The 115343-nt window shown below is 57.0% G+C and carries 100 protein-coding genes and 8 pseudogenes (1 of these 108 only partly in view); 53 read left to right on the forward strand and 55 right to left on the reverse strand.

The window, feature by feature from the left end; translation table 11 throughout:
- Positions 1-205 precede the first annotated feature (205 nt).
- On the forward strand, positions 206-973 hold the full coding sequence (locus HC231_RS12175; protein WP_208226914.1) for an EAL domain-containing protein: 768 nt from the start codon (positions 206-208) through the stop codon (positions 971-973).
- Between the two features lie 119 nt (positions 974-1092).
- Here the strand turns inward: HC231_RS12175 and HC231_RS12180 are convergent, their stop codons facing one another.
- Positions 1093-1830, reverse strand: a complete 738-nt coding sequence (locus HC231_RS12180) for an EAL domain-containing protein (protein ID WP_208226915.1) — start codon at positions 1828-1830, stop codon at positions 1093-1095.
- A gap of 474 nt (positions 1831-2304) precedes the next feature.
- Here HC231_RS12180 and HC231_RS12185 point away from each other — a divergent pair, with 474 nt between their 5' ends.
- Positions 2305-4035 carry a PilZ domain-containing protein gene (locus HC231_RS12185; protein WP_208226916.1) on the forward strand — a complete coding sequence of 577 codons (1731 nt, stop codon included), beginning with the start codon at positions 2305-2307 and terminating at the stop codon, positions 4033-4035.
- Positions 4036-4168: 133 nt separating this feature from the next.
- On the opposite strand, the gene HC231_RS12190 is transcribed toward HC231_RS12185, so the two are convergent.
- Positions 4169-5305 carry a helix-turn-helix transcriptional regulator gene (locus HC231_RS12190; protein ID WP_208226917.1) on the reverse strand — a complete coding sequence of 379 codons (1137 nt, stop codon included), beginning with the start codon at positions 5303-5305 and terminating at the stop codon, positions 4169-4171.
- A gap of 645 nt (positions 5306-5950) precedes the next feature.
- Between HC231_RS12190 and HC231_RS12195 the strand changes: the two genes are divergently transcribed.
- The 18 genes and pseudogenes from HC231_RS12195 (at position 5951) to HC231_RS12280 (ending at position 22002) form a co-directional block, all read left to right on the forward strand.
- Positions 5951-6454 (forward strand): helix-turn-helix domain-containing protein, encoded by a 504-nt coding sequence (locus HC231_RS12195; protein ID WP_208226918.1) that lies wholly within the window; start codon positions 5951-5953, stop codon positions 6452-6454.
- A 96-nt stretch (positions 6455-6550) separates the two neighbouring features.
- Positions 6551-7129 (forward strand): common pilus major fimbrillin subunit EcpA, encoded by a 579-nt coding sequence (gene ecpA / locus HC231_RS12200; protein WP_208226919.1) that lies wholly within the window; start codon positions 6551-6553, stop codon positions 7127-7129.
- Between the two features lie 95 nt (positions 7130-7224).
- A complete protein-coding gene (locus HC231_RS12205) occupies positions 7225-7902 on the forward strand; it encodes an EcpB family pilus assembly chaperone (protein WP_208226920.1) in 678 nt (225 codons plus the stop codon).
- Positions 7903-7913: 11 nt separating this feature from the next.
- Positions 7914-10457 carry a TcfC E-set like domain-containing protein gene (locus tag HC231_RS12210; protein ID WP_246494474.1) on the forward strand — a complete coding sequence of 848 codons (2544 nt, stop codon included), beginning with the start codon at positions 7914-7916 and terminating at the stop codon, positions 10455-10457.
- Positions 10447-12057, forward strand: a complete 1611-nt coding sequence (locus HC231_RS12215) for a fimbrial protein (protein WP_208226921.1) — start codon at positions 10447-10449, stop codon at positions 12055-12057. The genes HC231_RS12210 and HC231_RS12215 overlap by 11 nt, the downstream gene beginning before the upstream one ends.
- An 82-nt stretch (positions 12058-12139) precedes the next feature.
- A pseudogene (locus HC231_RS12220) lies at positions 12140-12792 on the forward strand (fimbrial biogenesis chaperone); the annotation flags it as partial.
- A 315-nt stretch (positions 12793-13107) separates the two neighbouring features.
- Entirely contained in the window at positions 13108-13665 is a 558-nt protein-coding gene (locus tag HC231_RS12225; protein WP_208226923.1) for a UbiX family flavin prenyltransferase, read from the forward strand.
- Entirely contained in the window at positions 13662-15011 is a 1350-nt protein-coding gene (locus tag HC231_RS12230; protein WP_208226924.1) for a UbiD family decarboxylase, read from the forward strand. The genes HC231_RS12225 and HC231_RS12230 overlap by 4 nt, the downstream gene beginning before the upstream one ends.
- A gap of 15 nt (positions 15012-15026) precedes the next feature.
- Positions 15027-15313: pseudogene (locus HC231_RS12235) on the forward strand (BMC domain-containing protein).
- A complete protein-coding gene (locus tag HC231_RS12240) occupies positions 15306-16127 on the forward strand; it encodes a hypothetical protein (protein WP_208226925.1) in 822 nt (273 codons plus the stop codon). The pseudogene HC231_RS12235 and the gene HC231_RS12240 overlap by 8 nt, the downstream one beginning before the upstream one ends.
- Positions 16128-16132: 5 nt before the next feature.
- Positions 16133-16420 (forward strand): BMC domain-containing protein, encoded by a 288-nt coding sequence (locus HC231_RS12245; RefSeq protein WP_208226926.1) that lies wholly within the window; start codon positions 16133-16135, stop codon positions 16418-16420.
- Between the two features lie 22 nt (positions 16421-16442).
- Complete coding sequence (locus HC231_RS12250) at positions 16443-16751, forward strand: BMC domain-containing protein (RefSeq protein ID WP_208231319.1); 309 nt, start codon at positions 16443-16445, stop codon at positions 16749-16751.
- A gap of 63 nt (positions 16752-16814) precedes the next feature.
- The gene (locus tag HC231_RS12255; protein WP_208226927.1) at positions 16815-17417 is read left to right on the forward strand and encodes a hypothetical protein; all 603 of its coding nucleotides are present in this window, start codon (positions 16815-16817) and stop codon (positions 17415-17417) included.
- Positions 17417-17695 (forward strand): EutN/CcmL family microcompartment protein, encoded by a 279-nt coding sequence (locus HC231_RS12260; protein ID WP_208226928.1) that lies wholly within the window; start codon positions 17417-17419, stop codon positions 17693-17695. The genes HC231_RS12255 and HC231_RS12260 overlap by 1 nt, the downstream gene beginning before the upstream one ends.
- A 13-nt stretch (positions 17696-17708) precedes the next feature.
- Positions 17709-19526, forward strand: coding sequence for an adenine deaminase (locus tag HC231_RS12265; RefSeq protein WP_208226929.1), 1818 nt, complete (start codon positions 17709-17711; stop codon positions 19524-19526).
- An 11-nt stretch (positions 19527-19537) separates the two neighbouring features.
- A complete protein-coding gene (locus HC231_RS12270; protein ID WP_208226930.1) occupies positions 19538-20233 on the forward strand; it encodes a cyclase family protein in 696 nt (231 codons plus the stop codon).
- Positions 20230-20841, forward strand: a complete 612-nt coding sequence (locus HC231_RS12275; protein WP_208226931.1) for a DUF1989 domain-containing protein — start codon at positions 20230-20232, stop codon at positions 20839-20841. Before HC231_RS12270 ends, HC231_RS12275 begins: the two co-directional genes overlap by 4 nt.
- A 222-nt stretch (positions 20842-21063) precedes the next feature.
- Positions 21064-22002 carry a LysR family transcriptional regulator gene (locus tag HC231_RS12280; RefSeq protein ID WP_208226932.1) on the forward strand — a complete coding sequence of 313 codons (939 nt, stop codon included), beginning with the start codon at positions 21064-21066 and terminating at the stop codon, positions 22000-22002.
- Positions 22003-22089: 87 nt separating this feature from the next.
- Here HC231_RS12280 and HC231_RS12285 read toward each other — a convergent pair whose 3' ends face one another.
- The 6 genes and pseudogenes from HC231_RS12285 to HC231_RS12310 all read right to left on the reverse strand — a co-directional run.
- Entirely contained in the window at positions 22090-23544 is a 1455-nt protein-coding gene (locus HC231_RS12285) for a nucleobase:cation symporter-2 family protein (protein WP_208226933.1), read from the reverse strand.
- A 59-nt stretch (positions 23545-23603) separates the two neighbouring features.
- Entirely contained in the window at positions 23604-24878 is a 1275-nt protein-coding gene (locus HC231_RS12290; RefSeq protein WP_208226934.1) for a M20 family metallo-hydrolase, read from the reverse strand.
- 105 nt (positions 24879-24983) lie between these two features.
- Entirely contained in the window at positions 24984-25595 is a 612-nt protein-coding gene (locus HC231_RS12295; protein ID WP_208226935.1) for a cysteine hydrolase family protein, read from the reverse strand.
- Positions 25596-25624: 29 nt separating this feature from the next.
- Entirely contained in the window at positions 25625-27163 is a 1539-nt protein-coding gene (locus HC231_RS12300) for a dihydroorotase (RefSeq protein ID WP_208226936.1), read from the reverse strand.
- Positions 27164-27543: 380 nt separating this feature from the next.
- Complete coding sequence (locus HC231_RS12305) at positions 27544-28767, reverse strand: MFS transporter (protein WP_208226937.1); 1224 nt, start codon at positions 28765-28767, stop codon at positions 27544-27546.
- 224 nt (positions 28768-28991) lie between these two features.
- Positions 28992-29342, reverse strand: a pseudogene (locus HC231_RS12310) (phenolic acid decarboxylase); the annotation flags it as partial.
- A gap of 10 nt (positions 29343-29352) precedes the next feature.
- On the opposite strand from HC231_RS12310, the pseudogene HC231_RS12315 reads away from it, so the two are divergent.
- Positions 29353-29619, forward strand: a pseudogene (locus HC231_RS12315) (LysR family transcriptional regulator); the annotation flags it as partial.
- An 11-nt stretch (positions 29620-29630) separates the two neighbouring features.
- Here HC231_RS12315 and HC231_RS12320 read toward each other — a convergent pair.
- Complete coding sequence (locus HC231_RS12320) at positions 29631-31013, reverse strand: cation:dicarboxylate symporter family transporter (protein ID WP_208226938.1); 1383 nt, start codon at positions 31011-31013, stop codon at positions 29631-29633.
- A gap of 445 nt (positions 31014-31458) precedes the next feature.
- Between HC231_RS12320 and HC231_RS12325 the strand changes: the two genes are divergently transcribed.
- Positions 31459-32214 (forward strand): GntR family transcriptional regulator, encoded by a 756-nt coding sequence (locus tag HC231_RS12325; protein ID WP_208226939.1) that lies wholly within the window; start codon positions 31459-31461, stop codon positions 32212-32214.
- A 92-nt stretch (positions 32215-32306) separates the two neighbouring features.
- Here HC231_RS12325 and HC231_RS24140 read toward each other — a convergent pair whose 3' ends face one another.
- The 3 genes from HC231_RS24140 to HC231_RS12335 all read right to left on the reverse strand — a co-directional run bounded on the left by HC231_RS24140 (position 32307) and on the right by HC231_RS12335 (position 34243).
- Positions 32307-32435, reverse strand: a complete 129-nt coding sequence (locus tag HC231_RS24140; protein ID WP_281397319.1) for a hypothetical protein — start codon at positions 32433-32435, stop codon at positions 32307-32309.
- Positions 32436-32630: 195 nt separating this feature from the next.
- Positions 32631-33425 (reverse strand): SDR family NAD(P)-dependent oxidoreductase, encoded by a 795-nt coding sequence (locus tag HC231_RS12330; RefSeq protein WP_208226940.1) that lies wholly within the window; start codon positions 33423-33425, stop codon positions 32631-32633.
- Positions 33426-33523: 98 nt separating this feature from the next.
- Positions 33524-34243 (reverse strand): SDR family oxidoreductase, encoded by a 720-nt coding sequence (locus HC231_RS12335; protein ID WP_208226941.1) that lies wholly within the window; start codon positions 34241-34243, stop codon positions 33524-33526.
- Positions 34244-34347: 104 nt separating this feature from the next.
- Here HC231_RS12335 and HC231_RS12340 point away from each other — a divergent pair, with 104 nt between their 5' ends.
- Positions 34348-35229, forward strand: coding sequence for a LysR family transcriptional regulator (locus HC231_RS12340; RefSeq protein WP_208226942.1), 882 nt, complete (start codon positions 34348-34350; stop codon positions 35227-35229).
- 44 nt (positions 35230-35273) lie between these two features.
- Here HC231_RS12340 and HC231_RS12345 read toward each other — a convergent pair whose 3' ends face one another.
- Positions 35274-36212, reverse strand: coding sequence for a LysR family transcriptional regulator (locus HC231_RS12345; protein ID WP_246494476.1), 939 nt, complete (start codon positions 36210-36212; stop codon positions 35274-35276).
- 93 nt (positions 36213-36305) lie between these two features.
- Here HC231_RS12345 and HC231_RS12350 point away from each other — a divergent pair, with 93 nt between their 5' ends.
- From HC231_RS12350 to HC231_RS12360, 3 genes are all read left to right on the forward strand, one after another.
- Positions 36306-37373, forward strand: coding sequence for an SDR family oxidoreductase (locus HC231_RS12350; protein WP_208226943.1), 1068 nt, complete (start codon positions 36306-36308; stop codon positions 37371-37373).
- A 321-nt stretch (positions 37374-37694) separates the two neighbouring features.
- Positions 37695-38321 carry a YbhB/YbcL family Raf kinase inhibitor-like protein gene (locus HC231_RS12355; RefSeq protein WP_208226944.1) on the forward strand — a complete coding sequence of 209 codons (627 nt, stop codon included), beginning with the start codon at positions 37695-37697 and terminating at the stop codon, positions 38319-38321.
- Positions 38322-38352: 31 nt separating this feature from the next.
- Positions 38353-39198, forward strand: coding sequence for a helix-turn-helix transcriptional regulator (locus HC231_RS12360; protein WP_208226945.1), 846 nt, complete (start codon positions 38353-38355; stop codon positions 39196-39198).
- A gap of 123 nt (positions 39199-39321) precedes the next feature.
- Here the strand turns inward: HC231_RS12360 and HC231_RS12365 are convergent, their stop codons facing one another.
- Positions 39322-40026: an alpha/beta fold hydrolase gene (locus HC231_RS12365; RefSeq protein WP_208226946.1), complete on the reverse strand. Its 705-nt coding sequence runs from the start codon at positions 40024-40026 to the stop codon at positions 39322-39324.
- A gap of 231 nt (positions 40027-40257) precedes the next feature.
- Positions 40258-40686 (reverse strand): MarR family winged helix-turn-helix transcriptional regulator, encoded by a 429-nt coding sequence (locus HC231_RS12370; protein WP_208226947.1) that lies wholly within the window; start codon positions 40684-40686, stop codon positions 40258-40260.
- 102 nt (positions 40687-40788) lie between these two features.
- On the opposite strand from HC231_RS12370, the gene HC231_RS12375 reads away from it, so the two are divergent.
- The 9 genes from HC231_RS12375 (at position 40789) to HC231_RS12415 (ending at position 48754) form a co-directional block, all read left to right on the forward strand.
- Positions 40789-41403: a UbiX family flavin prenyltransferase gene (locus HC231_RS12375; RefSeq protein ID WP_208226948.1), complete on the forward strand. Its 615-nt coding sequence runs from the start codon at positions 40789-40791 to the stop codon at positions 41401-41403.
- A 39-nt stretch (positions 41404-41442) separates the two neighbouring features.
- The gene (locus HC231_RS12380) at positions 41443-42870 is read left to right on the forward strand and encodes a non-oxidative hydroxyarylic acid decarboxylases subunit C (protein WP_208226949.1); all 1428 of its coding nucleotides are present in this window, start codon (positions 41443-41445) and stop codon (positions 42868-42870) included.
- A gap of 3 nt (positions 42871-42873) precedes the next feature.
- On the forward strand, positions 42874-43128 hold the full coding sequence (locus HC231_RS12385) for a non-oxidative hydroxyarylic acid decarboxylases subunit D (RefSeq protein ID WP_208226950.1): 255 nt from the start codon (positions 42874-42876) through the stop codon (positions 43126-43128).
- A 499-nt stretch (positions 43129-43627) separates the two neighbouring features.
- The gene (locus HC231_RS12390; RefSeq protein WP_208226951.1) at positions 43628-44290 is read left to right on the forward strand and encodes a DUF3313 domain-containing protein; all 663 of its coding nucleotides are present in this window, start codon (positions 43628-43630) and stop codon (positions 44288-44290) included.
- A gap of 52 nt (positions 44291-44342) precedes the next feature.
- A complete protein-coding gene (locus tag HC231_RS12395) occupies positions 44343-45095 on the forward strand; it encodes a MipA/OmpV family protein (protein WP_208226952.1) in 753 nt (250 codons plus the stop codon).
- Between the two features lie 168 nt (positions 45096-45263).
- Positions 45264-45896: a paraquat-inducible protein A gene (locus tag HC231_RS12400; protein ID WP_208226953.1), complete on the forward strand. Its 633-nt coding sequence runs from the start codon at positions 45264-45266 to the stop codon at positions 45894-45896.
- Positions 45889-46509 carry a paraquat-inducible protein A gene (locus HC231_RS12405; protein ID WP_208226954.1) on the forward strand — a complete coding sequence of 207 codons (621 nt, stop codon included), beginning with the start codon at positions 45889-45891 and terminating at the stop codon, positions 46507-46509. The genes HC231_RS12400 and HC231_RS12405 overlap by 8 nt, the downstream gene beginning before the upstream one ends.
- Complete coding sequence (locus HC231_RS12410; protein WP_208226955.1) at positions 46506-48149, forward strand: PqiB family protein; 1644 nt, start codon at positions 46506-46508, stop codon at positions 48147-48149. Before HC231_RS12405 ends, HC231_RS12410 begins: the two co-directional genes overlap by 4 nt.
- A complete protein-coding gene (locus HC231_RS12415; RefSeq protein WP_208226956.1) occupies positions 48149-48754 on the forward strand; it encodes a PqiC family protein in 606 nt (201 codons plus the stop codon). Before HC231_RS12410 ends, HC231_RS12415 begins: the two co-directional genes overlap by 1 nt.
- Before the next feature lie 50 nt (positions 48755-48804).
- Here HC231_RS12415 and HC231_RS12420 read toward each other — a convergent pair whose 3' ends face one another.
- On the reverse strand, positions 48805-49422 hold the full coding sequence (locus tag HC231_RS12420) for a TetR/AcrR family transcriptional regulator (protein ID WP_208226957.1): 618 nt from the start codon (positions 49420-49422) through the stop codon (positions 48805-48807).
- A gap of 376 nt (positions 49423-49798) precedes the next feature.
- Between HC231_RS12420 and HC231_RS12425 the strand changes: the two genes are divergently transcribed.
- From HC231_RS12425 to HC231_RS12440, 4 genes and pseudogenes are all read left to right on the forward strand, one after another.
- A complete protein-coding gene (locus HC231_RS12425; protein WP_208231508.1) occupies positions 49799-49948 on the forward strand; it encodes a hypothetical protein in 150 nt (49 codons plus the stop codon).
- Positions 49949-50471: 523 nt separating this feature from the next.
- Entirely contained in the window at positions 50472-51263 is a 792-nt protein-coding gene (otsB, locus tag HC231_RS12430; RefSeq protein ID WP_246494838.1) for a trehalose-phosphatase, read from the forward strand.
- A pseudogene (otsA, locus tag HC231_RS12435) lies at positions 51260-52683 on the forward strand (alpha,alpha-trehalose-phosphate synthase). Before otsB ends, otsA begins: the two are co-directional and overlap by 4 nt.
- A 437-nt stretch (positions 52684-53120) precedes the next feature.
- A pseudogene (locus HC231_RS12440) lies at positions 53121-54775 on the forward strand (alpha,alpha-trehalase).
- A 61-nt stretch (positions 54776-54836) separates the two neighbouring features.
- Here the strand turns inward: HC231_RS12440 and HC231_RS12445 are convergent.
- Entirely contained in the window at positions 54837-55673 is an 837-nt protein-coding gene (locus HC231_RS12445) for a YdcF family protein (protein ID WP_246494478.1), read from the reverse strand.
- 276 nt (positions 55674-55949) lie between these two features.
- Here HC231_RS12445 and HC231_RS12450 point away from each other — a divergent pair, with 276 nt between their 5' ends.
- Complete coding sequence (locus HC231_RS12450) at positions 55950-56153, forward strand: Hha/YmoA family nucleoid-associated regulatory protein (protein ID WP_208226959.1); 204 nt, start codon at positions 55950-55952, stop codon at positions 56151-56153.
- A 32-nt stretch (positions 56154-56185) separates the two neighbouring features.
- Here HC231_RS12450 and HC231_RS12455 read toward each other — a convergent pair whose 3' ends face one another.
- A complete protein-coding gene (locus HC231_RS12455) occupies positions 56186-56719 on the reverse strand; it encodes a hypothetical protein (RefSeq protein ID WP_208226960.1) in 534 nt (177 codons plus the stop codon).
- A gap of 749 nt (positions 56720-57468) precedes the next feature.
- Here HC231_RS12455 and HC231_RS12460 point away from each other — a divergent pair.
- The 4 genes from HC231_RS12460 (at position 57469) to HC231_RS12475 (ending at position 65170) form a co-directional block, all read left to right on the forward strand.
- Positions 57469-58629, forward strand: coding sequence for a phosphotransferase (locus tag HC231_RS12460; RefSeq protein WP_208226961.1), 1161 nt, complete (start codon positions 57469-57471; stop codon positions 58627-58629).
- Between the two features lie 356 nt (positions 58630-58985).
- The gene (locus tag HC231_RS12465; RefSeq protein WP_208226962.1) at positions 58986-60959 is read left to right on the forward strand and encodes a methyl-accepting chemotaxis protein; all 1974 of its coding nucleotides are present in this window, start codon (positions 58986-58988) and stop codon (positions 60957-60959) included.
- Positions 60956-61336 (forward strand): response regulator, encoded by a 381-nt coding sequence (locus HC231_RS12470; RefSeq protein WP_208226963.1) that lies wholly within the window; start codon positions 60956-60958, stop codon positions 61334-61336. The genes HC231_RS12465 and HC231_RS12470 overlap by 4 nt, the downstream gene beginning before the upstream one ends.
- A 6-nt stretch (positions 61337-61342) precedes the next feature.
- Positions 61343-65170, forward strand: a complete 3828-nt coding sequence (locus tag HC231_RS12475; RefSeq protein ID WP_208226964.1) for a response regulator — start codon at positions 61343-61345, stop codon at positions 65168-65170.
- 214 nt (positions 65171-65384) lie between these two features.
- Here HC231_RS12475 and HC231_RS12480 read toward each other — a convergent pair whose 3' ends face one another.
- Positions 65385-66947, reverse strand: coding sequence for a methyl-accepting chemotaxis protein (locus HC231_RS12480; protein WP_208226965.1), 1563 nt, complete (start codon positions 66945-66947; stop codon positions 65385-65387).
- A 152-nt stretch (positions 66948-67099) separates the two neighbouring features.
- Between HC231_RS12480 and HC231_RS12485 the strand changes: the two genes are divergently transcribed.
- Positions 67100-67426, forward strand: a complete 327-nt coding sequence (locus HC231_RS12485) for a hypothetical protein (protein ID WP_208226966.1) — start codon at positions 67100-67102, stop codon at positions 67424-67426.
- A 31-nt stretch (positions 67427-67457) separates the two neighbouring features.
- Complete coding sequence (locus HC231_RS12490; RefSeq protein ID WP_208226967.1) at positions 67458-68105, forward strand: PadR family transcriptional regulator; 648 nt, start codon at positions 67458-67460, stop codon at positions 68103-68105.
- Positions 68106-68243: 138 nt separating this feature from the next.
- Here HC231_RS12490 and HC231_RS12495 read toward each other — a convergent pair whose 3' ends face one another.
- The 11 genes and pseudogenes from HC231_RS12495 to HC231_RS12545 all read right to left on the reverse strand — a co-directional run bounded on the left by HC231_RS12495 (position 68244) and on the right by HC231_RS12545 (position 78885).
- Positions 68244-68609, reverse strand: a complete 366-nt coding sequence (locus HC231_RS12495; RefSeq protein WP_208226968.1) for a peroxidase-related enzyme — start codon at positions 68607-68609, stop codon at positions 68244-68246.
- Between the two features lie 9 nt (positions 68610-68618).
- A complete protein-coding gene (locus HC231_RS12500; RefSeq protein WP_208226969.1) occupies positions 68619-69545 on the reverse strand; it encodes an ABC transporter ATP-binding protein in 927 nt (308 codons plus the stop codon).
- The gene (locus HC231_RS12505) at positions 69542-70549 is read right to left on the reverse strand and encodes an ABC transporter ATP-binding protein (RefSeq protein ID WP_208226970.1); all 1008 of its coding nucleotides are present in this window, start codon (positions 70547-70549) and stop codon (positions 69542-69544) included. The genes HC231_RS12500 and HC231_RS12505 overlap by 4 nt, the downstream gene beginning before the upstream one ends.
- Positions 70546-71409 carry an ABC transporter permease gene (locus HC231_RS12510; RefSeq protein WP_208226971.1) on the reverse strand — a complete coding sequence of 288 codons (864 nt, stop codon included), beginning with the start codon at positions 71407-71409 and terminating at the stop codon, positions 70546-70548. Before HC231_RS12510 ends, HC231_RS12505 begins: the two co-directional genes overlap by 4 nt.
- The gene (locus tag HC231_RS12515; protein ID WP_208226972.1) at positions 71406-72362 is read right to left on the reverse strand and encodes an ABC transporter permease; all 957 of its coding nucleotides are present in this window, start codon (positions 72360-72362) and stop codon (positions 71406-71408) included. The genes HC231_RS12510 and HC231_RS12515 overlap by 4 nt, the downstream gene beginning before the upstream one ends.
- Before the next feature lie 12 nt (positions 72363-72374).
- Complete coding sequence (locus HC231_RS12520) at positions 72375-73940, reverse strand: ABC transporter substrate-binding protein (protein WP_208226973.1); 1566 nt, start codon at positions 73938-73940, stop codon at positions 72375-72377.
- A 39-nt stretch (positions 73941-73979) separates the two neighbouring features.
- Positions 73980-75197, reverse strand: coding sequence for a M20 family metallopeptidase (locus HC231_RS12525; RefSeq protein ID WP_208226974.1), 1218 nt, complete (start codon positions 75195-75197; stop codon positions 73980-73982).
- Positions 75198-75513: 316 nt separating this feature from the next.
- Positions 75514-76175: pseudogene (locus tag HC231_RS12530) on the reverse strand (methionine ABC transporter permease).
- Positions 76147-77328 (reverse strand): methionine ABC transporter ATP-binding protein, encoded by a 1182-nt coding sequence (locus HC231_RS12535; RefSeq protein ID WP_208226975.1) that lies wholly within the window; start codon positions 77326-77328, stop codon positions 76147-76149. Before HC231_RS12535 ends, HC231_RS12530 begins: the two are co-directional and overlap by 29 nt.
- A complete protein-coding gene (locus HC231_RS12540; protein WP_208226976.1) occupies positions 77325-78167 on the reverse strand; it encodes a MetQ/NlpA family ABC transporter substrate-binding protein in 843 nt (280 codons plus the stop codon). Before HC231_RS12540 ends, HC231_RS12535 begins: the two co-directional genes overlap by 4 nt.
- Before the next feature lie 520 nt (positions 78168-78687).
- A complete protein-coding gene (locus tag HC231_RS12545; protein WP_208226977.1) occupies positions 78688-78885 on the reverse strand; it encodes a hypothetical protein in 198 nt (65 codons plus the stop codon).
- A gap of 666 nt (positions 78886-79551) precedes the next feature.
- Here HC231_RS12545 and HC231_RS12550 point away from each other — a divergent pair.
- The 6 genes from HC231_RS12550 (at position 79552) to HC231_RS12575 (ending at position 86903) form a co-directional block, all read left to right on the forward strand.
- Complete coding sequence (locus tag HC231_RS12550) at positions 79552-81138, forward strand: ABC transporter substrate-binding protein (protein ID WP_208226978.1); 1587 nt, start codon at positions 79552-79554, stop codon at positions 81136-81138.
- A 51-nt stretch (positions 81139-81189) separates the two neighbouring features.
- Entirely contained in the window at positions 81190-82176 is a 987-nt protein-coding gene (locus HC231_RS12555; protein ID WP_208226979.1) for an ABC transporter permease, read from the forward strand.
- 1 nt (position 82177) lies between these two features.
- The gene (locus tag HC231_RS12560; RefSeq protein ID WP_208226980.1) at positions 82178-83092 is read left to right on the forward strand and encodes an ABC transporter permease; all 915 of its coding nucleotides are present in this window, start codon (positions 82178-82180) and stop codon (positions 83090-83092) included.
- Entirely contained in the window at positions 83089-84783 is a 1695-nt protein-coding gene (locus tag HC231_RS12565; protein ID WP_208226981.1) for an ABC transporter ATP-binding protein, read from the forward strand. Before HC231_RS12560 ends, HC231_RS12565 begins: the two co-directional genes overlap by 4 nt.
- Positions 84784-84801: 18 nt before the next feature.
- A complete protein-coding gene (locus HC231_RS12570) occupies positions 84802-85581 on the forward strand; it encodes an SDR family oxidoreductase (RefSeq protein WP_208226982.1) in 780 nt (259 codons plus the stop codon).
- A 62-nt stretch (positions 85582-85643) separates the two neighbouring features.
- A complete protein-coding gene (locus tag HC231_RS12575) occupies positions 85644-86903 on the forward strand; it encodes a D-amino acid dehydrogenase (protein ID WP_208226983.1) in 1260 nt (419 codons plus the stop codon).
- A gap of 46 nt (positions 86904-86949) precedes the next feature.
- Here the strand turns inward: HC231_RS12575 and HC231_RS12580 are convergent, their stop codons facing one another.
- Together HC231_RS12580 and HC231_RS12585 are read right to left on the reverse strand one after the other, a co-directional pair.
- Positions 86950-87876, reverse strand: coding sequence for a 4-hydroxy-tetrahydrodipicolinate synthase family protein (locus tag HC231_RS12580; RefSeq protein WP_208226984.1), 927 nt, complete (start codon positions 87874-87876; stop codon positions 86950-86952).
- 212 nt (positions 87877-88088) lie between these two features.
- Entirely contained in the window at positions 88089-88763 is a 675-nt protein-coding gene (locus tag HC231_RS12585; RefSeq protein WP_208226985.1) for a TetR/AcrR family transcriptional regulator, read from the reverse strand.
- Between the two features lie 305 nt (positions 88764-89068).
- On the opposite strand from HC231_RS12585, the gene HC231_RS12590 reads away from it, so the two are divergent.
- On the forward strand, positions 89069-90208 hold the full coding sequence (locus HC231_RS12590; RefSeq protein WP_208226986.1) for an amidohydrolase: 1140 nt from the start codon (positions 89069-89071) through the stop codon (positions 90206-90208).
- A gap of 26 nt (positions 90209-90234) precedes the next feature.
- On the opposite strand, the gene HC231_RS12595 is transcribed toward HC231_RS12590, so the two are convergent.
- The 23 genes and pseudogenes from HC231_RS12595 to nirB form a co-directional block, all read right to left on the reverse strand.
- Complete coding sequence (locus tag HC231_RS12595) at positions 90235-90996, reverse strand: SDR family oxidoreductase (protein WP_208226987.1); 762 nt, start codon at positions 90994-90996, stop codon at positions 90235-90237.
- Complete coding sequence (locus HC231_RS12600; protein ID WP_208226988.1) at positions 90977-92554, reverse strand: class I adenylate-forming enzyme family protein; 1578 nt, start codon at positions 92552-92554, stop codon at positions 90977-90979. Before HC231_RS12600 ends, HC231_RS12595 begins: the two co-directional genes overlap by 20 nt.
- Positions 92555-92586: 32 nt before the next feature.
- Positions 92587-93552 carry an ABC transporter ATP-binding protein gene (locus HC231_RS12605; RefSeq protein ID WP_425490395.1) on the reverse strand — a complete coding sequence of 322 codons (966 nt, stop codon included), beginning with the start codon at positions 93550-93552 and terminating at the stop codon, positions 92587-92589.
- On the reverse strand, positions 93540-94553 hold the full coding sequence (locus HC231_RS12610; RefSeq protein ID WP_208226990.1) for an ABC transporter ATP-binding protein: 1014 nt from the start codon (positions 94551-94553) through the stop codon (positions 93540-93542). The genes HC231_RS12605 and HC231_RS12610 overlap by 13 nt, the downstream gene beginning before the upstream one ends.
- Positions 94550-95431 (reverse strand): ABC transporter permease, encoded by an 882-nt coding sequence (locus HC231_RS12615; protein ID WP_246494480.1) that lies wholly within the window; start codon positions 95429-95431, stop codon positions 94550-94552. The genes HC231_RS12610 and HC231_RS12615 overlap by 4 nt, the downstream gene beginning before the upstream one ends.
- Positions 95432-96397, reverse strand: a complete 966-nt coding sequence (locus tag HC231_RS12620; RefSeq protein WP_208226991.1) for an ABC transporter permease — start codon at positions 96395-96397, stop codon at positions 95432-95434.
- Between the two features lie 4 nt (positions 96398-96401).
- On the reverse strand, positions 96402-98045 hold the full coding sequence (locus HC231_RS12625; protein ID WP_208226992.1) for an ABC transporter substrate-binding protein: 1644 nt from the start codon (positions 98043-98045) through the stop codon (positions 96402-96404).
- Positions 98042-98479: a PaaI family thioesterase gene (locus HC231_RS12630; RefSeq protein WP_208226993.1), complete on the reverse strand. Its 438-nt coding sequence runs from the start codon at positions 98477-98479 to the stop codon at positions 98042-98044. The genes HC231_RS12625 and HC231_RS12630 overlap by 4 nt, the downstream gene beginning before the upstream one ends.
- Positions 98476-99489 carry a quinone oxidoreductase family protein gene (locus HC231_RS12635; RefSeq protein ID WP_208226994.1) on the reverse strand — a complete coding sequence of 338 codons (1014 nt, stop codon included), beginning with the start codon at positions 99487-99489 and terminating at the stop codon, positions 98476-98478. The genes HC231_RS12630 and HC231_RS12635 overlap by 4 nt, the downstream gene beginning before the upstream one ends.
- A 31-nt stretch (positions 99490-99520) precedes the next feature.
- On the reverse strand, positions 99521-100369 hold the full coding sequence (locus HC231_RS12640) for a VOC family protein (RefSeq protein WP_208226995.1): 849 nt from the start codon (positions 100367-100369) through the stop codon (positions 99521-99523).
- 291 nt (positions 100370-100660) lie between these two features.
- Complete coding sequence (locus HC231_RS12645; protein WP_208226996.1) at positions 100661-101446, reverse strand: SDR family oxidoreductase; 786 nt, start codon at positions 101444-101446, stop codon at positions 100661-100663.
- A gap of 76 nt (positions 101447-101522) precedes the next feature.
- Positions 101523-102437 (reverse strand): LysR family transcriptional regulator, encoded by a 915-nt coding sequence (locus tag HC231_RS12650; RefSeq protein WP_208226997.1) that lies wholly within the window; start codon positions 102435-102437, stop codon positions 101523-101525.
- Entirely contained in the window at positions 102427-103104 is a 678-nt protein-coding gene (locus tag HC231_RS12655) for an aspartate/glutamate racemase family protein (RefSeq protein ID WP_208226998.1), read from the reverse strand. The genes HC231_RS12650 and HC231_RS12655 overlap by 11 nt, the downstream gene beginning before the upstream one ends.
- Positions 103101-104576 carry a dihydropyrimidinase gene (gene hydA, locus HC231_RS12660; RefSeq protein ID WP_208226999.1) on the reverse strand — a complete coding sequence of 492 codons (1476 nt, stop codon included), beginning with the start codon at positions 104574-104576 and terminating at the stop codon, positions 103101-103103. Before hydA ends, HC231_RS12655 begins: the two co-directional genes overlap by 4 nt.
- Positions 104577-104626: 50 nt before the next feature.
- A complete protein-coding gene (locus HC231_RS12665) occupies positions 104627-105559 on the reverse strand; it encodes a dihydrodipicolinate synthase family protein (RefSeq protein WP_208227000.1) in 933 nt (310 codons plus the stop codon).
- Entirely contained in the window at positions 105544-106506 is a 963-nt protein-coding gene (locus HC231_RS12670) for an N-carbamoyl-D-amino-acid hydrolase (RefSeq protein WP_208227001.1), read from the reverse strand. The genes HC231_RS12665 and HC231_RS12670 overlap by 16 nt, the downstream gene beginning before the upstream one ends.
- A 14-nt stretch (positions 106507-106520) precedes the next feature.
- Entirely contained in the window at positions 106521-107186 is a 666-nt protein-coding gene (locus tag HC231_RS12675; RefSeq protein WP_208227002.1) for an amino acid ABC transporter permease, read from the reverse strand.
- Positions 107186-107881 carry an amino acid ABC transporter permease gene (locus HC231_RS12680; protein WP_208227003.1) on the reverse strand — a complete coding sequence of 232 codons (696 nt, stop codon included), beginning with the start codon at positions 107879-107881 and terminating at the stop codon, positions 107186-107188. Before HC231_RS12680 ends, HC231_RS12675 begins: the two co-directional genes overlap by 1 nt.
- Positions 107882-107884: 3 nt before the next feature.
- Positions 107885-108625: an amino acid ABC transporter ATP-binding protein gene (locus HC231_RS12685; protein ID WP_281397322.1), complete on the reverse strand. Its 741-nt coding sequence runs from the start codon at positions 108623-108625 to the stop codon at positions 107885-107887.
- Entirely contained in the window at positions 108622-109500 is an 879-nt protein-coding gene (locus tag HC231_RS12690) for a transporter substrate-binding domain-containing protein (RefSeq protein ID WP_208227004.1), read from the reverse strand. The genes HC231_RS12685 and HC231_RS12690 overlap by 4 nt, the downstream gene beginning before the upstream one ends.
- Positions 109501-110079: 579 nt before the next feature.
- A pseudogene (locus tag HC231_RS12695) lies at positions 110080-114302 on the reverse strand (sulfite reductase subunit alpha).
- A 49-nt stretch (positions 114303-114351) separates the two neighbouring features.
- On the reverse strand, positions 114352-115185 hold the full coding sequence (cobA, locus tag HC231_RS12700) for a uroporphyrinogen-III C-methyltransferase (protein ID WP_208227005.1): 834 nt from the start codon (positions 115183-115185) through the stop codon (positions 114352-114354).
- Between the two features lie 65 nt (positions 115186-115250).
- A protein-coding gene (nirB, locus tag HC231_RS12705) for a nitrite reductase large subunit NirB (RefSeq protein WP_208227006.1) crosses the window boundary here: on the reverse strand, positions 115251-115343 show its final stretch. Its footprint extends 2817 nt past the window's final position; the window shows 93 of its 2910 coding nt (coding positions 2818-2910); its start codon lies beyond the right edge, outside the window; the stop codon is at positions 115251-115253.

Here is a 115343-nt window from a genome sequence, read left to right on the forward strand (position 1 = left end):
CTTAATTATCATCGCACAGGCGAGCATAACCGCCTTTTTCGCCCCTAAAGCGAAATTTTCTCTAACTTTCAGCCATTTTAAACCGATAAACACTACACGTTTTGACGCTGTCTATCGACGAGGTAAATTGCTGACTCCCTGGCTATTTCGTTGTGTCTTGATCAGCTCACCAGGTTTCATTTATTTGATGTTCAGGTAGGTAACTATGAATCCCCCGGCTTTTCATGCGGTACCCTCCCCCTGCGGACGATGTAAAAATAGCGGTAACTTAGATTTCGATTTCACCATGGCGTTCCAGCCGATAGTGGACTGCGCTACCCGGCGCATTTTCGGCTACGAGGCGTTAGTGCGGGGAACAAATAATGAGTCGGCGTACAGCATTATTTCGCAGGTCAGCGAGGATAAACTTTACGGATTCGACCAACAGTGCCGTATCAAGGCGATCGCGTTGGCGGCCAAACTGCGGTTGTCCGGCATACTCAGCATTAATTTTTTGCCCAACGCCATCTACCAGCCGGAGCGCTGTATTCGCTCCACGCTGCAGACGGCGCGAAGCTGCGGTTTTCCCATCGAAAATATTATGTTTGAGTTCACCGAAACGGAACAGGCCATCGACAACAAACATATCCAGCATATCGTCTCCTACTATAAAAGCCTCGGTTTTCACACCGCCATCGATGATTTTGGCGCGGGCTATTCCGGGCTGAATCTGCTGGCGGACTTTCAGACCAATATCGTAAAGCTGGATATGGCGCTGATTCGCAATATCGATAAGGACCAAACGCGGCAAATTATCGTGCTCAACACGATCCGCATGTTGAAAGAACTGAACGTCAGCATACTGGCGGAAGGTATTGAAACCCGACAGGAGTACGTTTTTCTGCATGGACTGGGCATTGACTACGCGCAGGGATACTATTTCGCGCGGCCGGGTTTTGAATCTCTGCCGGAGGTCGATCTGGCGCTGATTTAGCGAAAACGGCCAGCGGATGGCTTTAACTCACTCGACTGAGCTGATTGTTCGACGGCCTGTACCGGACGATGCTTAGGATTAATTAAATTTCACACTGAATTGATTTATATTTATCAAAGTCATTTTGCGGGAAAAAGCGTGATAACGTCGTACTCGGAAAGTGGGCCGGAGAACACGAATCCCTGAATACCTATTTTTTCACAACAGGGTATCATTTTAAGATCCTCTATATCTTCGATGCCTTCACAAATAACTTCAGCGCCACTGTCAAGGCAGAAAAAAAGCATCTGTAAAAACCTTTCATACTTTATCCTGGATTTTCCAATTCCATTAACAATACCGCGATCAATCTTAATGGTATCGAACTTATAATCTTTCAAATTTTCTTCTTGCAACATGCCGATGCCAAAATCATCTAATGCTATTAGTAATCCGCGATCTTTTATATAATCAAGAAAATTCAAATGAATTATTAAATCATCAGGTGTGATATTTTCATTAATTTCAATCTCAATATTTCTGATACACAATGAGTATTCCAAACATTTGTTTATCAAATAATCTATTGTTTCATAGTCACCTAACAAAAGATGAGAAAGATTAAAACTGATTTTTTTATCATTTAATTTTACTAAAAAATTAACAACTGAATCAATTACAAGATATGTTGCTGCTTTTATGCTTCCTATATTTTCCAAATCTTTTATTACATCAAAAACTGGCAGAGCTTCTCCTTGGGAGTTAAAAAACCTTGATAATGCTTCTAATTTGTAAACCATTCCGGAATGTAGGCTCATTACAGGCTGATAAACAATCCTATGGATACAATATTTTTCTAATGGTTTTAAACCCTGCATAGACGCTTACTTTTATGGTTATAAAGTAGGCTAACATTAATACAAGGGTAAGTTTGTGTTAAATCGTTTCTATCGATCAATAACACCATAATGATAGCCATATACTATCATGATTAAACAATTGATCGTTATATCCTATTATGATATATTTCAATATAATATCGTAACTGGGTGGGATATTGAGGTGAACGTGATGTACATCAGGAGCCGAAGTTCTTTACTCATTAATGCTTGACGTTGTAGCTTGTAGAAAGATTTATGATGGAATTTATATATTTTTCAAAAAGTTTTGGTGAAAAGACATGATCTTGAGCTCCCTTACATAGATTAGAAAATATCGCCTGTATTACTCACAACAATGTTTTTACCATGCGGAAAGTTCCGATTGGTAAGATTAACATATGATTGCTTAATTCATGATGAGCACGTAAGCGGTCCTTAGAAAAACAGCTATAGCGTGAACAGGTATTCCAGATGATTACACAGAATATCAACCCTTCAGCAAAAGTGATTTCCTCATTGCTTCAGCATAAACATACGCTGTCTGTATATATTAAGGAAATGCCCTTTTCGCTGACAGCGAAAGTTATGGATTTAGAACTGATCACAGGACGTATAACATTTGAAATAGAGTACCCAGCGGTGGATATTCAGGAATACTTATCCAGTAATGGAATAAGTTTTGACCTGGAAGCCCTGAAAGGCGCGCATCATACTGAACGGGATATATACAATCTTAATAATGTCCCTTGCATTCTCGTTAAGATAAACAGAATGCAATATCAACTGGAATGCCAACTCCCTGAATCCGTATTTATACAAGAAAACAGAGGGGCTATCCGTATCCCATTTATATTCGGTATGCGAGGGCGTGTCAGCATTGAAGTATATCCACATGAGTTAAAAGTTACGGGGAGTCTGCATAACTTATCTGTCGGCGGTTGCATGATCGATGTTGATCTGTCGGATTGTGTAGCTCTAGGCATAAATCAAACGCTTCCAGGAATTACCTTAGAATTTCCTAACGGAGAAACCTTTTGGGCGGAGGGTAAGATTCGTCATATACGCCCTTTTGGCAACCATGGATATGCAGCCATTGGCATTCAGTTTATTAACTTATCATCATCACAAACTGAAGCATTATACCATTATGTAAATGAGTCAGAACGAGAAGCCATTTACCGAACTGGCTCGAGCGATAAAGTTGATCATCCATCTCCTCTATTCATTCCCGGTGTTAAGGAGAAAATGATTCTGCAATATGAAATTCAGGAACGAGAGAAGCTCACGCGCCGGCTTCCTGCTGAAAAGGCTGTAATGAATATAGCCCACCAACTCCAGATCGGTCTGATATATATCAAAAACCATAATCTGTTCCCTATTAAGATATTTTATAGCAGTGTCGACATATTGCTCAATCTGGTTAAAGAAGATCGAAAAAATTTTTTGTACGCTCTCGCTTTTTTACGAGATGAGTCTGATTGGGTAAGGCATGCCATAGTGGTTGCAGGGCAACTTGCTGATATACTGTTCTTGCGCGATCCCTATAATGATCAGATACGCGAAGCCGTGTTAGGGACGTTGCTTCACACGATGGGAAAAGCGCTCCTAATTAGCGTAAACTTGCCTTCACTTAAAGTGGATATGACTCCCCCTCAAAAGAATATTCTCAAAGGCCATGTAATCGCGCTAAGTGAAAAATTAAAGGAGTTAGGTTGGGAACCGAGTCCGGTATGCAGAGATGTGATTGAAAACGCTAATGAGCGTCTCGACGGCGCAGGTTATCCGAATGGAAAGCGTCATTTTGAGCTTTCATATTTGATTCGATTAGTTTCGGTAATCAAAGCTGTTAATAAGTTAATATATGCACGTAATGGTATTCCTCCCCGTACGCCACTGGAAGCCTACCGTTATATAAATGAAGCCGAGAATGCCTATGATAAGGCTGTTTTAATGGAATATATCCGGACATATGGTAAAAATCCAATAGGTACATTAGTTAAATACAGCGGAGGGTTTCTCGCCTGGGTAATGGATGTAAATGATAAGGGGGAACCCATAAAAGTAAATATTACTAAAAATCTTCGGTTCCCAGAAAGCAATATAAATAGCATTCTTTCCAAAAGCGATCTATTACAAATTGGTAAGCTTGAAGGCGTAGTAAACCCAACGGACTATGGCGTAAAAGTCGGCTTTATTGAGTAAATCGAACTTTTGTCTGCTTACAGACAGTCCTTTGCAACATCGTCCATTTCTGTGATCCTGCCTGGGTGCGCCTGACAGTATGCGGTAGGTCTGGTCTGAAAAGGCTATGCCTGCTTGCGCCAAGATACGTATTTTAGTAATAAATCCAGCAGATAAGTTGGTTTAATAATGAGGTCAGCTCAGTTTTATTTTTCGTACCGGTTTTACCTAATATTATTTTTATACGCTGACGAGCATGTTCATAGGTAATGCCGATCATCTCTGCGGATTCGATTAAACTAAACCCCTTTGCCAACAGATGGCAAAGCTTTGCTTCAGTATCAGTGACCTTGTAAAGGTTCTTTAATAGATTAATATCCAGTTCTCCTTTGTGAAGGCTGGCATCTATTATTGAAATTAAAATTAATGCAGGTGTATTTAACAAAGGCTTGCCGAGATCTCTACTTACTCGAGTGAATTTTATAATTAAATTCTTAAAACCCCACTGTACCCCAAGCATCTGCGGCGGACCAAGCGGCGAGCCATTTAGCACTCTAACTTTCTCGGCGACAATATTATTCAATGCATTATTTCTAAAACTGATAATCCCCTGCCGACAGCGAACGAAATCCCCTTGAGAAATAAACGCCTCAGCGCGAAGATTCATTTCAAAAAGCTTCATTTTTTCATCAACGACGAGCGACGCGTCCGCTAAAGATAAGGAGATCGCCGCTTCCGCGGCTACACGCTGCCGTATATTACTCACGCGCTTCTCCGCTGCGAGAACTCTTAATAACGGCATCTTAATGGCGGATAACAACCGGAAACAATGTGAATCGAGCATCCTGCTGGCGTTTAACGAGTAATTGAAACAAAGGAAAAAGTTATCCTGCGGCCCAACATCTATTTTTATACCGGCCCAGGCAATGCGCTTTCCTAACTTGGCATGATAATCGCAGTAATATTCGGTATTTTTAAACGTATAAGCCGGCATTTCCTTCTCGGAAACAAATACAGTTCCGCTGGGCCTAGCGGTAAGAATCGGGGCCCACGGGTTAATGCTGATATAATAACGCCTATAGCTATCCGCGATTGCATCATCAACGCCATACCAGCTAAGAGTCAGCGCCTTACTGGCGGATGGCTCATGGTGAACTGAATGCAATGAAGTGCCAGGAATGATTTCAGCCATCCTCTTTAACACTTCCTCCCAGGTAATTTCTCCCCACGCCGCACTTTCCAGTATATAAGCTATTTCAATCACGTCATCGTCTAATGATTGTTTTTTCATTTCAAATTCCTCCACAAACCGAAAGGTAAAATGCAAAAACATTCTCACTATTCCTGCTTATAAGATTTTATTTAACCACTCCCAATTGGGAGGTTTTAATACAGAGACTTATATGCAAAATCAGCAAAAAAACATAACGAGTACATGCAGCTGCAACATATTTACAACGGTAACGCCAACGACATGCGCAAGCGAAAAAATAGAAAATCAGGAAAGATAACTGATAGCACAGATTAAATATATTTCAACTTTCGCTCACAATTTGGGGCAATGACAACACTAACATTTGCCATATTCCGATATGGCGATTATCGCCGTTCTGACGCCCAACGCGTTTTTCACCTTACGCTGCGGGCAAAAATGTCAGGATGCGGACGCGCGGTGAAATCGCGCATTTGATCATCGGTTTCAACGGGTAAAAGTATTCGGCGGGGAGAATGGAAAAGAAGAAAACATGGCGCGGAGAAACGATGAATATCTGACTGTGGATGCCAGGTCATTTGCGCCGGCCGTCGCTGAGCAACGCTCTGACTCGCCGGCGTTGCAACCGCGCCTGATAAAAAGTTTCGCGGGGTCTTAATGTGAGCCGCTGTTGGTCAAATCAGCGCTCGCAAAGAAAAATCACGCTGAGGAATAGATAGGAAAATGACAGGTTCAGCTTTTAATCATCATTTTTTTAACTTGGGCATCAATTATTTACATGAATTAATTAAAGTACGGCAAGATAGAGTCCTTTATTTGGATTTTTCCCGGAAGAATTTCAAAGAGTTTTCATTAAAAATTCTTTTGTTATACGTTTCTGCCGGGAAAAAAATAACGCTTTTTTGCGATGATCACACGCTTCCTGTCGCATTATATCTTCGCAAGATATCAAACAATATCTTCATCGTAAGAATAACAGCGGGAGACGCCGTCTTATTGAATGACTTACGGTTAGTAGCTAAAGGTAAACAACCCGTCATTCCTGAAGAAAACGAAAAAAACAGCTTAACAAGGAAGGAGTTCAACCTCTTGGACAAAATCTTGTGCGGTAAAAGCATCATTTCAATCTCGAAAGAGAATATTGAGCCAAAAAAAACAATTTACTCACGCGTCCGGAGCATTACCAGAAAGATGAAAGTAAAAAAAATTGCAATGCTGATTATTTAATTAATCAGTCTGCAAGAACTTAGGAAAACCTCCTAAGAAGTTAATGAAATACCATATTAAAACTCAATATCGGTCTCAAATAAAAAGGAAGTCCCAATGAAAAAATTAGTTTTAGCTACATTAACCGCCTCATCATTCATTAGCTTCGCTGCCTTAGCCGATGTCACGGCGTCCGCCACGGCAAGCTGGGATGCGAGCGCGACCAAAGACACGACCAGCACTTTGGTCGTCACCCCGCTTAAATCGCTGACCTTTGAATACGCGGAAGGCATCCAGGCTTTTAATACCCAGGACGGCGCTTTCGATATCACTATTCAAGGTCAGTCCGGCGCAACCGACTTTACTCTGACGTCCCAGATTGTCAGCAATACCCTGACGCGCAGCACCGATGCTTCCACGCTGGACGTAGGCGTCGTCTGGAACGGCACCGCCCTGTCCAACAGCAGCGCAACAACGCTGATCGACACGGCCAACAGCGTTTCTTCCGGTCTGGAATCGTTGGCGGTAAGTTCGGCTTACGCCGGCAGCGATCGCGCCAGCACCCAGGGCGCCTTCACCTTTTCCATTGATTCCGCCACTTCCGACGGCTCCACTGCGGCCTCCTTCGCCGATCTGGCGGACGGCTACTGGAGCGGCGACGTGAAAGTTCAATTTACCGCTAACTGGACGATTTAATCGCTCCTGGCGCACAGCGGCTGAACTGGCGCGATTTTAATACTGTTCAAGATTAAAGAAGGGGCTTCCCCTTCTTTAATGGGGTTTTTTATTTTATGAAAAGATTCTTTATTTTCTCCTGGCCTGTTTTAGCCCTGCTGCCTTTTATGGCCCAGGCGGTCAATGTTGGCAAAGTGACATCTATGATGGCGCCTGATGAATTCAGCCTGTCAAAAGAGATTACCAACACGACCGATTCCGCGCGCTTTGTCAGCGTAACGGTTTACCGCATATCTTCCCCCATGGCCGAAGGCGTCATTATTCCGATGGAAAGCAAAGCGGAATTGTTATCAACCCCTTCAAGCCTGATCCTGCCAGGCAATGCCAAAGATAATTTCCGTTTTTTTTATAACGGCCCTACTGACGACAAAGAGCGTTATTACCGGCTTTCATGGACGGATGAACCCATTACGGAATCGGGACATACGCAAAAAAGCAAACAAGGCCAGGCCACGACGTCCGCCGTTATCAATACCATATTAGTCGTGGGGCCGCGTAACGAAAATTTCGATTTCAAGCGCCAGGGCGACACCATATATAACAGCGGCAATGCGGCATTCCGTGTTATTTCATTTGGCGCATGTAAAGACAAAAAACAGGATCAGGGCAAAGGATGCCGGGAACGGTATTACATCATGCCCGGAATGAGCGTCAAAATAAAATATACCGATATTATGGACCAAAAAACACGCATCGGCATTTGGCATGGCAAGACATATATAAATGTAAAATAAAAGAGCGGAACATGGATAAATTGACTGGTTGCATAAAAGCGGCGGCGATGGGCGTTCTTTTTATTTCTTTTTCTTCGGCCGGCACAGAGAAACGAACATCGATAAGGCTGGGCGAATTTATCATTCCCGGCATATTCGCCAATGCGCTGTATCAGGGCATGAGTGTTCCGGTTTTTATTAAATACAGCGGCGATGCAGAAAATAAAAAAAGCCAACAAAAGATCGCTGACGCCGCGATCGCTATTGACGCAAACGGTCTTTTTATCCGTGAAGTGACGCTGGCGGATCTGCCGAATAATACCGAGTTGTCCCCCGCGACAAAATCAATAATCACCGGGCTAAAGGATAAGCATTTTACCGAGGGCGCCACGTTGCGACTGGGTGAGGACGCTACCCTCCGTCTGGATATCAAGTCATTTTATCTTGAGCTGATGGTCAACCAGCAGGCGCTGGCGGCTTCTATTATTCCACGCAGCAATTTGCTCGGCGAATCGACGTCGACCAATCTGTCCTCAGTGCTGAATTATACGGTAGGCAGCTATTACAACACATATTCCAACCGCAACAACGGCAGCAGTTTTATCACGCTGGATAGCACCACCTCGCTGAGGGAGAGCCACGTCAACCTCAATGGCTCCCTGTATGGATTGGGAACCGGCGACACCAGCAGCAACCTTTATCGCGCCATGTACGAGCGCGACTATGAGGGACGCAGGCTGGCGCTGGGCATGGTCGATACGTGGAATTTACAGTCGATCGCCAGCATGAGCGCCCTGAACTCCAGCAGAATCTATGGGCTAAGCTACGGCAATAAAAGCAGTACGCAGATTGAAGACAATACGCTGTCATTAACGCCGATCACCGTATTCTTGCCAAGCGCCGGCGAAGTGCACGTTTATCGTGAAGGCCGTTTGCTCAGTATTCAGAACTTCGCCATGGGCAGCTATGAAATCGATACCTCCCGGCTGCCGTTCGGCGTCTACAACGTGGATGTGCAGGTGGTGGTCAACGGCAAACAGGTCAGCAGCCGCATCGCCCAGATCAACAAAACCTTCTCCAGAAAAAGCAGCCTGACCGGACAGGTAGAGTGGCAGGTCTTTAGCGGCATGTTGCAATATCACCGTATGGACTACCGCCGCACTATTGAGAGAAACCTAGGCAAGAAAGAGACCTGGCTTGCCGGCGGCGCGGCGGCGCTCACCTTGCCTTACCTATCGGGAGTATCGCTAAAATCCACGCTTTACGGCTTCGATCATACCGGGGTGAACGAGAGCGAAGCCAACGTTTCGCTCAATGACGCGGTCAGTTTTAACCAGCAATTTATGGCCGCTACGGATTCTTCCTGGAAAAGCATCAGCACGCTTAACCTGAGCATACCTGACGGCTATGGCTCATTATGGGGCTCCCGTGAGTTTAGCCGCATCGGCGATAACTTGCCGATTGAAAAAGGCGATTTTTACTCCGTCGGCGCCACGCTAAACCTAAGAAAGATGACGCCGTATCTGGGCAGTCTATCCCTTAGCAGAACCGTTAATCATTATACCGGCAACCAGTATACCAACGCCGACTACAGCCAGACGCTATACAACACGCGCTACGCCACCATTAGCGTGCGCGCCGGCATACAGCGTTATTACTACAACAATAGCAATGACGACGGCCTACAGGATAAATACGTCAACATTGAGCTATCCATGCCGCTGGCGACCTGGCTCAGCGCGGGAGTATCGAGCGAAAACGGCAATATGCTGGCCAATGCCAGTATCCGCAAACGCTTTGACGACAGCGTCATCACCAACGCCGGCGCGTCGTTATCCAAGCGGATCAAAGGCGGCGGCGACGACAATAGCTATACCGCGGACGAATATTCGCTGAATGGCTTCGCATCTTACGATACCAAATATAATGCGGGCACGGTGGCGGTGACGCATACCTCGGAAAATAGCACCAACCTGAGCCTCAGTTCGCAAGGTTCGGTGGCCTGGTCAGGCTGCGATGTGGCGCTCAGCAAAGACAGCCAGCGTTCCGGCGTGCTGGTTAATACCGGCTTCGCGGAAAAAGGCACGGTTGCGGCGCAGGTCAATGGACGCACTTATGCTCTGTCCGGTAAATCCAATTTTATCGCCCTCCCCCCTTACGCAAAATATAACGTTGAATTAATGAACGATAAAAACTCCGAAGACAGCGTGGATATCGTCAGCGGCCGCAAAAACAGCGTCGTGCTTTATCCCGGCAACGTCAGCGTCGTTAACCCGGAAATAAAACAGTTGGTGACGGTATTCGGCCGTATCCGCCATGCCGACGGCGCGCTGGCGGTGAATACCGATATTCATAACCATATTGGCAAAACGCAAACCGATGAGAACGGTGAATTTGCCATGGATGTGGATAAAAAATTTCCATTCATCACCCTGCGGGAAAAAAACGGCGGCGTTTGTGAGGCCGAACTCAATTTGCAGGGCGCAAGAGGCGCCGTATGGCTCGGCGATATTCTCTGCGCCCGCCAAAATCAGACCGCGCGGCAGGAAGAAAAGGAGAGTGAACATGTTTATTAAACTATGCCGGACGCTGTTTTTATTGTTCTGTCTGGCGCACGGCGCAGGAGCGCTGGCCGCGACCGCATCCAGCAGCGGCTCCGGCAGCAATACCTACCTGTTTATCGAAAATAATATCGATGGCGAATATGTCGTTACGCCGGGCGCCCTCGATCCGCGCTTTTCCGGTGCCAATGTCTGGACCAAATACTCGACCAACCAGACCAGCCTGGGCTATATGGGCTATGTCGGCTGGGTATCCGCCAATTCCTACTATGATATGTGGATCGATAACTCCCCCATCGCCGAGCCGTTGCGCGGCATACGCTGCATGACGTCCGGCAGCACCTGTCCCGCCGTCGGCTATATCGCCGGCGCGGCGAGCGACGCCAACGGCTTTTACCACGCGCTGGCCGGCAGCAGCGTTTATAACGGCAGCTACGGCTTCGCCTCGTTTTCGCCCGCGGCTTATGAGTATTTCAGAGAAAAATCCGTCGGCTCCAGCGATAGCTTTACTCTGAACTGGTGCTATACCACGACCGATTACGACTATGCGTCGGGCGTGCGGTGTAAAGATCTGACCAGCAACGCGACATGGCGCTACTACACGCTCACGGCCACTAAAGTCGGTCATTTAACGCTTAACAGCACCGGCGCCCTGTCTGAAATCTGGGTGGCCAGCGACGGCACCCCAAGCGTCAATAGCGGCAACGACATGTGCAGCGTCGCCTCCGTCGGCGGCACATCCGGCGTCATATGCAAAATGGTGTCTTATTCTTTGCAGCAAACCCAGCGGGTCACCGCCTCATTAAATTTCAGAATGGTGCTGGATACCGCCACATTAGGTTTTACGCCGGCCGCCTCCACGGTGAGATACAGCGGCGACGGCGCCACCTGGTACAACTACAGCGCCAGCACGACATACAGCAACGTGTTTAACACATCGGGCAACTATGTTTACGTATTCCTCTCCAATACTTTTTTTAACAATATTCTCAACAATGGCGTAACCATTACTAATAATAACTCGCTGTTTACCTTTTATTTTACCAACGCGCTGACGCCGGAATCCGGCTATTACCAGTTTACGGCATCCAATGCGTTCAACATCACTCCGAAAGAGTACAGCATCAGCATTGTCGCCACGGATGGCTCAGCCGCTCCGAGCGCATCGGGAACCATCGGCAGCGGCTCGCCGATAGCGTTTGACTACAAGGTCACCACTTCCGCCTCGCGGCAGGCGGACGCCATTAGCGCGCAGGTAACGGGCAACAGCACTACCCTTAACGGCATCCCCTACTGTTTATTTACCTCGGAGGACGGCGAGGTAAACGTACCGATCCCGGCCTATCTGTCTTATGTGGCGTCAACGGGCGCGACGGTAAGAAGCCGCAACAGCTGTAGCGAAGCGGCGATTGATATCACCGGCGCCAACTGGACGCAAACCGCCTGGAATGCGGCGGTCGACGAAGGCTACTACTTCACCGCCACGCTGCGGCTGCTGTTTCCGATGAACGATACCCGCTCGCTGTATACGGTAAACGGGGATGAATGGGCCGGTACGGTCAGCGCCAGCGGTGAAGTGAAGGTCAGCGCAACCTGGATCGGCGTTGATCAATAAACCGCCAGCCGGAGGACGAATGACGTCCTCCGCCGTACCAATTGAGAGCATACCGTGACCAGATACATGACCTTAGCCCTGTTGTGGCTGTTTTCAGCCGGCGTAAAGGCGGTTTATTTTGATTCCATTATTTATGAGATGCCGGCGGATAGGGACTTTATTTCCAAACAGCTTTTTAACGACACGCAAAGAAATAATATCTACACCATTTCCGCCTACCGGATAGACCGCCCCGGCGCAGGCGGCGAACGCCGGTTGCCGATGGAAAATGGCGAACTGCTTTATGCGCCGCTGAAGTTCTCCGTCGCCGCCAACGGCAAAGAGTACTTTAAAATTTTTTACCGCGGCCCGCGCGACGATAAAGAGCGCTATTACCGCATAACCTTTAAAGAGTCGCCGATGACGTTATTCCCGCTTAAACCGGAGGCCCGAAAGACCTATATCTTCCCCGTCGTCGCCATGAGCACCATTCTGGTGGTGCGGCCCAGAACGCTGCATTTTTCCTATCGGCTGGATGAACAAAGCGGAACCTTGCAAAACAACGGCAATACGTTCTTTCGCGTGATCATCCAAAAAGGCTGCAACGGCGATGATGAAAGTTCAACCCAGTTTTATATGCTGCCCGGCGAAAGTTATAAAAATAAAAATCTCAGCGCCAAAAATAAGAAATATTTAGTGGCGCTGGAGAAATATATAAAATTGGGAGAAAACTGTTTTAATCATCCACCGCAATAAAAATCAGATAATGAGATATTGCCGGCCGGTTATGCCGGCAATATCCCAGTTCTCTCATTACCGCGCCAAATACCGATATTTTCATTTTCCCTGTCGCAGGCTTACGCCGTTATTTACTCAGTTGCGCCATGCCGTTGCATTTTTTGCAATAAGGCATGGCAAATTCTGATTTTGACAACATTGCCGGTGGGTTGATAGCTTGGAGCCATAACAATACAAGTCACTGATGACGCAGGATTTCACTATTTTGTCGTTGCAACCTGACGCAATTTGCCACGTTGCCCGCCTGCGCCGATAATAATTGGAATAAATGAAATGAGAATTGTCGTGGGAATAACGGGAGCGAGCGGTGCTATTTATGCCTATACGCTTATTTCCGCGCTCTATCAGCAATCCATCGAAATAGAAATTGTCGCCAGTAAAATGGGCTGGCAGGTTCTGGAATTCGAATGCGGCATATCCAGAGACGATATCGCCCAATTCGGTACGACGCACGATAACGACAATCTATTTTCCCCCATCGCCAGCGGTTCCTATCGGTGCGACGGCATGGCTATTGTCCCCTGTTCGATGAACACGCTGGGCGCGATGGCCAACGGCATGGGCGACACTTTACTGTTGAGAGCCGCATCGGTAACGCTCAAGGAAAGACGCCCGCTGTTAGTCGTTCCGCGCGAAACGCCGCTCAATATTATTCAGATCGACAACATGGCGACGCTTGCCAGAGCCGGCGGCATAATCATGCCCGCCGCCCCCGGCTTCTATTCCCGGCCCACCGAGATCTCGCAATTGGTCGGCGGCATGGTCGGCCGGATGCTGGACAATCTGGGAATAAACAATGATGTGGCTTCCCGCTGGAACGGGGGACAATGATGAGCCGGAAAGATCTGCGCGGCTTTCTCGCCACGCTTGAACAACATAACCTGCTGCGCCGCGTAACCCGCACCGTCAGCGCAGACCATGAAGCCGCCGCGCTCATCAAAAAGACCGACGGCAGGATCCCGCTCTATTTCGAACGCATAGACAATTACGCCACGCCGCTGGTGGCCGGGCTGGGCGGCACTAAACAGACGCTGGCGCTGAACCTTGGCGTTGAGCCGGAAGAACTGGTCGCCAAGCTGGCGTCGGCCATCGTCAACCCGATCCCGCCTAATCAGGTCGCGCAGGCCAGGGTGCAACAGAACGTGGTTAACGCGCCGTTCGATCTCGACGCCTATTTCCCGATTCTGCGCTATAGCGACCGGGATCCGGGACGTTTTCTGGTTTCCGGCGTAATGACGGCGACGGATATCAACGGCGCGAAGACGTACACCTCGATTCGCCGTATGCAGTATCTGGGCGGTAACCGCTGCTGCCTGCTGGTGACGTCCCATGAAATGAAACAGCAGATCCGTTATTACGAAAGCATACGCCGGCCAATGGAAATCGCCGTTATGTTCGGCGTCAATCCGGCGGTTATTCTGGCTTCCCAGATCAGCACGCATACCTATAACGTCGACAAACTGGCGGTTACCGGCTCCTTACTGGGTCAGGCGCTGGACGTGGTACGCGCCAAAACCGTCGATATCAATGTGCTGGCCGATGCCGAAATGGTGCTGGAAGGACGCCTCTACCCCTGGATAAAGGAAACGGAAGGGCCGTTCGGCGAACTCGCCGGCTACTACGGCGGAGTGTCCGAACAGCCGGTGGTGGAATTATCCGCTATGACATTCCGCAACAACCCAATAGCGCAAACCATACTGGCCGGAAGCTGCGAAGAAAAATTACCGGAAGCCGTCGCCAGAGAGGTCACGCTGCTGGCGGCGGTGCGGCAAACGGTGCCCGGCGTCACGGCCGTTCATATTTCGCTCGCGGCGGTAGGCCGCTTCCATGCGGTTATCCAACTCAATAAAACATCGCCGGGCGACGGTAAACAGGCCGTGCTTGCCGCATTCAGCGCCGACAAAGATCTTAAACACGTGGTGGCCGTCGACGGCGACGTCGACCTCTTTAGTGCGGAAGACGTCGAGTGGGCCATCGCCACCCGCGTACAGGCGGATATCGATGTCTTTATCATTCCCGGCGCCAATGGCTCGCCGCTTGAACCATCGCATCTTGAACGCGGCACGTCGGCCAAAATGGGCATTGACGCCACCTGTCCTCTCGGTAATACGGCGTATCAGCGCGTTTCCATTCCCGGCGAGGCTGAGATGAATATCTCTGACTACATTCATGACTAACCTGGGGGCAGCATTATGGCAGCTGTAGGCTTAATCGAAACAAGAGGACTGCCCGAAGCGCTTGAAGCGCTGGACGCCATGTGCAAGGCGGCGAACATCGGCATGATCGAAACCAAGCGCATTGGCGGCGGGCTGATCACGCTAATTGTAAACGGCGACGTCGCCGCGGTAAGCGCCGCCGTAGACAGCGGCGTTAGCGTGCTAAAGCACAACGGGGGGAGATTATTTGTTCCTGCGTGATCCCCAATCCGCATGCTGAATTATCGAAATACCTAACGGCGGGGGCGTCAATCAATGGATAAATTTGTCGAAAATATGGTGGCCAGCATACTTGGCCCCAGCGCAAAACAGGATGTCGTCATCTCCCGCCCGAACTATCAGCGCAGAAAGACGCAGAGCCGTCTGGTCGTCACCGAAATGACGCCGGAATCAAACGCGCCGCTGAAAACCGAAGCGGCGGCGGCGGATCCCTATCCCCCTATGCGGCGGGTTTCGCTGGCGGCGATGATCCCTTGTCAATCCGCCGATGAGGCGGCGCAACCGGCCGGCAAAGGGTGCCGATGTCAATCGCCGGGCGCCGTCTTTCATCAGGTGGACGATGCGCCGCGCGCCCTCGGCGAGGTACTGGGCATTCGCCTGCGCGGCGGCGAATCCGTCGTCAGCATTTCCGCGGCCTGTCCCGATACCGGGCGTCTGGTCGCCAGCGATGAGCTGCTGGTTCGTCACCATATCGGACCGGAAGTAATGACCTATGCGACCGTTGGCCAACGCGAGCTGCTTATCGCATTCGGCGCCGACGCCGCAACGGCGGCCGGGCTGCTGGACGAGCTGCGCGCGCTCTGGCAGGGGTGTTCAACCTGCGGACAAAGCGCCCTGTCGCCCGCCCCTTCGACCAAACTGCTCAATCACCTCGGCATCGCGCGCCGGGGCGCCATCGGCGTGGTGGAAGGCAATAGCGCCGCCGATGTGGCGGCCGCGCTGGGCGTTTATCTGAAAACCGATGCCAAAACGGACGTGCGGCTCATTAACCGCGCGGCGTTTCTTCACGGCGGCATCGACGCAGTGCGCAACGGCGTTGAACAACTGAATTCAATCATGGCGACAATGAAACGGTAAACGTTATGCAACGAAGAGCAATGGGATTCGTCGAAACAATCGGCTTCGCCAGCGCCATCGTGGCGGCGGACGTTGCCCTGAAATCGGCCGACGTCGCGCTGGTGAGAATGGAGTCGGTGATTGGCGTTGGCAAAAGCATCGGCGTAACGGTTTATTTCACCGGCGACGTCGCCGCGGTGCAGGCGGCCGTGGCTCGCGCCAAAACAGAAGTTGCCGCGCTTAACACGCTGGTTTCGGCTCACGTCATCGCCGGCGTCGATGCCGAGACGCAAGCAAAACTCATCCGCATTTAGTCACTATCACAGAGGGGAACACATTATGCAGGAAGCTTTAGGGCTTATTGAAACCAAAGGCCTGGTCGGCGCTATCGAAGCAGCCGATGCCATGGTCAAAGCGGCCAATGTCGAAATCACCGGCTATGAAAAAATCGGCTTCGGGCTGGTCACCATCATGATCCGCGGCGACGTCGGCGCGGTTAAAGCGGCGACGGACGCCGGGGCCGAAGCCGCGCGCCGCGTCGGCGAAGTCACGTCGGTACACGTTATTCCGCGTCCGCACAGCGAAGTGGAGAAAACGATTCTGGCCGGCCCGGCCGTCGGCGTCAAAGCGAAAACCGGCGCATAAGGCCGGCAGTCCGCCGATTTTACGCCGTAGCGTAAGTCGCGGTTTATCTGGAGTGCAATGGCGATGTCGTCAGTACTGGTGATCTATCAGCGAGGTTTGCACGCCCGCGGGCTGGACAGGATCCTCAGCACGCTGGGTCAGCTGCCGGTAAGGCTCTCAACCTGTACCTTTGAGGAAGAGGCAAACCAGTCTCAGCCGCTTGAACAGGATATCGAAGCGTTACTGGCGCGCACGGACCGCATCGTTATCGCGGGCGTCCCGCTAAATTTCCTGCGGCGGACGATCGACCTTGACGACCGCAATCCGCTGTCCGCGGTGGTTCTCTACGCCCTGGCGATGGGGATCGCCGTATCCGCGGTGCGCGAGGCGATCGATCCGCGGCTTTATCTGCCGCACAAAGGACAATCCTCCGTTCAGTTCGGCAGACGCATCGACGAGCTGTTGTCGGAGTTGGCCTCTCTCGGTATCCATATCGCGCCAGAATCGGCGCTGGCGTCCTTCGGTGCGCGCCGATTGGATCAAGGCATCGTAACGCTAAAGGATGTGCAGCAAGCGGCGGCCCAAGGCGGCGGCGAACTTGAAAATCTGGGCGGACGTTTTACCCCGGCGGCCAGAGATTGGCTGCGCGAATACGCCTTACAGCAAACGACACAGGAGAAGGTGTAATGAAGCTTGGATTAGTTATCGGGCAGGTTATCGCCACGCGCAAGGATCAACGGCTGGTGGGCTGCAAACTGCTTATCACGCAACCGATTCGTCCCGACGGCACCGCCGTCAGCGATCCGGTGGTGGCTATCGACCTGCTCGGCGCCGGCGAAGGCGACCGCGTGCTGTACGCGTCTGGTTCCGTCGCTTCCAGGGTGCCGCGCGATCCGTCCGCCCCGGTGGATGTCGCGATCGTGGGCATCGTCGATAGCGTCGATTACGCCTCGAATATCAAATAATGGGAGAAAAATAATGACGCAAGCCGCCTTTCTTGCCCGGCGGATGAGCTGCTATCGCCGCATGATAGACAAACTTCTGGACGGCGGACAGTACGCCGATCTGGTGCTGCGCGGCGGCACCGTCGTCAACGTGCTGACCAGGGAGCTTTACCAGGCCGACGTCGCGGTCGCCGGCGAATATATTCTGTTGGTCGGCGACTGCCGCGATCTTATCGGCCCCGCAACGCAGGTTATTGACGTAACGGGAAAATTCATCGCACCGGGATTTATCGACTCGCATATGCATTTTGAGAGCGCCATGCTCACCCTCTCCGAGTTTTCCCGTTTTTCCATCGCATCGGGAACGACCACGCTATTCGCCGATCCGCACGAAATCGGCAACGTCAGCGGCATAGCCGGAATCGAGGCCATGCTGGAGGAAGCCGCCAATCTGCCGAACCGCGTATTGTTTACCGTCCCCTGCCTGACGCCGGATATTCCCGGTTTTGAAACCGCGGGCAGCGAAATCACCTCGCGTAATCTTGCCGCCCTTATCAAACACCCGCTGGTGCAAGGGCTGGGGGAAATGCAGGGCTTCAGCAGCGTCCGTCCCGTTTATTCGCGCTCGCCGGCGATCGTCGACGATCTGCTATCGAGCGTCTTTCAAACTCACGAACTGCATAAAACGGTCGAAGGCAACGCGCCTTCGCTGTTCGGCGCCGAACTGGCGGCGCATATTCTGGCCTGCGGCGGGCGAACCTCCTGCCACGAAACCACCACCAAAGATGAATGCGTTGAAAAGCTGAGAGCCGATATCACCGTCTTTATGCGCGAAGGTTCGACGCAGAAAAACATGGCCGAGTGTATCAAGGCCGTGACCGAAGAAGGCATGGACTCAAGGAATCTGGTTCTGGTCAGCGACGACATGTTATCGGAGGATTTGGTTAAGCTCGGACACATGAACGAACTGATCCGGCGCACGGTCGCTCAGGACATCGACCCCGTGGAAGCCATTCAGATGGCGACCATCAACGCGGCGCGCCATTTCGGCCGTACCGACATCGGCTGTCTGGCGCCGGGCAAGGCGGCGGATATTGTCGTTATCCGCGATCTGCGCGCCATCGACGTCGAAATGGTCGTTATGGGCGGACAGGTGGCGGCGCAAAACCGCAAGCTGCTGATTGATATCCCGCGCTACGCCTACCCCGACGCAGTTAAATCCACCGTTAAACGCCGATCCGTCAAACAGGACGAACTCAAAGTGGCGGCCAGCGGCCACCGCGCCCAGGTTCAGGGGCTGGTTATCGTACCCGATCAGAATATTACCGACGCGTTCTCCGCCGCCCTGGCGGTGGAAATCGGCTGGGTTGTTCCCGATATCGCGCAGGACGTGCTGCCGATCGTCGTGGTGGAGCGGCATGGCCGCAGCGGCGCCATCGGCAAGAGCTTTGTCAAAGGGCTGGGCCTCAAAGAGGGAGCCATTGCGCTCAGCGTCGGCCACGACACGCATAATATCGTGGCGTGCGGCGCCGACTACGCCGATCTGTCCGTCGCCATCAACCGGGTGATTGCAATGCAGGGCGGCCTGGCGCTGGTCAAGGACGATAAGGTCGTCGGCGATCTGCGGTTGCCGGTAGCCGGCCTGATGACGGATGAACTCAGCGCCGAGGAGGTTACCGAGCGGCTGACCATGCTGGACGAAAAAGCGCGCGACGTCCTTGGCTGTCATCTGCATGCGCCATTTATGCACCTGTCATTCCTGACGCTGGTCACCAGCCCAAGCCGCAAGATCACCGACAAAGGGTTGGTCGATACGGAAAACTTGCAGCTAATTGATACGATCACGCATTAAGGAGCGCCGTCATGGGTAGCAAAATCATCGATCTTTCGCAGGAAATCTATCAAGGGATGCCCGTTTTTCCGCCGCATCAGCCGACGATGATTTTCCCGAACATCAGCCACGAAGAGAGCCTAAAGCGTTCGGGCTTTATGTTCGCGACCAATAACCTGCTGATCAGCGAACACGGGCCGACCCACACCGATGCGCCCTACGAGTACGATCCGAACGGCGACACCATCGACCGCGTCGATCTTTCACGCTTCTTTGGCCCGGCCTATGGACTGGATGTATCGCACGTTTCCCCCGACAGCTTTATCACCCGGAATGATATCGAAGCGGCGTTGGATCGCCACGGTTTCACCCTCGCGCGCGGCGATATCATCATGCTGTACACCGGGCATTATCAACGCGCTTACGGCACCCCGGAGTGGCTGGAGCGCTATACCGGTCTGGATATGGGGGCCGCCGAATTTCTGGCGCGATCCGGCGTAGGCATGATCGGCGTGGATTCGCCCTCCATCGACAAAACCGGCGACGACAACTTTTGCGGACATACCGTTTGCCGGCGCTCCGGCATGCTCAACACCGAGAATATGTGCAACCTGGATAAGGTGGCCGGCAAACGCTTTCTGTACATTGGTTTCCCATTGAAAATACGTAACGGGACCGGCTCGCCCGTAAGGGCCATCGCCGTGCTTAACGAAGGAGAGAACAAATGACTAATACTGCATGGATCCGCGAGCGTTTCGTTATTCCGCCCTATTCCGCCCATGCGGTGGAAGTGTTGGCCGGCGAAGAACTTTGCATCATCGACGTGGAAGGCCAGCAGGTCAGCGACTTTATCTGCTTCAACCGCGACGATCTCGCCGAGTTTGTCTCGCCCGTCCATATGCGTTCGTCCCTTTCCAGCATTCGGCTGAAAATCGGCGACGCGCTCTACAGCAACCGGCGGGACAAACTGATGACCCTGGTGGAAGACACCGTCGGCAAGCATGACTTTTTCTTCCCGGCCTGCGATTACTATCGTTATAAAGTCGATTTCAACGTCGAAGATCACCCTAACTGCCACGATAATCTGGTCAATGCGCTGGCGCAGCGCGGCGTGCGTATGAACGAGATTCCCGATCCCATCAACTGGTTTATGAATAACGCCATGGACGATAACGGCGATTACGCCATTAAAGCGCCACTGTCCAGGCCGGGTGATTTCGTCAGATTAAAAGCGCTAAAGAACTGTCTTGTCGCCTGCACCACCTGCTCGCAAGACTATGTTCCGGTCAACGGTATGAAAGTCACGCCAATAGAACTACAGGTGATTTCATATTAACCGGGAATCGCCAATTCCCCGGCGCTGAAGCCGCTACCGCCGGAGAGGCCGATCGACTCGCCGGATTTCATTCTTCGACGCGCATCTCGTTTTGAGTTGCGCGCTGTTGTAATGTAATTGATTGAATTCACGCGTTAATTAAACGATTCGTTATACTGTGGCATAAATCCTGTTCAGGCAGGCTTCCGGCATGCGCCGATAATCTATTAAAAGCTACTGACTATGGTAATCAAATACGAAAGTCTCAATGACGTCGAACTATGGGCGTTTTCCCGTTTCGTGCGCTACTTCTGCGCTACGGCCCAGCACGGCACCATGCGCCGCGCGGGGGATGAACTGCACGTTTCCCCCTCTTCGGTCGACCGCCAGATATTGAGCATTGAGGAAAAACTGGGCGTACCGCTGTTCGAGCGGCTGCCCCAGGGGCTGAGGCTGACCTCAGCCGGCGAACTGGTGCTGCACCGGATTAATTGCTGGCAGCAGGATATGTACCAGCTTAAAACGCAGATTGAAGACCTCAAGGGAATGCACCGGGGCCACGTCACGATGGCCATCGTCGAAGGCACCATCGAATGGGCGACGTCAATTCTGGCGGGATTTCACCAAAAGTATCCCGGCATCAGCTATGAAATTCAGGTTTACGGCGCCGATCAGGTGGTCAGGCTGGTGCTGGAAAATATCGTCGATATCGGTTTGTCGGTGAATCCGGCCATCATGTCCGGCCTGAAGGTGTTGACCTCCGTCGAGTTCAGACTAGGTATTATCGCCGCCAGCTGCCATCCGCTTAGCCAGCGGAGTTCCGCCCGTTTATCCGACTGCATAGACTATCCGGTGGTGATACCGGATTCCTCATTAACGCTGCGCGGCGTTATCGACCGGCTGCTGGCTACATCGGCGACCGAGTTCAACGTGGTCGCCACTTCGAACAGCCTGCAAATGGTTAAACAGCTGGTTTCTCAAAATGTCGGCATCGGATTGGCGACCTATATCGATGTCGCCAACGAGGTAAAAAGCGGCAAGATGTGTTTTATCCCCCTGGAAAATAAGAATGTCCATCCCTCGCTGCTTTCGCTCTGTCTGGCAGAAAATCGTCAGCTTTCGCGCGTAACCACGGAACTGGTGAACGAGTTCGATAATGAGATGAATGCGCTGCTGAATTAGCCCTTCGGCTTTTTACGCCGACAGATGAAACAACGCCGTCACGGTCATACCGGATGGCGTTTTTAATGCGGTTAACCCGGCTAACGTTTAGGGTTGGATCATCTCTGACGATGCAATGCGGGCGTTATCCAATACCGGCTGCCGCGCCGGTTTGTTGCGGCTACGCATACTGCCGTAGGGCAAGCACAGATTCATGATGATGGCGATGATGCCGCCGGCGCTGATCGGATTTTCCATCAGCATTGAAATACTGCCGGGCATAACATGGAACACATCCGGTTCATAAGAGATGCCTAATCCCAATCCCAGCGATGTCGCCACAATCAGCGTTTCCCGGCGATCGAGCCCGTGAGGGCCGGCCAGAATAATGCGCAGACCAGCCAGCGAAATCATGGCGAACATCAGCAGCGTAGCGCCGCCCATCACCGAAGCGGGGATGGTGGTGAAAAAGCGGCCGATAACCGGAAATAGCCCCATTCCCACCAGAATCACGGCGATAAATTTGCCGACGTGACGCGACGCGACGCCGGTCATCTGGATGACGCCGTTATTTTGCGCAAAGGTGGTCAGCGGCAGCGATCCCATCATCGTGGCGATCACCGACACCAGCCCGTCGGTCAGTACGCCGCCGGATAACCGGGACGAAAAATTTTCGTCGTCGATGGGGCAATGCGAGACAACCGCGGTGGCGGTAATGTCGCCCACCGCTTCCAGTACGCTTAACAGATAAATCGCCCCCGCCACCAGAAAGACCTGGAAATCGAAGGTAAAGCCATATTTGAACGGCGCCGGAATGGACACCAGCGGCTGCCCAAGCAGCGAAGAAAAATCCACCACGCCCAGCGCCAGCGCCGCCAAATAGCCGACCAACATGCCGACCACGATACCGCTCATGCGCAGCAACGGCCGCTTGCTGCTGTTTACGGCGATGACCACCACAATCACCAGCATACCCAGGCCAAGATTCTGCAAGCTGCCGAAGGTGTTGTTTTTCATGGCGGCGAACCCGCCGGCAAAATCGACCATCCCGACTTTAATCAGGCTTAGGCCGATCATCAGCACCACTACGCCGCTGACGGTAGGCGTGATAACGCGTTTGAGATACGGCAAAATAAAGGATGCGCCGACCACCAGAAAAGCGCCGACGAACGACACCCCTAGCAGGGTGGAAAGAATCAATTCCTCATGCAAACCATCGCGCCGCATCGCCGATCCCAGCGCAATCATTACCGTGACAAAGGAAAAATTCACCGATTGAATCGACAGCAGCCCGGAACCCACCCGGCCATAGCGGTTAACCTGTAGCCAGGTGCCGATGCCGGAGGCGATCATGGCCATAGACACCATGTAGGCGGTGGCGTCGCTCGACAAACCCAGCGCCCCGCCGACAATCAGCGCCGGCGCCACCATCGGAACCAATATGGCGAACAGATGGGTTAGCGCGCTCATCATGGTTTGCAAAAACGACGGTTTATCTTCCAGGGCATAAATCAGGTCAGTTCCTGCTTCATTTTCAACTTCTGTTTCAGATAGCTCAGACATTATTATTACTCCCCAAAGTGTTGCAACAATCCTCATATCCCCGCCAGATCCAATGGCTATCAATCAGGGACGGTATCTGCCAGAGCACTGACGCACCCGGTCAATACTCGCGTACATTGGTAAAGATCTTCGCTTGCCGTGAATTCATCGGGATGATGGCTGACGCCCCGCCGGCTGGGCGAGAAAATCATCGCCGTCGGACACAGATCCGCCAGATTCAGCGCATCGTGGAAAGCCCCGGAAATCAATCGCGTTGAAGGGATGCCAAGGGCGGAACTGCGCGCTTCGATGGCGCGGATAATCCGCTCATCGAAATGCGTCGCCGGTCGGGTAAAAATAACCTCCACTGATGCTCCGTTCGGCAGAAACTCATTGATTTGACGGCTGATGTCATCCACCCGCGCAGCGTCGGGATGGCGTATATCGACGGTGAAAGAAACGGCGTTGGCGATAGTATTAATGGAGTTTGGCGAAGCCTGCCAACGCCCGATGGTCAAACGCAGATCGTCGTCGCCATCGCGGGCAAGCGCCAAAATGCCGGCGGCCAGCTCAACGGCTTTCACCATGGCGTCATCGCGCACCGACAGCGGCGTCGTACCCGCGTGGGCGCTCTGTCCGCGCACCGACACCGACAGCCAACGTACCGCCTGAATCCCCGTGACGCAGCCCACCGGGATCTTGAGCCGCTCCAGAATCGGCCCTTGCTCGATATGCGCCTCCAGATAGGTTTGCACGCCGGCGCCAAGCGGCCGCTTGGCAAGCTGTTTGCCATAACCGGCGACAAAGGCGTCCATGTCACAGCAGGCCTGACGACAGGCGTCCTGCATTGTTTGTCCGTCGCTGGCTATCAGCGCGGCGAGCCCGGCAAGCCGCTCTGGATGGGTGAAGACGCCGGAACCGGTCAGACCAGGGGAAAAACGCACCCCCTCCTCGTTATTCCAGATGACCACTTCAACGGGCGAGCGAGTAACGGCATTCGCCGCATCCAGCGCATCCAGCGCTTCAAGGCCGGCGCAAACGCCGAACGCCCCGTCGTAGCGTCCGCCTGCGGGTTGGGTATCGATATGACTGCCCACCAGCACGCAAGGCGCCTGCGCATCGCGGCCCTGACGGCGAACAAACACATTCGCCGCGTCATCCACGGCGATCTGATAGCCGCGCCGTGCCAAAAACGGTTCCACCAGCCAGCGGCGCGCGGCCAGCTCTTGCGGACAGAGCGCCTGTCGATCGACGCCGCCATCGGGCCTTGCGCCGAATGCGGCAAGTCCGCTCAGGCGGGAATTCAGTCTCGATGCTGACACGGCAGCCTCGGTTAGCAACGGATCTTGCAGCATGGTCGGTTAGACTCCTCGGTATATGGATGCTGATTAGTAAAAAGAGTCCGGCGACATTCAACTCGCCTATCGGTCGGCCGAACGTCATCCGCAACGCCTGTCGCCTTATTCGACGCGGTTTTCCTGATCGCCGCCGCCGACCCAGGGATCCCGGCCGGCTTCCCAATCGGCGATATAGTCATCAATGCTGATGATCTTTGAGAACAGGCTTAGGTCGGTCAGTCCGTGCTTGTGCATCTCTTCGTTCTTTGATTGAACGCCGTCGCTGAGCGTAATGACTTTATAAGCATTGGCTAGCGCATCCGCGCCGGTTGAACGCACGCACACATTGGTCCACACCCCCGTCAGGACAACGGTATCGATGTTTTCCTCGCGCAGATAAAGGTCGAGATCGGTATGCTGGAAGCCGCTATGACGGCGTTTCGGCACGATATATTCATCTTCCTGCGGATAGAGTTCTTTGATGAAATCGGAACCCCAGCTTCCCTTCACCGCATGGACGGGACGCACGCGAAAATCGGCGTCGTTCTTGCGATGCGCTTCCTGAATGAAAACCAGTTCGATATCCATCTTGCCCTGCTGGCGGCGTTCGCGAACCCAGGCGAACAGGCGCTGTAGGTTTTCGATGATCAGATCGCCTCCGGGGCAGCGCAGCGGCGCTTTTTCGCCGATAAAATCGTTCAGCATGTCGATAACGAGAATTGCGTGTTTGGTCATTGCATAATTCCTATGAGGTAAATTTCTGATCAAGAAATGACATTGTTAACGTTCTTCCGATGCACGTTGTCGAACAGATCGGAGGAAATAGCCCGGTAGTTTGCGAACGTTATCTGGTTGGCGAGCTGCTGAATGGATTGACGGCGAACGAACTGGCCAAAGCCCGGTTTAACCATGATCGTCCCTTTGGTTTCCTGCGCCTTCTCTTCATAAACAAGCTGCCCGCGCAGCACGGTTTTCACCACTTTGCCGGTTAGTTCCATACCGTGCAGCGGCGTATATTTGTTCTTCATAAAAGAGATATCTTTGTCTATCGCCCACCGCTTATTCAGGTCGATAATGGCGAAATCGGCATCGGCGCCGACCGACATCGCGCCCTTTTTGGGAAACAAGCCATAATGGACGGCTGCATTGCGGCTTAATACCTCGACCAGGCGCTGCAATGTGAGACGTTCCTTGTTGTAGCCTTCGCTGACGAGAATGTTCACCATGGTTTCGGTGCCGGGAATGCCGGGGAACGCGGTCCAGATATTCATCCCCGGCGCATCTTTCTCTACCGGTACGGGATCGAGATCTTTATTGGCCTGCACCTTGTACGGCGCATGATCGGTCGCCACAAAGTCGATGCTGCCGTTGGCCAGCCCTTCCCACAGCTCTTTGTTATCCTGTTTGGTGCGCAGTGGCGGCGCGATTTTGGCCATCGCGCCATAGGTGGTCATGGCGTCGGGCGCATTAAGCACCAGATAGTGCGGACACACTTCGGCCGTTACGGCAAGCCCGCGCCGTTTGGCTTCGGCAACCAGACGCGCCCCGACGCCGGTGCTCATATGCACGACATGAAAACGGCATTCGGTCTCTTCCGAGAAGGCGATCCCCAACTGAATGGCCGCCTTCTCAGCCAGCTCCAGGCGGGCTTCCGACCACGCCGGACCATCCAGACGCCCTTGCGCCTTATATTTATTGACGTAGTAGTCGCACATGGCGAAGTTCTCGGCGTGTACGCCCACCGCAAGTCCGGTTTTCTCCACCACCTTAAAGACTTCGTGCATTTCAGGATCGGTCACGCGGTTGTAGGTCGGCACCGAGGGCGTCATATATACTTTGAAAGCCACTACCCCGACATCCGCCTGCGCCTTGACATTTTCCAGCCGCCCTTCCCGAACGTCTTCCCCGGTCACGCCGCCCCACATGGCGTAATCGACGATGGCCTGTGGCGCGACCGCCTCCAGTTTTTCATTCAGGGAACTGACATCGCGCACCGAGCGCGGCGAAGAGCAGCAGGGCATATCGATGATGGTGGTTACGCCGCCGGCCGCGGCCTGGCTGGTTCCGGTATGGAAGGTTTCGCGGTGGGTGAATCCGGGATCCATAAAGTGGGTGTGGGAATCGATGCAGCCCGGAATAACCAGATTACCTTCGGCATCAATGATTTCATTCGCATCGACGGGAGCGCCGCAGGCCAGGAAGCCGGCGATCTTACCGTCGGCGACGACGATATCGACTTTCGCTACGTCGTTGTCCTTCATGAGAGGAATAACGGCATTTTTGATAAGTAAGTTATATGTCATGTTTCATTACCACAGTGATGTTAAAGACATCAAAGCGGATGCGCGGCGGGAACGGCCGGCCGGCTCCGCAATGGCGATTATCAATACTGTTTGTAATGCTATTTCAAGCGACGTTGCGTCACCAGCGCAGTTAATACAATGTTGTGATGCAAAAAACGGGACGCCTGGCCTGACAAAGCCAGGGAAATTGGCGAGCGATAAACGCGGGAAATTTTCCCCGTGAAATCATCTTGTTGACATGCTTTAGGATGGAAGAGATATGCGCCTGAAAGACGGCCGCCGCGACGATCGGGGCGGCTACGATGGTGATTTGAAACGGCAACGCGATTCGCCGGGCGCCAAGATGGCATATCCGCTCCCGGCGAACAGGACTGGAGCGCTTACAACGCAATCTGCTTGGTTTCTTTCCCCAAAATCACGATCGCCAGCACCGCCAGCAGAATCGCCATGCTGAATAGTGAGAAGATGCCGCCGATGGGTACGCCGGCCGAAACCAGATATCCCACCATCAACGGCCCCAGGATCCCTCCGATGCGCCCGATAGCGGCGGCGACGCCGGCCCCGGTGGTTCTGACCCTGGTGGCGTATTGCTCTGGCGTATAGGCATACAACGCTCCCCAGGCGCCCAGGTTAAAGAAGGAGAGCAAAGAGCCGAAAAACAGCAACTGACCGCTGGAATCGGCCATGCCGAAGAAATAGGCGCTGACCAACGTTCCCAGCAGATAGACCGCCAGCACCCACCGCCGCCCTACCCGTTCAATCAGCCAAGCCACCGAAAAATAGCCCGGCAGTTGGGCGACGGTCATAATCAGGACATAGCCGAAACTTTTTACCAGATCGAAGCCCTTCATCATCATGACGCTGGGCAGCCACAGGAACATGCCGTAATAGGAGAAAACCACGCAGAACCACACAATCCACAGCATGAGGCTGCGGCGGCGGTACTCTATGGCCCACAGCGCCGCGATTTTGCTAAGGAACGATGATTCTTTGTCTTGCTGGCTTAGATGGAGGTAGTGAGGCGAATCCGGCAGTCTGAAACGCAGATAGAGCGCGTAAAACGCCGGCAACGCGCACAGAAGCATCGCGCCGCGCCAGCCGACGCTGGGCAATGGAATAAGGAAATAGGCGATCAGCGCCGCCAGCAGCCAGCCCACGGCCCAGAAGCTTTCCAGCAGCACGACGACGCGTCCGCGCACTTCGGGCGCGACGCTCTCGCTGACGAGCGTCGAGGCCACCGGCAATTCGCCGCCCAGTCCCATGCCGATGAAAAAACGCAGCACCAGCAGACTGCCCAATCCCCAGGCAAACGCGCTCAATCCGCTGGCGACGCTGAACATCAGCAGCGTGAGCATAAAGGCCGCCTTGCGCCCTTTTCTGTCGGCATAGAGGCCGAAGATAAAGGCGCCGACCGCCATGCCGATGGAATTTACGCTGCCAATCAGCCCCATCTGCGCTGCCGTCAGCCCCCAATCCTGTTTCAGGGCGGCTAAAATGAAGGACAATAGACCAACGTCCATCGCATCGAACAGCCACCCAGTTCCGCATATCAACAACAATTTATTGTGCGAGAAAACGCCTTGCCGAACCTGAGACAAAATCATGATGATCTTTATGATGTTAAGGTGAAGGTTCGGGCATTATATCGCATCTGCGCGGGTTGTAATGCCACTTTGCGCTCTTTGCGTACAACGCACGGCCATTATTCCCCTATCGCTACGTTGATGCTTCAATCCGTTCGCTGTCCCGCCGCCTGACCGCGCGGCCAAACGATGTAAAAACCGGTTCCGACGCAGACCGCCAGCGCTTGGACGGATCTTCTTATCGGCTATTTCAGGTTATTGGGAAAATCTTCCGGCAGTTCGCTGGCCGCGCAGGCAATCACACTTTCGTTGTTTTCGCCGCAATCACGGGAAAAGGTGATTGTCGCGAACTCATCGATCACTTCCGTTGGGTAAGCGGGGCCGGCCGTACGGTACGCTTCCATTTCTGCGATATGGTCGTTCTGGAAACAGACGGTTTTCTCAGGATGCTCGACTATCCAGCGAGGGAAAAATATGGTTCCGTGGCATAGGCGATCCTGGAGGTTGATAATCAGACTGACGTCGGTGCCGGTAGGCTCGGTCCAGATAATTTTGTAGATATGTTCCCCCACGCGTGAGATATATACGCGTTGATCTCAGCGGCTGGCCGCAACAGAATACTGGACGTTTTCCACCTTCGAAGCGGCGATAGAGGCGGTGCTTTACCAAGTTGGCTATGGCTGGTTGCCGGAAGAACGAATTGCCGGACATCTTGCCGGCGGGATCCTCAAAACGTTACCGCTAAGCCATGGGATACGCCGGGTCACGCCTTTGCACTTGCTGGTTAAAAAAGACCTCATGCCGGCGGACGAGGCCGTAAATACTTTGCTGCGCCTGTTTAAAACGACGATCGGCTCCCAGCGGCATAGCTGAAACCTTGCCGGTCAGGGCCGCCGCGCCGACGACTCCGACTTTGACTCCAGCTCCTGATGTTCAGGCAGCATCGCGCGGTTATCCAGATCTTCGTCTTCCTGCGCCGTTTCAGGATAGCGCTCCGGGTAGAGATGCCGCTCGGCCTGACCGGCGTCGAAAGTGCCTGACCATTTAGCGACCACCACGGTGGCCACGCTGTTGCCGACGGTGTTGCAGGTGGCGATCGCCATGGACATAAAACGATAGACGCCGAAAATCAGCGCCAGCCCCTCAACGGGCAGAATGCCGGTTGAGGTCACGGTGGCGGCGAATACCACGAATGAGCCGCCTGAAACCGTCGCCGCCCCTTTGGAAGTCAGCAGCATCAACAGCAAGATGCCGATCTGGGTTTCCAGCGATAGCGGAACGCCGTAGGCATGAGAGATGAACATGACGCCCATCGACATGAAGATGGAGGTGCCATCGAGATTAAAGGCGTAGCCGGTCGGCAATACCAGGCCCACGGTCTGTTTGGCGCAGCCGAGGCGTTCAAGTTTAATCAACAGGCGGGGCAGCACGCTTTCGGAGGAGGCGGTGCCGAGCACGATGATAAGCTCGTCTTTTATATAGCGTAGAAAGCGCCATATGCTGAACCCGGCCAGCCGCGCGATCAGCCCCATGCCGAGGATGACGAAAAGCGCAATCACCGCGTAAAACACCAGCACCAGTTCCGCCAGCGCGAGCAGTACCGTCGAACCGTTGCTCCCCACCGAGTAAGCGACCGCGCCGAAGGTGCCCAGCGGCGCGAGCTTCATCACCAGATTGATAAAAGCAAACAGAATTTCGGAGATCATATCCAGACTATTGTTGACCAGCGTTCGCCGCTCGGTGGGAATGGCAAGGATACCGATACCCACCATGACCGCCAGAACCACGACCTGCAGCAGTTCCCCTTTGGCAAAAGCGCCGATGAAATTGTCAGGTACGATGTGGATCAGAAATTCGGCGAAACCCGGCGTAGCGGCGGGTTGGATATCCAGCGCGGGAGCGCCGCCTTGCTGCGGCGACATGCCGCCGCCTATTTTGATGATATTGCCCGCCATCAGTCCCAGGATCAGAGCGAAGGTCGAGACCGCTTCGAAGTAGACGAAAGCGCGCCAGGCTATGCGTCCGGCACTGCGGGCGTCGCCCGCGGAGGCAATGCCGTGAACAATGGTGAGAAAAACCAGCGGCGCGACGCCTGCCTTGATCAGATTCAGGAACATATCGCCCAGCAGCTTGAATTGTGTGGCGAATAACGGAAAAATGAGGCCGGTTGCAATCCCCAGAATAAGTGAAATGAAAACCTGAGTGCCCAGACGCCGATACCACGGTGTCCGCCTGGCCGCCCCTGGAGTGACTGGTGAAGTATTCATTACGGTAGCCTCCGCCACGAATATCCGCGAACGGATATTGTGCGAGTGATGACCTCGGCGGTTTGCTGAGGAACCGGGCCATCCCTGACATAAGCCAGAGCGTCCCCGTTGTCGATGCCGTTCAGGATGCGTGCGACACTGTAAATAAGAGGCGCTTCCTGACGGCGGCGAAGGCATTACGTGGGTAATATAAGTTACCGATGAAGCTGACTGACATAATAGACCTCGGCTTTTATAATAAAAATGAATAAACAGAGGACCGCCTGATGCAGAACCATCAATGGTCCTCACCCTATATGTCCGAACTTATAGGCGCCAATATGTTCGGACATTTTAAAAGTAATGTGTTTTTCTGTTACCGAACAGTAGCCAATATCGCATTCTGTGACGAATCGCGTGTTAGCCTGGTTTTATAATTATTTTAAGTGGAGTAACGGTCATATAGATGGGCAAGCTCAACTACATCCAGCTAGTGCGCCAGTTAATGGACGGTATCACGCAGGGATTCTTTCCTCTGGGGTCGCTGTTGCCTACCGAACTCCAACTGTGTGAACTTTACGGCACCAGCCGCCACACCGTGCGCGCCGCCCTTAATGAGCTGCAACTGCTCGGTCTGGTTACGCGCAGAAAGAATGTCGGCACGCGCGTTACGGCCACGCGGGTACGCAATGATTTTCAGCCAACGCCGGCGTCGCTTGACGATCTGGTTCAGTTCGGCAAGGAGCATATCCGCGTAGTGCAGAATGTCGGCCCCGTTCAGGTTGACGGCCCGCTGGCCAGGACGCTGTCTTGCACCCCGGATACGCTGTGGTTACGTATTTCGAGCCTGTACCTTCAGGATGGCGGACGCATGCCGATCGGCTGGACCGACATCTATATCGAACCGGACTATGCGGAAATCGTGGCTGATGTCCATCGGCAATCGGACACGCTGGTCTGTTCCCTGATCGAAAACCGTTTCGGCCGCCGCGTGGCGGGAATCCGCCAGGAGATCCGCGCTTGCACCGTGACGGATGGCGCAATGGCGAAAGCGCTACAGTTGAAAACCGGCGCCGCCGCGCTGAAGGTGGTACGGCATTATCTTGATGCGACGGGCCGGGCGTTTGAAATTTCGGTGACGGTACATCCGGAAGAGCGTTTTTCCGTAGTGCTACAGCTTAAACGGTCGGACGCGGCTCCCAGCGCAGAGGAAGAAGAATGAAGCCGTCCGCCGGATGGCGTAACCGGGATCGGTCACAACGGCCTCTCCAGCGGCGGCTTGCCGTAATGCCCTCCGCGGCATAAGGGAACGGCTCAGGGCCGGCACGCTTTGGTTACGCACAGCGGCAACAGCGCTTTCGGCATCTTGCCGCGGCTGATCAGCCAGCCATCGACCGAGAACTTACCCGCCTCTGACAGCATCGCGCTGCCGAAAACCGCCAATTGTTGTTCATTATCATTAGCGCCTTGTTAAGTTTTCGATTCAACCGATTCGCTGTCTATCCCTATTTTTGCGCCATGAGTCATTTACGCGTTGTCGTCCGCCTTACCGGATGCCCGCTCCGCCTGACAGGATGTCATCATTAGGGATGGGCCTGTGAATTGCATCGCTACTCGTTCATATGCGCGAACGCCTAATCAGACAATATCGTCAATCACGCCGCCGTCCACGCGCAGCGCGGCGCCGGATGTGGCCGAGGCCTGCGGCGAGCAGACATAAACCACCATATTGGCGACTTCCTCGACCGAAGCGGCGCGCTGAATAACGGAACTGGGACGATTGGCCATGACGAACTCGCGCCCCAGCGTCTCCAACGGCTTGCCGGTGCGCGCCGCCTCTTCCGCCATCATGTCGGCGAAGCCATCGGAAAGGGTCGGCCCCGGCAGCACGCTGTTAACCGTGACGCCGCTGCCGGCCACGCGTTTGGCTAGCCCGCGGGAAAGCGACAACTGCGCGGTCTTGGTGACGCCATAATGGATCATATCGGCCGGAATATTGCGCGCCGACTCCGAGGAGATGAACACCACCCGGCCCCAGCCTTTATCCGTCATCGCCGGCAGCAACGCGCGCGCCAAACGCACGCCCGACATCACATTGGTCTGCCAGTAGCGTTCCCAAACGGCGTCGTCGGTAGCGAAAAAATCCTGCGGACCGTAGATACCCGCGTTATTGACCAGGATATCGATCCCCGGTAAAGCGGCGATTAGCGCTTCCACGCCGGAACCCGTTGCCAGATCGGCGGCAATACCGTCGACCTGAGCCTGCGGATACAAATCGAGCAGTTTGTCTTTCGCCCTGGCTACGCTGTCGGCGCTGCGGCCGTTGAGCAATACGCTGGCGCCGCTTTCAGCCAGACCCTGGGCGATCGCCAGTCCGATGCCTGCGGTGGAAGCGGTGACCAATGCGGTTTTGCCGGATAGATCGATTTTCATATACAGATACTCCTTGTTAATCAGCAAGCGGCGGGAGCGCCTCGGCGTTCCGCCGCGTTTGGGCGTGATATGGGATTCGCGCCGGCGATTCAGCCCAATTACGCAATCGCGCCGCCGCCGTCCACCAGCACCGTCGAGCCGGTCGCATAGGGCGTCGTCGCGAGGAACAACACCGCGTTGGCGATATCCTCCGGCTGCCCCATGACGCGCGCCGGCAGCGTCGCCGCGGCATTATCGTACATGGCCTGACGCGCTTGCGCATCCATCCCATCCCAGAGCGGCGTGGCGATCATGCCGGGCGACACGGTATTAACGCGGATTTTTTGCGGCGCCAGCTCCAGGGCCAGGCCGCGGCCCAGCGATTCCAGGGCGGCATTGATCGCGCCCTGCAATACCCAGTTGCCCGGACGCACGCTCAAGAACCCCGAAATAAACGTCAGCGTTCCTCTTTCGTTGATCTTGGCCGCGCGCGCGACGTGATAGGCTCCCCAGAATTTACTGTTCATCGCCGCGTTGGCGTCAGCCAGCGGCAGTTGACGGACCGGCCCTCCCGGCGTCTGGGCCGCGCTAATCACGACATGGTCGAAATTCCCCGCCTGGGCAAAGAACGCTTCGACGCCGGCGTTATCCGTGGTATCGAGCACGGCGGTATGCGCCCCGTGACCAATCTCGGCCGCCGCCGCTTGCAGTTTCGCCTGATTGCGTGAGGCAATCGTGACATCGGCCTCTTCCCCGGCAAACGCCTTGGCGATGGCCAACCCCAACCCTGAACTGCCGCCGACGACCAGAACTTTTTGCCCGGTAAGTTTTGTATGCATGATTTCAACCTCATGAAAGAATAAAAAATCATTCTTGCCGATGTTCTATGTGGTTAAAATAGAAAAAATAAAGAATGACTATTTCCATTATATTGAGAATGCCCATGAACTTAATCGGTGATCTTCCAGGACTTATCGCCTTTGAACGTATCGCATCGCTGGGAAGTTTTACCGCGGCGTCCCTTGAACTGGGCATATCGCTGTCGGTAGTCAGTAAACGCCTGGCTAATTTCGAGCAACGGTTGGGCGTGCATTTGCTGAACAGAAGTACGCGCAAGCTATCGCTCACCGATGAAGGCAGACAGCTCTTTACTCACGCGGTGCGGATCATCGCCGAATTAAAGCAGGCCCAGGAGACGCTGATACGCCAGAGCGAGGATGTATCCGGCGTGCTTAAAATTACGGCGCCAAACGGCTTCGGACGGAGACGGCTGGTTCCCTTATTGGCGGGCTTCAGCGAACTGCACCCCCAAATACACATTCAATTACAGCTCAGCGATGACGTTATCGACCTGATATCACAAGGATTCGACCTTGCGCTTCGCTATGGCGAACTGCCCGATTCCAGTTTAATCGCCCGATTTCTGGCGCCCAATCGCCGCGTACTGTGCGCCTCTCCCGTCTATCTGCGCCGCCGGGGCCACCCGCAAAACCTTGCCGACCTCGCCCATCACGACTGCATACAAATCGGGGGAGCGGCAGCGGCCGAGTGGCGTTTTGACGACGGACAACCGGTACGCATCACCGCCCGCACCGTATGCAACGACGGCGAAGCCGCTCACGCCATGTCGCTGGCGGGAATGGGCATTGTGTTGAAATCGTTTCTCGACGTGGCCGACGATCTGGCGAGCGGCGCCCTCGTCCAGGTTCTGCCCCAGCATGCGGTATCCGCCGCCCCGCTAAACGCAGTCTACCCGCACGGTCATCAGGTCACGCCGAGGCTGCGGGCGTTTATCGATTATATGGCCGCGCGATTGGCGCGTTAATTTCCGGAATGCCAATTCATCCGCGGCATGACTGGCAAACGTATTCATCGAATACGCAGTTGGGTTTCAAGTAGCCGCGCCAGGACGCTGACCTTCGGCGTCAATTGCCGCGCAACCGGCCATAACAGGTGGAGCGGCAGCCCGTCGGCCGCCTGTTCCGCCATCACCTCCACCAGAGTCCCGTCGCGCAGATCGTCCTGCACCAGCCAGGTCGCAAGCTGAGCGATGCCCAGCCCCTCCCGCACGTAGGCGAGCTGGGCTTCGGCATCGCTGGCGACAATATACGGACGGACGAAATATTGCCCGATCTTGCCGTTGCCGGACGCGTATAACCAAGGGGACTGCGTGCCGTCGCTTCGCCCATAGGCGATGCAATCGTGTTCTTGCAATTGTTCAATCGCCGCGGGCGTGCCGCGTCGCTCAAGATAAGTCGGCGCAGCGCAGAAAATCAGACGCTCGCTGCCGAGGTAGCGCCGCGCGAGCGACGGCGGGAAGTTCGGCGGGCCGCCGATGCGCACGGCCAGATCGATGCCCTCCTCGGCAAAGTCGACAAAACGATCGGAGAACGTCAGATGCGGGCGAACGTCCGGATATTGCACGGAAAAGCGGAGCAGCACCGGCATCACCCGGAGCCGCCCGAACGATGCGGGCAGCGCTACGTGCACTGCGCCCATCGGTTCACGCCTTTGCGCCGCGAGCATGGCCTCCGCTTCGGTCAGTTCCGCCAAGATCTTGGCGCAGGTTTCGTAGTAGGCGCGCCCGGCGTCCGTAAGTTTCAGACTGCGCGTCGTGCGCTCGAACAGCACGATCCCCAGACGGCCTTCGAGCCGGGCCACGCTTTTGCTCACCGCGGAACTGGTGAGATTAAGCTGCTGCGCGGCCGATGCAAAGCTGCCGGCATCGGCCGCGCAGACAAACGGGACGATGCCTTTGAGCCGCTCGGTAGGAAAAACCGCGGGTGATTGATGAATTATATTCTTCAATTTATGGAAATCTTATCGCGTCCGAGAAATATTGTCTCCAGTATGATGGGCTCATAGTATGAAGTCCACATGATCTAGAGCGGGAGTTATCGCATGACCAACAAAGCACTTATCGTCGGCGCCAGCGGCATCATCGGCAGCGCCCTGGCGGAACATCTTCTCGCATGCGGCTGGACGGTTTACGGCCTGTCGCGCGGACGTAGCGCCGTGGTGCCGGGCTGCCGTCCGATCATCGCCGACCTCACGGACGGCGAATCCGTCGCCAGCGCGGTGGCGGGGCTGGACATCAGCCATGTGTTCCTCACCGTATGGTCGAAACAGGCGACCGAAAAGGAGAATATCCGCGTCAACGGCGCCATGGTGCGCAACGTCCTCGAACCGCTCGGACGCGCCTCGACGCTCAGGCACGCGGCGTTGGTAACCGGCCTGAAACACTACCTCGGTCCGTTCGAAGCCTATGCATCGGGAGCCGTGCCGATCACGCCGTTTCGCGAGGATCAGGGCCGCCAACCGGTGGAAAATTTCTACTACGAGCAGGAAGACCGGCTTTTCGAAGCGGCCGACCGCTACGGCTTCACCTGGAGCGTGCATCGCCCGCATACGGTTATCGGGTTCGCGCTCGGCAACGCGATGAACATGGGCCAGACGCTGGCCGTCTACGCCACGCTCTGCAAATACGCCAATCAACCCTTCGTCTTCCCAGGATCGGCGGCGCAGTGGAACGGCCTCACGGACATGACCGATGCGCGCCTGCTCGCGCGGCATCTGGAGTGGGCGTCGACCAGCAAACAGGCGAAAAACCAGGATTTCAACGTGGTGAACGGCGACATTTTCCGCTGGAAATCGATGTGGTCGCAGTTGGCCGACTACTTCGGCATCGAGCCTGCGCCGTTCGACGGCGTATTGCGTCCGCTGGAAGGCCGGATGCAGGACGCCGCGCGTCAATGGGCCAACATCGCGGCGCGGCATCAACTGAAAGAAAGCCGCATCGAGCAGTTGGCGTCGTGGTGGCACACGGACGCCGATCTCGGCCGCCCGATGGAAGTCGTGACTGACATGACGAAGAGCCGCAAAGCCGGGTTCCTCGATTACCAGAGCACGCCTGATGCGTTTTTCAACCTGTTCGACCGACTGAAGGCGGAACGCCTTATTCCAGCCTGAAGCCTGGCGACTCGGAGCTAAAAAGACGGAGCATCGGCGCTAGCGATGTTCCGCAGAGGGCGTTTATCGCCGCATCGGAATAAACGCCCTCCCGTCATCCCCCTCACCTACCGGCGCGATCCGCCATTGCCGTGGCGAGCGTCTTATCGGTTCATTAATCACTCTTCACATCATTTTGATGGAGTATGTGATCAATATGACTGGATAAGTTAGTTGCCTGACGAAGTAACGTCTTATACTCAAAGAACATTGCCGAAGAGCCGAACGCCTTCGCCTGGCATCGCGCAAACGCCGCTTTTCTAACCCATGAGGGATTTCTCAATGAAATTGACCAGCCAAAGTTTTAAACCGGGTTCACCCATTCCCGGCGAGTTTGCTTTCGCCATTCAGGATCCGGATGAGCATCTGGCGTTATCCAGCAATAAAAACCCGCACCTGGCCTGGAGCGACGCCCCGGCCGAAACGCAATCATTTGTATTAATATGCCTGGATCCGCACGCGCCGAGCAGCCTTGATGACGTCAACCAGGAAGGAAAAGAGGTCGCGGCATCATTGCCTCGCGTTAATTTTTTCCACTGGGCGCTGGTAGATATTCCCGCGCAGATCCATGAGATTGCCGCCGGCAGCCACAGCGACGGCATCACTGCGCGCGGAAAACCGCCGTTGCCTGCGGATGCGGGAATGCGCCATGGCATTAATGACTATACGGCATGGTTCAAAAACGATGAGCAGATGAGCGGCGATTACTACGGTTACGACGGCCCGTGTCCGCCGTGGAACGATGCCATTGCGCACGACTACACTTTTACTCTCTATGCGCTTGATATTCCGCGTTTGGATCTGCAAGGAAAATTCGACGGTCCGGCGGTATTATCGGCTATCGCCGGTCATATTCTGGCGGAAGCGAGCTTAACCGGTACCTACAGCCTCAATCCCAACGTGCGCTAACCGCATTTCATTTAGTTTGACGGGAAAGCCGATGAAGCATGACACCCATGATGTCGCCAATATGCTGACGCCTTCTGGGTTGCCGGCGGCTCGCTGCCGGCTCTATTCGATGGCGCGACCTTATCTGCGGCGCCCGCATCAGGTCGCGGGTTTCCGTTTTTTTGACGCGACGCTGCTATTGATAAAATCAGGACGATTGAACCTCCGCCGCGATGGGGATTCATCCCTGCAATTGGATAACGCAAAGCAGCTCATACTGGTTGCCCCGCAAACGCTGGTCGACATCGGCAAAACGCCCGATCCGGCGACGGGTTCGTTTCAGTCGTTATACCTAAGCTTTTCTCCCGAACTCATTGCCGAATTTTATCGCGATCATGCGCAACTCTTTACCGCGCTAGCGCCGTTTACCGGCTTTAAAGCGCTGGCGCTGGACGGCGAGTTGCAAGACACGCTGGATTATTGCTTGCGCGGACTTAACGCCGAATCGTCAAGTTACTCGGTGCAAAAACATCGTTTAAGCGGCGTACTGATTGCGCTGGCCGAGCGCGGGTTCATCTTTATGCCGCAAGCCTCGGAGCCTCTCGCCAGCCGGCTGACCGCACTGTTGGCCGCTTCGCCGGAGTTCGCCTGGACGGCGGCGAATGCAGGCCGGCGGCTTGGAATGAGCGAAGCGACGCTAAGACGACGCTTAGCAGAGGAACAGACTCAATTCCGCACGATACTACAAGATATCCGCATGCATCACGCGATGACCCTGCTGCAAACTACGCGCTGGAGCCTTTCTCAAATCGCCGATGCCTGTGGTTATCGCGCCGCTTCCCGCTTCTCATTGCGTTTTAAACAACGATTCGGCTGCTCCCCCGTCGATATCCGCTGACCGGCCGGCAAACAACAACGATGCGGCGCGGATTACCCCTGAATGCGCAATCCGTCGCCGTCGGCCAGAAAGGCGCGCGTCGCATCCATAGCCGGCCCGGCGGATGTTTTATTTAAATGGACGTTAACGCGCTTTTAGCCATGATGTGATGGCGTTATTGACAAATAAAGGCTGCTCCAACGTCGAAATATGGCCGCATTCAGGAACAATGATTAGTGTCGACTTCTTAATTTCGCCTGCCATTTCTTCTGAATGTTCCTTGGGCGTTAACCTATCGGTATCCCCGACAAGTATTAACGTTTCGCAATTTATACCTTTTAATAATTGTCGTGAATCTGGACGTCCGATAATGGCGTGCAACTGCCGGACAAACCCAGCTTCCCCGACATCATGAGCCATTTTTAAAACCGTTTCTTTTAACAAATGATCATTTACGCGAGAGGGGTGAACGCCAGCGGAATAGGCGCTATTGACAATATCGGAAAATCCGCCATTTTCAGCCAAGCCAATAATACTCCGCCGTGACGCGGATATTTCAGGCGTATCGGCTCTTGCCGTTGTATCCAATAAGATGAGTTTCTCTACGCGCTCAGCAGCCTGACGAATAATTTCAAAGGCAATGTATCCTCCCATTGACAACCCAACAAGGTTGAATCGTGGCGGCGCGCAAGACAAGACCCTTTTTGCGATGCCTTCGATAGAAGGATCCAGCGACGTGTTAGAGATAAAAACCTCCCCCAGCCGCCACAATGAAAAAATTTGCTCCTGATATAACCTCGGCGATCCCAACAATCCGGGAAGAAGCAGAAACGGAACGTTAGTCGACATACGCACTCACCTACTTTGGTTGGACTTGATGATATTATTTCGCTAAGGATTTTATTAAAACTTTAGCGGTTTACCCTGGCTCATATTCCCGGTAAGAGATGCCGTTTTTGAGCCGACCTCAGAATTTGCGCGCTCAGGGTTCGCTCAAACAATAATCTAATGCCGCTCCCAATATATAGTCGCCGGTTTCTCGTGTACGCAACTCAAACCGGCAAGCGAAGCTCGCTGACTTCAGTCGAATTTTTCTTGCTTTCTGGCTTGCCTGAGCATTTTTTGCAGGAGTTGCTGAAGTTGCGCCAACTCTTCCGGGCTTAATTCGTGAATTAAACTGTCGGTAACCCGATCGGCGACCGGACGTGCCTCAAGCAGCATCTTACGTCCTTCGGGCGTTATGGTGACCCGTTTCTGCCGGCCATCCTTTTCATCCGTTCGCCGCTCTATTAGCCCGCGTTTTTCCATGCGCGAAAGCATTTCGGTCAGCGTGGCCCGCGTTGTCGCGCTGGCCTGACCAAGAGATAACTGATCGAGTTCCGGCTCCCGATCCAGGGCTTCAAGCACCGCGTATTGCGGCTTCGTCAGGTCGGGCATCAGCGTCGACCAACGGGCCGTATGCTCCTGAAGAATGACCCGGATAACATGAAATAATGTGTTTTCAAACATTTAAATAATTTCCACTTGATTCGTGTACGAATTAATTGACTTTCCCTATGCGTCGTTCCTATGATACCAACAAATTAATTCTTATACGGAGTATTTTCCTCTATGCGAATCATCGTTGGGATCACGGGCAGCACTGGCGCCCCCCTGGCGCTCGGCGTATTACGCGCCTTGCGCGCCCTGCCTGACCTGGAAATACACCTGGTCATGTCGCGCTGGGCCAGGGTAACCATCGAACTGGAGACGCCGCTGAAATGGCGCGATGTCGCGGCATTGAGCGATGAAGTCTACGACTCAAACAATCAAGCCGCCAGGATCAGTTCAGGTTCTTTTCATACCGACGGTATGATTATTGTTCCTTGCAGTATGAAAACGCTGGCCGGCATTCGCGCCGGTTACAGCGACGGGCTTATCGGACGAGCCGCGGACGTTGTACTGAAGGAAAACCGCAAACTGGTGCTTGTCGCGCGGGAGACGCCGCTTAGCGCCATTCATCTGGAAAATATGGCGTATCTTGCCCGGCTTGGGGTAAGCATTGTTCCGCCCATGCCGGCTTTTTATAACCATCCGACTTCAGTCGACGACATCGTCGATCATATCGTCGCGCGCATCCTTGACCAGTTCGGACTTCCATTCGCATCAGCGAAGCGCTGGGACGGTCTGTCAAACGCGAAGCAGCGTCAAGAAATGGTTCAATCAACCGACAGCGCGTTCGATTAATCCGGCAACACGCGTTCTATCTCAACAGGGAGACCCCTTATGCCTTTTGATGATCTGAGATCATTTTTATCCGCCCTGGAAACGCATGGGCAACTACTGCGCATTACGGATGAAGTAAGCCCCGAGCCCGATCTTGCCGCCGCCGCCAATGCCGCCGGCCGCATCGGCGAAAAAGCGCCGGGTCTTTATTTCGATAATATCGCGGGCTTTACGCGGGCAAAGGTGGCCCTTAACACGCTCGGTTCGTGGCCGAATCACGCCATCGCTTTGGGTATGGACCCGGCGACGCCGACCAGAGAACAGGTCGCCGAATTTATCCGCCGCTGGGACGCGTTTCCCGTACCGTCCGTTCGGCGTGAAGATGCCCCGTGGCGTGAAAACAGCGTTGAAGGCGAAGCGATTAATCTCTTTGAAATCCTTCCGCTATTCCGCCTCAATGATGGCGATGGCGGCTATTACATTGATAAGGCTTCCGTTATTTCCCGCGATCCGGACGAACCGGAAAATTTCGGCAAGCAGAATGTCGGCATCTATCGTATGCAGGTAAAAGGCAAACGGCATTTGGCGATCCAGCCGGTGCCGGTGCATGACATCGCCATCCATCTGCGTATCGCGGAAGAAAGAGGCGAAGACCTGCCGATCGCCATCACCATCGGCAACGATCCGATTATTACCCTGATGGCCTCCACCCCGCTGCGTTATGACCAGTCTGAATATGAGATGGCCGGCGCGCTGCGGCAGGCGCCCTATCCCATCGCCACTGCGCCGCTGACCGGATTCGACGTGCCCTGGGGTTCGGAAGTGGTGATTGAGGGCGTGATCGAAGGGCGCAAGCGGGAACTGGAAGGCCCGTTTGGGGAGTTTACCGGCAATTATTCCGGCGGCCACAGCATGCCGGTAATCCGTATTGATAAAGTCTCCTACCGAACCGACCCCATTTTTGAATCGCTTTATCTCGGCATGCCGTGGACCGAAGTCGACTACCTGATTGGCCCGGCGACTTGCGTCCCGCTTTATAAGCAACTTAAGGCCGAATTCCCCGAGGTACAGGCGGTGAACGCCATGTACACGCATGGTCTGCTCGCCATTATCTCGACCAAAAAACGCTACGGCGGATTCGCCAAGGCGGTGGGCGTGCGCGCCATGACGACGCCACACGGTCTGGGCTATATGAAAATGGTCATTATGGTTGACGAAGACGTCGATCCGTTCAACCTTCCCCAGGTGATGTGGGCGCTGTCTACCAAGGTCAATGTGGCGGGCGATCTGGTGCAGTTGCCCAACATGTCGGTGGTGCCCCTTGACCCCGGCTCTATGCCGGCCGGCATCACCGATAAGCTGGTCATCGATGCGACCACGCCGGTCACTCCCGACACTCGCGGCAATTACAGCATGCCCGTCAGGGATCTGCCTGAAACATCCATCTGGATACAACGTCTAAACCAGTTAATCGCCGGAGCTAAGTAAATTATGTCCACGCAAAATATCGCCAAGATTTGCCCGCGCTGTCGTCATCATCAACTCGGCAGCCTGTATGACAGCCCCGTCGCCGGGGTCTGGAAAGTTCTTCAGTGCAGTAAATGTCTCTATATCTGGCGCACCAGTGAGCCAGCCCGGCGTTCAGACCCTGCGCATTACCCTGAAGAATTTCGCCTTAGCGATGAAAAGATATCTCACGTCGAAGATATTCCGGCGATCCCGCCGCTAAAAAATAGCAAGGCGTAGATAGCCGGATTAACAAATAACGAATTACGTTTACGCGAAGCCATCGGCTGCGATGGCTGAGATTGATGACAAAGCGCACCGAGCGATGAGAATGGGTAGATCGTAAAGACGCGGCAAGTACATCCCTGTAAGCTCGGGCCGCGCCATCCCTGGCGCGGACGCTTTACTCTTCTATCCCATTCTCACCGTTCTGGTTCCGTAGATAAGTTTGTCGACAGTTTGAGCCATCGTCTGCGATGGCTTCTTTAACGTCCTCCGATTCCCGCCCTGCCTACTGCCCGCAGTTTATAAATTTAAATTACGAAACATTCTGTTGACAACTTAAGATCGGCAATGCAAAACTGATCCGTACAGTTATAAATAATCTTCAACATAGCCCCCATGCATTGCCTGGCGGCTATTCAGGGAATAAAGACGCCATATTCCCTCTGCCGATGGCAGCGTTGAAGGCCGGCATCAGCTTCGTAATCAGTCCATCAATTATTACAGGATATTTCAAATGATGATGTTATCCCGGGCGACAGCCCCTGCGGTATTAAGTCTTGCCATTCTGATTACCGGTTGCGCCAGTAATCAGCCCGTACGTTATGCCGGCATCGATTCCGCCTCACAACTAACGCCGAATACCGGCGATAATTCCAATCGCATTCCCTACCGCTACGCCACGCAGGTGGACTGGAAAAAATATCACAGCATCATTATTGATCCGGTAAGCATCTATCAGGGCGCGGATAACCAGTTCGGCGATATGGAGCAATCGGATCGTCAGCAGCTTGCTGCCTATATGCAGAAAAAGTTTGCAGAAGAGTTACGTCCGCGTTTCCGGGAAGCCGCCGCGCCCGCGCCGGATGCTTTGCGTTTGAAGCTGACGCTCACCGGCGCGGACACCACCACCCAGATCGCCGGCACCGTCACCAAATTCGACCTGGCCGGCGGCCCCTATAATATCGTTCAGTCGATCCGAGGCGGACAAGGAATGCTCAGCGGTTCGGTGAATTATGCCGTCGAGATTTACGACGCCCCATCCAACCGTCTGCTGCATGCCTATGTGGCCAAACAGTACCCCAACGCCATGAACATCTCCGCCACTATCGGCTCGCTTAGCGCAGCGGAAGTGGGCATTGATAAAGGGGCGGAAGAGTTGGCGGAAATGCTGAAATAATCCCCGTGCGGGAAGCGTGAATGCCGTTATTTAAACGTAAAGAGATAACCCGATGAATAAAATTTCCGTCCGCAAATGCCGTGCGTTGCTGTTGCTGCCGCTCACCTGCTCCGCCCCTGTCCTGGCGGGCGACTGGTCCCTGGGGCTCTCCGCAGGGGCCGCCGAAAGCCCCTACCGTAAAACGGATCCCGTCGTCTTCCCGCTGCCATTGGTCGGCTATGAAGGCGATTACCTGTTTTATCACGGTCTGAAAGGCGGTTTGCATCTCTGGAAGGATGACGCCAACCAGTTTGATGTCTTTGCCGCTTACGATCCGCGGCAGTTCCGGCCAAAGGACAGCGACGATCCCAGGATGAAACGTCTGAACCGGCGCGACTCGACTGCGCTGGCCGGCGTGGAATATACCCTGCGCACCGATTTTGGTCATTTCAACGCTTCCGTTGCCGGTGATGTGCTGGATAACAGCGACGGCATTACCGCTAATGCCGCGTATCTGTATCCCATTAAACTCAACGATTGGGAAATTCTGCCCAAGGTAGGCGTGCGCTGGGACAGCAAGGATCAGAACAAATATTACTTTGGCGTAAGCCGGAGTGAATCTCTGCGCAGCGGGCTGCCCGTCTACGATCCGCAGGACAGTTTTACCCCTTATGCGGAGCTGGCGGTACGTTACAACGTCACCCCGGCGTGGGTAACTTTCGTCTCCGCACGCTATGAGGCGCTGCCCGACGAGGTGAAAAACAGCCCGATGGTGGACAAGGACGGCGTGGGCGTGATTTCCGCCGGTTTCAGCTACGCCTTCTGACAACGGATATTCCCGATAGCGGCGTCGCAGACTTCGGGAATGGTTTGAATGCCGCGCGCGGGAAATCAAGGTGAACCCAAGATCACAACAAAATACGGCGACAGCCCGGTTTTTAACCGGGCCGTTTGCTTCACAGGTTAGCAACGCCGAATATCCCGGCTCCATATCATGAAAATATATCCGCATCTGACTGTCTGCCCGCTATGTAACAGCCTATACCGCTATCGCCCGTACGCCGCCGGTCAAACGGCATTGTGCCGCCGCTGCCAGTGCGTACTCTGGCATGGCGATGGCGTCATAGCGCCGCGCATGCTGCCGCTCGCCCTCGCCTCAGCCATCACTTTTTCCATCGCCTGCGTCTCTCCGGTGATGACGGTCAATTTCCATGGCGCACATAATGAGGTTACGCTCTGGCAGGCCGCCTGGGCGCTGTCTCCGGGAGAAATTTTCCCGCTGCTGGCTCTGTGCGCCGTTTTCCTCCTTATTCTCGCCCCGTTGCTGCAAATTACGCTGACGCTCTGGCTGCTGCTGTTTGTTCGTTACCGCCGCTGCGCGCCCGGGTTTATCGCCGTCATGAAAGTGCTGTTATGGCTGCGCCCCTGGAGTATGGTTGAAGTCGGCGTATTGGGCTTTCTGGTGGCCGCCGTCAAACTCTCTTCGCTGTTGGACGTTTCTGCCGGCCCCGGAGGCTGGGCGCTCGCCGCCTCCGTGGTCCTCATGACGATCGTCACCGGCCAGGATATGCGTCCGCTATGGGCGCTCGCCCCCATTCAGGCGCCAGAAAGGCGCCCTCATGAGTAACGCGCCGTTTGCCCGTCAATCGCGGGTTCGCGGCTGCGCCGTATGCGGCCTGGCCTATGAAATAACACGGGATACCGCCCGCGGCGCGCGCTGCCCGCGCTGCCATTCCCGCCTGCGCGACGCCGGCCGTGAAAGCCTCGCCCGCGCCTGGGCTCTGCTGATCGCCGCCGTCATTTTCTATATTCCCGCCAACGTATTGCCGGTGATGTACACCAGCCTGTTGGGAAGAGGCAGCGAAAGCACGATCATGGACGGCGTACTGGAGTTCTGGCGCGGCGGCTCATATGACATCGCCGTGATTATCTTTATCGCCAGCGTGGTGATCCCCTGTATGAAGTTTTTGTCCATGGGCGTACTGCTGGTCACCGCCGGCCGGAAAAGCGCCTGGGCCAGACGTGAACGCACCTGTCTATACCGAATAACCGAGCGGATCGGCTACTGGTCCATGCTGGATGTGGTAGTGGTGGCGGTAGTCTGCGGGCTGGTGCGCTTTCATACGCTGAGCGAGGCCGAACCCCGGGCAGGTATTCTGTTTTTCGCGCTGGTCGTCATATTAACCATGCTCTCCGCCCTGAACTTTAATCCAAAATTAATATGGGAAGGTAATGAATGAAGCCTTTGCAACCCGGCGACCCTAAACTTGTCCGCCGGTACTGGCGCAACGCCCTGATCTGGCTGGTGCCGGTTATTGCGCTGCTGATCGCCATCTCCATGCTGATCCAGGCCCGGCTTTCCGCCGGACCGGAAATCACCATTGCCTTTCGCAGCGCCGCCGGGCTGGAAGCCGGCAAAACGGCGGTAAAATACAAAGACGTCACCGTCGGATTGGTGAAGGATATCACGCTCAATCCCGATAATTCGCAAGTGCTCGTCCAGGTGCGACTGGCAAAAAGCGCGCAAAATCTGCCCCGCGCGGACACCCGTTTCTGGGTCGTCCGGCCGCGGATCGGCGTCGGCAGCGTGAGCGGCATCGATACCCTGCTTTCCGGCGCCTATATAGGCGTGGACCGGGGAAAATCGGCGGACAGCCGCCGCGAATTCATTGGCCTTGAAACCCCTCCGGCGATTATCAGCGATACGCCGGGCAGTCAGTATGTCATTGAAGCCGACGATCTCGGCTCGCTGGATATCGGCTCGCCGATCTATTACCGCCGGGTTCAGGTCGGCCGGGTTGCCTCCTATCACCTTCGGGAGGATGGGAAAGGCGTCAATCTTCAGGTCTTTATCGAAGCGCCCAACGATCGGCTGGTCACCCCGGATACCCGTTTCTGGAATGTCAGCGGGGTTGATCTTTCCGTGGGAAGCGACGGCTTCCACCTGAAAACCCAAACCGTCGCCGCGATCATGGCCGGCGGCATCGCCTTTTCGACACCGGAAAACAGCCCTCGAACCCAGGTTAATACGCCGGTGAAATATACTCTGGCGCCCGATCGGGACACCGCCATGGCGCCGGCCGACGGCCCCGCCATCCCCTTCCAGTTGCGTTTTGAACGCACCCTGCATGGCCTTGCCGTCGGCGCCCCGGTATCGTTTTCCAGCGTCAAAATAGGCCGGGTGGTATCGATCGGCCTGGACTACAACCCTAGCGGATATCGTTTCCCGACCGTGGTGGGCATTGAAATCTACCCTTCCCGGCTAGGACGCGTGCTGGAAAAGCTGCCGGAGCCATCAGACGATATCGAGCGCGATACGGCGATTTTCACCCGCGACTTGGTCGCGCAGGGATTACGCGCGCAGGCTATCCCCAGCAGCCTGTTAACCGGCCAATTGTACATTTCGATCGATTTTATTCCCGATACGCCGAAAGTGGCGTTTGATATCGCGGCCCGTCCGCTGCAGTTACCCGTCGTCAGCGGCGGCTTCGACAGGATGCAGGAGCAAATGGCCGGGATCGTAACAAAAATCAACAAAATGCCGCTGGAATCCATCGGTAATAATATGAACGGCGCGCTTTCCGAACTCAGCAAAACGCTCAGGATGGTGAATAATCAGACGCTGCCGACGGCCAACCGGCTGATGCAACAGACACAGCAAACAACTCAAAATGCCCAAGACCTATTGGCGGAAGATTCTCCGTTATTGATTAACTTCATGCAGACGCTACAGGAAGCGAGCCGCACCCTGCGCGCCGTGCGCAGCCTTACCGATCAACTCGATCGTCATCCTGAATCATTGCTGCGGGGGCGTCCGGCTGACGCCGTCATATCGGAAAACACGGGAACCCGTTCCATGCTCAGCGAAGGAAAACACTAATGAAACTCTCGTTTCGCGCTTTGGTCATCGGCGCGGTATTGTCGCTGAGCGCCTGCGCGTCGCCGCAGGTGCGTTATCACACGCTGGTTAGTCCTGAACCGTTCGTTGATGCGGCGACGCCGGTCCCCTTTGTGATTGAAGTGCTGCCCGTCGGGGTGCCGGCGCAGTTGGATACGCAGCAGGTGATCGTCAGACAGGGAGACAGCCGCGTTGCGGTTCTCAATAACGACCGCTGGCTAAGCCCGTTGGGCGATGAACTTCAAACCGCATTGTCGTCGCAGATAGCGCGCCGCCTGGGAACGCAGGATGCGTCAGGATTGCCCCGCGATGACGGCAAACCGGTGGTGCGGATACTCATTCAGATAAGGCGCTTTGACGGCTCGCCGGGAAATGGCGTCGCTCTTGATGCGGACTGGAGTCTTTCGGCCAGACGCGGGCAACAACGAAGCCGGCTTCTGTGCCGAAGTCATTTGACGCAAAGCGCGGCGGGGGATTACACGCAGCTGTTTACCGCCTGGCAGAGCCTCATGGGGCGGATGGCGACGCAGATCGCACAAACGGCCGCGCAATGGTCGGCGGACGGCGCGGAAGCCTGTCCGCATTGATAACGCCGCGCCGGCAGAAAAATTATACTGAAAGCAGCCGATGATTATGTTTATCTTCTCACCGCGCCATTAAGGAACAGCCGGACGCCGTTTTTGACCATCTGCTGGATTTTCGCAGGGGTAAAATGCGGCAGTTCACGTTGAAAGATCAACGCATCGGTTTCGGCTTTAACCAGCGCGGCGAACTGCATTGCGAGGAGCATCGGCTCTTGCTCAATCAGCTCGCCTTTCTGTACGGCCTCGCCCATCACCTGGGCAAGTTTTTCCATACTATCCTGGATCCCGGACTCCCGAAACAGAATGCCGATATCGGAATGTCCGGCCTCACCCACCACAACACGGTAGATTTGCAACGCCTGATTATCGCCGGTAAGCGCTTGAAGCATACGCTCGCCAAACCGGGTAAGTTTTTGCTCAAGAGAAAGCGCCTCGTTGCCGGGCATCGTCAGTTCAGCCGCGGCTTCCGTCAAAAAGCGGGCGCTATAGGTACGGACTACCGTTTCGAACAGCTCTTCTTTCGAGGTAAAATAGTTATAAAGCGTCGCCTTGGAGCCGCCGACCCGCTTCGCCACTTCGTTCATTGAGGCGCGCTCATACCCTATTTCCAGGAAAAGCTGCGCCGCCGCGGTGATGATGGCCTGTCGCCGCTCTTCTGTTAATGTCCTCATGCAGCCTCCGTTGATTTACTAAACTTCCTTATCAGGAAAATGAATATCAATAACTAAACAGTATGGTTTATTGGCCGAGTATGCCACATTTGTCCCGCTAAGGCTAAGGCGGTAAGACAATTACCCCGGATAGCAGTAAAAACGCACTCAGAGACCAAAACACAGCGTTAAATAACATAATCCATTAATTTAAAACCATAAATTACTCATCGTATTTACAGCGAAAGGAATAATCTTAATTATTCATTTCCCCTGCGATGCACGTTGATTTTCACTAACAACCCCATAAACTATACCAAACCGTTTAGTTTTAAATAAATCAATGTGGCACCCGTTGTTCACCCGATAAAACGGCCTGACAAAGAAGGAAATGATTATGAAAAAGCTAGTCGCCGCCATTTGCCTGCTTTCCGTTTTTCTGCTCAGCGGCTGTATTGTCGTGGGCAAACATAACCATCCGGATCGCCATCACCAGGATGATAACCGCTGGCATGAAACCCATCGCTCACACGATCGCTGGCGTTAACCCCCGGCCCGTGAAGGTATAACGCCATCGCTTCACGGATGATACTCTTCCCATCCGGCGCGGTCTGCGCCGGCTGTTTTTTCCTGAAACGGTAAACGCGGGCCTGACTCGTCACTGAGGCGGCGGCGAGAGGAAAAAACCGCAATGCGCCGACGGCCGGCGGCGGTGAGAAAGGCCGAACGTCTGGACAAATAACCAGCAGCGTCTACAATGAATTGCAATGATGTTCACAGTCGGGTTGTGATTCTTGGGTTATATTTATTCGGTTGTAGAGCGTGTTTATCAACGGATTTATCGAAAATAAACGGTTTTATCCTACCCATGCGCCGCATGTCCATGTTGTTTCCGTTGCGGCATATCCCTTCATCACCGTGACATCAGACGCTCCTCGCGCGAATGCGATTCTAGAACTTCACTCGATGCGCCCGTAGCGGCACCGCGACGATAGGCCGCGTAATGCCATACAGCATGCGACACAGTGCAGTGCGAACACTATGCAGACAGGAGAATCGGTTTGACCACCATAGAGACAGACAATACGGCAGACTCGCCCCCTCTCCCTGTATCCGACGGCAGGCGATATGCTTTCTTTTTCGATGTAGACGGCACGCTGGCGGAAATTCGGCCGCAACCGGACGCCGTTGTCATCCCTTCCTCTGTCCGCGACAACTTGCAGGCGCTGTCGGCCGCATGCCGCGGCGCGCTGGCCCTGGTGTCGGGCCGCCCCATCGAACAGCTTGATAAACTGGTTGCGCCGCTTAAGCTGCCGCTGGCGGGCGTTCACGGCGCCGAACGGCGCGACGGCGAGGGCAACCTGCATCGCCTGGCGCTGCCGGCTGAAGTGACGGTTCCGCTGCGGCGGATGCTGGAGCAGGCGATAGCCGCCATGCCGGGCGCGCTGCTGGAGGCCAAAGGCATGGCCTTCGCGCTGCACTATCGCCAGGCGGCGGCGTATCGGCCGCAGATATTGAAGCTGGCGGAGTCCGCCGTGGCGCAGTTTCCCCAGTTGACGCTGCAACCCGGCAAGTGCGTGGTAGAGATAAAACCGCAAGGGATAGATAAAGGCGCGGCGATTAACGCCTTTATGCGGGAAGCCCCTTTCAACGGGCGCATTCCCGTTTTTATTGGAGACGATCTTACGGATGAGAAAGGATTTCTGGCGGTGAACGCCATGCAAGGCGTTTCCGTTAAGGTCGGAGACGGTTCAGGCCATGCCCGCTACCGCCTCAAACAGGTAACGGACGTTTACCACTGGCTTGAACAAATACTATTACAACTAAAGCATGATAACGTCGGAAAGGAGTTAAGGTTATGAGTCGTCTGGTTGTCGTATCTAACCGCATCGCTATTCCTGATAAGTCGAAGTCTAGCGCTGGCGGATTGGCCGTAGGTATTCTGGATGCACTGAAAACCACCGGGGATTGTGGTTTGGCTGGAACGGAGAGATAAGTGAAATATCCGGTGAAGATGAGGATGACCTGAATCTACTGGAAAATGACGGCATCACTTATGCCTCCGTTCCGCTCAATCAAAATGATTACGACCTCTATTATTGTCAGTTTTCCAATGCCGTCATCTGGCCCGCATTCCATTATCGTATCGATCTGGTGCAGTTTCAGCGCGAAGCCTGGGAAGGCTACCGCCGGGTTAACGCGCTGCTGGCCAGACGGTTGCAGCCGTTGATTAAGCCGGATGATATTCTGTGGATCCATGACTATCATCTGCTGCCGTTTGCCGCCGCGTTACGCCAAATAGGCGTGAATAACCGTATCGGATTCTTCCTGCATATCCCCTTCCCCACGCCGGAAATCTTCAATGCGCTGCCCACCCATGAAGATCTGCTGAAAATGCTGTGCGAATATGATCTGCTTGGCTTCCAAACGGAAAACGATCGGATGGCGTTTCTTGATAACCTTGGGCAACTGACCGCATTGCAGCCGATCGGGGCGAAAACCCATCGCGCTTTCGGCAATACCTTTATGACGGAGGTTTATCCGATAGGCATCGCGCCGGACAACATTCAGGAGATGGCGTCAGGACCGTTGCCGCCCAAGATAGCCGCCATGAAACGCGAGCTGGGCGATGCGCAAAATATTATTTCCTGCGAGCGCCTGGATTACACCAAAGGGCTGCCGGAACGCTTCCTCGCCTATGAAGCCCTGCTGGAGCATTATCCGCAGCATCGCGGCAAGGTGCGTTATTCGCAAATCGCCCCAACCTCGCGCGGGGATGTGCAAGCGTACCAGGATATCCGCCATCAGTTGGAGATGGAGGTCGGTAGAATTAACGGCAAATACGGTACGCTGAACAGTACGCCGCTCTACTATCTCAATCAGCATTTCGACCGCCGGCTACTGATGAAAATATTCCGTCTGACGGATGTCGGGCTGGTCACGCCGCTGCGCGACGGCATGAATCTGGTGGCGAAAGAGTATGTGGCGGCGCAGGATCCCGACGATCCGGGCGTGCTGGTGCTGTCGCGCTTTGCCGGCGCGGCCAATGAGATGACCGCCGCGCTTATCGTCAACCCTTACGATCGGGATGAAGTGGCGGCGGCGCTGGATCAAGCGCTGACCATGCCGCGAGACGAGCGTATCGCCCGTTACAACGAGCTGATGGCGATATTGCGCAAAAATGATATCGCCCACTGGTGTGACAGTTACTTAAAAGATCTGCGTGCTATCCAGCCGCATAGCGCCGGACATAGCGCCGTCGCCAACGTCGCGGGATTATAGCGCCGAGCGCCGTCCCGGCTTCGGCCGGCGGCATCTCATCCCTATCAACCCGGCCCCTGCGCCTAATGCCGCTCGTTTAAGGAACGGGATACCGCAGGCGCAGGCGGCCACGGCGTGAGGCGTCCCTGCGGAAACCCCATCATCCTGTTCCCCCTAAATCCTGGCTTAAACGAGTTGTATTAGTCTCCCGCCGGGGCTATTCATAAACCGTTGCAAATCAAAGACGCTAAATTGCGGTTTAGCGTGCGCATGCCGAACTGTTGCTTTTATGATTGTAAATAATGGGTTATAGCGCTTTCACGCCCTGCGCGGCGGAGAAAAACGTGATAGATAGCACACTTTTTGCTGTAAGTGATGAGGCGAATGTCTACACTTAATAGAGAGAAGCCCGGGCCACGTCCCGTATTTTTACGACGCAATGCTGAGGTTTGTAGCACATGTTCAATTCGAAATTACACGTTGCTGAATCAGTAGAGTTCGATATCGACCCAAATCGCCAATATGAACTTGACCCCGTCGAATTAACACCGGATAACATGCTTGAAGCGGAGCCGGAACCAGAAATGATCGAAGGGTTGCCCCCTTCCGATGCGCTAACGCCCGCCGATCGCTATCTGGAACTGTTCGAACGCGTGCAATCTTCGCGTATTTTTACCGATAGTAAAACGTTCCCCGATTGCGCGCCCAAAATTGACCCGTTGGATATTCTCATTCGCTATCGCCGGATGAAAAACAAACCCGGTTTTGACCTGAAACAGTTTGTCGAAGAGCACTTCTGGCTGCCGGAAGACCATAGCAACGGTTACGTCTCCAACCCGGAGGACTCCCTTAAAGAGCATATAGATAAACTATGGGGCGTGCTGACGCGCGAGCCTCAAGATCATATTCCGTGGTCGTCGCTGCTGGCTCTGCCGCAGGCCTATATTGTGCCGGGCGGACGTTTCAGCGAAGCCTACTACTGGGACTCCTACTTCACCATGCTGGGGCTGGCGGAAAGCGGCCGCAACGATTTGCTGCGTTGCATGGCGGATAATTTCGCCTGGATGATTGAAACCTACGGCCACATTCCCAACGGCAATCGCACCTATTACCTCAGCCGTTCGCAGCCGCCGGTATTCGCGCTGATGGTGGAGTTGTTTGAGGAAGACGGCGTGCGCGGCGCCCGCCGTTATCTGGACCATCTGCTGATGGAGTATGCCTTCTGGATGGACGGCGCCGAATCGCTGGGGCTGAATCAGGCCTATCGCCACGTGGTGTGTCTGCCCGACGGCTCGCTGCTTAACCGCTATTGGGATGACAGAGACACCCCGCGCGACGAATCCTGGCTGGAAGATGTGGAAACCGCGAAGCAATCGGGCCGTCCGGCAAACGAGGTTTACCGGGATCTGCGGGCGGGCGCCGCGTCGGGCTGGGACTACTCATCGCGCTGGCTGCGTGATGCGTACCGTCTCGCCAGTATCCGCACCACGCAGTTTATCCCGGTGGATCTCAATGCGTTTCTGTACAAGCTGGAGGGCGCCATCGCCAATATCTCCGTGTTGAAAGGAGATAAAGAAACGGAGGCGTTATTTCGCCAGCGGGCGGAAAATCGCCGCGCGGCCGTCACCCGCTATCTGTGGGACGAAGAGGAAGGCTGTTTCCGCGACTATGACTGGCACCGCCAGCGGATGGGGCTTTTTTCCGCCGCCAGCATCGTGCCGCTATATGTGGGGCTGGCCACCCACGAACAGGCCGACAGACTGGCTGAAGCGGTGCGCGCGCGCCTGCTCACTCCGGGGGGCTGATGACTACCGAGTATGAAACCGGCGAGCAATGGGATAAACCCAACGGCTGGGCGCCGATGCAATGGATGGCGATTCAGGGCTTTAAAATGTACGGCCATGACCAGCTTGGCGATGAAATCGCCCGCAACTGGCTAACGACGGTGAATCTTTTTTACCGGCAGCACCATAAGCTGATTGAAAAATACCATATCATCGGCGGCGTGCCGCGCGAAGGCCGCGGCGGCGAATATCCGCTTCAGGACGGCTTCGGCTGGACGAACGGCGTGGTCCGCCGGCTGATCGGTCTTTACGGAGAAAATTTCGAATGAGGGTTTGCCAACAACGGCCGCATCATTTTTGACCGAGCGTATTTTTTAATCTGGCGCGGTTTTAACTCGGCATAATATTGGCGTGTTCGCGCCATTCGCCCGTTAAAAACCGCGGGTGCCGCATTATATAGCGCCAGGCGTCTTCAATCGGTTTGGGGATATCGACATGGCAAATATAGTTTTTTCCTCTTGGCCCATATCCTTGCTCATTATCCCGCAGGCGTGGTATTTCGCCCAACAATAAGGAGATAAAACGATCGATATCCCAGAGGCCGCCATTACCATCGCCAGAGAAACGGACGCCATCCGCGCTATCAATCAGACGGGGAATATAGGTCGGCCAGTTGAAAAAAGCAGGTCTATTAACCGAATCCGACCACGTATGGCAAAATGTGGCGTAAGCCCGGCGCTGTAGCAAGGGGTCTTGAATAAGGACAATATTTCTCGGTTCAAATTGTATTTTTTCCAGCAAATCACGCGTAAATTTCGCATTTTCCCCCGTATTCCGCGAAGCGCTTTCCAGCAGGATCTGTTCATCGGGCAAATCCCAGAAACGGGCGGCGATATCATGAAACAAGCACGCTTCCGGGCGCGTATCGGAAGTATCGATATCCCGATAGCGGGGATGCTTTTCAATCGCCGCGGCAAGCAAGCCGGTGGAGTGGCCGATACCGCCGGAAATAATCAAAGGAATACCGCGGGTCTTCGCCAGGGAGCAAGCGCCGTCGATGGTTGTCAATACCGCATTGCCGGTCAGAACAATCGCGTCGGCGATTAATTCGTCCCGGCGGGAAGAATAATCATCGATGGCAAGCCAGGCGGCAATGATATTCACGGCGTCAATAACGTCGGCCGGCATTGGCGGCAATTTCGCTATCGCTGAAACATCGCTATTCATATTTCACGATCCCCAAAAGACTTTGCTCATTTTAGCTACGCTGGACATAAATAATCCGCCTAGTGCTGAAGGCATTCTATTCCAGCCGCCCCAATTTGGCTATTATCCGCGAGACTCAACGTACCGCCGCTATTTTTCGCACCGCGTTCGCTTAACCATATCCCCCGCCCCTTTATTTAGCGCGAATAAATCGGACGTAAAAACCAAACAACGATTCCCACTTGAAAAAACGCCAACGGCCTATATATGTAAGGCAAAAAAGGAAGGATAAAAAAGATGACGAAACTCGAATACTTAATGAAATTTAGACGTTGCAGCAATCTGGATACGCTGGAGCGCGTGTATGAGCACATGCAAGAGAAGGTTCCCGCCTCCGAGCAAAGCGAATTTGAAAGCGCCTGCGATCACCGGCGGGCGGAAATCATTCATCAGCGGTTATGGGACCGGGTTCCCGCCACGGCCTGGAAAAATGTTGTTTGATGCCGCGCAGGAAAAGCCTCGCATTTAACTCGCTATCCGCACACCCGCTCCATTGACCGAATAAGTTTCTTGCCTCTGGCTTTCATTGCCGGCGTACCGATAACGGCCAATTCCCGGATGTGCATCAGCGCCTCACGGCGTAACTCAACGTGGTTTAGCGCCAGATCGTGCAAAGCCTGCATGGCTGTAGTCTTCACGATGCTGCTGCGATCGGCCGTATAGCCGACCAGGGACGAAAAAGCCTTTCGCGATTCGTCCGGCGTCAGCGATAAGCGCGGAACCATCGCCGCGATATGCCAGCGCAGTTCAGGTTGCGAGGCCGTGACCAACAATTTCAGCATTTGAGATTTATGCGGCGCAAGCAGATCCGCCCTGGCTAGGGAGGCTTTTTCAACCGCGTCGGCGCAGCGCATCGCGATGACGGGATCGGGATGACTGATGCCGTGAATAAGTTGAGCAAAAACATCAGCATCAGACCTGGCAAGCGCCGCCGCCTGGTCGGCAAGCCCGATGGATCGCCGATCGCCGCCTTTAAGCATTTCCAAAATATCCACTGGCTTTATCATAACGATTGCCTCAATTTAACCGTCTGGACCCATACTCTCCCGCGCCACTACCTTATCCATTTTTCCGACAGTATGTCAGTTACTGGCAGGAGCGATTTGTTGGAATGAACGCCGCGCAACACAATAGATATGTATTGTCATAAATTCATCTTCCTCTTAAATAATATTAATCAGCTTAACCTAATGATTATTTTCTAAAAAAGACAGAAAAATGAAAATTTGTTCGCCCCGGCATATCAAGTTAAAAGATTTATATATAACTCTAATATAAAATAAAAATATAACGCGCATAAACAGACACAAGCGATTGATTGCCTTAGATCAAAAAAATGACGATTTAACCATCGAGATTTTATTTCTTTACTGATAGTAAAAAAACGATATACGCCGCCTAGCCATCTATGCAACATTAAATAGATAAAAAATAAAATTCATATAATAAACTAATTAATCAAACAGCAAACAATATAAAAAATAATATTATGCATTAAACAAATTCATTTTATAACTTTAATAAAACAATCATTTTAATTTTAAACGACAGATAATAATGGAGGTATTCCAGAGAAAATTAAAATCATCGAAAAAATAAAAGGATATAAACCGTGGTTTGCCGGAATATGCGTTCTGACCGCCACGGATAAACCGGCACTAAAGATAGATCGCAGGAGCAACAAAATAGTTTGCCGGAATACGATACCTGTGATTTTCCAGTGTCCGACTCGCCGATTTCATGTGAGGGAAACCAAATGAGCATCGAGACCCTGTTGAAACGTATCCAGACCGCCTACGAACTAGATATGCGGAACAAGCGGATAGCCGTCGAGGCGACGGATCTGCCGCTGTCCTATGAATCCATCACTGACCAATGGTTAACCAATGTCCTTTGCCATCAGCATCCCGGCGCCAGGGTGTTGAAACACTATGTCGGCGCGCCGGATAATGGCTCTTCGAACCGCCGCAAAATCCGAATCATCTATAACGATACCGGGCGCTCGCTCGGTCTGCCGGAGCAGCTATTCTGCAAAGCCTCCCAGGAACTACAAAACCGTATCGTTCTGGGAATATCGGGCGCCGCGCTGTCCGAAGTGCTTTTCTTTCGGGATATCCGTCCGCATCTGGACATTGAGGCTCCACATTGTTTCCATGCGCATATAGATCCGGAATCTTTTAACTCGATTATCATCCTCAACGATCTGAGCGGCTCGGTTAGTCATTTCTGCGACCACAAAACCGTCATCTCCCGCACCCATGCTGAAAGTCAGATACAACTATTGGCGCGTCTGCACGGACGAGTCTACGCCATGACGCACCTACAGGCGGTGATCAAAGTACTACCGACCTGGCCGCAGTTTTTCGCCAATACCCTGGATATCGGCATAAAAGAAGGCTCCAGCAAGGGGTTTCTTGAAGCGGAATCGGTGATCCCCGAACGCTTGTACCGGCGCCACGCGGAAATCTGGCCGGCAACCCTGCAATCCGTCGCCTTTCACCAGAGTGCCGCGCATACCCTGACGCATGGCGACGTGCACTTGAAGAATTGGTACATCACCAGCAACGGCGAACTGGGGCTCTGCGACTGGCAATGCGGCGGCCGCGGTCATTGGGGACGCGATCTGGCCTATACCCTTTCCTGTTCTCTGGCGGTGGAAGACCGACGAGCCTGGGAGCGAGATCTGGTGCGCCTGTACCTCAATGAACTGCACGCCGCGGGCGGTCCGAAGGTTTCCTTCGCCGAGGGTTGGAAAATCTATCGCCAACAGTTGATAAGCGCATTAACCTGGTGGACGGTGACCCTGACGCCGCCCCCCGGCTTTCCTGATATGCAGCCGCGGGATACCACGCTGGCGTTTATCCACCGGATCGCCACCGCGATGGACGATCTGGATACCCTTGATGCATTTTGCTGATCCGGAGGTTCCCTTGATAGCTGAATCCTCCTGATTCCTAAGATTCAATCGCCTGCCGCCTTGCATAAATCCGCTCTGTCGAGTTGATGCAAGGCGGTGCCGTTGAGAATGATCGGCAATCATCGCTGACAAACCTTTAGGCTCTCTTCTTCACTGCGGAGGGAAAAGTTCTGCATTTTTAATGAGTTGAATTTTAACTCTGGCAAAAATGAGGCCGTGAGGGGTCATTAATGGCGATGTTCCGTATTTCGTCATCAGCCTGCAACAACTAACGAAAATATTTAACTTTGTTAAAGATCGGCCGATGGTTTCCGATAGTTACCTATTATCTGCGGAAATATCACTGAGCCTCAAAAATGCGAAAGAATTTGCCCATAACCCAAAACCTCTACATTTTTCCTGGCGATCAAACACTTATCTCCATCACCGACCTGCAAGGCAATATCACCTACTGTAACTCGAATTTCATCAATGTCAGCGGCTTCACCAGCGAGGAACTGCTGGGCCAACCACACAATATCGTGCGTCATCCCGATATGCCGCAGGAAACCTTCCGCGACATGTGGGACACCATCAAGTCGGGCCTGCCCTGGACGGCGCTGGTAAAAAACCGGCGCAAAAATGGCGATTATTACTGGGTTCGCGCCAATGTCACTCCGGTGCGCGATGGCGATCGCACCATCGGTTTTCTATCCGTGCGCTCGCGGGCGCCCGATGAGGAGATAGCCGCCGCCGAGAAACTGTACGCCGTCATGCGCCGGGAGGCGGAACTAGGCCGCCGGCGTCATACCCTGCATCGCGGGCAACTGGTGCGCCGTACCCTGACGGGAAGGATCGCGCGCGGACTCAGTCCAGGGCTGCGCGGCCACATTATAGTTATCAGCGTGCTGGCGGCCGGCGGACCGCTGCTGGCTCAAGTCGCCGGCGCGCCGCTATGGGGCGCGGCTGCCGCGGCGGCGGGCTGCGCGGCGCTCTCCGCCTGGCTGCTGATGCGTCAGACCATAACGCCGCTGCGTCAGGTGGTGAGCGTCGCCAACCTGATGGCGGGCGGCGATCTGACGCGCTTCGTTCCGGTGACCGGACGCGGCGAAATCGCCCAAATCCAGCTGGCGTTGGCTCAGCTCAATGTCTCAGTGCGCACAGTGGTGCGGGACGTGCGCCATGAAGTGGCTAACCTGCTGGGCGGCACCCAGGAGATCGCCAACGGCAACAAAGACATGGCGACCCGCACCGAGACCCAGGCCGGCAGCCTGGAGCAGACCGCCGCCGCCATGGAACAGATTTATCGCACCATTCAGCAAACCACCCAGTTGGCCAACGACGGCGCCCAGCATGCCCGGCACACCGCCGAGGCGGTATTGCGCAGCGATGACGCGGTGCAAAGCGTGGTGAACACCATGCAGGCTATCGAAGAGTCGTCGCGGCGCATTCAGGATATCATCCAGGTGATCGAAGGGGTCGCTTTTCAAACCAATATCCTGGCGCTGAATGCCGCGGTGGAAGCCGCGCGCGCCGGGGAAAAAGGCAAAGGCTTCGCGGTGGTGGCGACGGAAATCCAGGCGCTGGCGCAGCGTACCGCCAACGCGGCCAAAGAGGTGCGCGGCCTGATCGAAGAATCGGGCGCGCGGGTGGATGAAGGCAGCCAGCGCGCCGCCGATGCCCTGAATCGCATGCAGGGCGTGACCGACGCCGTAAGTCAGGTAAGCGCCATGCTGGAACAGATCAATACCGCCGCACGCGAACAGTCCGTCGGCGTCGGTCAGGTGAACGGCGAAATCGCCGGCCTGGACGCCATCACGCAGCAGAATGCCACCATGGTGGACGATCTGGCTTCCGCGGCCAATGCCCTCAACCGGCAGGTCGCGCTGGTGCACAATACCATCCGGGTGTTTCGTCTTACCGAGCGTGACACCACGCTGGCGGAAGTGGATTCCGGCGAACTGCGCCTGGCCCAGAAGCGCGACGTCATCGGCGAAGACGGACGCCTCGACTTCGGACAGGCCATCGCCAACCACCGGCAGTGGCGCGTCACGCTGCGCAATGCCATCAACCGCAAGCTGGTGCTGGATACCAAGGCCGGACGCGACGATAGCTGCGCCCTGGGCGCTTGGCTAAACGGCCCAGGCAAGGCGCAGCGGGGAGGCACGCCGGAATATGAAGCGCTGGTCAACGCCCACCGGGCGTTTCACAGCGAAGTGGGCGCGGTGGTCGACCTGATCAACCGCAAAAAGATGAGCGAGGCGGAACAAAAGCTGAGCACCAGCCAACCGCTGTACGATCGCGGCCAGAAATTGGTACAGGCGATCCATGCGCTGTCGGGTGACGCATGACGGCGTTGCGGGTGCTGGTTGTGGATGACGATGTGCTGAATCTGCGTATCGCCGCCCGATTGCTGCGCGAACTGGGGCATTCCGGCGCGCTGGCGGGAGACGGCGAAAAAGCGTTGCAACTGGTGCGGCGGCAGCAGTTCGACCTGATGCTGTTGGACATCAACATGCCGAAGCTGAGCGGCGAGGATACGCTGCGCGCGCTGCGCACGCAGGAGCGGCGCGCCGGCGCGCCGAGCCTTCCGGTACTGATGGTATCCGGACACCGCGGCGAGGAGACGCAGCGCCATTTTCTGGATCTCGGCGCCAACGGCTTTTTGGAAAAACCACTTGCTCTGACGGCGTTACAGGCGGAGCTGGCGCAACTGGGCGGGAACTAAACCGACATGGCTGCTTTCTGGTGGGGAGCCGCGACGTCCGCGGCGATAACGCTATTGCTGGCGGCGCTGTACCGGTACGGTTTTCGCCGCGGCGATCTGACCGATATGAGTCACATGGTCGGTATGATGCGGCTGCGCAGCGACGCCGCCTGCCTGCTGCGTCCGGATGGCCGGGTGATGTGGGTTAATCAGGCCTACGGCGATACCACCGGTTTCGGCGCCGAGGATCTGGCGGATCGCCATTGGCCCGGCTTCCTAAGCCAACAGGCGGCGGACGACGCGCCGGTGGCCGCCATCGAAAACGCCATTACCGGGCGGCGCGAACTGCGTATCGACCTGATGTTTCGCTTGGCCAGCGGCGAGGCGCGCTGCATGATTGTGGAATTGCATCCGCTGCGTAAACCGGCGAACCGCCTTATTCCGCGGCTATCCAGGCGGACGTTCACCGGTTATCTGGTGGTACAGGTGGATATCGACCAGCAGCGCCGCGAACGCAAGATGACGCAACTCGCGCTGCGCGACCGCCAGGCAGTTCTGGATATTCTCGACCGTTACGCCATCGTCAGCGAAACCGATTTGCAAGGGCATATCACCAAGGTCAATGACCGTTTTCTGGAAGTCAGCGGCTACCGCGCCGATGAGGTGATCGGACGCCACCACAGCATGTTCAGATCCGGCATCCATGACCGATCGTTCTGGCGCAATATGTGGAGCACTATCGCCCGCGGCGATATCTGGCACGGCGAAATCTGCAACCACGCCAAGGACGGTTCGCTCTACTGGCTGGACAGCGTCATTGCGCCCATGCTGGGAGCAAGCGGCCGTCCGGTGAAATACATGTCGATCCGCACCGACATCACGCCGCTGAAGCTCAGCCTCGATATGCTGGAACGCACCGGCAAAATCGCCGGCGTCGGCGGCTGGTACTACACCCCGGAGAGCAAAACGCTCTATCTCACCAAAGGCGCGGGCAATCTGCTGGGGCTTTCCGACGCCGACCACATAATGTGTCTGGACAAGATGCAGACCTTAATGCCGCGCATCATGCGCCGGCAGTGGCCGGCTTACCGCGATCTGATCCGCCATACCATGGAGAGCGGCGAACCGTTCACCCAGGAGATGCCGCTCACCCTGATAAACGGCCGGACGCTCTGGGTCAACCTGAGCGGAGAGGTAGAATATCTGCATGGCAAGCCGTACCGGCTGGTGGGCGCGGTACAAGACATCAGCGCCCAGGTGGAGGCGCGGCTGCGCGTCGAATCCAGCGAGCGGCTGCTGAGATCGGCTATCGATGCGCTGGACGAGTCGTTTGCCTTGTATGACGCCGGCGATCGGCTGGTGCTCTGCAATGACCGCTATCAGGATATGTTTGGCGATAAAGGCCATCGGATAAAACCCGGCATCTCCGTCGAGCAGGTGATACAACTGGCGATTGAGACGAACACCAGCCTGGATGCCGAAGGCATTGAAAGATGGCGTCAGCATCAACTCGATCTATGGCGGCGGCACGTCCACCATCAGCAGGTGAAGCTCAATGACGGGCGCTGGCTTAAACGCGTTGGCGTCACCACCGTAGACGGCATGCGGGTGCTGTTCTGGATCGACGTCACCGATCTGCACCAGGCGCTGGAAGACGCCGACGCCGCTTCACGCAGCAAAAGCCATTTCTTGGCCAACATGAGCCACGAAATCCGCACGCCGATGAACGCCATCATGGGCATGATGCAGTTGATCGAGCATACCGCCATCAACACCGAACAGCGCGACCTGTTGCGAAAAATGGAGCGGGCGGCGCGTTCGCTGCTGGACATCCTCAACGATATTCTCGACTTCTCCAAAGTCGAAGCCGGCATGATGCTGCTGGATACCGAGCCGTTCAAACTGGCGGATCTGCTGACGGATGTCTCAACCATCTTATCCGGCACGCTGAGCGGCAAACGGTTGGAGCTAGTGTATGAGCTAGATCCCGGCATTCCGCCGTTGCTGCTGGGAGATGCGCTGCGGCTCAAACAGATCCTGATCAACCTGGGCGGCAACGCGGTAAAATTCACCGCCAAAGGCGAAGTAAGAATACAACTGCGCGTATTGCAATACGGCGAACAAGGCGTACTGCTGGAATTCGCCGTGCAGGACAGCGGTATCGGTATCGGCGCGGACGCCACAGCGCATATCTTTACCGGCTTCAGTCAGGCGGAAGCCTCTATTTCACGCCGCTATGGCGGCACCGGCCTGGGGTTGGCCATCAGCCACCGGCTGGTGTCGCTGATGGGCGGTCAGCTACAGGTGCAAAGCAAAATAGGCCGCGGCAGCCGCTTCTGGTTCCAGATTTGGCTGCAACCGGTGAAAAAGATTTCAGAGAAAATTTTTGACGCGCCGTCGATAACCGGGCATCAGGACGACGGCCAGACGGTAAACGGCGCCCTGCCGGGGGAAAACCATCGGGCATTGCTGCTGGAACCGCATCCGGCGTCCCGTTCGGCGATCGGTAAGCTGCTGGAAAACTACGGCGGTTGGCAGGTGGTTGCCGGCAACGATGTGCCTTCCGCGCTGACGACGCTCGACGTAGAGCCGCAACCGACGCTGGCGCTGCTAAGCGTGGATGCCCCGGACTACCAGCAGTTGCTGGCGCGGCTGCGCGCTACACCTAACCCGCCGGCGATCCTGCTGCTGTCGTCGACCCCCTGCCCGCCGCGCGACGGCCTGCCGATACTGTGCAAACCGATCACATTTTCCATGATTTGGAACGCCATTCAGGGCAAACACCAACAGGATCCCGCCGACGCGCCGGCGCAGCAACACCGGCTGGCGGGGCTCCGGCTGCTGCTGGTGGAAGATAACGAAATCAATCAGGATGTGGCGATCCGGATGCTGGCGCGGGAAGGCGCGCAGGTCAGCGTGACGAGCAACGGTTTACAGGGCGTTCAGGCGCTGGACGCCGCGCCAGACGCCTACGATCTGGTTCTGATGGATATGCAAATGCCGATAATGGACGGTTTGCAGGCTACGCAGACGATACGCAGTGAACCGCGCTTCGACCGGCTGCCGATCATCGCCATGACCGCCAATGCCATGCAGTCGGACCGGGAAGACTGCCTGAACGCGGGGATGAACGGCCATATCGGCAAACCGTTCCATATGGAGGAACTGATAGACATCATTCTGCGCCATATCGGGCGCTTGCCCGCCACCGCCTCTCCCTCTCCAGCGCCGCATAAACCATCTTGCGCGCCAGCGATGGAAACCGAGCTGGATGCGGAAAACGCCCTGCTGCGACTGGGGCAGGATCGGGCGTTCTATAGCCAGCTACTGCATAATTTCGCCCCGGCGGCCCGGAAGCTGACGCAACGCATCATTCAGGCGCTGGAGGAAGGGGATGCGGCGCAAACGCGCGATGCGGCGCATCAGCTCAAAAGCATCGCCGCCGCCAGCGGCGCCCTCCAGTTGACGGCCGTTTGCGCCGCCGTCGAACAACTGGCGAGAAACGGCGAAGATCGTCCGGCGCTGGAGCGGCAGGCGGCGGCGCTGCCCGAAACGCTGACGCGCGCGCTGGCGGCGCAGCAGACGTGGCTGCGGCGGCATGGCGACGCAGAAAAAGAGCATGCGCGCAGGGATGACGGCGTAACGGCCACAGATGACGGCACGCTGGGGACGGATTTGGCGGAACTGGCCGCTGCGTTGCAGGCCAGCGATATGGTTTCGTTAGACCTGTTCGATACCCTGCTGGCCCGCCATCGCGATCGCCTCGGTCCGCAGATTCAACCGCTGTGCGACGCCATGAACGCCTTCGATACCGATGCCGCCCTCGCCATTATTCAGGAGTTGCAAAACCGGTAACGGCGGCGTCCCTGCCGAGAGACCGCCTCGTTTCAATAGCGCCGGCCCGGCGGCGGCATTTAGCCGCAGCCCTGATTCGTAGGACGGCGGAGCTTGATCCTCCAGCGTCGGGCGCGTGCTGCGACATCGCAGGAAATGGCGGCTTTACCGCGCACGAAACCGTCTCTTAGCCCGTATAAGAATGTGGCTAAGAGACCGGCTAACGACCAATAAATCAGCCCTGATGCGCCAGGGCCGGCAGATAATCGGCGGATTCTTCCGTCCGGAAGCGGTCTACCGTGCGCGATAGCTCCTGCGCCTGATCGCTCAGCGATTTGGCCGCAGCCAGGGCTTCCAGCACCAGCGCCGCGTTCTGCTCCGTACTCTGATCCATTTGCGATACCGCCTGATTAACCTGTTTGATGCCTGAGCTTTGCTCTTCGCTGGCCGCGCTGATTTCCGCCACCATCGCGGTAACGCGCTGCACGCTTTCGACGATTTCACTCATGGTGGAACCGGCGTGTTTCACCAGATCGGTTCCCTCCGTGACCTTGGACACCGAATCATCTATCAGACCTTTGATCTCTTTAGCGGCGGACGCGGAACGCTGCGCCAACGTGCGCACCTCGCTCGCCACCACCGCGAAGCCTCTCCCCTGCTCTCCGGCGCGCGCCGCCTCCACCGCGGCATTCAGCGCCAGGATATTGGTCTGGAAGGCGATACTGTCGATCACCCCAATGATATCCACCACTTTACGCGACGAGGCGTTGATCGAATCCATGGTATCCACCACCTGCCTGACCACCGAACCGCCGCGTCCGGCCACTCCGGAAGCGGACTGCGCCAACTCATTGGCGTGACGCGCATTCTCCGCATTGTTTTGCACGGTGGCGGTCAGTTGCTCCATAGCCGACGCGGTCTGCTCCAGCGCGCTGGCCTGCGACTCGGTGCGGGATGACAGATCTTCGTTGCCGGAAGCGATCTGCATTGACGCGGTGGTGATGGAATTGGTGCTGCTGCGCACCTGGCTTACCAACAGGGAGAGGTTATCGCGCATGGCGCGAATGGCGTACAGAATGCTGCTCTGGTCGCCGGATCGGGTCTGCACGTCCACCGTTAGATTGCCGTCGGCGATCTGACGCACCACATTAACCGCGTATTGCGGCTCGCCGCCCAACTGGCGCAAAAGGGTGCGCAGCATGTTCCATGCCAGCAGAGCGATCGCCACCAGCAGCGCCGCGACAATGGCCAACAGCCGGAGGGCGTTATGCCAGAATGTCTGCTGAATGTCATCGATATAGTCGCCGGTGCCGATGATCCAGTCATAGGGTTCGAAGTGGGTGATAATGTAAATTTTATCAACCAGTTCCTGAGCGCCGGGACGCATGCCCTTGCCCTGCGTCATGCCGAAGGCCTTCCCTTGCAGAGCCGCGCGGTTGCGCACCCCGGCTTCCCGGCCGCCATTCGCATCAACGATGCCGACGCGATTGGCGTCGGGGTGTACATAGTTCACATCGTCGCTGTAGCCCAGCACAAAGAAATAGCGATTACCCTGATGAAAACTGCCGATGGCGCGCTTGGCTTCGTTCAGCGCATCCTCATGCGAAAGCTGGCCGGCCTTCTCCCGCTCATAGGTTTTTTGCGCTGAAGCCTTGGCCAATTCCACCAGCGTGGTAAGTTGCCCGATACGCTCTTTCATCATCGACGAATACAAGGTATTTAATGCTACGGCCGAAAGAGCCAATAATCCCAGTAGCATTGCACCGCACAACAGTATAATTCGAGTTTGTAGTTTCATTATATTTCTCTTCAATATATTGCACGTAAATCAGGCTATCCGCCGCACAGCGCGCAGGCCTTCCCGATCGGAATACGGGAAGTTTGCGCGCCGGATGATCGTCTTCCACGGCCTACCTGTGAGGATATTCTTGAAGCATAAAGATTGATGACATGTCACTGAATGATATCGGCATTGATTTGGAATGCTTTATAGCCATTAATAACCTAAGTGATAATTATTTCCATTACTATGTAAATTGGCGGTTTTTAGTTGAATCTTATCGAAAAAATGAAAATCGCCGCGCCGGGATCAGCGCCTTTTTCCCCGCCGCGCCGAACTGCGCCACAACCTTGCTCATCCTATCTAATTTCATGGAAACCCGAATATTGCCTGATGTCTTTTTAAAATTAAAAATATCATTAATATATAATGAGATAAAACAAACCCATTTTGTTATCCCCGCAAAAATGTTGACACAAAAACAAAATAAGATATAAATAGATATATCTAAAACAACAGGAGATAACCATGCGTAAACATCACTTTCGTGACGGACAGGATCAGAACGAGGAAATGAGGGATCGCAACCACCGGGCTGAAGGTAAAAAGCGCGATCGCGTAGAAGGTAGAGAACAGGAAGCGGGACGAGGTCATGGCCGCGGCCACGGCCGGCGTGGACACCGGGAAGAAGGACATGGCGCGCAGCACCGCCGCCAGCGCCTCTTCGCCCATGGCGAGCTACGCTTGGTGGCGCTGGATCTGCTGGCGCAAAACCCCAGCCACGGCTATGAGCTGATCAAAGCGATCGAATCCCTGACCGAAAGCCATTACGCCCCCAGCCCCGGCGTACTCTACCCGACGCTCGATTTTCTGCAGGAACAGAGCCTGATCGCCATTACCGATGAACTGAACGGCCGGAAAAAATTCGATATCACCGACGAAGGCCGCCAGTATCTTGAGCAACGTAAAGAGGAACTACAGCAGATCCTTGAACGCATCAAGGCGCGCATCGCCGGCATGGCGCTGCGTCAACATCCAGAGATGAAACGGGCATTGGACAATATCAAATCCGTACTGGACCTCAAGGTGAACCGCGAGGATAGCAATGAAGAAACGCTGAAGAAGATTATCGGCATCATTGACAACGCCGCCGCGGAAATTGCCCAGCTTGACTGAGTTTCGCATAACATCGGGATGTAGGCTAATAAGGGTCGCGATACCCGTAACGCCAGAGCCGCCACGGGGCGAGGCATCCCAGCGGGAACCTCGCCCCGGTATTTTCTCCCGGCATTGAGCCTACAGACGATGGCAATCCTATTCCGCATGTCCCAGCGTATGCATCAGGCGGTTGGCCCAGCCGAAAATAGCCGCTGAATGCAGCAAATCGACGATATCCGCCTTACTCAATCCCTGCGCCAGCAAAGTCTGAATATGTTGCGCAGTCACGGCAATCGGCGTTTGCGACAGCGCCCGGCAAAAATCGACGATTGCCTGGGTGTAACCATCGAATTCACCGTCCAGACCTTGAGTATAGAGAGTGCCGACCACGTCATTGCGCCCGGAAAGTTCCTCATAGCGCCGGGCGTGGACCGAACCGCAATAGGCGCAGCCATTGACGGCCGAAGCAGTCAGAGCGCCAAGTTCCCGCTCCGCACGCCCCAATCCCCCGCGGCTGTACATAACGTTTCCCTATGCGGCCGGACAACACCGCACCCGGTGCGTATCCGTTAACCAGTAATATTGTTCCGCATGGCGCAGGCAGGTTTTGCCGCCGCGGAACTCGCACCCCGCCCCCTGGGCGGCCACCGGCACGTTGCGCGGCTGATTTTTTAGCCTCGGATGCGCCGGCGGGATCGCCTGCAGCAGGTAACGCGTATAAGGATGCTGGGGATGTGAGAACAATTCCGGCACGCTGGCCTCTTCGACAATCAAGCCGCGCGACATCACGCCGACCCGGTCGGCGATGTGATGCACTACGCTGAGATCGTGGGCGATAAACAGGTAGGCCAACCCCTGTTCGCGCTGTAGCCTCATCAGCAGATTAAGGATCTGCGACTGGATGGAGACATCCAGCGCCGAAACCGGCTCATCGCAGATAATCAGCTTCGGCTCCAGGATCAGCGCGCGGGCGATGCCGATACGCTGCCGCTGCCCGCCGGAAAACTCATGCGGATAGCGCTGCGCGTCCGCCGGCGTGAACCCGACGCGGCGCAGCATCTGCCCAACCTGCTCCCTGCGCCAGCGGGCATCGCGCACGCCATGAATAATCAGCGGCTCTTCGATGCTGTAGCCCACCGAGCGTTTCGGGTCGAGCGACGACAGCGGATCCTGAAAAATCATCTGGATATCTTTACGCACGTCGCGCCACTGTCTGCTGTCAAACGTCAGCAACGATCGGCCGTCGAAGGTGACCTCGCCGCCGGAAGAGGCCGTCAGCCCCAGCAGGCTGCGTCCGGTGGTGCTTTTGCCGCTGCCGGATTCCCCCACCAGCGCGTAGGTTTCGCCCGGCATAATGTGAAAGCTGACGTCCTGCACCGCGGTAAAGCGCTTGCCGCGCCAGCCTTTAGCCTGAAAGGTTTTACTCAGATGACGCACGGTCAGCAGCGGCGTATTCATAGCAGCCCCTCTATCTCTTCGGCGCGCCAGCAGCGCACCCGCTGCGATGATCGTTCGGACAAGGCGCGTAAAGCGGGACGCTGTTCCCGGCAGCGCGCCTGCGCATAGGGACAGCGATCGGCGAAACCGCAGCCGGTTATCGCCACGGACAGCGCCGGCACCGTACCGCGGATTTCCGGCAGTTCGGTTTTGCGCGCGCGATCCAGCCGGGGCACCGACTGCAACAGGGCGCGGGTATAAGGATGGCGCGGATTATCAAACAGCGTGATGATATCGGCCTCTTCCACCACCTCGCCGAGATACATCACCAGTACCCGCTGGCACAGCTGCGCCACCACCGACAGATCGTGCGTTATCAGGATGATCCCCATCCCGTTGTCCGCTTTGACCTTTTCCAGCAGCGCCAGGATCTGCGCCTGAATGGTGACATCCAACGCGGTGGTCGGCTCATCGGCGATCAGCAGCGAAGGACGGCTGGCGATCGCCATCGCAATCATTACGCGCTGACGCATGCCGCCGGATATTTCATGGGGATAGGCCGCCGCACAGCGCCGCGCATCCTCAATGCCCACCTGATGCAGCAGGTTCAGCACTTCGGCCTGCCGCTGCCTGCGCGTCAAGGGCGTGTGCAGCCGCAGACTCTCCTCGATTTGAAAACCCACGCTAAAAACCGGGTTCAGGCTGGAAAGCGGATCCTGAAAAATCATCGCCATCCGGCTGCCGCGCCAGCGCTGCAACTCGCCGGGCGACAGATTGCGCAGCGCCTGACCGTTAAACGTCATCTCGCCGCTGACATGACTGTAGCGCGGCGGCAATAACCCCATCAGCGCCTGGGCCGTCACGCTTTTGCCGCAGCCCGACTCGCCGATAATCCCCAGCGTTTCATGCTGTTTCACCGCAAACGAAACGCCGCGCACCGGCGCCACCACGCCCTGCCCGGTGGCGAACTTTACCTGTAACTCATTAACCGCGAGTAACGTTGCCGGCTGACTGTGGTTACTCATCGGCCCGACGCCTCGGCTTTCAGTTGGCGCAGCAGACGGCGCGTTAAGGGTTGAAGCCCGCGATCGGAGCCGTCGCGCAGCGCATCGCCGACGATATTCAGCGCCAGAATCAATAATACGATGGCGATGCCGGGGAAAAAGGTCATCCACCAGGCGGTAAAAATCACCTTTTTCCCCTCCAGCAGCAGATTGCCTAAACTGGGCATCGGCGCCGGGATGCCGGAACCCAGAAAGCTCAACGCCGCTTCGGTAAGTATGGCGACGGAGAAGATCCAGCTCACCTGTACGATTAACGGCGAAATAACATTCGGCAGCAGGTGCAGCCAGATGATGCGCGCGCCGGTCGCGCCCTGCGCGCGCAACGCCTCAATGTAATTCTTCTCTTTGATCACCAGCGCGGCGGCGCGGATAACGCGCGCCACGGAAGGGACATACACCAGCGACAGCGCCAGCACCACATTCGAGATGTTCGGTCCAAGGATACCGACGATGGCGATAGCCAGCAGCAGCGAGGGAAACGCGAATAGTCCGTCGCAGATGCGCATCAGTATCAGATCCAGCCAGCGATACCAGGCGCACAGCAACCCTATCGCCGTGCCGATGGCGCCCGCCGCCAGCGCCACCGCCGCGCCGACCGAGAGCGAAATGCGCACGGCCAGCGCCACGCGTACAAACAGATCGCGGCCGAAGTTATCGGTGCCGAACCAGTGGACGGCGTCAGGAGGCTTGAGGCGGGTTAGCGGACTGATGGAGTAAGGGTCGAACGGACTGACCCATACGCCTGACAACGAGAACAGCACGATGATGAATAGCAACGCGCCCCCCGCCGCAAACCGCCGCTGACTGAAAAAGTTTTTCATGACGCGTTCCCCGTAACGGAAAGGCGGGGATCGATCAGATAGCTGAGGATATCGACCGCCAGATTAATCAACACATAGCTGACGGTAATCAGCAGCACCGCGCCTTGAATAACCGTGAAATCGCGTCGTTCGATGGAATCGACCACCAGCGAACCGACGCCCGGAATGCCGAACACGCTTTCAATCACAATCGCGCCGGTCACCAGCGAACCGAACGACTCGCCGCAGATGGTCAGCACCGGCAACAGCCCGTTCTTCAACGTGTGGCGCAGCAGTACGGCCGATTCCGGCACCCCTTTGGCGCGGGCGGTTTTAATAAAGTTTTCCTGTAGCACATCCAGCATCACCGCCCGCGTCATGCGCGCAATCAGCGCCGCGATACGAAAACCCAGCGCCAGCGCGGGCAGCGTTAAATACCACAGATTGAGCAACGCATCGCCGCGGGTGGAGCTATACCCCACAACCGGAAACCAGCGCAGCTGCACGGCGAAAAAGAAAATCAGAAACAGGCCGAGTAAAAAACCGGGAACGGACATCCCCAGCGTCGCCAGCCACATGATGACGCGATCCAACAGCCGGTCATGCCGCCAGGCGCTGACAATCCCGCCGCCCAGCCCCAGGAGCAGCGCAATGCCCTGCGCATAAATCGCCAGCGCCAGCGTGGGTTGCAGGTGCTGAAGAAAAAGCGACAGTACGCTGGCGTTCATCAACAAAGAGTGGCCGAGATCGCCGCGCAACACCGCGCCGAACCAGGTGAAAAACTGCGCCGGCAGCGGTTTATCCAGCCCCATTTGCTGACGCAGCGCGGCGATATCCGCCGGGCTGGCGTCATTGCCCAGGATCACCAGCGCCGGATCGCCCGGCGCCAGATGCACCAGACAAAACACCACCACCGCCACCACGAACAGCACCGGCAGCAGCGCCAGCAGCCGGTGGAAAATATACCAACCCATTATCTTCCCCGCTTACTGCGCCGCGATGCTGACATTCCACAATACCGGCCCGATCAGGTCATAGTAGCCGCGGACACGGTGTTTGATCGCCACCGCGTCCGGCGTGGTGCGTCCCAGCACGATCACCGGCAGGTAAGTCCAGGTCTGTAAATGCAATTTATCCACCAGCGGTCTGGCCTCTTTCAGCGACGGCGCCTGTTTGATGGCGTCCAGCGTGTCGTCAATTTCCGGGCTATTAGTCAGGCCCGGAAACTTGGCGCGCGAATCGAGGAAGGGATACTGATGCAGCACCTGACGCATGGAAAACTCCAGCGCGCACAGATCGAAGGTAGACGGATCCTGACGGCGTTGCAGCACCGTGGCCCAGTCATAGACATCAAGGCGGGATTTCACCCCAATCTGTTTCAACACCTGCTGCGCCACAATCGCCAGGTTGTACAGCTCGGCGTACTCCTTGGTGGCGATGATCACCACCTCTTCGCCGTTATAGCCGGACGCCTTCACCAGTTGGCGCGCTTCGTCCAGCTTATGCTGGTTCCAGTACGGTTTGCCGGCTTCGCTGTACCAGTCCACCTGTTCGGGAAAACCCAGCGAGGAATCCTCCTTGAAAAAGCGCGGATCGCTATAGCCCGCCAGCAGCGCCTGATGCACATCCAGCGCCAGATTGAACGCCTGGCGCAGCCTAACATCGGCGAACGGCCCGCGGTTCTTGTTGAACAGATAGGTAATCAGCGATCCGCCCGCCGCCGGACGGTATAACTCAACATCGCGCGCGTTGTTAAGCGCATCGATATTGTCTTTCGGCAGGTCGAAAACAACGTCGTATTCGCCGGTCAGCGCGCCGGCCAGACGGGTGGACTCATCGGTGATATAGCGGAACCAGATATCCTTAAGGTCCGCTTTTTTCTGCCCCGATAGCCCGTCCGCCGGTTCGCTGCGCGAGACATAGCCGTCGTAGCGGGTGAGATGCAGATATTCGCCCTGTTTGAACTCCGCCAGCTTATAGGGACCGGTGCCGATCAGTTGGCTGACCGGCTTTTTACTGGCGTTCGCTTCGTCGATCAGCCGTTTGGGCATGATGGCGGCCAGATTCTTCAAATCGGCCAGCACATTGAGCGTAATCAGCGACGGCGTCTGCACCGTCAGCCGCACGGTGCGGTCGTCAACCTTGCTGAACTGCGCGCCCGGCAGGTTGGCCTTGCCCTGCGTCGACACCGCCAACCAGCGGTTCATCGAAGCCACCACGTCATCCGCCGTCAGCGGTTGGCCGTCATGAAAATGGATGCCCGCGCGCAACACAAAGGTGTAAACCTTACGATCGTCGCTGAGCGCGTAGCTTTCCACCAGCTCCGGCACCGGTTCGAACTTGGCGTTGATGGTGAACAATTGTTCGAAGATATGGCGCACCACATCCGTGGTGGCGCTATTGGTGGTCAGGTAAGGATCGAGAGTGCCCGGCCTTTTGCCGTAAGCGATATTCAGCGCGGCATCGCGATCGACGGTTTCAGCTTGCGTTAATCCCCAGGGTAAACAGGCCGCCAGCAGCAGTGCGGCGGCAGGAAAAGTAAACCACTTCATTGATGGGAAACTCCCTTATCGTTGTAATGAGATGCGGATTCAGGCGGCATCCGTGACCGCGACCTGACCGGCGAATTCGTCTTTGACTTCCTGTAATAGCTGGGCGTCGGTCAGCAGACGCAGCCCGCTGCGCGCCAGCACTTTCGCCCCGGCGATCAGCGCCGTGTAGCCGAGCGGAGAATTGGCCGCTTCACGGAACGGCACGGTATGGCCGATCAGATCGTCCGGGCCGATTTTGATGGTGGGATGCGCCGTCGGCACCGCATGACTGATATCCCCGGCATCGGTTGACGCAATGCCCGTTTTATCCGATAGATCGACCTTTTCCCCCACGGCGGTGAACTCCTCCAGCAGCAACGCATTCAGCCGCTGGTTGATGCGGAAATCACGCGGCCCGACCTGATGTTCAATCTTCACCGTCGCGCCGGTCGCCAGCGCCGCGCCGTCGGCGATGGCGCGAATCCGCGGCTCCAGCGCGACGACCTCTTCACGGGTTTTGGCGCGAATGTAGTAATGCGCCGAGGCATATTCAGGAATGACGTTAGGCGCCTGGCCGCCGTTGGTGATAATGCCGTGCACCCTAACGCCGTCCGGCAACTGCTGGCGCAAGACGCTGATGCCGTTATACAGCAGCACCAGCGCATCCAGCGCGTTTACGCCTTTATGGGGGGAACTGCCGGCATGGGAAGGCTTGCCGTAAAAGTGGAAATAGAGGTGATTATTGGCCAGCGAAGGTCCGGTGAGCCGCGTTTTGCCGGAAGGATGAACCATCAGCGCGACATCCACGTCCTCCAGCAAGCCGTGTTCGACAAAACGCGCCTTTACATTGCCGTTCGGGCCGCCTTTACCGCGTAATCCGCCCTCTTCGGCCGGCGTGCCTAACACCACGACGCGCCCGCCGGTAACCTCAATGACCTCGCCGAGCGCGATCGCCGCCGCCACGCTGGTCACGCCGATAATGTTGTGACCGCAGGCATGGCCGATATCAATCAGCGCGTCGTATTCCGCCAGAAAGGCAACCGTCGGCCCCGGTTTGCCGCTCTCTTTTAGCGCATAAAAGGCCGTTTCATGCCCCGCCACGTTCGACGTAACCTGAAAGCGGTTTTTCGACAGGAGGGAGGTAAGCAACTGATTGGCATAATATTCGTTATTTCCCGTTTCCGGATGGGCGTGGATATCCCTGGAAACGGTAATATATTCCTCACTATGCTGTTCGATGCTCTCTTCCAGTTGCGATAATAACGATGCTGCGCCCATGATTTTGTCACCAGATTGTTAAAACAGTGGTTCATAGTTAACGCGGAGCATTTAATAATTAAAAGTGCCGATTTTTGCTTTCTATATGCATTTTTTAATTAAGAGCCTATTCCAGTAGCCGTTATTGGCGCAGCCAGTTTGGACTCGGACAGCGCGCAGACAACATGCCGAGCATGTTGAACGGACTTTAGTCCGGCCCGTAGGGCGAGCGCAGCGAGTAAACCGGAACGTACACATAGTACGTGAGGATTTCGAGCACTGCCCAGGGCCAAAATGGCAAGTGAAATAGTCCTAATGGGATGGGCTCCAAGCCGTTTCAGCGATCCCGAAGCCAACGCGCATACCGGTCACCGGTAAATTGCACCGCGGTAACCATGGCGATCAGCACGGCGATGACGATGACCATCACCTGCGTATCAAAACGCTGATAGCCATAGCGGATCGCCAAATCTCCCAATCCCCCGCGCCCACCGCCCCCGCCATCGCCGACGAACCGATCAACGCCACCAGCGTGATGGTTAAACCGCCGACAATGCCCGGCAAAGCCTCGGACAAATAAACATGCCGCACAATGTCCCACTTTTTACACCCCATCGCCTGGGCCGCTTCGACCAGTCCGGGATCGACCTCGCGCAGATTGACTTCGACAATGCGCGCGAAAAACGGCGTGGCGCTAATCGCCATCGGCACCACGGCCGCCCAAACGCCGATGGTGGTGCCGGCCACCCAGCGGGTGAACGGGAGTAGCGCCACCAGCAGCACAATAAAAGGCGTGGCGCGAAAACCATTGATCACGCCGCCGACAATGCGGTTGAAACGGGGGGACGCCAGAAAGCCGCCGGGCGCGGTGACAATCAACATTACCGCCAGCGGGATCCCGGCTAAAAAGGCGATGAAACCGGATACGCCGACCATGGTCAGCGTATCAAGAAGCGCCTGTATATAACGGTTAAATGGAATAGTGAGCGACAGGAACATAACCAATCACCTCGATCTGATGCGCAACGGCCTGCGGGCCTTGCGTAAGCCCGGCCAAATCAGGCAGCGGCGCATCGCCTGACATCGCCAATAACAGGCGGCCATGCGCATGGCCTTGAATGCGGTCCATCCCGCCGTGCACCAGGCGAACCGGAGCCTGCAATACCTGGGCGATACGGGAGCAATCCGGCTCCAGCCCGCCTTCGCCGGTGTAGGATAGTTGCAGAATCCGTTCGCTGGCGACGCCGTCCGGCAATGGCCGGGATTGCAGGCTGCGGCGCAAGTCGTCCGGCAAATCCTGCCGCAACGGCGCCAGCAGAGCTTTGGTCGCTTCATGCCGCGGCGAACCGAACACTTGCCACACATCCCCCGATTCGGCAATGCGTCCCTGCTCCAATACCAGCACCCGGTCGGCGATGGCCCGAATTACGCTCATTTCATGCGTAATCAGGATGATGGTGATGCCCAGACGGCGATTGATATCGCGCAGCAATTGCAGAATGGCTTGGGTGGTTTCAGGATCCAACGCCGAGGTGGCCTCGTCGCACAGCAGAATCTCCGGCGAGGTGGCCAGCGCCCGGGCGATGCCCACGCGCTGTTTCTGTCCGCCGGAGAGCCGGCTGGGATAAACATGATGTTTATCCTGTAGCCCCACCAGCGCCAAAAGCTCGGCGACGCGCCGCGCAATCTCCGCCTTCGTCACGCCCGATACCTTCAACGGCAGCGCGATATTCTCCCACACCGTTTTCGCCGACAGCAGATTAAAATGCTGAAAGATCATACCAATACGACGGCGCAGGCTAACCAGTCCGGACTCGCTCAGCTTAGCGATATCCACGCCATCGATCAGAACCTTGCCGGTCGTGGGTTTATCCAGACGATTAATGGTACGCAGCAGCGTGGATTTACCCGCCCCGCTGCGGCCTATAATGCCGAAAATACAGCCCGCGGGGATCTCCAGACTAATGTCCCGCAGCGCCGCTACCGACGCATTGGATGAACGGTAAATGCGCGAAATATTATCGAATGTCACCGAACCGGCGCCACGGCCGCGAGTCTTCGCCACGGAGAGCGGCGCACCGGCGGAATGCGCGTCCGCCCCGTGATCCACAAAGACCGGCGCCGCTTTCAATGCCGTTGCCGAGTGCCTCATGGCTTTTGTCCGTCCTTCAGCCAGGGCAAAGCATACAGATTTGGATCGTTATTAAAACGTTCGGCAATCGTTTTGCGCACTGCCGGCGAGTTTTGATAGATCGCCACAAACTTCTTCAACACCGGATCGTCGGCGCGATCGCTGCGCGCCGTGAAACGCATGGCGTAGTAGCTATCGCTTACCCCGGAGTACAGCAACGCTTCGCTGGCCTTTTGCGGCGTGCCGGCATTGAAGAAATAGGAAGGCCAAACAACGGACAAATCCAGATCCTGCAATGAACGAATCAACTGCGGTCCTTCGATCTCAAAGAATTGCAGCTGATGCGGATTCTCGCTGATATCATCCAGCGTCGCGTCAGTGGCGTCGCCGTTGCGCAGTTTGATCAGCCCGGCCTTTTGCAACAGCAGCAGGCCGCGCCCCTGATTCACCGGATCGTTAGGCACGCCGACCTTGGCATGCTGCGGCACATTTTTGAGGTCGGTTATCTTGTTCGAGTAGATGCCGATATTCTGGAGCAGTCCGAAGCCGATATTCTGTAACTTATAGCCCCTTTCTTTGATGGCGTTTTGCAGGAACGGTTCGTGCTGAAAAAAATTCAGATCGATATCGCCGTTATTTAACGCTTCATTCGGCAGCGTCCAGTCGGTAAATTCCACCAATTGCACGTCAATACCCTGGGCTTTGGCATCATCGACGGCGGCCAGTATGGCGTCGGACGTCGCGCCGGCGGTGGAGCCGATCTTCACTACGTCCGCGGCCTGAGCCGTCGCCGCCAGCGCCAATGCCAGCAACGCGCCCGCGCATCCCCGGCCAAATATTTTCATATTGCCGCTTTTCATTATTTATATTTCCTCATCAGCATAATATCCCCTTGCTAATAACCCTTAAATTAAAGCCATTAAAATTCGTTCGGCATTATTTAGATTGCCGATAAAGCTCGAAACACCGTCATTAATGATTAATTACCGCACACCCCGCTTCCCCTTTATCCGAAGAAGGCGCTAACGCCTTAAAAATGCGGGGCTTCCTCCCTCCGCGGGGAAGAGGAGGATTGGGCGGGGTTAGATCCGGAAGGTTTGTCATCAAACTCACATTATTACCATGTTATTTGCACATATTGCCGACCTAAAAAAATACGATGACTAATTTCAGAAATGATTGAAGGCGTCAGCCAGTAGCTGTTTTTATCCCTTGAGGCAGAGCGGACAAAATTCATCCAAACGATTATTTAATTCCTCTCCAGAAAAATAAAAGCGTTCCATACCCTTTGCAGCAATTATTGCCCGGTCGCCGCGTTTTCTTAGCACAGTTCATTAGCACAGTTCATTCCAGTAACTCTGGCGAACCAGGCGACGGTAATTACTGTTGCGTTTCCGTTCGAACTGGTACCAGATAAACATATCCCGTTTCGATGCCATAAATATATCCCATAGAAAGAATGATTTCCGTTACTCTCGAACTATCCGGCGCGGACACGCCGGACGGCGCCGACGCCGCTAAACCGTTAGCCTGGCCGAGTAATGAACCCAATATTCCGGTAAGCCGGTTGAGTTTCATATTGCTATTCTCCTTGCGCCGCCAATCAACCTGAATTCACCATCCCAGTTAAGCGCATATCCGTCAAAAACGAAGTGATTATTTATGCTTTGGTTATGCGCAAGACGAATAACGTTGCCGGCGTTATCTTATTTTTGACTTCTTTTGTTATCACCAGAATCGCTTTAATCCAATGATATTTTCCGCCGTTATTATCAATCGATATGCTAAATAATTCGAGTTGAGGAACAAAGCGCCGCGCCTTCACGCCTGAAGGCTTAACTCCATTTTTTAATTCAATAAATTAATCACAAAAAAACGTTTGCTGTTATCCGTCCCGTCTTTCGGCCCGGCGTAAGCCGGTAAGTTTTCTCGCCGCTTTATTCCCCGATGGCGGCCGATTCGCCATAACGCGCGCCGATTATGCATTTTTTAGCCAAGCATAGCTAAATTTAAACGTTCGTTTTAAATAACCGTTCCAATACGATGACGGCAGTTATTTCAAAATAAAGGCATATGACATGCCTCAGACTGTTGGTAAAGCCCGTTATTTAGGGGAAACGCGGGGGGAGGTTCCCGCTGGGACGCCTCACCCCCGTGGTCGCCCCGAATATCCCGGCTTCACCGGCAAGTTTGTTAGCACACGCCGGCATATGACATGCCAGGTTGACGACAGGGCCGAAAAAGATGAACAAACGAATTGTCCTCCCGTTGCTGTTTTTAATCAGTTCGTTCGCCATCGCCAACGTTCAGGCGGACGAACAAACGCCGCAGCGCGGCGGTACGCTGAATTTTCTGGTGGAGCCGGAGCCGCCGGTGCTGACCACGCTGGTCAACACCGCAGGGCCGATCCTAAAGGTCAACGCCAAGGTGATTGAGGGACTATTGAGCTATGACTTCGATCTCAAGCCGATACCGCAGTTAGCCACCCGTTGGGAGATCGGCCCGGACGGCAAAAGTTATACCTTCCATTTACGCCAGGGGGTCAAGTGGCACGACGGCAAAGATTTCACCTCCGCCGATGTCGCCTTTTCCATTCTCGCGGTGAAAAAATACAATTCCCGCGGCCAGGGCACCTTCGCCAGCGTCAGCGATGTGAAAACGCCCGATCCCTATACCGCCGTCGTCGAACTGTCGCAGCCTGCGCCCTATCTCATCAGCGCATTCTCCGCCAACGAAGCGCCCATTGTCCCCCGCCATCTGTATGAAGGAACCGATATCCGCAGCAATCCGCACAACGCCGCGCCTATCGGCACCGGCCCGTTTATTTTCAAAGAGTGGGTGCGCGGCAGCCATATCATTTATGTACGCAATCCTGACTATTGGGATCGACCGAAACCTTATATCGATCAGTTGGTGGTGAAATTTATTCCCGACGCGGCCACCCGCGCCATCACCTTCGAAACCGGCGCGCTCGATCTGGGCAGCGAGTCTCCGGTGCCGCTGAGCGAAATCGAACGCATCAAGACCAACGGCAAACTGGGTATTGAAACCGGCGGCTACGGCTACGGCCCGACCCAGACTCGCATCGAGTTCAACCTGGATAATCCCTATCTGAAAAACCTGAAAGTGCGCCAGGCCATCGCGCATAGCATTAACCGCGAGGTGCTGAAAAACGTGGTGTGGTATGGCTATGCGGTCAACTCCCCGACGCCCGTCACGCCGGAACTGGCCCAGTTTCACGACAATTCGCCCTCGCCCTACGCTTTCGATATCAAACGGGCCGAACAATTGCTGGACGAAGCCGGTTTCCCTCGTCAGGCCAACGGTATCCGTTTTCGCCTGACTCACGACTACATGCCGTACGGCGATGGTTTCAAACGCGTGGCGGAATATATTAAGTCCGCGCTGGCCAAGGTGGGGATCGACGTCGTCATCCGTTCGCAGGATTTCGCCACCTATATCAAGCGGGTGTATACCGACCGCGATTTCGATTTTACCAACCATTCCATCTCCAATCTGTTCGACCCGGCGGTAGGCGTACAGCGTCTGTACTGGTCGCAGGCGTTCAAGCCCGGCGTTCCCTTCGGCAACGGTTCCCACTACAACAACCCGGAAGTCGACCGCCTATTGGAGCAGGCCGCGGTGGAGATTGACCCAAACAAACGAGCCGAATTGTATAAAGCGTTCCAGCGCATCGTGATACAGGAGTTGCCCGACCTGAATCTGTTGCAGCTGAAACGGCTGACCATCTACAACCAGCGCGTTCACAACCATTTGACCGATATCCAGGGCGTCAACGGCTCCATGGCCGACGTCTGGCTGGAACAGTAAGAACCCCATCCCCGTGCCGAGGTAAGCGGGGATCAACGCGAAAGGAAGACGATGAATAAATTTTCCCGAACATGGGGCGTCCTGCGGCGCACGACGCTGCATGCGCTGCCAACCGCCATCGGTATCGTCATCGTGGTTTTTCTCCTACTGCAACTGGTTCCGGGCGATGCGGCGGACGTGCTGGCCGGCGAATCGGGCGGCGCCACCGCGGACGCCATGGCCCAACTGCGCAGCCAGTTCGGGCTCGATCTGCCGATTCTGCAACAGCTGTATCGCTACCTGAATGATCTGGCGCATTTCAGCCTGGGCTTTTCACCTCGCTATAACGCGCCGGTGATGGATCTGATCTTATCCCGCCTGCCTAGTACGCTGTTTTTGATGCTGCTTTCACAGATAACCGCCGTCATCGCCGGTATCGTTCTGGGCGCGGTCATGGCCGTTTGGGCAGGCAAATGGCCGGATCGTCTGCTGTCGCTGCTGGCCCTGCTGCTTTACTCCACTCCCGGCTTCTGGATCGGTCTGATGGCGCTCATCGTGTTTTCCGTCCACCTCGACTGGCTGCCGAGCGGCGGCAATATCACTATCGGCGCCGACCTGAACGGCTGGGCCTACATTCAGGATATGTTGCGCCACGCGGCGCTGCCGGTACTGGCGCTTAGCAGCTTTTTCATCGCCATCTACGCCCGTCTGACCCGCGCCGCGATGTTGGAAATCAGCCGGCAGGATTTCGTCCGCACCGCGCACGCCAAGGGACTGGCGCCGCTGGCGGTGACCGTCCGCCATATCCTGCGCTGCGCGCTGCTGCCCATCACCACCGTCGCCGGCATGCATTTCGGCAACCTGTTGGGCGGCGCGGCGGTGGTGGAAACCGTATTCAGTTGGCCGGGGCTCGGACGTCTGGCGCTGGACGCCGTACTGGCGCGCGATTTCAACGTGCTGCTTGGCGTGCTGCTGCTGTCGGCCCTGCTGGTCATCGTCGCCAACGTGCTGGTCGATTTGCTGCAATCCTGGCTCGATCCCCGTATCAAGGTAAGCTGATATGAAAAATTCGCACGCTGAACACGCCGCTGCGCCGGCCAACGGCATTATCCCACGGCAAGGGAAAACCTTCCGTCTGCCGACAACGGTGCGCGGTTTTCTGCGCAATCCGGCCGGATTGACCGGGTTACTGTTGCTTCTGGCGGTGTTTCTTATGGCGCTGATAGCCCCCTTCGCCTATCCCGGCGATCCCCTCGATATGGTGGCGCAGCCGTTCCTGTGGCCGGGACAGGACGCCAGCTATCCGTTGGGGACCGACTCCCTGGGGCGCGACGTCGTCGCCGGCATCGTGCACGGCGCGCAGGTGTCGCTGCTGATCGGCTTCTGCGCGGTGCTGGTCAGTCTGCTCATCGGCATGCTGGTAGGCAGCCTGGCCGGTTATTTCGGCGGCCGCGTCGATAGCGTGCTGGTGCATATCACGGAATTGTTTCAGACCTTCCCCACCTTCCTGCTGGTGGTGGTGCTGGTGGCCATCGGTCAGCCTTCGGTAACGCTGATCTCCACCGCCATCGGCATCGCCTCCTGGCCGACCATCGCGCGTCTGGTGCGCGCCGAGTTCCGATCGCTGCGCGAAAGCGACTTCGTGCTGGCCGCCCGCAGCCAGGGCTTCTCCAGCCTGCGCATCATCCTGCAGGAGATGCTGCCCAATGCGCTGCCGTCGATTATCGTCACCACCTCGGTGATGGTGGCCTCGGCCATTCTGATTGAATCGGCGCTCGCTTTCCTCGGCTTTGGCGACCCTAATCGCGTTAGTTGGGGCTCGATGATCGGCGCCGGACGCGAATCGCTGCGCACCGCCTGGTATCTGACGGCATTGCCGGGCGGCGTGCTGGTGCTGACCGTGTTATCGCTCAATCTGGTGGGCGATGCGCTCAATGATGCGCTGAACCCACGCCTGCGGGAGAGAAACGCATGACGCCGTTACTGGATATTCAAGATCTGCACGTCGACTTTCCCGGCCATCAGGCGGTGCGCGGTTTGAATCTAACCATTCAGACCGGAGAAACCCTGGCGCTGGTGGGAGAATCCGGCTGCGGCAAATCGGCCACCGCCCTGTCGCTGATGCGCCTGGTCGCCGAGCCGGGGCGCATCAGCGGCCGGATTCTGTTTGAAGGGCGGGATCTGCTGGCGCTGCCCGCGGTAAAGATGCGCCAACTGCGCGGCAACGCCATTTCGATGATTTTTCAGGAGCCGATGACGTCGCTCAACCCGGTGCTGTCCATCGGTAAACAGATCGAAGAAACGCTGCGGTTGCACCAGTCGCTGAAGCCGGCCGTTGCCCGCGCCAGAGCCATCGAGCTGCTTGACCTGGTCAAAATTCCCGAACCAGGCCGGCGCATCGACGACTATCCGCATAACCTATCCGGCGGCCAACGCCAGCGGGTGATGATCGCTATGGCCGTCGCCTGCCGGCCCCGTCTGCTGATCGCCGACGAACCCACCACGGCGCTGGACGTCACCATTCAGGCGCAGATCCTTGAACTGCTCGATCGCCTGCGGCGCGAGCTATCGATGAGCCTGTTGCTGATCACCCACGATCTGGGACTGGTGGCGCGCTGGGCCGACCGGGTCGCCGTGATGTACGCCGGCCGCAAGGTGGAGGAAGCGCCGACGGCGCAACTGTTCTCCTCGCCGGCGCACCGCTATACGCAAGGACTGCTCGCGACGTCGTTGCATATGGAACAGGATACGCACTATCACACCGGCCGGCTGGCGGAGATCCGCCACGCTACGCAAAACGATGAGCCGACGTTCACCCTGTTCACGCCGCCGCCGCTGCCCGCCCGCACGCCCGACCGGACCGGACGCCCGCTGCTATCGTTGAAGAACATCCGCACCGAATACCAGACGGCGCAGGGCCGCATCGCCGCCGTGGACGGCGTGTCGCTGGATATTTTTCCCGGCGAAACGCTGGGGCTGGTGGGGGAATCCGGCTGCGGCAAATCCACGTTGTCGAAAACCATCCTGCGCCTGCTGCCGTCCGCGCAGGGACAGGTGATCCTCGACGGTCAGGACATTACCCGCCTGAAAGAGTCGCAGCTACAACCGCTGCGCCGCCAGGTGCAGATGATATTTCAGGATCCCTACGCCTCGCTCAACCCCCGTCACGATATCCGCCATATTCTCGAAATACCGCTGGTCGTGCATGGTATCGGCGATAAAGCCGAGCGCCGGCGCATGGTCCGGCAGATGATCGATCGCGTCGGCCTGGCGCAGAATAGCCTGGAACGTTACCCGCATGAGTTTTCCGGCGGTCAGCGCCAGCGCATCGGGATTGCCCGATCGCTGATCGTACAGCCGCGGCTGGTGATCTGCGATGAGCCGGTCTCGGCGCTCGATGTTTCCATCCAGGCCCAGATTCTCAATCTGCTGGTGGAACTGAAGAACGATATGGGACTGTCGCTGTTGTTCATCTCGCACGATCTGGCGGTGGTGCGTTATATCGCCGATCGGGTGATGGTGATGCAGTACGGACGCTGCGTGGAAAGCGGCGATCACCGCCAGATCTGGCAACAGCCGCAGCATCCCTACACCCGGCTGCTGATTGACGCGGTGCCGCGCGGCCGGCGCCATTCGGCCCCGATGCGGCAGGCCGCGGCCTGGTAATCCACTGGAGCATCCGCTATGAATTTAGGCATTGAAGGTAAAAAAGCGCTGGTGTGGGGCGGCAACCGCGGACTGGGTAAAGCCGCCGCGCTACAGCTGGCGCGGGAAGGCGCGCAGGTAACGCTGCTGGCCAGAACCGCCGCCAGTCTGCAACAGGCGCAGCAGGAGATCCGCAGGCTCTGCGGCGTCGCGCCGGCCGCGGTAGTCGCCGATATCACCACGGAACAGGGGCGCATGGCCGCATTGGCGAGCTGTCCTGAACCCGATATTTTGATTAATAACGCCAACGGTCCCGCTCCCGGCGATTTTCGCCAGTGGGATCGCCGGCAGTGGCTGGCGGCGCTTGACAGCATGATGCTCGGCCCGATTGAGATGATGCGCCTGACCGTCGACGGCATGACGGCGCGCGGTTTTGGCCGCATCGTCAATATCACGTCGCGCAGCGTCAAAACTCCCCAGTTAGAGCTAGGGCTGTCCAACAGCGCCCGCTCCGGCCTTACCGGCTTCGTCGCCGGTCTGGCGCGCACCGTGATCCAGCATAATGTCACCATCAACAATATTCTGCCCGGCATCTTCGCCACCGAAGGGCAATGGCGGCACATTGAAGAACTGGCGCGGCAAACCGGCCGCGACGCCGCCCAGATCCGGCAGGAACGCGCCCAGGCTAATCCGGCGCGGCGCTACGGCGAGCCGGAAGAGTTCGGCGCCGCCTGCGCCTTCCTGTGCTCGCGCCAGGCCGGTTTCATCACCGGACAGAATCTGCTCATCGACGGCGGCGGCTATCCCGGCGTCTTTTAGCTTCGGCCCGCGCGCCGCCCAGCACGAACCGGCCCCATTTCATCTCAGACAGGAAAATAGCCATGAAAGTGATTGTACTCGGCGCCGGCGTGATCGGCGTCACCACCGCCTGGTATCTGCGCCGGCAAGGGTTCGAGGTGGAACTGATCGACCGCCGGGACGGGCCGGGACAGGAGGCCAGTTTTGCCAACGCGGGCGGCGTATGCCCCGGCTTTTCCGGCCCCTGGGCCGCGCCGGGCATGATGGCGAAGGCGCTGTGCTGGCTGTTCGAGGAGCAGGCTCCGCTGAAATGGCGTCCGCGTCTTGATGTGAATCAGTGGCGCTGGCTGTGGCTATTCGCCCGCGAATGCCGGCTCGAACGCTACCGGACGAACAAGGCGCGCATGCAGCGCATCGCCCAGTATAGCCAACGCTGTCTGCGCGAACTGCGCGAGGAGACCGGCATCAATTATCAGCAGCAGGCGCTGGGCGTATTGCAGTTGTTCAGCACCCAGCAAGAGCTGGATATGGCCGCGCAGGCATCCCGCGTGCTGACGGAGTTCGGCGTCAGGCACCGTATCGTGGACGCCGCCGGGATCGGCGCGATTGAACCGGCGCTGGCGCAGGCCGCTATCCCATTGACCGGCGGGCTGCACCTGCCCGGCGACGAAACCGGCGACTGCGCCCTGTTTACCCAGGAACTGGCGCAACAGCTACAGCGGCAAGGCGTAAATTTCCATTTCGGCGCCACGATAACCCGACTGACGCAGGACGGACACCGGCAACGCATCGTCGGCGTGGAGACCGACCGCGGCCCGCTGACGGCGGACGCGGTGGTGGTCGCGCTGGGCAGCGACGCCGCCCGGCTGGTCAGGCCGCTTGGCGTCCGGCTGCCGATCTATCCGGTTAAAGGCTATTCCGTCACGCTGGATATCGACGATCCCGCCGCCGCTCCCCGCTCGTCGGTGATGTTCGAATCCCGCAAGGTGATGATCACCCGGCTCGGCAACCGGCTGCGGGTGGCCGGCATCGCCGCAGTGGACGATTACGCCACGCTGCCGGACGAAAAATCATGCGCCTTCGTCGCGGCCACCGCCCAAGCGCTGTTTCCCAACGCCGGAAACTATCGCGACATCCAGCCGTGGTGCGGCCTGCGCCCGATGACGCCGGACGGCCCCGGCTACGTCGGCAAAACCCCGTTCGCCGGGCTGTTTCTGGCCTGCGGCCAGGGCTCCAGCGGCTGGACTCAGGCGGCGGGCGTCGGACGTCTGGTCGCCGACGCGATTGCCGGCAATCCGGCAGAAATCGATCTGGAAGGGTTGACGCTGGCTCGGCATCTGTGACGCGGGGCGGGGATGTTGACCTCTATCATTCCCACCCGCTTTGCGGCTAAAACGCCGACCAACCGTATTTTTCAGCCAGCCCTAGCCGTTTGACGATATCGACGCCGCGCTGCAATGCCTCGCCTTGCAGATCGCGCAGCGGACGACGCAGACTGCCCGCCGGCAGCCCGACCGCGCGCATCAGCGACTTCACCGCCACCGGGTTAATGGCCGAATAGGTGTAGTGCAGCAGCGGCAAAAGATGTTGATAGGCCGCGCGGAAACGCTCGGCATCGCCCGGTTCGCGCCAGGGACGGGAAATTTCCGCCAGTTCGGCGGGGGCGATATTGCCGGTCATGTTCGCCGTACCGTGCCCGCCCAGCGACATGGTCGGCACCACCAGCCCCAGATTGGGCGAATCGCAGCACATGACGGAGACATCGGGGTTACCCGCCAGAACCTGGGCAACCTGCCCCACGCGCGTGGTGGATTCTTTATGAATAACGTAATTGGGGTGTTTGAAAATGCGTAATAGCGAATTCCAGTGCAGATCGGTTTTCACCCGCGGCGGATTATTATAAATCCCCAGCGGCAAATCCGTGGCGTCCGCGATTTCCAGAAAATAGCGTTCGATATCGTCTTCGCTGGCGCAAATATAGGCGGGCGCGGCCAAAATGGCCCCATCGGCGTCGTGTTCGCGGGCATATTTCACATAGTCGATACTGGCATCGGTATTATTTCCCGTGCAGCCATAAAATATTTTCATCTTGCCGGTTTTGAACTGCGCCGTGCGCCGGATAATTTCTTTTCGCTCTTCGGGAGACAGCATGGAAACCTCTCCCGTCGATCCCATGATCAATACCGCCGACGTGCCGTTACTTTCCTGAAAATGTAATAAGGTGCGAAACGCTTCATAGTCCACCGTGCCGTTTTCATTGAACGGGGTAATAATCGCCACAAAAGACCCGGTAATTAATTCGTTACTGTTACTCATCGCTGTCTCCCATACTCGCCATATTTCAATTAGTCCCTCCACCCAACCGCCCCCTTGTCAGGAGAGACGTACTGCATTAAAAACGCCGGTTTTTTCCTCCCCTGCGAAGGGGAAGGTTGGGGTGGGGTTAAATCCAGCAGGTTTGTCCGCCGCCGGTCGGTCATATTTGTTCCCGACGCACTCGTCTATCTCTTAGCGCGTTACGCGGCGCGCTATTTCAGCGGCGCCGCATTAAAGCCGGCCACGACGAAACGCAGCAAATTAGCCAGCACCTCATCGTCATCGTCGCTGTTACACAACCCGTGGGACATGATCGCCAGCCGCCCCGACTGCGGATCGGAATCGGCGAGCACATGCATGGCCGCGCCGCGCGCGAATTCATAGCGCCAAATGATCTCGGCCCGCGTCAGCTGCGGCGCGGCGCGTTCAAAAGCCGCAAAGAAACGTGCGGCGACATGATCAAACTTGTCGGAGACCAGCGCGGTGACGGATTCGCGCGGCGTAGCGCGCAGGTGTTGCAACAGCCGGACGGCGATACGCCCGCCGTCCGGGGCGCGCGCGCTTTTCACCAGCGGCCGGAGCAATGCGTCCAGTACCGCCTCAACCGGCAGCCTTTCGTGGCGATATTGCTCTTCCACCGCATCCAGCAGGCGGATACGCATCGCGTTCAGCGGATCCAGCACGGTATTGAGCACCGCTTTCAACAGGCCGTCCTTTGAGCCGAAGTAATAGTTCACCGCGGCGATATTGACGCGCGTCGCTTCGGTGATTTCACGGATCGTCGTCAGTTCCCCGCCCTTACTGGCAAAAATGTTGATCGCTTCGTTCAAGATCCTTTGCCTGACATCCGGCTCCCTGATTTCCGCTTCTGCTTTGGTTTCTGCCACGTTGTCATTCTCCTTCGGAGGTAAATATCAATATTGGCCTGCGCTAGCCAAATAGCCGATGGCACATCATAAAGAGATTAAAACAACTATTTGAAATGCTTTTTTTAACTTTCCATAGTTGAATTCCGCCGCTGCGGAAAATAGAGCGTTAACAGGGGGAAAATAGCGGCGTCATTTAGAATGCCGTCCAGCGGGGAAAATCACTTAACCTATTTAATGTATTAACTTATCAGGAATAAACCTTTGACCAATAATAGTTCGGTTGTTAATTTTTTATTTCCCTTCTTTTTATAAAAAACCGATATATGACTGATATCTTGGCTGAAAAACTCATCGCCTGGCGCCGGGAATTGCATCAATATCCGGAGCTTTCGAATAATGAATACCGGACGACGGAAAAAATCACCGGGTGGCTACGCGGAGCGGGCATCGATATTCTGCCGCTGCCGCTGAAAACCGGCGTGGCGGCGCAGATCGGACGCCATGACGGCCCCACCATCGCCCTGCGGGCGGATATTGACGCCTTGCCCATTGATGAGCAGACGGCGCAGCCATTTACTTCCCGCCATAAGGGCGTGATGCACGCCTGCGGGCACGATGTGCATACCTCAATCATGTTGGGCGCGGCCCTATTGCTTAAAGCGCGCGAATCGCAACTGGCCGGCAACGTGCGGATTTTGTTCCAGCCGGCGGAAGAAACCTTCAATGGCGCCAATCAGTTGATTGAAGCGGGCGCATTACAAGGCGTCAGCGCGATTTTTGGCGGCCACAATGCCCCCGGACTGCCGGTAGGCGAATTCGCCACGCGCAGCGGCCCGATGCACGCCAACGTCGATCGCTTCGAAATTTTAGTGCGCGGCAAGGGAGCGCACGCCGCCTACCCGGAACAAGGGGTGGATAGCATCGTGGTCGCCGCGCAACTCATTACCGCGCTGCAAACGCTGCCAAGCCGCAGCTTCGGCGCGCTGGACTCGGTATTGGTCAGCGTCACGCGGGTCAGCGGCGGCAACACCTGGAACGTACTGCCTGAACGGGTGGAGTTGGAAGGCACCGTGCGAACCCATAGCGTGGAAATCAGAAAGGCCATCCCGCAAAAACTCGCCGCGCTGATCGGCAATATCGCGGCCGGGTTTGGCGCGCAAGCGGAGCTACGCTGGCACGCCGGTCCGCCTACGCTCATCAATAGCAGGGAATGGGCGGACTTCAGCAAGGCGGTGGCGGAAGAGACGGGCTATCGGGTACGCGATCAGCAGCCGCAGATGGGCGGCGAAGATTTTGCCTTTTATCTGCATCATGTTCCCGGCGTATTCGTCAATATCGGTTCGGCCAGCGAGTTCGGCCTGCATCACCCGCGGTTTAACCCTGACGAAGCCGCCATCCTACCCGCCGCGAACTACTTTAATCTTCTGGCGGGCAAAGCATTGCAAAAACTGGCGCAGCGATAAACCGCGAGCGGGGGCGGCTCTTCCGGTTACAGGCGCTGACCACCGCTGGCGTCAATACGTTGACCGGTGATCCATCTTCCGGCCTCACTGGCCAGGAAAGCGACCACCGCGGCAATATCCTCCGGTTGCCCCACCCGTCCGAGCGCCACGCTCTGCGCGATCAGCGCGGCGGATTGCGCATCGCGGGCGCGTGGGTTCATCTCGGTAGCCGTCGCCCCCGGCAACACCGCATTCACCGTTATCCCCCGCTTCCCCAACTCGCCGGCCAACAACACGCTCAGGGTTTCAAGCGCCGCTTTTGCCGGGGCATAAGCCGCCATATCCGCAAATGCGGCACGGGTACTCATCGACGATATATTAATAATTCGTCCGCCATCGCGCAGTAGAGGAAGCGCTTGCTGAATCAGGAAAAAAGGCGACACGAAATTGACCTGCAACATTGTGTCAAGCTGCGCCGGAGTAATTTCAGCAATCGTCGCACGACCGTCCAGGCCGGCGTTATTCACTAAAATATCAAATCCCGGCTCGCCGTAGCGACGGATAAGCTCCGACCGTAATTGCCCGATCAGCGTAAACGCGCCGTCCGGATCGTCCAGGTCGGCGGAAACAGCGAATGCCTGAACGCCGGCCTGTTCTATTTGCGCAACCAGTTGGGCGGTTTCCTCCCGCCGGTGATGAAAATGCGCCGCCACAATTACGCCCTGAGCGGCCAGCGCAAGTGCGATGGCCCGGCCGATCCCACGGCTTGCGCCGGTCACCAGCGCAATCTTAGGAATGTCGGTTGCCATTTTCGACCTCCCGCCGTGGAGCAGCCCAGGTGTTATGCGCTTCCAATTCCCGGGCTAATTGCAGCAAGGCATGGCGATCCACCTTGTTGGTTCCCGCCCAGGGAAGTTCATTGATAAAAGCGATGCGCCGGGGATGCTGATAGGCCGGGCCATGACGCAGTGTGTGCTGCCTGAGTTCCTCAGCGGCGAGGACATGCTCCGGATGAAGTACGACAAAAGCGACGGGCATCTGGCCGCGCTCATCATCCGGCAAAGGGACCACGGCGGCCTGGCGCACCAGCGGATGCGACTCCAACGTTTTCTCCACCTCAACGGGAAAGATATTCTCTCCCGAGCAGACAAACATGTCGTCCGCCCGCCCGGTAAAATAATAGAACCCCTGCTCATCACGATGCATCACATCGCCGCTGTAGTACCAGCCGTCATGAAACGCCTGCGCGCTTTTTTCCGGCAGCCGGTGATACCCAGGAGTTACCGCCGGGTTGCGCATACACAACACGCCTTCATTTTCCGTTGGGCCGTCAACCAGCTTCACCTCGCCTGCGGACAACGGATAGCCTAATGCCAGCGGCGGAGTCGGGATACCGTCGGGATGCGGTCCGAACACCGCCGGTCCCGCCTCCGTCGTACCGTAACCGTGCGTGATAACCGCATGAGGAAACGCGGCCTGAATACGCGCCAGCAGCGAAAGCGACATCGGAGCCGAGCCCAGCATCAGTTTGCTAAGCGCGGAAAAATCATGCCCTTCCAGTAAACGGCCGTCGCCAATCAGGCGGGCGAACATGGTGGGCACCGCAGTGACGATATTTATCCGGTAACGCGAAAGCGCATCCACGTAGCGTTTCACGTCAAAAGACGGCAAAACCACCAACAGACCATTGGCCGCAAAGACCCGCTTGGCCAGAAACAGACCGTTCATATGAAACAGCGGCTGAGCCAGCAGATAGCGGGACTGCGGGCCGTCCGGCTCTACCCCGCCGCTGCGGGTGACGCGCAGCGCCCAGAGCTGTCCCTGATGAGTCAACGGCACCCCTTTAGGGCGGCCGGTGGAGCCGGAGGTGTACAGGATCATCGCCAGATCGCCGGGGGCCGGCGCCACGCTGTCAAACGTCTGCGGGACAATACGCCGCCAGGAACCCTCGGCCGTCTGTCCGTCGAAATTAACCAACGTCATAGCCGCAGGCAAATTCGCTTTTTGCAGAATGGCGTGCCGGGCGTCATCGACGAACACCAGACGGATACCCGCATCCGCCAGCAGATACTCAAGCGTCGCCGTCGGCACTTTTATATTCAGCGGTACCGCCACCAGCCCGGCACGCATAATGCCAAAATACGCCGCCAGATATTCGGCCCGATTCAGCGAAGCGATGCCCACCGTGCTGCCGCGCGGCAGACCGAGGCTGGTGAGAAAACTCGCCACGCCGCCGGACAGCAGGTCGATTTGCTGATGGCTCCAGATCCGCGGCGATGCCTCGTCACGTAAATCGATAATGGCGTCACGTTGCAAATCGCTTTGGCGGTCGATAAGGTCGCCAAGATTTTTAATGTCGGAAGTCATGATAATTCCTCAGAACGGCCATGGCCGAGTGGTTAAGCAGTAATGTCAATGATCGGGAAATGGCAGGCAACCCGGCGCCGCTCGCCGCAGTCACGCAATTGCGGCCGTTCCAAACGGCAGCGCTCGCCGGCATGGGAACAGCGAGTGTGAAACGGGCAGCCGTCCGGGGGCGACAGCGGGCTGGGCGGTTCGCCCGTCAGCAGATTCTGCGCGCGCGCCGCGCGGGGATCGGCCACCGGCGCCGCAGAGAGCAACGCCAACGTATAAGGGTGCGCCGGGTTGGCCCAAATTTGCCGGGTAGGCCCGCTTTCCACAATTCGCCCCAGATACATCACCAATAGACGATCGGCGATATACTCCACGACCGACAGATCATGGGAAATAAACAGATAGGCCACGCCGGTTCGATGTTGCAGGTCGCGCATCAGGTTGATCACCTGGGCGCGCACCGACACATCCAGCGCCGAGACCGGCTCATCGCAAATAATCGCTTTAGGTTCCAGAATCAAAGCGCGGGCAATGCCGATCCGCTGCCGCTGTCCGCCGGAAAATTCATGCGGATAGCGGGATGCGGCGGCGGCGGGCAGCCCCACCAGCTCCAGCAGTTCGCCGACCCGGCGACGAATCGCCGCCTTTCCCCAGCCGGCGACCTCCAACGGGCGGCCGATGCTTTTACCGATGCGTTGGCGCGGGTTCAACGATCCCTGCGGATCCTGAAACATCATCTGGATATCCGCGCGGTAGGGCTGCAACGCCCTGCGGTTCAGATGGGTGATATCGTCGCCATTGACTTTTATCCGCCCGCCGCTGCTGGCGATAAGCCGCATGACCGCTTTACCCAGCGTGGATTTTCCGCAGCCGGACTCCCCTACCAGCCCGACGGTTTCGCCGGGCCACAGGGATAGATCCACGCCCGATAGGGCATAAACCCGCCCTCGTCCCGTGGGGTAACTCACCTGTAGATTTTGCACCTCAAGCACGGCATTCATGATCGCCATCCTCCATTAGCCTGGCGGATCGCCGCCGATACGTCCTGCTCCGCATTCCAGCAGGCCGCCAGATGATCGCGGCGTAACGCCTCTAGCGCAGGCCGCTGCCGCCGACACCGATCCGTAACATACAGGCACCGATCGGCGAAGGCGCATCCCGCCGGCAGCTCGCCAAGAGACGGCACCCTGCCGGGAATATCCAGCAGCCGCTGGTTCGGCTGCCCGGATGTCGGCGTGGCGCGCAGCAATCCTTGGGTATAGGGATGCAGCGGATGGTCGAACAGCTCCAACACCGGCGCTTCTTCGACTTTTTTTCCGGCATACATCACCGCCACGCGCTGGGCCATGGCCGCCACTACGCCTAAATCATGGGTAATCAGCATCAGCGCCATACCGGTATCGCGCTGAAGTTCGCGTAATAAAGCGAGGATCTGCGCCTGGATGGTCACATCCAGCGCCGTAGTCGGTTCATCGGCGATCAGCACGGCCGGCTTACAGGCAATCGCAATGGCGATCATGACGCGCTGAGACATGCCGCCGGAGAGACGATGGGGATATTCGCGCATACGGCGAGGCGCATCGGGAATATGCACCTGTTCCAGTAATTCAATCCCCCGCCGCCACGCCTCGCGCAGGGATAAGCCAAGATGCGCCCGCAGCACTTCGCTCAGCTGATCGCCGACGGTTTTGACCGGATTGAGCGAACTCATCGGGTCCTGAAAAATCATCGCCAGCCGGCGGCCCCGCAGACGCCGCATTTTACCTTCGCTCAACGCCGCGATATTCTGCCGTTCAAACCAGATCTCTCCCCCGCCGATGCACACCGAGGGCGCAGGCAGCAAGCCCATCAACGCCAGCGCGGTCAGCGATTTTCCGCAGCCGGACTCGCCGACCACCGCCAGCGTTTCGCCCGCATGCAGCGTCAGTGAAACGTCGTCCAGCGCCTTGATCCGCCGGCGTCTGCCGACGATATCCACCGTCAGATTGTTGACTTCCAGCACCGTATTCATGGGCGATCCCGCAGCTTCGGGTTCAAAGCGTCGTTTAGCCCGTCGCCCAACAGGTTTAGCGCCAATACCGCCAGCATAATCGCCACGCCGGGCACCGCGCAGATATACCAGGAGGAGCGGATAAGCGTGCGGCCTTCGCCCACCAGCCGTCCCCAACTGGCAAGATTGGGATCGCCAAGGCCGAGAAATGAGATGACCGACTCATAGAGGATCGCCCCGGCGACCACCAGAGAGGAAAGCACGATGACCGGCGGCATCACGTTGGGCAGGATTTCCGCCACAATGATCCGGGTATTGCCCATGCCGCAGGCGCGGCAGGCCTGCACAAATTCGCGTTCTTTCACCGAAAGGAATTCGGCGCGGGTCAGCCGGGCAATGGGTTGCCAGGAAACCAGACCGACCGCGACGATGATATTGGCGATATGGGGGCCGAGAATCGCCACCACCGTCAGTACGAAGACCACATTGGGAATGATTTGGAACAGCTCGGCGATACGCATCAATACTTCATCCACCCAACCGCCGAACCAGGCGGCGGCGGCCCCGACCGCCACGCCGAGGGTCGTCGCCGCCACGCTGGCCGTCAGGCCAATCATCAGCGTGGCGCGGCTGCCGTGCATAATCAACGCGGCGATGTCGCGGCCAAGGGAATCGGTGCCCAGCGGGTAGCGGGCATCGGTAAACGGCCAGATCTCCGGTATGGCGACGATGCGCAGCGGATCGACCGGATAAATCCAGTCGGCGCTCAATGCGGCGATCAGAATAATCAGCACGATGAACGCTCCGAAAACCGCGCCCCGGTTGCGGCAAAAATGGCGCAAGAATTGCCGGTACGGCGCACCTTCGGCGGCTAATGGCGTAATCACAGACATTTTCATTCAGCTCCGAATCCGCGGATCCAGACGGAAATAAATCGCGTCCACCAGAATATTAATCACAATCACCACCAGCGAACTGAGCACCAATACCCCCAGCACCACGGGATAGTTGCGGCTCATCACGCTGTCGAATAGAACCTGGCCGATGCCGGGCCAACTGAACACGGACTCCACCACGATACTGCCGCCCAGCACGGTGCCAAGCTGTAGACCGAACAGCGTCACCACCGGCAGCAGCGCGTTGCGCATAACGTGTCCGATCACCACCCGCAGACGCCCCAGTCCCCGGCCGCGGGCGGCGCGCACAAAATCCAGCTGTGCGATCTCCAGCATCGAGGCCCGCATGACCCGCGCGTAGGTCGCCGCGTAAAACAGGCCGAGGGTCAGCGCGGGCAGCACCAAATGGTGGAGAATATCGAGACATCGTCCCCAGAGCGTTTCATCCGCGCCGATCTCCTCCATGCCGCCCACCGGAAACCAGCCGAGCTTCACGGCGAACAGAATAATCATCATGATGCCGAGCCAAAAACTCGGCGCGGCGAAACAGAGCACGGACAGCGCGGAAATAAGCGAATCCCACAGGCTGTTCACCCGCACCGCCGCCAGCGCGCCGGCGCTGATGCCCACCAACAGCGCCACGGAAATGCTGGCCAGCATCAGGATCAGCGTTGCGGGTAAATGCGCGAGGATAACCTCCAGCACCGGCATGTTCTGACGATAGGAGAAGCCCAGATCGAGGCGAGCCACCGCGCCGATATATTTCAGCAACTGTAGCCAGGCCGGTTGATCGAGGCCGTAAAGCGACCGCAACCGTTCGATCATCGCCGGATCGGTCACCTGCTGTTCGGCGGTCATCACATCCAGCAGATCGCCGGGAACCAGCTTCATCAGGATGAAGTTGATGATAATCACGCCGAGCAACAGCGGAACGCCCTGCAACAACCGGCGAAAGATCAACCGCGCCATGCCGTTACTCCGCCAGCCATATATCATTGAGCGAACTGCCCTGCACATTCGCGGCGGTGGTGAAATTCCGCACGTTTTTACGCGCCAGCGTATAGGACTGCATTTCCACTAACGGAACGATCGGCACATCGGTGCTGGCTAGACGGGCAAACTGATGGATCAGATCCCGCCGCTGGTTTTCATCGGTTTCAATGGTGATTTTCCCGACCAATTCGTCCATCTCCGGGCTGCTGTAGCCGGTGGCGTTGCGGAATGCGCCGCCCTTGACAATGCCGTCGGTGGTGAAAAATTGGGTTACCGTCGGCACCGGCTCCAACGGAGAGGTGTAGTTGGAGATGGCGATATCGTAATCGTAATCGCTGTAAATCCGTTTTAACGCCGTCGCGCGATCGACGGAATCCAGCCGCACGCTAATATTGATATCCTCCAGCGCCTGTTTGAGATACTGGCCGAGTTTGGCGTTCTCCTCGAACCAGGCCGCCGCCAGCAAATTTACGGTAAAACGGCTGCCGTTCTTCACCGGCAGCCCGGCGGCATCGAGCAGCGCCGCGGCCTTTTTAACGTCGAATTCATATTGCGGCACATCATCGGTGTAAAACAGGGAATTGCTGCTGAAAATAGGCGCCAGCGCTGATTTGCCGCGGCCGAAATAGATGGTGTTGACGATAAACCGGCGATCGATGGCGTGCAGAATGGCCTGCCGGACTTCACGGCGATTAACATGTTCACGGCGCTGATTAAACTCGATCGTCACCGCCCAGGCGCTGTTTTCATAGCCGCTGGTATCCAGCACGACCTGTCCGCCTTTTACCAGGCGATCGACCTCCCGCGCCGGAACCGGATTGGAATAGCCCACGACCAACTGGCCCGTTTCCAGCGCCGCGGTACGGGATGCCGCATCCCCCCACCAGCGCACCAGCAGCTTATTCAGATAGGGCTGGTTGGGAGACCAGTAAGCGTCGTTGCGGCGGTAAGCCACGTAGCTGCCGCGCTCCCATTTATCAAAGACCCAGGGGCCGGTGCCTACCGGCCGGTTATTGAGCGGATTGGTCAGAATGTCCTTACCGGCATAGAGATGCTTCGGCAGCACCAGCTGGTATTGGCCCGCCAGAATCGACTTCAGGAAAAACTCCGGCACCGGGTTATCAAAGTTGAGCGTCACGGTGAAGGGATCGACGGCCGTGGCGCCGTTCAGCGATTTCAGCGCGATGCCGGCCGAAATGGCTTTCCAGTGTTCAAGCACGTTAAACACCACGTCCTCGGCGGTAAAATCGGTGCCGTCGTGCCATTTCACCCCTTGCCGCAGTTTGATTTCATAGCTTTTGAAATCGGCGGCGGGCACCACTGATTCCGCCAGTTCCGGCTGAAAACGCAGTTTGTTGTCCAGCTTGAGCAACCGTTCCAGTATTTTGGTGGAGGTCTGGAAAGGCGAGGATCCGCCGCCGCCGGGCACAAACAGCGCCTGCGGCTCAAGCCCGCCCCAGGAGATCACCAGCGTGCCGCCGCGGCGCGGGGCAGCAACGGCGCTTTCATCGGCAAAGGCGTCGCCGATCAGGCGAAAGCCGGTCACCTGCGACGACAAAGCGGCAAAAGAGCCGCTCACCCCTAGGATGCGGAGGAAATTCCGGCGGGAAAAACGGTCGGTCATATAGACGCTCCTGTTGATGCGGTTCCGGTGGCGTAACTTGCCCGGCCGATAGCCAGCAAAACATGTTGTTCGTTATAAACATCCACATCGGCAACGCCCACGCTGCGGCCGTTGCGGCGCACGCGCGCCACCACCCGCAGCGAGGTGTCGACCGCCGGCCGCAGATAATCCACGCGAAAGTTAATGGTGGGCAGCCCCTCGCCGACGATCATGGCCAGCGCGAAGTCGCCGACGGTATCGATAATCGACGCCAGCGGGCCGCCGTGCCACTGGCCGCTCCCCGCGATGCGTTCAAATTCGGCGCGCATCGGCACCGTGACGGTCAGCGTTTGCTGGTCGTAATCCACGGATTCGACCTTTAAATTCAGCCAGTGGATAAAAGGCGAGGCGCGAAATTTCTCTTCGATTTGCGTTTGACTTAACCGCGTACTCATACCACCACCACCTTGCCGATAACCTGACGCTGTTCCAGCGAGGCCAGCGCTTCGGCCCCCTGCTCCAGCGGCCATTGACGATCGATCAGGACATTGAGTTTTTTCTCCCGCACCAGGGTCAGCAGGCGGTGCAGATCTTCTCTTTCCCAGCCGTTGGAGCCGCGGATTTGCAACTCATAGGTCCAGATGTAGCGGATATCTTCCGCCGGATTGAAACCGGCGGTGGCGCCGCAGGTCAGCAGGCGGCCGCCGACGCGCAGGCAGCGCAGGGATTTCACCCAGGTGTCGCCGCCGGTAAAATTAACCACCACATCGACGCCGCCAGGTTGAGCCGCACTACGCTGGCGCGCCGGTTTGCCATAGCGCTGGAACACCTGCTTCATAAAATCTTCCTCGGTATAGCGGATGACATGATCCGCGCCGAGCTGGCGCAGGCGTTGCGCCTTCTCTTCGCTACCGGCGCAGGCAATCACCTGCGCGCCGGCCAGTTTGGCCAGTTGCACGCAGCAGACGCCCACGCCGCCGCTGGCGCCCAATATCAAAACCTTTTCCCCCGGCCGGATCTGGCCGATGGCGGTTATCATGCGGAATGCGGTGCCATAGGCCACAGGCAGCGCCGCCGCTTCGGCAAAGCCGATATCGTCGGGCAAGGCGATAAGCTGATGAGCCGGCACCCGGCATAATTCGGCCAGGCCGCCATGCGTGGTTTCCCCGACCAGTCCGCCTTCAACCCGGTTGATCGGATCCACCACAACCCGATCGCCGATGTTCCAGCCCTGAACGTTTTCGCCAAGCGCGATAATTTCTCCGGCGACATCCAGGCCGATAATAATCGGGAAAGACAAATGAATCCCCGGCATACCGCGGCGGGTGAAAACATCATGATAATTCAGCGAAGCGGCCCGAACGCGTAATAGAACCTCGTTCTTAGCTGGAATGGGGTCGGGAAAGTCGCATTCAAAACGCAACTTATCATTGCCGCCGTGTTCACGTAACACTATGGCTTTCATATATTTTTATCCGAAAATAGCAGCGGTAGACTCAAACGGCCCGAAAGAGTAGCGCCACGTTGAAGGCATCCCGCGCCGCGACCAAAAAGCTATCGTGCGAGCGGGCATGGGTGGCAATTCCCTGTTGTTGCAGGTAGCGGGAACTGGCGGCCGGAGAAGAAACAGCGAATTCCAGCGCCACCATGCGCTCACTCCCGCCGTCTCCCGCCGCGACCTCGCCGTACAGCGACTGCGCGCGTTGAGGCGTAATAAACGACACCGTGGTTTTCCCCGCCTGCAACCGGAAGCCACCGGCGTCGTCAGGCTGGATAAGCGCGGAATCGAAGAGCGTGCCGTACAGGCTGGAGACGGCGCGCGGATCCGCCGCCGAAATAACGAATCCGACAATGTCGGTAACGCCATTGGGATGCGTTTGCCATTCCGAACGCCAGACCAGCTCCGGGGTTTCATGCTGGCAAAAGAAGCTGCGTCCGTTGGCGACCCGCTCGGCGGCCAGCCGTACCGTGCGGAAACGGGCTTCGGGCCGGCTGCCGTCGGGCAATTCGACCGGACGAAAAAAGGAGGCCGGCGGATCGCCCGCCAATCCGACGGCGGTCAACCGTTGGAAAACCGCATCGCTATCCTGGGTTTTCCATACCAGACCGGAAAGGCCCAACGGGTCGCTCCACAGATCTTTGCGCTGGTTGGCGTTATAAGTTTCGAAGCCCAGCAGCTCCAGATAGTTTTCATGAAAAATGGCGAGATGGTTGCTGGAACCCAGAGAGTGATGCCCCCTGGGGGTTAACTGAAAACCTAAACGTTGAAACAGGGTATGCGCGTCGTCAAGCCGTTGCGCGACATTGATAACGACGTGATCGACTACCGGGGTCAAACCACTCATAGACTTGTCTCTTACCTATCCGTCTGTGCTAAACAGGTAATCAACCTAGCGAATATCGCTTGCAATCCAAAACGATAATTAGTGAATAGTTTGTGCGCTAATTGAATATACGCGCAATAACGTTTTTATGGCTCGCCGGTTACGTCATCACCGCCGTTACCTGGCAAAAAGCCCGCGCAGCGGCATTGCGAGGGCTTTTTCCGTTCACGCTAACCTGCAGGAAGGCCGATATCGCGGGTTACTGCCGAACGCGGCGTTCATAAGTTATCCCGCCTGAACATAGCGCGCGCATTACAGGCAGGGGCTCATGCCGCCATCCACGCGCAGAATAGCGCCGGTGATGAACGCCGCCTGCCGGCTGGCGAGAAACGCCGCCGCCGCGCCGTACTCCGCAGGATCGCCATAACGTCCGACGGGAATGGCGGCCTGGCTTTTCTCTTTCACCGCCGCCGCCGGCACGCCCTCGCGTTCGGCGCGCGCGGCGTCCAGTTGGTCAACGCGGGCGGTGGCGATGCGCCCCGGCACCAGCACGTTAACGGTAATGCCGCTGGCGGCCACCTCGCCGGCCAGCGTCTTCGACCAGCCCGACAGCGCCATACGCAGCGTGTTGGATACCGCCAGATTAGCGATCGGCGTCACCACGCCCGATGACGAACTGGTGATAATGCGGCCCCAGCCTGCCGCGCGCATATCCGGCAGCACGCAATCGGTCAGATGAATCAGCGAGCCCACCATCGCGGTGAATTCCTGCTGCCATCTGGCGAGCGCGACGCCGCTGGCGCCCGACGGCGCCGGTCCGCCGGAGTTATTGACCAGTATGCCTACCGGCCCCAGCGTCTGACGGATATCCGTCAGCACCGCGTCGAAAGACGCCGGCCGGGTTAGATCCAGCACCCAGGCGCCCGCTCTGCCGCCCGCTTGTTCAATCAGCTCGACCGTTTCCGCCAGTTTCTGCGGCGTGCGGCCGGTGACCGCCACCAGCACGCCTTCGGCGGCAAGCGATTGAGCAATGGCGCGCCCCAGCCCGCTCCCGGCGCCGCACACCAGCGCCACTTTGCCTGCTATCTTGAAATCCATACCATTCCCCTTTCTGAAATTCATCGCCGCGTCGACATAAGCGCCGTTCGCGCCGCTATCGCTAAAACGCCGCCGTTCAGCGAATCTCCTGTTCAATCACGTGTTTTACCTGGTCGATAAAATCCACCACCAGGCGATTTTGCGACACCTGTTTACGCGTCACGATGCAGATGGAAACCGGCACCGCTATCTCAAACGGAACGATGGCGACGTCTTTCCACTCCTGATGCAACGCCGTCACCGAATCCACAATCGCCATCCCCACCCCGGCCTGGCTGAGCATGGCGGCGCTATTGGTATAACGTACCTCTACGTCGGGTTCGTAATTCACGCCGCACTGACGAAACGCATAGGCCAGCAGCAGTCCCAGCGTCGATTCGATGTTCAGACCGATGTAGCCGTACTGACGGACATGCTCCACCCGGATGGTCGGCATGCCGTACAGCGGATGGCCGCGCGGCACCAGGCACATCATATTGCCGTGTTTAATCTTCTCCACGTTCACCGCCGGATGCTCGTCCAGCCCCAGCGCCAGCCCGACGTCGGCGACGCCGAGCTCCACCGCCTGCAATACCCGGTTAAGCCCCACCACGTCGAAATGCACCTTCACGCCGCGCCGGTTGAGCAGCAGATGGCGCAGCGCGTGCGGCACCAGCGAAAAGCCCAGCGGCGGCGTCCCCAGGATGCGCAGGATGCCGGCATTACCGCTGCGCAGAGAGCGAATGCGGCTCTCCGCCGAGCGGATCATCATAAAAATCGGCTCCACCTCTTTATAAAGCAGATGGGCGTCCTCCGTGGGCTGCAAGCGCCGATTAATACGGTCGAAAAGCGGAAAGCCGAGCTGGCCTTCAAGCTGTTTTATGCCGCCGGAGACCGCCGGCTGCGAAATACCCAGCTCGTAGGCGGCGTCCACCGTCGTCTGGGAGCGCATCACCGTGCCGAAAATCTCCAGCAAACGCAGATTGATATCGTTTTTACGCTCAATTTTCACCGCATTCCCCGCCGGAGAGTATCGCCGTTAGCGCCAGCCCCACCGCAGCCTGCGTCGGGTCTATCACCGGGACGCCAAGCGTCTCCTGTAGCAACCGGCGCTGACGCGACAATCCGGCGCAGCCCAGAATCAGCACATCGGCGCCATCCTGCTCGATCAGTTGGCGGCCGACGATCTCCAGCCGGCGGCTCACCCCCTCGCCCGACGCCGATTCCGCCACGCTGATATTCAGCGGACGCTCGCCGGCCAGCCGCGACTCCAGCCCCAGCCGGCGCACATAGGCCAGATGGCGAGCGACCGATTGCGTCTGGATGGCCAGCACGCCGAAGCGGCGTCCCAGCGTCAGCGCCACCGACAGCGCCGACTCCTGAATTCCCAGCACCGGTACGCCGGCTGCCCGGCGGCAGGCGTCGATGGCCGGGTCCGAATAACAGGCCAGCACCACGGCGGAGACCTGGCGGCGGGCGGCGATTTCCGCCAGCAGCAGCGGCTCCGCCGCCTCGATATCCGCCTGACTTTCAATGCCGGGGGGCGCCTGAGTCAGGGTAATGCACTCGATTTCCGGCCCGGCCGGCAGGCGGAAGGCCGCGGTGGCGGCGCGCAGCCCGTCGGTCACGGCGGGATTGCTGTTGGGATTGATGACAAGGATCGGTAAAGGTCGCGTCATTCGGCCCCCCGCATGGATACCGGCGCCAGGTCGGCGCCGAAGTTAAGCGCCGGATCCAGCTCCGGCGTATGGACGCCGGGCATGCCGGTGCAATCCGGCGGACGCCGGTGAACGAAGCGGCCGCGGCCGGCGGCGGCGCGCAGTTCGCCGTCGGCGACCACCGTTTCGCCGCGGCTGATCACCCGTACCGGGCAGCCGCGCAGCATCATGCCTTCAAACGGGGTGTAGTCCATGTTGTCATGCTGGTCGGCATGGGTTACACGGCGTGCGGCGTTCGGATCCCACAGCGCCAGATCCGCATCGGCGCCGATGGCGATGGCGCCTTTTTGCGGAAACATACCCAACGTTTTCGCGGCGTTAGTCGAGGTCAGCGCGACAAACTGCTGCGGCGTAATCCGGCCTTTCATCACCCCTTCGCTGAACAGCAGCGGCAGCCGCAGCCCGATGCCCGGCATACCGTTGGCGATCTGGCGGAAGGTGGCGTCCGGGCCGTGGAAAAATTTGCCGCTGGCGTCAAACCGGTAAGGCGCGTGATCGGAGGAAAAGAAGTCAAAGGTGCCCGCCTGCAAATGACGCCACAGCCCCCGCTGGGTGGCCGTATCGCGCACCGGCGGGCTGCACATGAATTTCGCGCCTTCCCGCCCTTCCCGATCGAGATCCTGCCGGGTCAGGAATAGATACTGCGGGCAGGTTTCGCTGTAGATTTTCGCGCCGGCAAGACGCGCGCGGGCGATGATATCCGCGCCTTCGACGGTGGACACATGCACCACCATCAGCGGACCGCCGACGAACGCCGCCAGTTGAGTCACCCGGCCGATCGCCTCAATTTCCGCCGCCGCCGGATGGCTGATCGCGTGGTAGCGCGGCGCCGTATAGCCGCGATCCAACAGCCGCTGGCTCATCCATTTTATGATGTCGTTATTTTCCGCATGCACCATCGCCAGCGCGCCGTGCTCCGCCGCCAGCGTCAGCAGATTGAGAATGTCGCCATCATTCATTTTTACCGCGTCATAGGTCATGAAAAACTTAAACGACGGCACGCCGCGCGCCACCACTTTGGGCAGATCGTCCGCCAGCGACGCCGTCGGGTCGGTGATGATCAGGTGCCAGGAGTAATCCAGCACCGCCTTCGGCGCGGAGCGGCGGTGGTAAACCTCCAGCACGTTCTCCAGCCGCTGTCCCTTCATTTGGGCGGCGAAAGGCACAATGGTGGTATTGCCGCCGAACGCCGCCGACACCGTGCCGCTGTAATAATCATCGGCGCTCATCAGCCCGGAGGAGGATTCCTGCGCGATATGGCAATGCCCTTCAATGCCGCCGGGCATCACCCATAGACCGTTCGCATCGATCGTCTCGCGCCCTTCGCTCAGGTCGCCCAACGCCGCGATGCGGCCGTCTTTGATGCCGATATCGGCCGTGTAGTCGTCGACGGCGGTAATGATGCGCCCGCCGCGGATAATCAAGTCAAACATCGGAGACCTCCTTCATTAATCTGCACGCCCGCCGGGAAGCAGGTGGACGATCAGCCGGCATGACGCAGCCGCGCCGCCAGGCGCTGCATCAAGCGCTGCAACTGTTGTTCATCTTCCGGCGACAGCCGCGCTCCCGGCGCGCGCAGACGCGCCGAGGCGAAAATGCCGCGCTGGCGTAGAATCCCTTTGCGAATGGCTAAACCGATGCCTGGCTGCTGCTCATAGCTCAACAGCGGCAGATGGCTGTCGAACAGATCCTGCGCGCCGTCCATATCGCCCTGCTGGTGACGCCGCACCACTTCCACCAGCATTTCCGGCCAGGCGTAGCCGGTCATGGCGCCGTCCGCGCCGCGCTGTAGCTCAAGAGGCAAATAGAGTCCGCCGTTGCCGGTCAGGATGGAGAGCGCCGTGTCGTCCGCCGCCAACTGACGGCGGATGGCGCTGATTTTGTTCAGGCCGGGGCACTCTTCATGTTTAAGCATCACGATCTGCGGCAGTTCGCGCGTCAAACGGACGATCAGATCGGCGCTGACGTGCACGCCGGTCATCTGCGGAAAATCCTGAAAACAGATTGGGATATCCGGCCCTAGCGCCGCGCACGCCTGCTGCATGTAATTGAATACCGCAGCATCGGTTTTCAGCCCCGCCGCAGGCGCGATCATCACGCCTGCGCATCCGCGCGCCATGGCGGCCTCGGCCAGTGCCGCCATATTGGCGATGCCCGCGGCGGAGACGCCGGCGATCACCGGCAGCGCGCCCGCCACCCCGTCAAGAAAGGCATCGATAACGCTCAACTGTTCGGCCTGCGAGAGTTTCTGCGCTTCCCCCATCATGCCGAGCACCGTGATGCCGCTGACCTGCGCCTGTTGATACAGCGCGATGAGCCGCGACAGACTTGGGTAATCAATGCGCTCCCGCTCGTCGAACGGCGTCGGCGCGATAGCGAACACCCCCGCCGTATGCCGGTTTATCCGATGTTGCATTTCGCCAGCTCCTTTTCCACTTCAGCCGGAATTTCGACGCCGGTTTGTTCGACGATCAACCGGTAATGCTCGGTGCGGCGATGGCGTTTAAAGTCGAATATCGTCTCTTTGCCGAAACTGCTCTCATCGAAATCGCACGCCGCGACGATCAGTTCATCGTCCTGGGTTTTCGCCTCGGCCAGTACGAAACCGTTGGGATCGATAATCACGCTGCCGCCGATCAATTCATGACCGTCCTCAACGCCGGCCTTGGCCACCCCCACCACATAAGTGCTGTTCTGATAGGCGCCGGCCTGCATCGACAGAAGGGAATGAAATAACCGCTTGTCATCGGCCTCGTCCCGGCGCTGCGCATTGAACGCCGGCGTGTTATAGCCGATGGTCACCAGCTCTACGCCCTGTAGCCCCAGTACGCGATAGGTTTCCGGCCAGCGCCGATCGTTGCAAATCGCCATGCCCATGATGCCGCCAAGGTTGGAAAAGACGTGGAATCCCAGGTCTCCCGGTTCGAAATAGTATTTTTCCAAATGCTGAAACGCGCGTTCGGGATCGTAGGCGTCGTGGCCCGGCAGATGCACCTTGCGGTACTTGGCGATAATGTCGCCGTTACGGTCGGTCATCAGCGAGGCGTTGAAGTGCCGGCCATCAGGCGTGGACTCCGCATAACCGAAAGTGATGGCCATCTGGTACATCCGCGCGCGCTCAAACAACGGCATCGTCGTCTGGTTGGGCATCTCTGATTCAAACCAGCGTTCTATTTCCGCCGGATCTTCGCTGTACCAGCGCGGGAAAAAGGTGGTCAGCGCCAGTTCCGGGAATACCAGCAGATCGCAGGAAGCCGCGTGCGCCTGATCCATCAGCTTCAACATTCTCGCCACTACCGACTCGCGGCTGTCCGTTTTCTGGATAGCGCCCAATTGAGCGCCGCCAACAATACATTTTCTCATATTCAGTTCCTGTATTATTCTTCAACACGCCGCTCAAAGCGGCTGATCAACCTGACCAGAGGCCAAATCATTACCAGATAGAATCCCGCCGCCAGCACCAGCGGCGAGGCGTTATAGGTCAGAGAACGCGCCATATCGGCGGCGTACAGTATTTCCGCCAACGACACCACGCTGGCCAGCGAGGTCAGCTTGATCACCTCGATGGTGTTGGATATCAGGTCCGGCAGAACGTTGCGCACCGCCTGAGGCAGCACCACCCACAGCAGCGTCTGTAGCGCACTAAGCCCGGTGCTGCGCGCGGCTTCGCGCTGGCCGCGCCCCACCGACTGAATGCCGGCGCGCAACACCTCGCCGTAGTAAGCGGCGTTATTGAGCATGAAGGCCAACGCCACCGCCTGCATCGGCGATAAATGCAGCCCGGCGAACGGCAGACCGGAATAAATCAGAATCAACAGCACCAGAGGCGGCACGGCGCGAAATAGATCGGTGAAAATAATCGCGCCGATGCGCAACGGACGGCGCGAAGACAGGCAGGCCAGCGCGGTAAGCAGTCCGGCCAGGCAGCCGACCGGGATCACCAGCAGACAGAGTTGCAGCGTGACCCACAGCCCGTCGACCAGCATCGGGAAGCAGGCTTTCATCACCTCGATATTCAGAAATTGCTCTAACAGCATGTCCATTAACGCGTCCCCCAGGCGAAACGTTGCTCAAGCCAGCGCCCCAGAATCACCACCGGAACAAACAGCAGCAGATAGGCCAGCGTACCGAGCAGCAACGGGGTGGCGCTGCCGGTGACCGACTGCGCCGACGTCGCCTGATAAAGGATTTCCGGCACGCTGACCGCCGATCCCAACGCGGTATTTTTGCTGATGGCGATGGCCCGGTTGGTCAGCGGCGGGATCGTCAGGCGGATCGCCTGCGGCAGCACGATGTGCCAAAGCGTGGCGCCGAAACCGAAACCGGTGGCGCGCGCCGCCTGCCACTGCCCCTTATGCACCGATAGCAGGCCGGCCCAGAAAATTTCTTCGGCAAACGCGCCCAGCACCAGCGATAACACCAGCCAGACCGTGACGAAACCGGGCAGATCGATGCCGATATTAGGCAGGCCGAAATACACCAGCAGGATCAGCACCAGCGGCGGCAGCGAACGCAGCAGATCGGCATACAGCACAATCAACGCATTCAGCGCGCGCACCCGGCAGATCCGGATACAGGCCAACGCCAGCCCGATCAGAATGCCGCTTATCACCACCAGCGCCGCCAACTGCAAGGTCACCAGCATTCCCTGAGCAACCAGCGGCGCATACTCGCGCATGATTTGCGCGTTGAAAAACACCGAGAGGAATCGATCCAAAGCGGAAACCGGCGCATCCATCGCTCACCCTCCCAGACGGTTGACGAAGGCGCGCAGCCGCTCATGGCGCGGATGGCGGAAAATCTGCGCCGGCGGCCCCTGTTCGACGATGACGCCGCCGTCCATAAATACCACCCGATCCGCCGCTTCGGCGGCAAAGCGCATTTCATGGCTGACCACCAGCATAGTCATGCCGTTGCGCTTCAATTCGAGCATCACGTTCAGCACATCCGCCACCAGTTCCGGATCCAGCGCGCTGGTCGGTTCGTCAAACAGCATGACTTCCGGTTTCAACGCCAACGCGCGGGCGATGGCGACGCGCTGCTGCTGACCGCCGGACAGATCCGTGGCGCGGCTGGACGCCTTGTGTCCCAGCCCCACCTGCTCCAGATGGTGCATGGCGATCCGCCGCGCCTCGGCGGCGGGCTTTTTTTGCACCTTGCGCAGCGCCAGCATCACGTTACTCAACACATCCAAATGCGGATACAGATTGAACGACTGAAAGACCATGCCGATACGCTGGCGGACGAGGTTGATTTGCCGGGCGCGCAGGGCGATATCGTCGCCGCGCAGCAATATCGCGCCGGACTCCGGCCGCTCCAGCAAATTGCAGCAGCGCAACAGCGTGCTTTTGCCCGAACCCGAAGGCCCAATCAGAAACACCAGCTCTTTCTCCGCCACCTTCAGATCGATGCCTTTCAACACCTCGGTGTCGCCGTACGATTTATACAGTCCGGCGATCTCCAGTATCGGCCGTTGCATCATGAACGCGTCTCCCCGGCCTCGGCGTCGGATGGCTCGCACGTAAACGGATGAGGCGTATCTTCATAACCCGGCAGCCCCGGCGGTCCATAGCCCGGCATCGGCGTCACCGCCGCGCTGCCCGCCGCGGGCGTCAGGCCGAACCATTTTTCAGACAGACGGCTGATGGTGCCGTCGACTTTCAGGCATTCGATAATGCGATCCACCCGATCGCGGGTCGCCGCATCATCCTTTCGGAACGCCATGCCCCATTGGTTATTGGTGGACTGAGTGTAGGAAAGCGCGATGCGCGGATTTTTTTTCACCGCCCAGGCGCCGGGCGTGATGCCGGTTATCGCGGCGAAAGCCTTATTAGAAACCACGGCCTGAATAGCATCGGTATTAGTACCGTAACTGACGACTTTCCATTGATATTCATCGGCTAATTTACGCGCCCAAATATCATATTCAGCGCCTTTATTAACGGCCAAGGTCTTATTTCTAAAACCATCGAGAGAATTAATTTCCGGCGTGCCTTTTTTCACGACGAATTGATAGTCGCTATTATAATACCCCTCGCTGAACAGCACATTTTCGGCGCGTTCTTTGGTAATAGTAACCGGCGCGACAATAAAGTCATATGTCCCGGCCTGCATTGCGGGAATAAGACCGGAAAATTGCGCGGCGATAATGTTTACCCGCCGCCCCATTTTTTTGGCCACCTCGTTGGCCAAATCCACATTAAATCCTTCAATCCCCCCGCCCATTTTCGGCATGGCGTGCGGCGCAAAAGTCCCGTCCAACGCGACGTTAAGAGGAGGAAGATCGTCTGCTTGCGCATAAGAAAAAAAACATACGCCGGCAATCATCAGGCTCGCTATTTTTATATTTATTTTCATTATGGCACCCTCTATAAATTCGAATTACCCCTAGTTTTTCTACCTGATGAAAGCCGTTATTCAACAGGAGAGATATCAGTTATAAAGCAAAAAAAACCAGAAACAATATCAGGAGTTATTAAAAATAACGCGTTAATATAACCTGTATTTATAGTCAAAGACGAAAACATGGCATCGATTGCACCATTGAGGACCAAATGAATTATTATTGCACTAGGGAAAGTAAATAACGTTGAATTTTAGAGGAAGGATGCGACAAAAAAGTGCATATAAAAAAACGTTAGCCGTGAAAATTAAATTAAAAAACCAAATCCATTAATATTTCATATGATCCGGAGGACAATTCATTATTGCGAATATATTTCAGCGAACTGAAATACCGCAGGAGAAAAGTCTTCCCGTCCGCGCGAATATTTCAGCGTTCGGGAAGACAACTATTCGCAATCGATTTCGGGTTGCATCAAGGCGGCGGCGCGGCGGCCAATTCGCCGGGAACGAATGGGGCCTGCCGAGCGCGGCTCTGCGCTAGGAGACAGGGTAGCCGCCGCGCCATTCCATCGCGCCGCTTCCCCGCTACGCTCAGTACACATCCCGCAGATAGCGCTTTTCCTGCGCCATCTTTGCGACATAGGCCGCCGCGTCTTCGGCGCTCATCGCCCCGTGCCGTTGCACCGCTTGCCTGAGCGCGGCGTCAACGTCCTTGGCCATGCGGCCGGCGTCGCCGCAGATATAGAAGTGTGCGCCCTCCTGCAACCAGCGCCACAGTTCGGCGCCCTGTTCAAGCAGGCGATGCTGCACATAGATTTTCTCGGCCTGATCGCGCGAGAAGGCGGTATCCAGCCGATGCAGGTAGCCGTCGCGCCGCATCGCCTCCAGCTCGTCACGATAGTAGAAATCGGTCGCCGCGCGCTGCTCGCCGAACAGCAGCCAGTTGCGGCCTTTGGCACCGATGGCCTGACGCTCTTGCAGAAAGGCGCGGAAGGGAGCGATGCCGGTGCCTGGCCCCACCATAATCATCGGCGCGTCAGGATCCTGCGGCGGCCGGAAATGGGCCGACTGGTGAACGAAAATCGGCACGGCGACGGAGCCCGCGCGATCGGCCAGAAAAGTTGAGCAAACGCCGCCCCGCCGCTTGCCGCCGTCGCCATAGCGCACGGTCGAAACCGTCAGGTGGACCCGATCCGGCGAGGCTTTCGGGCTTGACGAGATCGAGTACAGGCGCGGCTGCAAACGCTTAAGCACGCTCAGCCACTCATCGGCCTGCGCCTGAACCGGAAACTCTTGCAGCAGATCGACGATTTGCCGCCCCCACAGCCAGCGTTTCAGTTCGTCCCGGCGTTCGTCCTTCAACAACTCGGCCAGCGTTTCATGCCCGGAACGCTGATACACGAACTGCAAAACCTCCGGCGTGATACGCGCAATCTCGAAATGCTGCGACAGCGCCTCAACCAGCGTCATATCGCCGCGATCTTTGAGCGTTACCCGCGCCGACGGCGCAAGCCTAAGAGCCGACAGCATATCGCCCACCAGATCGGGGCAGTTGGTCGGCCAGACTCCGAGCGCATCGCCCGCTTCGTAGCTAACGCCCTGACCGCTCAGATCGAAGGCGAACTGTCTGGTCTCTTTTTGCGCGCCGCTGGTATTGAGCCGCCGATTGAGCACCAGTCGCGCCGGCAACGGCGAATGACGGCCAAAGCCAGGTGACGGTGTAACTAATGGAGCCGTAATCTCTCCCCCGCTTTCGCCTGCCGCTATCGCCGCCGGAGCGGCGGCCATGCCGGCCGGGGCCGCGGCTTCCGCCAACGCCTTGACGATGTCATCCAGCCAAGCCTTTGCCACCTCTTCATAATCGGCGTCGCAGTCAACCCGCTCCGCCAAGCGTTGCGCTCCCAGCGCTTCCAGCCGCGCATCGAGCTGGCGTCCGAAACCGCAAAACCGGTCATAATTCGAGTCGCCGAACGCCAGTACGGAAAAGGCCAGCGTATCAAGTGCGGCCGCCGTCTCCGCCTGCAACGCCGTCCAGAAAGCCGCGCCGTTGTCCGGGGGATCTCCGTCGCCGAAGGTGCTGGCGATAAACAGCGCGCGCGGCGCGGCGCTCAGATCCGCGACGTTAAAACCGTCCATGCCCGCCAGCGTGACGCTATGGCCCTCCGCTTTTAATCGTGCGGCGCACTGCGCGGCAAAGCCTTCGGCATTGCCGGTCGACGACGCCCACAAAATCAGAACGGGAGACGATGCGCAAGCGGCTGAAACCGCGGAGGCGGACCGGTTAGCGGCCGGCAGGGAAAGCGCGCCGCCGCCGGGCAGCCAGGTGCGGGCGAACAGCCCCGCCAGCATTCCGTCGAGCACCAGGCGTTTGGCGTTATCCATCGGCGCGGTGGCGGGCAGTACCGGCACGCCGCCGGCCAGTCTGGACTCATCGGTGCGCAGCGCGGCCAGATAGCCTTGCAAATACAGTTGTTCATGCGCCTCCAGCGTAATGGCGGGCGCGGCGTCAAGACCGAGCAGCGCGGCCAGCGCGTCGATGTGCTTCATGTCGAGCTCCTTGATATCTTTTTGCGGCGAACCCGCGGCGTTGCTTTCCCTTACGGGGACAACGGCCGCGTTATCCTCGCGGGCCGGTGCGGTGGATGACGGCTGCTCCGCGACGCGCGTCAGGGCGACGGCGCAGAATTTGAATTCGGGCTGCTGGGAAATCGGATCGACGGCATCGCTGGTGACGGCGTTGATGGCCAGATCCTCGCCATAGACATCGTTCCAGTGGAATGGCGCAAAGCAGTTGCCGGGGCGTACCCGACCGGTCACCACGGCCGGCAATACCGCGCGCCCGCGGCGCGAACGCGCTTCCACCCGATCGCCGCCGCGAATGCCGAGCGCGGCGGCGTCTTCGGGATGCATTTCGATAAAGGGCTGCGGGTTGAGTTTGTTGAGCATCGGGATCTTGCCGGTCTTGGTCATCGTGTGCCACTGGTGCTGCAAGCGGCCGGTGTTCAGCACAAAGGGGAAGTCCTCGTCCGGCATCTCGGCCGGCGGCATATCCGGCCGGGGAAGAAAGACGCCTTTGCCGCTTTTGGTGGCGAATACGATGCGCGGCCGGGCGCCGTCCGGCGCTTCTTTGAGCGTTTGGCTCACGCCGTCGTTGAGATAGCGAATAGGATGGCGATCGCCGTCATCGCCGGGCGGGCAAGGCCATTGCAAGGGCGTCCGGCGCAGGCGCTCATAGCTTGCGCCGCGCATATCGTAGCCGGTGCCCGGATTCCAGGCCCGTTTGATTTCTTCAAACACCTCCGCTGAAGAGGCGTAGCGGAATGCCTGTTCATAGCCCATTTCGCAGGCCACGCCGGCAATGATTTGCCAGTCCGCCATCGCCTCGCCGGGCGGTTCGACGGCCTTTTGCATCAGCGTCAGATTGCGCTCGGAGTTGATCATCACTCCTTCGGCCTCGGCCCACAGCGCGCCGGGCAGCAGAATGTCGGCGTAACGGTTAGTTTCGGTATCGAGAAACGCATCCTGGGTGATGACCAGCTCGGCGGCTTGCAGCCCGGCGATGACGTTGCTGCGGTTAGGCACCGTGGCGACCGGATTGGTGCAGATAATCCAGCATGCCTTGATCTTGCCGGCCTTCATCGCTTCAAACATCGCCACCGTGCCGCCGCCCAGATCGGTGCGCAACGTCCCGGCTTTCACGCCCCACAGCGCTTCGATGAACGCGCGGTCTTTGTCCGCCAGCACCGAGCGCTGGCCCGGCAGCCCCATGCCCATATAGCCCATCTCGCGCCCGCCCATGGCGTTAGGCTGGCCGGTAAGGGAAAAGGGGCCGCTGCCGGGACGGCAAATAGCGCCGGTCGCCAGATGCAGGTTGCAGATCGCATTGGTGTTCCAGGTGCCGTGAGTGCTTTGGTTCAGCCCCATGGTCCAGCAGCTCATCCATTCGGGCGCCGCGCCGATCCACTCCGCCGCTTTACGAATATCCGCCTCCGCCAGTCCCGTAATCCGCGCGACCTTCTCCGGCGGGTAGTCGGCAAGGAATTCGGGCATCGCCTCCCACCCTTCGGTATATTCGGCGATAAATGACGGGTCAGTGTGGCCGTTTTGCACCATCAGATGCAGCAGGCCGTTAAGCAAAGCCAGATCGGCGCCCGGCTTGATCTGTAGAAACAGATCCGCTTTGTCGGCGGTGGCGTTGCGGCGCGGATCGACCACAATCAGCTTCGCCCCGCCTTGACCCGGTCCATCATGCGCAGGAACAGTATCGGGTGGCAATCCGCCATATTCGCGCCAATGACGAAGAACAGATCGGCGCGGTCGAAGTCCTGATAAGAGCCCGGCGGCCCATCCGAACCCAGCGAAAGTTTATAGCCGCTGCCGGCGCTGGCCATGCAAAGGCGCGAGTTCGACTCGATGTTGTTGGTGCCGATAAAACCTTTGGCGAGTTTGTTGGCCAGGTACTGGGCTTCCAGCGACATCTGGCCGGAAACGTAGAGCGCGACCGCATCGGGGCCGTGGTTATCGATGATGGCGCGCAGCCGGCGCGCGGTTTCCCTGATGGCGTGTTTCAGTCCGACCCGCGCCGGTTCGCGCAGACGTTCCGCCCGCAGGTAAGCGTGCTCCAGCCGCCCCGACTCGGCGATAGCCTGGCCGCAGCTATTGCCTTTGGTACACAACCTGCCGAAATTGGCGGGATGCGTCTTATCGCCCGATACCTTGATCACGCGATTGTTTTGTATCTGCATCACCACTCCGCAACCTACGCCGCAGTATGGGCAGACGCTCTTGACATAAGCTGTAGGTTTAGCACCCATCATCATTCCCCGCGGGACCGATCAACCGTTATGCCGAGTTCTCATTGCGTCAGGCGGCTTGATGTTTTTTCACCGTCAGCGGCGCAGCCGACTCCGCGATGCTCAGCGCCGGATGGCGGCAGAAGCGCACCACATCGCCGACGATCAGCAGGCTGGGCGACTGCGGCTGATAACGCGCCAACAGCGCCGGCAGCGTCGCCAGGGTGGCGGTCAACAGACGCTGATCCCGCTGGGTGCCGCGCTCGATGATCGCCGCCGGCGTCCGCGCCGCCAGCCCGTGTTCAATCAGGCGCTGGCATAACCGGCTGCTGTGGCTCAACCCCATATAGAACACCAACGTTTGCTGCCCGTCGGCGAGCGTCGGCCAGTCCAACTGGGGTTCGCCATCGCGCGAATGCCCGGTGACGAAACGCACCGACTGCGCGCAGTCCCGGTGCGTCAGCGGCAGGCCCACCGCCGCCGCACAGCCGGTCGCCGCGGTGATGCCGGGCACCACATGGCACGCGATGCCCGCCGACTGGGCATAATCCATCTCTTCGCCGCCGCGGCCGAAAATAAAAGGGTCGCCCCCTTTAAGACGAATTACGCGCTGTCCGGCCTGCGCCAGCTCCACCAGCAGTTGATTGATTTTTTCCTGCGAAAGACGATGGCAGCCGCGCGTTTTACCCACATCGATGCGCAAAACCTGCGGCGGCACCAGATCCATAATCTCCGCCGAAACCAGCCGGTCGAACACCACCACATCCGCCTGCTGAATGGCGCGCAGCGCTTTCAACGTCAGTAGTTCGGCGTCGCCCGGCCCCGCCCCCACCAGCCAGATTTCGCCGCCCAGCACCGGCTGGCGTTGCTGGCCCTGAGCCAGTATCGATTGCGTCGTCACCATTTTCCTACCTTATCAATCCGCTGTTTTTTCATTTCATCCGCCGCGGCGTCATAAACGCGTTCAGCTTATGAGGCGTGCGCGATAGCCGTGGATGCCGGCTGCCGCATCGGCTGACGACTCACCCAGACCTGCCCTTCCACAACTTTTACCGGCCAGGC

The organism is Brenneria izadpanahii, from assembly GCF_017569925.1.
Taxonomy (GTDB): Bacteria; Pseudomonadota; Gammaproteobacteria; order Enterobacterales; family Enterobacteriaceae; genus Brenneria; species Brenneria izadpanahii.

What these genes read in the sequence shown, in the direction of transcription:
- HC231_RS12175 (WP_208226914.1), top strand. Translation starts at nt 206, where the DNA reads ATGAATCCCCCGGCTTTTCATGCGGTACCCTCCCCCTGCGGACGATGT.
- HC231_RS12180 (WP_208226915.1), bottom strand. Translation starts at nt 1,830, where the DNA reads ATGCAGGGTTTAAAACCATTAGAAAAATATTGTATCCATAGGATTGTT.
- HC231_RS12185 (WP_208226916.1), top strand. Translation starts at nt 2,305, where the DNA reads ATGATTACACAGAATATCAACCCTTCAGCAAAAGTGATTTCCTCATTG.
- HC231_RS12190 (WP_208226917.1), bottom strand. Translation starts at nt 5,305, where the DNA reads ATGAAAAAACAATCATTAGACGATGACGTGATTGAAATAGCTTATATA.
- HC231_RS12195 (WP_208226918.1), top strand. Translation starts at nt 5,951, where the DNA reads ATGACAGGTTCAGCTTTTAATCATCATTTTTTTAACTTGGGCATCAAT.
- ecpA (WP_208226919.1), top strand. Translation starts at nt 6,551, where the DNA reads ATGAAAAAATTAGTTTTAGCTACATTAACCGCCTCATCATTCATTAGC.
- HC231_RS12205 (WP_208226920.1), top strand. Translation starts at nt 7,225, where the DNA reads ATGAAAAGATTCTTTATTTTCTCCTGGCCTGTTTTAGCCCTGCTGCCT.
- HC231_RS12210 (WP_246494474.1), top strand. Translation starts at nt 7,914, where the DNA reads ATGGATAAATTGACTGGTTGCATAAAAGCGGCGGCGATGGGCGTTCTT.
- HC231_RS12215 (WP_208226921.1), top strand. Translation starts at nt 10,447, where the DNA reads ATGTTTATTAAACTATGCCGGACGCTGTTTTTATTGTTCTGTCTGGCG.
- HC231_RS12225 (WP_208226923.1), top strand. Translation starts at nt 13,108, where the DNA reads ATGAGAATTGTCGTGGGAATAACGGGAGCGAGCGGTGCTATTTATGCC.
- HC231_RS12230 (WP_208226924.1), top strand. Translation starts at nt 13,662, where the DNA reads ATGATGAGCCGGAAAGATCTGCGCGGCTTTCTCGCCACGCTTGAACAA.
- HC231_RS12240 (WP_208226925.1), top strand. Translation starts at nt 15,306, where the DNA reads ATGGATAAATTTGTCGAAAATATGGTGGCCAGCATACTTGGCCCCAGC.
- HC231_RS12245 (WP_208226926.1), top strand. Translation starts at nt 16,133, where the DNA reads ATGCAACGAAGAGCAATGGGATTCGTCGAAACAATCGGCTTCGCCAGC.
- HC231_RS12255 (WP_208226927.1), top strand. Translation starts at nt 16,815, where the DNA reads ATGTCGTCAGTACTGGTGATCTATCAGCGAGGTTTGCACGCCCGCGGG.
- HC231_RS12260 (WP_208226928.1), top strand. Translation starts at nt 17,417, where the DNA reads ATGAAGCTTGGATTAGTTATCGGGCAGGTTATCGCCACGCGCAAGGAT.
- HC231_RS12265 (WP_208226929.1), top strand. Translation starts at nt 17,709, where the DNA reads ATGACGCAAGCCGCCTTTCTTGCCCGGCGGATGAGCTGCTATCGCCGC.
- HC231_RS12270 (WP_208226930.1), top strand. Translation starts at nt 19,538, where the DNA reads ATGGGTAGCAAAATCATCGATCTTTCGCAGGAAATCTATCAAGGGATG.
- HC231_RS12275 (WP_208226931.1), top strand. Translation starts at nt 20,230, where the DNA reads ATGACTAATACTGCATGGATCCGCGAGCGTTTCGTTATTCCGCCCTAT.
- HC231_RS12280 (WP_208226932.1), top strand. Translation starts at nt 21,064, where the DNA reads ATGGTAATCAAATACGAAAGTCTCAATGACGTCGAACTATGGGCGTTT.
- HC231_RS12285 (WP_208226933.1), bottom strand. Translation starts at nt 23,544, where the DNA reads ATGTCTGAGCTATCTGAAACAGAAGTTGAAAATGAAGCAGGAACTGAC.
- HC231_RS12290 (WP_208226934.1), bottom strand. Translation starts at nt 24,878, where the DNA reads ATGCTGCAAGATCCGTTGCTAACCGAGGCTGCCGTGTCAGCATCGAGA.
- HC231_RS12295 (WP_208226935.1), bottom strand. Translation starts at nt 25,595, where the DNA reads ATGACCAAACACGCAATTCTCGTTATCGACATGCTGAACGATTTTATC.
- HC231_RS12300 (WP_208226936.1), bottom strand. Translation starts at nt 27,163, where the DNA reads ATGACATATAACTTACTTATCAAAAATGCCGTTATTCCTCTCATGAAG.
- HC231_RS12305 (WP_208226937.1), bottom strand. Translation starts at nt 28,767, where the DNA reads ATGATTTTGTCTCAGGTTCGGCAAGGCGTTTTCTCGCACAATAAATTG.
- HC231_RS12320 (WP_208226938.1), bottom strand. Translation starts at nt 31,013, where the DNA reads ATGAATACTTCACCAGTCACTCCAGGGGCGGCCAGGCGGACACCGTGG.
- HC231_RS12325 (WP_208226939.1), top strand. Translation starts at nt 31,459, where the DNA reads ATGGGCAAGCTCAACTACATCCAGCTAGTGCGCCAGTTAATGGACGGT.
- HC231_RS12330 (WP_208226940.1), bottom strand. Translation starts at nt 33,425, where the DNA reads ATGAAAATCGATCTATCCGGCAAAACCGCATTGGTCACCGCTTCCACC.
- HC231_RS12335 (WP_208226941.1), bottom strand. Translation starts at nt 34,243, where the DNA reads ATGCATACAAAACTTACCGGGCAAAAAGTTCTGGTCGTCGGCGGCAGT.
- HC231_RS12340 (WP_208226942.1), top strand. Translation starts at nt 34,348, where the DNA reads ATGAACTTAATCGGTGATCTTCCAGGACTTATCGCCTTTGAACGTATC.
- HC231_RS12350 (WP_208226943.1), top strand. Translation starts at nt 36,306, where the DNA reads ATGACCAACAAAGCACTTATCGTCGGCGCCAGCGGCATCATCGGCAGC.
- HC231_RS12355 (WP_208226944.1), top strand. Translation starts at nt 37,695, where the DNA reads ATGAAATTGACCAGCCAAAGTTTTAAACCGGGTTCACCCATTCCCGGC.
- HC231_RS12360 (WP_208226945.1), top strand. Translation starts at nt 38,353, where the DNA reads ATGAAGCATGACACCCATGATGTCGCCAATATGCTGACGCCTTCTGGG.
- HC231_RS12365 (WP_208226946.1), bottom strand. Translation starts at nt 40,026, where the DNA reads ATGTCGACTAACGTTCCGTTTCTGCTTCTTCCCGGATTGTTGGGATCG.
- HC231_RS12370 (WP_208226947.1), bottom strand. Translation starts at nt 40,686, where the DNA reads ATGTTTGAAAACACATTATTTCATGTTATCCGGGTCATTCTTCAGGAG.
- HC231_RS12375 (WP_208226948.1), top strand. Translation starts at nt 40,789, where the DNA reads ATGCGAATCATCGTTGGGATCACGGGCAGCACTGGCGCCCCCCTGGCG.
- HC231_RS12380 (WP_208226949.1), top strand. Translation starts at nt 41,443, where the DNA reads ATGCCTTTTGATGATCTGAGATCATTTTTATCCGCCCTGGAAACGCAT.
- HC231_RS12385 (WP_208226950.1), top strand. Translation starts at nt 42,874, where the DNA reads ATGTCCACGCAAAATATCGCCAAGATTTGCCCGCGCTGTCGTCATCAT.
- HC231_RS12390 (WP_208226951.1), top strand. Translation starts at nt 43,628, where the DNA reads ATGATGATGTTATCCCGGGCGACAGCCCCTGCGGTATTAAGTCTTGCC.
- HC231_RS12395 (WP_208226952.1), top strand. Translation starts at nt 44,343, where the DNA reads ATGAATAAAATTTCCGTCCGCAAATGCCGTGCGTTGCTGTTGCTGCCG.
- HC231_RS12400 (WP_208226953.1), top strand. Translation starts at nt 45,264, where the DNA reads ATGAAAATATATCCGCATCTGACTGTCTGCCCGCTATGTAACAGCCTA.
- HC231_RS12405 (WP_208226954.1), top strand. Translation starts at nt 45,889, where the DNA reads ATGAGTAACGCGCCGTTTGCCCGTCAATCGCGGGTTCGCGGCTGCGCC.
- HC231_RS12410 (WP_208226955.1), top strand. Translation starts at nt 46,506, where the DNA reads ATGAAGCCTTTGCAACCCGGCGACCCTAAACTTGTCCGCCGGTACTGG.
- HC231_RS12415 (WP_208226956.1), top strand. Translation starts at nt 48,149, where the DNA reads ATGAAACTCTCGTTTCGCGCTTTGGTCATCGGCGCGGTATTGTCGCTG.
- HC231_RS12420 (WP_208226957.1), bottom strand. Translation starts at nt 49,422, where the DNA reads ATGAGGACATTAACAGAAGAGCGGCGACAGGCCATCATCACCGCGGCG.
- HC231_RS12425 (WP_208231508.1), top strand. Translation starts at nt 49,799, where the DNA reads ATGAAAAAGCTAGTCGCCGCCATTTGCCTGCTTTCCGTTTTTCTGCTC.
- HC231_RS12445 (WP_246494478.1), bottom strand. Translation starts at nt 55,673, where the DNA reads ATGAATAGCGATGTTTCAGCGATAGCGAAATTGCCGCCAATGCCGGCC.
- HC231_RS12450 (WP_208226959.1), top strand. Translation starts at nt 55,950, where the DNA reads ATGACGAAACTCGAATACTTAATGAAATTTAGACGTTGCAGCAATCTG.
- HC231_RS12455 (WP_208226960.1), bottom strand. Translation starts at nt 56,719, where the DNA reads ATGATAAAGCCAGTGGATATTTTGGAAATGCTTAAAGGCGGCGATCGG.
- HC231_RS12460 (WP_208226961.1), top strand. Translation starts at nt 57,469, where the DNA reads ATGAGCATCGAGACCCTGTTGAAACGTATCCAGACCGCCTACGAACTA.
- HC231_RS12465 (WP_208226962.1), top strand. Translation starts at nt 58,986, where the DNA reads ATGCGAAAGAATTTGCCCATAACCCAAAACCTCTACATTTTTCCTGGC.
- HC231_RS12470 (WP_208226963.1), top strand. Translation starts at nt 60,956, where the DNA reads ATGACGGCGTTGCGGGTGCTGGTTGTGGATGACGATGTGCTGAATCTG.
- HC231_RS12475 (WP_208226964.1), top strand. Translation starts at nt 61,343, where the DNA reads ATGGCTGCTTTCTGGTGGGGAGCCGCGACGTCCGCGGCGATAACGCTA.
- HC231_RS12480 (WP_208226965.1), bottom strand. Translation starts at nt 66,947, where the DNA reads ATGAAACTACAAACTCGAATTATACTGTTGTGCGGTGCAATGCTACTG.
- HC231_RS12485 (WP_208226966.1), top strand. Translation starts at nt 67,100, where the DNA reads ATGTCACTGAATGATATCGGCATTGATTTGGAATGCTTTATAGCCATT.
- HC231_RS12490 (WP_208226967.1), top strand. Translation starts at nt 67,458, where the DNA reads ATGCGTAAACATCACTTTCGTGACGGACAGGATCAGAACGAGGAAATG.
- HC231_RS12495 (WP_208226968.1), bottom strand. Translation starts at nt 68,609, where the DNA reads ATGTACAGCCGCGGGGGATTGGGGCGTGCGGAGCGGGAACTTGGCGCT.
- HC231_RS12500 (WP_208226969.1), bottom strand. Translation starts at nt 69,545, where the DNA reads ATGAATACGCCGCTGCTGACCGTGCGTCATCTGAGTAAAACCTTTCAG.
- HC231_RS12505 (WP_208226970.1), bottom strand. Translation starts at nt 70,549, where the DNA reads ATGAGTAACCACAGTCAGCCGGCAACGTTACTCGCGGTTAATGAGTTA.
- HC231_RS12510 (WP_208226971.1), bottom strand. Translation starts at nt 71,409, where the DNA reads ATGAAAAACTTTTTCAGTCAGCGGCGGTTTGCGGCGGGGGGCGCGTTG.
- HC231_RS12515 (WP_208226972.1), bottom strand. Translation starts at nt 72,362, where the DNA reads ATGGGTTGGTATATTTTCCACCGGCTGCTGGCGCTGCTGCCGGTGCTG.
- HC231_RS12520 (WP_208226973.1), bottom strand. Translation starts at nt 73,940, where the DNA reads ATGAAGTGGTTTACTTTTCCTGCCGCCGCACTGCTGCTGGCGGCCTGT.
- HC231_RS12525 (WP_208226974.1), bottom strand. Translation starts at nt 75,197, where the DNA reads ATGGGCGCAGCATCGTTATTATCGCAACTGGAAGAGAGCATCGAACAG.
- HC231_RS12535 (WP_208226975.1), bottom strand. Translation starts at nt 77,328, where the DNA reads ATGAGGCACTCGGCAACGGCATTGAAAGCGGCGCCGGTCTTTGTGGAT.
- HC231_RS12540 (WP_208226976.1), bottom strand. Translation starts at nt 78,167, where the DNA reads ATGAAAAGCGGCAATATGAAAATATTTGGCCGGGGATGCGCGGGCGCG.
- HC231_RS12545 (WP_208226977.1), bottom strand. Translation starts at nt 78,885, where the DNA reads ATGAAACTCAACCGGCTTACCGGAATATTGGGTTCATTACTCGGCCAG.
- HC231_RS12550 (WP_208226978.1), top strand. Translation starts at nt 79,552, where the DNA reads ATGAACAAACGAATTGTCCTCCCGTTGCTGTTTTTAATCAGTTCGTTC.
- HC231_RS12555 (WP_208226979.1), top strand. Translation starts at nt 81,190, where the DNA reads ATGAATAAATTTTCCCGAACATGGGGCGTCCTGCGGCGCACGACGCTG.
- HC231_RS12560 (WP_208226980.1), top strand. Translation starts at nt 82,178, where the DNA reads ATGAAAAATTCGCACGCTGAACACGCCGCTGCGCCGGCCAACGGCATT.
- HC231_RS12565 (WP_208226981.1), top strand. Translation starts at nt 83,089, where the DNA reads ATGACGCCGTTACTGGATATTCAAGATCTGCACGTCGACTTTCCCGGC.
- HC231_RS12570 (WP_208226982.1), top strand. Translation starts at nt 84,802, where the DNA reads ATGAATTTAGGCATTGAAGGTAAAAAAGCGCTGGTGTGGGGCGGCAAC.
- HC231_RS12575 (WP_208226983.1), top strand. Translation starts at nt 85,644, where the DNA reads ATGAAAGTGATTGTACTCGGCGCCGGCGTGATCGGCGTCACCACCGCC.
- HC231_RS12580 (WP_208226984.1), bottom strand. Translation starts at nt 87,876, where the DNA reads ATGAGTAACAGTAACGAATTAATTACCGGGTCTTTTGTGGCGATTATT.
- HC231_RS12590 (WP_208226986.1), top strand. Translation starts at nt 89,069, where the DNA reads ATGACTGATATCTTGGCTGAAAAACTCATCGCCTGGCGCCGGGAATTG.
- HC231_RS12595 (WP_208226987.1), bottom strand. Translation starts at nt 90,996, where the DNA reads ATGGCAACCGACATTCCTAAGATTGCGCTGGTGACCGGCGCAAGCCGT.
- HC231_RS12600 (WP_208226988.1), bottom strand. Translation starts at nt 92,554, where the DNA reads ATGACTTCCGACATTAAAAATCTTGGCGACCTTATCGACCGCCAAAGC.
- HC231_RS12605 (WP_425490395.1), bottom strand. Translation starts at nt 93,552, where the DNA reads ATGGCGATCATGAATGCCGTGCTTGAGGTGCAAAATCTACAGGTGAGT.
- HC231_RS12610 (WP_208226990.1), bottom strand. Translation starts at nt 94,553, where the DNA reads ATGAATACGGTGCTGGAAGTCAACAATCTGACGGTGGATATCGTCGGC.
- HC231_RS12615 (WP_246494480.1), bottom strand. Translation starts at nt 95,431, where the DNA reads ATGAAAATGTCTGTGATTACGCCATTAGCCGCCGAAGGTGCGCCGTAC.
- HC231_RS12620 (WP_208226991.1), bottom strand. Translation starts at nt 96,397, where the DNA reads ATGGCGCGGTTGATCTTTCGCCGGTTGTTGCAGGGCGTTCCGCTGTTG.
- HC231_RS12625 (WP_208226992.1), bottom strand. Translation starts at nt 98,045, where the DNA reads ATGACCGACCGTTTTTCCCGCCGGAATTTCCTCCGCATCCTAGGGGTG.
- HC231_RS12630 (WP_208226993.1), bottom strand. Translation starts at nt 98,479, where the DNA reads ATGAGTACGCGGTTAAGTCAAACGCAAATCGAAGAGAAATTTCGCGCC.
- HC231_RS12635 (WP_208226994.1), bottom strand. Translation starts at nt 99,489, where the DNA reads ATGAAAGCCATAGTGTTACGTGAACACGGCGGCAATGATAAGTTGCGT.
- HC231_RS12640 (WP_208226995.1), bottom strand. Translation starts at nt 100,369, where the DNA reads ATGAGTGGTTTGACCCCGGTAGTCGATCACGTCGTTATCAATGTCGCG.
- HC231_RS12645 (WP_208226996.1), bottom strand. Translation starts at nt 101,446, where the DNA reads ATGGATTTCAAGATAGCAGGCAAAGTGGCGCTGGTGTGCGGCGCCGGG.
- HC231_RS12655 (WP_208226998.1), bottom strand. Translation starts at nt 103,104, where the DNA reads ATGACGCGACCTTTACCGATCCTTGTCATCAATCCCAACAGCAATCCC.
- hydA (WP_208226999.1), bottom strand. Translation starts at nt 104,576, where the DNA reads ATGTTTGACTTGATTATCCGCGGCGGGCGCATCATTACCGCCGTCGAC.
- HC231_RS12665 (WP_208227000.1), bottom strand. Translation starts at nt 105,559, where the DNA reads ATGCAACATCGGATAAACCGGCATACGGCGGGGGTGTTCGCTATCGCG.
- HC231_RS12670 (WP_208227001.1), bottom strand. Translation starts at nt 106,506, where the DNA reads ATGAGAAAATGTATTGTTGGCGGCGCTCAATTGGGCGCTATCCAGAAA.
- HC231_RS12675 (WP_208227002.1), bottom strand. Translation starts at nt 107,186, where the DNA reads ATGGACATGCTGTTAGAGCAATTTCTGAATATCGAGGTGATGAAAGCC.
- HC231_RS12680 (WP_208227003.1), bottom strand. Translation starts at nt 107,881, where the DNA reads ATGGATGCGCCGGTTTCCGCTTTGGATCGATTCCTCTCGGTGTTTTTC.
- HC231_RS12685 (WP_281397322.1), bottom strand. Translation starts at nt 108,625, where the DNA reads ATGATGCAACGGCCGATACTGGAGATCGCCGGACTGTATAAATCGTAC.
- HC231_RS12690 (WP_208227004.1), bottom strand. Translation starts at nt 109,500, where the DNA reads ATGAAAATAAATATAAAAATAGCGAGCCTGATGATTGCCGGCGTATGT.
- cobA (WP_208227005.1), bottom strand. Translation starts at nt 115,185, where the DNA reads ATGGTGACGACGCAATCGATACTGGCTCAGGGCCAGCAACGCCAGCCG.